This window comes from Domibacillus tundrae, from assembly GCF_000970675.1.
Taxonomy (GTDB): Bacteria; Bacillota; Bacilli; order Bacillales; family Domibacillaceae; genus Domibacillus; species Domibacillus tundrae.
The window spans coordinates 1-83971 of record NZ_LAJA01000011.1; the positions used below are offsets into that span (position 1 = coordinate 1).

74 protein-coding genes, 2 pseudogenes and 2 riboswitches are annotated in these 83971 nt (G+C 43.8%); of the genes and pseudogenes, 59 read left to right on the plus strand and 17 right to left on the minus strand.

What is annotated here, in order from left to right:
- Window positions 1-479: 479 nt before the first annotated feature.
- The 4 genes from VQ00_RS10870 to VQ00_RS10885 form a co-directional block, all read right to left on the minus strand.
- On the minus strand, window positions 480-1826 hold the full coding sequence (locus tag VQ00_RS10870) for a GntP family permease (RefSeq protein WP_046180167.1): 1347 nt from the start codon (window positions 1824-1826) through the stop codon (window positions 480-482).
- A 27-nt stretch (window positions 1827-1853) separates the two neighbouring features.
- The gene (gene gntK, locus VQ00_RS10875) at window positions 1854-3392 is read right to left on the minus strand and encodes a gluconokinase (RefSeq protein WP_046180168.1); all 1539 of its coding nucleotides are present in this window, start codon (window positions 3390-3392) and stop codon (window positions 1854-1856) included.
- Entirely contained in the window at window positions 3385-4116 is a 732-nt protein-coding gene (locus VQ00_RS10880; RefSeq protein ID WP_046180169.1) for a GntR family transcriptional regulator, read from the minus strand. The genes gntK and VQ00_RS10880 overlap by 8 nt, the downstream gene beginning before the upstream one ends.
- Window positions 4117-5337: 1221 nt before the next feature.
- A complete protein-coding gene (locus tag VQ00_RS10885; protein WP_425388374.1) occupies window positions 5338-5988 on the minus strand; it encodes a YitT family protein in 651 nt (216 codons plus the stop codon).
- Window positions 5989-6179: 191 nt separating this feature from the next.
- Between VQ00_RS10885 and VQ00_RS10890 the strand changes: the two genes are divergently transcribed.
- Window positions 6180-7349, plus strand: coding sequence for an MFS transporter (locus VQ00_RS10890; RefSeq protein ID WP_156154048.1), 1170 nt, complete (start codon window positions 6180-6182; stop codon window positions 7347-7349).
- 64 nt (window positions 7350-7413) lie between these two features.
- Here VQ00_RS10890 and VQ00_RS10895 read toward each other — a convergent pair whose 3' ends face one another.
- Window positions 7414-7602, minus strand: coding sequence for a hypothetical protein (locus VQ00_RS10895; protein ID WP_046180171.1), 189 nt, complete (start codon window positions 7600-7602; stop codon window positions 7414-7416).
- Window positions 7603-7965: 363 nt separating this feature from the next.
- Between VQ00_RS10895 and VQ00_RS19520 the strand changes: the two are divergent.
- From VQ00_RS19520 to VQ00_RS10940, 9 genes and pseudogenes are all read left to right on the plus strand, one after another.
- Window positions 7966-8400 (plus strand): annotated as a pseudogene (locus tag VQ00_RS19520) (2-phosphosulfolactate phosphatase); the annotation flags it as partial.
- A 248-nt stretch (window positions 8401-8648) separates the two neighbouring features.
- Window positions 8649-9464, plus strand: a complete 816-nt coding sequence (locus tag VQ00_RS10905; RefSeq protein ID WP_046180172.1) for a phosphosulfolactate synthase — start codon at window positions 8649-8651, stop codon at window positions 9462-9464.
- A 154-nt stretch (window positions 9465-9618) separates the two neighbouring features.
- On the plus strand, window positions 9619-10047 hold the full coding sequence (locus VQ00_RS10910; protein ID WP_425388375.1) for a hypothetical protein: 429 nt from the start codon (window positions 9619-9621) through the stop codon (window positions 10045-10047).
- A 293-nt stretch (window positions 10048-10340) separates the two neighbouring features.
- Window positions 10341-10502, plus strand: coding sequence for a hypothetical protein (locus tag VQ00_RS19175; protein ID WP_245618105.1), 162 nt, complete (start codon window positions 10341-10343; stop codon window positions 10500-10502).
- A gap of 15 nt (window positions 10503-10517) precedes the next feature.
- Window positions 10518-11096, plus strand: coding sequence for an SCO family protein (locus VQ00_RS10920; RefSeq protein ID WP_046180234.1), 579 nt, complete (start codon window positions 10518-10520; stop codon window positions 11094-11096).
- A 121-nt stretch (window positions 11097-11217) separates the two neighbouring features.
- Window positions 11218-11928 (plus strand): hypothetical protein, encoded by a 711-nt coding sequence (locus VQ00_RS10925; protein WP_245618106.1) that lies wholly within the window; start codon window positions 11218-11220, stop codon window positions 11926-11928.
- 35 nt (window positions 11929-11963) lie between these two features.
- Complete coding sequence (locus tag VQ00_RS10930; RefSeq protein ID WP_046180174.1) at window positions 11964-12254, plus strand: hypothetical protein; 291 nt, start codon at window positions 11964-11966, stop codon at window positions 12252-12254.
- A gap of 17 nt (window positions 12255-12271) precedes the next feature.
- Window positions 12272-12610, plus strand: a complete 339-nt coding sequence (locus tag VQ00_RS10935) for a hypothetical protein (RefSeq protein ID WP_046180175.1) — start codon at window positions 12272-12274, stop codon at window positions 12608-12610.
- Window positions 12607-16251, plus strand: a complete 3645-nt coding sequence (locus VQ00_RS10940; RefSeq protein ID WP_046180176.1) for a multicopper oxidase domain-containing protein — start codon at window positions 12607-12609, stop codon at window positions 16249-16251. The genes VQ00_RS10935 and VQ00_RS10940 overlap by 4 nt, the downstream gene beginning before the upstream one ends.
- Before the next feature lie 197 nt (window positions 16252-16448).
- Here VQ00_RS10940 and VQ00_RS10945 read toward each other — a convergent pair whose 3' ends face one another.
- Entirely contained in the window at window positions 16449-17639 is a 1191-nt protein-coding gene (locus tag VQ00_RS10945) for a DHH family phosphoesterase (RefSeq protein ID WP_046180177.1), read from the minus strand.
- A gap of 121 nt (window positions 17640-17760) precedes the next feature.
- Here VQ00_RS10945 and uvsE point away from each other — a divergent pair, with 121 nt between their 5' ends.
- Window positions 17761-18729, plus strand: a complete 969-nt coding sequence (gene uvsE / locus VQ00_RS10950; RefSeq protein WP_046180178.1) for a UV DNA damage repair endonuclease UvsE — start codon at window positions 17761-17763, stop codon at window positions 18727-18729.
- A gap of 52 nt (window positions 18730-18781) precedes the next feature.
- On the opposite strand, the gene VQ00_RS10955 is transcribed toward uvsE, so the two are convergent.
- Together VQ00_RS10955 and VQ00_RS10960 are read right to left on the minus strand one after the other, a co-directional pair.
- Window positions 18782-19228 carry an OsmC family protein gene (locus tag VQ00_RS10955; RefSeq protein ID WP_342667012.1) on the minus strand — a complete coding sequence of 149 codons (447 nt, stop codon included), beginning with the start codon at window positions 19226-19228 and terminating at the stop codon, window positions 18782-18784.
- Between the two features lie 152 nt (window positions 19229-19380).
- Complete coding sequence (locus VQ00_RS10960) at window positions 19381-20304, minus strand: NAD(P)/FAD-dependent oxidoreductase (RefSeq protein ID WP_046180179.1); 924 nt, start codon at window positions 20302-20304, stop codon at window positions 19381-19383.
- A gap of 129 nt (window positions 20305-20433) precedes the next feature.
- Between VQ00_RS10960 and VQ00_RS18145 the strand changes: the two genes are divergently transcribed.
- From VQ00_RS18145 to VQ00_RS11125, 34 genes are all read left to right on the plus strand, one after another.
- Complete coding sequence (locus VQ00_RS18145; RefSeq protein ID WP_082091539.1) at window positions 20434-20589, plus strand: DUF1540 domain-containing protein; 156 nt, start codon at window positions 20434-20436, stop codon at window positions 20587-20589.
- 217 nt (window positions 20590-20806) lie between these two features.
- Window positions 20807-21634, plus strand: a complete 828-nt coding sequence (gene nadE, locus VQ00_RS10965; protein ID WP_046180180.1) for an ammonia-dependent NAD(+) synthetase — start codon at window positions 20807-20809, stop codon at window positions 21632-21634.
- Window positions 21635-22049: 415 nt separating this feature from the next.
- Window positions 22050-23603: a glutamine-hydrolyzing GMP synthase gene (gene guaA, locus VQ00_RS10970; protein ID WP_046180181.1), complete on the plus strand. Its 1554-nt coding sequence runs from the start codon at window positions 22050-22052 to the stop codon at window positions 23601-23603.
- Window positions 23604-23691: 88 nt separating this feature from the next.
- Window positions 23692-23793, plus strand: a riboswitch (purine riboswitch).
- 93 nt (window positions 23794-23886) lie between these two features.
- Window positions 23887-25224, plus strand: coding sequence for an NCS2 family permease (locus VQ00_RS10975; RefSeq protein ID WP_046180182.1), 1338 nt, complete (start codon window positions 23887-23889; stop codon window positions 25222-25224).
- A gap of 93 nt (window positions 25225-25317) precedes the next feature.
- Entirely contained in the window at window positions 25318-26160 is an 843-nt protein-coding gene (glcT, locus tag VQ00_RS10980) for a glucose PTS transporter transcription antiterminator GlcT (protein WP_046180183.1), read from the plus strand.
- 180 nt (window positions 26161-26340) lie between these two features.
- The gene (gene ptsG / locus VQ00_RS10985) at window positions 26341-28404 is read left to right on the plus strand and encodes a glucose-specific PTS transporter subunit IIBC (RefSeq protein ID WP_046180184.1); all 2064 of its coding nucleotides are present in this window, start codon (window positions 26341-26343) and stop codon (window positions 28402-28404) included.
- 89 nt (window positions 28405-28493) lie between these two features.
- Entirely contained in the window at window positions 28494-29036 is a 543-nt protein-coding gene (locus VQ00_RS10990; RefSeq protein WP_046180185.1) for a DUF2179 domain-containing protein, read from the plus strand.
- Window positions 29033-29227, plus strand: a complete 195-nt coding sequence (locus tag VQ00_RS10995; RefSeq protein ID WP_046180186.1) for an NETI motif-containing protein — start codon at window positions 29033-29035, stop codon at window positions 29225-29227. The genes VQ00_RS10990 and VQ00_RS10995 overlap by 4 nt, the downstream gene beginning before the upstream one ends.
- Before the next feature lie 75 nt (window positions 29228-29302).
- A riboswitch (purine riboswitch) is annotated at window positions 29303-29402 on the plus strand.
- 242 nt (window positions 29403-29644) lie between these two features.
- Window positions 29645-30133 carry a 5-(carboxyamino)imidazole ribonucleotide mutase gene (purE, locus tag VQ00_RS11000; RefSeq protein WP_046180187.1) on the plus strand — a complete coding sequence of 163 codons (489 nt, stop codon included), beginning with the start codon at window positions 29645-29647 and terminating at the stop codon, window positions 30131-30133.
- Window positions 30126-31253 (plus strand): 5-(carboxyamino)imidazole ribonucleotide synthase, encoded by a 1128-nt coding sequence (gene purK, locus VQ00_RS11005; RefSeq protein WP_046180188.1) that lies wholly within the window; start codon window positions 30126-30128, stop codon window positions 31251-31253. Before purE ends, purK begins: the two co-directional genes overlap by 8 nt.
- Before the next feature lie 29 nt (window positions 31254-31282).
- Window positions 31283-32578: an adenylosuccinate lyase gene (purB, locus tag VQ00_RS11010; RefSeq protein WP_046180189.1), complete on the plus strand. Its 1296-nt coding sequence runs from the start codon at window positions 31283-31285 to the stop codon at window positions 32576-32578.
- Between the two features lie 196 nt (window positions 32579-32774).
- Window positions 32775-33488 carry a phosphoribosylaminoimidazolesuccinocarboxamide synthase gene (purC, locus tag VQ00_RS11015; RefSeq protein WP_046180190.1) on the plus strand — a complete coding sequence of 238 codons (714 nt, stop codon included), beginning with the start codon at window positions 32775-32777 and terminating at the stop codon, window positions 33486-33488.
- On the plus strand, window positions 33488-33742 hold the full coding sequence (purS, locus tag VQ00_RS11020; protein WP_046180191.1) for a phosphoribosylformylglycinamidine synthase subunit PurS: 255 nt from the start codon (window positions 33488-33490) through the stop codon (window positions 33740-33742). Before purC ends, purS begins: the two co-directional genes overlap by 1 nt.
- On the plus strand, window positions 33739-34422 hold the full coding sequence (purQ, locus tag VQ00_RS11025; protein WP_046180192.1) for a phosphoribosylformylglycinamidine synthase subunit PurQ: 684 nt from the start codon (window positions 33739-33741) through the stop codon (window positions 34420-34422). The genes purS and purQ overlap by 4 nt, the downstream gene beginning before the upstream one ends.
- Window positions 34406-36634, plus strand: coding sequence for a phosphoribosylformylglycinamidine synthase subunit PurL (gene purL / locus VQ00_RS11030; protein WP_046180193.1), 2229 nt, complete (start codon window positions 34406-34408; stop codon window positions 36632-36634). Before purQ ends, purL begins: the two co-directional genes overlap by 17 nt.
- Complete coding sequence (gene purF, locus VQ00_RS11035; protein WP_046180194.1) at window positions 36610-38043, plus strand: amidophosphoribosyltransferase; 1434 nt, start codon at window positions 36610-36612, stop codon at window positions 38041-38043. Before purL ends, purF begins: the two co-directional genes overlap by 25 nt.
- An 18-nt stretch (window positions 38044-38061) precedes the next feature.
- A complete protein-coding gene (gene purM / locus VQ00_RS11040) occupies window positions 38062-39087 on the plus strand; it encodes a phosphoribosylformylglycinamidine cyclo-ligase (protein ID WP_046180195.1) in 1026 nt (341 codons plus the stop codon).
- Entirely contained in the window at window positions 39084-39668 is a 585-nt protein-coding gene (gene purN, locus VQ00_RS11045) for a phosphoribosylglycinamide formyltransferase (protein WP_046180196.1), read from the plus strand. Before purM ends, purN begins: the two co-directional genes overlap by 4 nt.
- Window positions 39668-41203 carry a bifunctional phosphoribosylaminoimidazolecarboxamide formyltransferase/IMP cyclohydrolase gene (gene purH / locus VQ00_RS11050; RefSeq protein ID WP_046180197.1) on the plus strand — a complete coding sequence of 512 codons (1536 nt, stop codon included), beginning with the start codon at window positions 39668-39670 and terminating at the stop codon, window positions 41201-41203. Before purN ends, purH begins: the two co-directional genes overlap by 1 nt.
- Window positions 41204-41218: 15 nt before the next feature.
- Complete coding sequence (purD, locus tag VQ00_RS11055; RefSeq protein ID WP_046180198.1) at window positions 41219-42484, plus strand: phosphoribosylamine--glycine ligase; 1266 nt, start codon at window positions 41219-41221, stop codon at window positions 42482-42484.
- A gap of 274 nt (window positions 42485-42758) precedes the next feature.
- Window positions 42759-44495: an adenine deaminase C-terminal domain-containing protein gene (locus VQ00_RS11060; protein ID WP_046180199.1), complete on the plus strand. Its 1737-nt coding sequence runs from the start codon at window positions 42759-42761 to the stop codon at window positions 44493-44495.
- Between the two features lie 34 nt (window positions 44496-44529).
- On the plus strand, window positions 44530-45507 hold the full coding sequence (locus tag VQ00_RS11065; protein WP_046180200.1) for a DUF3048 domain-containing protein: 978 nt from the start codon (window positions 44530-44532) through the stop codon (window positions 45505-45507).
- A 2-nt stretch (window positions 45508-45509) separates the two neighbouring features.
- The gene (locus VQ00_RS11070; protein WP_046180201.1) at window positions 45510-45809 is read left to right on the plus strand and encodes a YerC/YecD family TrpR-related protein; all 300 of its coding nucleotides are present in this window, start codon (window positions 45510-45512) and stop codon (window positions 45807-45809) included.
- Between the two features lie 160 nt (window positions 45810-45969).
- Window positions 45970-46668, plus strand: coding sequence for a heptaprenylglyceryl phosphate synthase (pcrB, locus tag VQ00_RS11075; protein WP_046180202.1), 699 nt, complete (start codon window positions 45970-45972; stop codon window positions 46666-46668).
- Window positions 46669-46701: 33 nt separating this feature from the next.
- Complete coding sequence (pcrA, locus tag VQ00_RS11080; protein ID WP_046180203.1) at window positions 46702-48894, plus strand: DNA helicase PcrA; 2193 nt, start codon at window positions 46702-46704, stop codon at window positions 48892-48894.
- Between the two features lie 53 nt (window positions 48895-48947).
- Entirely contained in the window at window positions 48948-50957 is a 2010-nt protein-coding gene (gene ligA / locus VQ00_RS11085) for an NAD-dependent DNA ligase LigA (RefSeq protein WP_046180204.1), read from the plus strand.
- Between the two features lie 12 nt (window positions 50958-50969).
- Complete coding sequence (locus VQ00_RS11090) at window positions 50970-52139, plus strand: CamS family sex pheromone protein (protein WP_245618107.1); 1170 nt, start codon at window positions 50970-50972, stop codon at window positions 52137-52139.
- A gap of 117 nt (window positions 52140-52256) precedes the next feature.
- Window positions 52257-53066, plus strand: a complete 810-nt coding sequence (gene zupT, locus VQ00_RS11095) for a zinc transporter ZupT (RefSeq protein ID WP_046180205.1) — start codon at window positions 52257-52259, stop codon at window positions 53064-53066.
- Between the two features lie 82 nt (window positions 53067-53148).
- Window positions 53149-53391 carry a hypothetical protein gene (locus VQ00_RS11100; RefSeq protein WP_046180206.1) on the plus strand — a complete coding sequence of 81 codons (243 nt, stop codon included), beginning with the start codon at window positions 53149-53151 and terminating at the stop codon, window positions 53389-53391.
- Between the two features lie 372 nt (window positions 53392-53763).
- On the plus strand, window positions 53764-55053 hold the full coding sequence (aceA, locus tag VQ00_RS11105) for an isocitrate lyase (protein WP_046180207.1): 1290 nt from the start codon (window positions 53764-53766) through the stop codon (window positions 55051-55053).
- 168 nt (window positions 55054-55221) lie between these two features.
- Entirely contained in the window at window positions 55222-55512 is a 291-nt protein-coding gene (gene gatC, locus VQ00_RS11110) for an Asp-tRNA(Asn)/Glu-tRNA(Gln) amidotransferase subunit GatC (RefSeq protein ID WP_046180208.1), read from the plus strand.
- 12 nt (window positions 55513-55524) lie between these two features.
- Entirely contained in the window at window positions 55525-56973 is a 1449-nt protein-coding gene (gene gatA / locus VQ00_RS11115; RefSeq protein WP_046180209.1) for an Asp-tRNA(Asn)/Glu-tRNA(Gln) amidotransferase subunit GatA, read from the plus strand.
- A gap of 15 nt (window positions 56974-56988) precedes the next feature.
- Entirely contained in the window at window positions 56989-58416 is a 1428-nt protein-coding gene (gene gatB, locus VQ00_RS11120) for an Asp-tRNA(Asn)/Glu-tRNA(Gln) amidotransferase subunit GatB (RefSeq protein WP_046180210.1), read from the plus strand.
- Window positions 58417-58543: 127 nt separating this feature from the next.
- Window positions 58544-59317: an alpha/beta hydrolase gene (locus tag VQ00_RS11125; RefSeq protein ID WP_046180211.1), complete on the plus strand. Its 774-nt coding sequence runs from the start codon at window positions 58544-58546 to the stop codon at window positions 59315-59317.
- Between the two features lie 54 nt (window positions 59318-59371).
- Here the strand turns inward: VQ00_RS11125 and VQ00_RS11130 are convergent, their stop codons facing one another.
- The 3 genes from VQ00_RS11130 to argC are packed head-to-tail and all read right to left on the minus strand — an operon-like array spanning window position 59372 to window position 62322.
- Complete coding sequence (locus VQ00_RS11130) at window positions 59372-60511, minus strand: acetylornithine transaminase (RefSeq protein WP_046180212.1); 1140 nt, start codon at window positions 60509-60511, stop codon at window positions 59372-59374.
- Window positions 60508-61272 (minus strand): acetylglutamate kinase, encoded by a 765-nt coding sequence (argB, locus tag VQ00_RS11135; protein WP_046180213.1) that lies wholly within the window; start codon window positions 61270-61272, stop codon window positions 60508-60510. The genes VQ00_RS11130 and argB overlap by 4 nt, the downstream gene beginning before the upstream one ends.
- Before the next feature lie 12 nt (window positions 61273-61284).
- Complete coding sequence (gene argC, locus VQ00_RS11140) at window positions 61285-62322, minus strand: N-acetyl-gamma-glutamyl-phosphate reductase (protein ID WP_046180214.1); 1038 nt, start codon at window positions 62320-62322, stop codon at window positions 61285-61287.
- Between the two features lie 168 nt (window positions 62323-62490).
- On the opposite strand from argC, the gene VQ00_RS11145 reads away from it, so the two are divergent.
- The 4 genes from VQ00_RS11145 (at window position 62491) to VQ00_RS11160 (ending at window position 65709) form a co-directional block, all read left to right on the plus strand.
- Window positions 62491-63054, plus strand: coding sequence for a thioredoxin family protein (locus tag VQ00_RS11145; protein ID WP_046180215.1), 564 nt, complete (start codon window positions 62491-62493; stop codon window positions 63052-63054).
- A gap of 22 nt (window positions 63055-63076) precedes the next feature.
- Window positions 63077-63994: a diacylglycerol kinase gene (locus VQ00_RS11150; RefSeq protein WP_046180216.1), complete on the plus strand. Its 918-nt coding sequence runs from the start codon at window positions 63077-63079 to the stop codon at window positions 63992-63994.
- 106 nt (window positions 63995-64100) lie between these two features.
- Window positions 64101-64529, plus strand: a complete 429-nt coding sequence (locus tag VQ00_RS11155; protein WP_046180217.1) for a MarR family winged helix-turn-helix transcriptional regulator — start codon at window positions 64101-64103, stop codon at window positions 64527-64529.
- A complete protein-coding gene (locus VQ00_RS11160) occupies window positions 64522-65709 on the plus strand; it encodes an MFS transporter (RefSeq protein ID WP_046180218.1) in 1188 nt (395 codons plus the stop codon). Before VQ00_RS11155 ends, VQ00_RS11160 begins: the two co-directional genes overlap by 8 nt.
- A gap of 84 nt (window positions 65710-65793) precedes the next feature.
- On the opposite strand, the gene VQ00_RS11165 is transcribed toward VQ00_RS11160, so the two are convergent.
- Complete coding sequence (locus tag VQ00_RS11165) at window positions 65794-66558, minus strand: YheC/YheD family protein (RefSeq protein WP_046180219.1); 765 nt, start codon at window positions 66556-66558, stop codon at window positions 65794-65796.
- A 156-nt stretch (window positions 66559-66714) separates the two neighbouring features.
- On the opposite strand from VQ00_RS11165, the gene VQ00_RS11170 reads away from it, so the two are divergent.
- From VQ00_RS11170 to VQ00_RS11180, 3 genes are all read left to right on the plus strand, one after another.
- Window positions 66715-68100 carry a UDP-N-acetylmuramoyl-tripeptide--D-alanyl-D-alanine ligase gene (locus tag VQ00_RS11170; RefSeq protein ID WP_046180220.1) on the plus strand — a complete coding sequence of 462 codons (1386 nt, stop codon included), beginning with the start codon at window positions 66715-66717 and terminating at the stop codon, window positions 68098-68100.
- A 148-nt stretch (window positions 68101-68248) separates the two neighbouring features.
- Window positions 68249-69157, plus strand: a complete 909-nt coding sequence (locus tag VQ00_RS11175) for a C40 family peptidase (protein ID WP_046180238.1) — start codon at window positions 68249-68251, stop codon at window positions 69155-69157.
- A gap of 187 nt (window positions 69158-69344) precedes the next feature.
- Window positions 69345-70568 carry an ATP-grasp domain-containing protein gene (locus VQ00_RS11180; protein ID WP_046180221.1) on the plus strand — a complete coding sequence of 408 codons (1224 nt, stop codon included), beginning with the start codon at window positions 69345-69347 and terminating at the stop codon, window positions 70566-70568.
- Between the two features lie 344 nt (window positions 70569-70912).
- Here VQ00_RS11180 and VQ00_RS18150 read toward each other — a convergent pair whose 3' ends face one another.
- A complete protein-coding gene (locus VQ00_RS18150) occupies window positions 70913-73084 on the minus strand; it encodes a YheC/YheD family protein (RefSeq protein WP_082091540.1) in 2172 nt (723 codons plus the stop codon).
- Window positions 73085-73265: 181 nt separating this feature from the next.
- On the opposite strand from VQ00_RS18150, the gene VQ00_RS11190 reads away from it, so the two are divergent.
- The 3 genes from VQ00_RS11190 to VQ00_RS11200 all read left to right on the plus strand — a co-directional run bounded on the left by VQ00_RS11190 (window position 73266) and on the right by VQ00_RS11200 (window position 77310).
- Window positions 73266-73700, plus strand: a complete 435-nt coding sequence (locus tag VQ00_RS11190; RefSeq protein WP_052728492.1) for a CotY/CotZ family spore coat protein — start codon at window positions 73266-73268, stop codon at window positions 73698-73700.
- Between the two features lie 168 nt (window positions 73701-73868).
- Window positions 73869-75599 carry an ABC transporter ATP-binding protein gene (locus VQ00_RS11195; RefSeq protein ID WP_046180222.1) on the plus strand — a complete coding sequence of 577 codons (1731 nt, stop codon included), beginning with the start codon at window positions 73869-73871 and terminating at the stop codon, window positions 75597-75599.
- Window positions 75580-77310 carry an ABC transporter ATP-binding protein gene (locus tag VQ00_RS11200; protein ID WP_046180223.1) on the plus strand — a complete coding sequence of 577 codons (1731 nt, stop codon included), beginning with the start codon at window positions 75580-75582 and terminating at the stop codon, window positions 77308-77310. Before VQ00_RS11195 ends, VQ00_RS11200 begins: the two co-directional genes overlap by 20 nt.
- Before the next feature lie 128 nt (window positions 77311-77438).
- Here VQ00_RS11200 and VQ00_RS11205 read toward each other — a convergent pair whose 3' ends face one another.
- On the minus strand, window positions 77439-77855 hold the full coding sequence (locus tag VQ00_RS11205; protein WP_046180224.1) for a pyridoxamine 5'-phosphate oxidase family protein: 417 nt from the start codon (window positions 77853-77855) through the stop codon (window positions 77439-77441).
- A 301-nt stretch (window positions 77856-78156) separates the two neighbouring features.
- Between VQ00_RS11205 and VQ00_RS11210 the strand changes: the two genes are divergently transcribed.
- Together VQ00_RS11210 and VQ00_RS11215 are read left to right on the plus strand one after the other, a co-directional pair.
- Complete coding sequence (locus tag VQ00_RS11210) at window positions 78157-78438, plus strand: hypothetical protein (protein WP_046180225.1); 282 nt, start codon at window positions 78157-78159, stop codon at window positions 78436-78438.
- Window positions 78435-78785: a DUF2085 domain-containing protein gene (locus VQ00_RS11215; protein ID WP_046180226.1), complete on the plus strand. Its 351-nt coding sequence runs from the start codon at window positions 78435-78437 to the stop codon at window positions 78783-78785. Before VQ00_RS11210 ends, VQ00_RS11215 begins: the two co-directional genes overlap by 4 nt.
- Here VQ00_RS11215 and VQ00_RS11220 read toward each other — a convergent pair.
- Window positions 78772-79534, minus strand: a pseudogene (locus VQ00_RS11220) (TSUP family transporter). The gene VQ00_RS11215 and the pseudogene VQ00_RS11220 sit on opposite strands and share 14 nt — an antisense overlap.
- A gap of 101 nt (window positions 79535-79635) precedes the next feature.
- Between VQ00_RS11220 and VQ00_RS11225 the strand changes: the two are divergent.
- A complete protein-coding gene (locus VQ00_RS11225; protein ID WP_046180227.1) occupies window positions 79636-80409 on the plus strand; it encodes a TrmB family transcriptional regulator in 774 nt (257 codons plus the stop codon).
- Between the two features lie 17 nt (window positions 80410-80426).
- Entirely contained in the window at window positions 80427-81800 is a 1374-nt protein-coding gene (gene rlmD / locus VQ00_RS11230) for a 23S rRNA (uracil(1939)-C(5))-methyltransferase RlmD (RefSeq protein WP_046180228.1), read from the plus strand.
- A 282-nt stretch (window positions 81801-82082) separates the two neighbouring features.
- Here the strand turns inward: rlmD and VQ00_RS11235 are convergent, their stop codons facing one another.
- Complete coding sequence (locus VQ00_RS11235) at window positions 82083-82463, minus strand: SET domain-containing protein (protein ID WP_046180229.1); 381 nt, start codon at window positions 82461-82463, stop codon at window positions 82083-82085.
- Window positions 82464-82520: 57 nt separating this feature from the next.
- On the minus strand, window positions 82521-83606 hold the full coding sequence (locus VQ00_RS11240; protein ID WP_046180230.1) for a CotH kinase family protein: 1086 nt from the start codon (window positions 83604-83606) through the stop codon (window positions 82521-82523).
- Window positions 83607-83971: the final 365 nt, after the last annotated feature.

The following is an 83971-nucleotide window of genomic DNA, read 5'->3' on the forward strand; positions in this document are numbered from 1 at the left end:
TCAATTTTTTCGATTTCAATAAGTAGATAATAAATGCTCTTTTGGTCTTTGTTCATGGTGATTCTCTTAAGTAATTTAGAACCCCTAGTGAATCTAAATACCCGTTGAAGAGAAAATGGAACATAAAAAAGCCGAGGCTTTTCTCGGCTCGGAGATAATCTATTACAGACTTATATTAAGAATTCTAACCACAATACGTGTACCCGGTCCAAAAAAAAAGCAAACAAAAAAGCCGAGAAAAAACCGGCTGCCATAGGATAAATTATCTGTTCTGAAATTGAAATCGGAAAATAAGCTTATCTAATTCCTCTTATATTACGATGAAAATTAATTAATAAGTGATTTATAGAGTGTCTAGAATTTTTAAGTTTTAGACACTCTTTTTATTTTTTTCCGATGAACAGGCAGTAAAACCCTCACTTATAGACTTAGAAGATACTAAGAGAATAAGTGGGGATCTACTGCCCGGAAATATTGGTTTATACGAATAAACTTAGTAATAGAACAAATCCTAATCCAGCTACAGAAATGATTGTCTCAAGCAATGTCCATGTTGCAAATGTTTCTTTCATGCTTAGACCAAAGTACTCTTTAAACATCCAGAAACCGGCATCGTTAACATGTGAAGCGATTAAACTGCCGGCTCCCGTTGCAAGCACGACTAAAGCGAGATTAACGTCAGATTGTCCTAACAGCGGAATAACTAAGCCGGCAGTTGTTAAAGCTGCAACAGTAGCAGAACCTAAGGAAATACGTAAGATTGCAGCGATGATCCAGGCAAGCAGGATTGGTGATAATGAAGTTCCTTCGAATAATTCGGCTACATAGTCACCTACGCCGCCATCAATCAATACTTGTTTGAAGGCTCCGCCGCCGCCAATGATTAAGAGCATCATCCCAATATGAGTAATAGCAGTTGTACAAGAGTCCATTACATTTTTGATTGGAATTTTTCTTGCTAATCCCATTGTATAGATCGCAACTAATAAGGAAATCAACATAGAAGTTCCAGCTTCACCAATAAAACGGATTACTGCTAGTAAACTATTATCTTCAAATCCCAATGTATTTTGAAGAAGAGTAATAATCGTAGCGATTGACATTAAAATAACAGGAAGTAAAGCGGTAAAAACACTGATGCCAAAACCAGGTGTGTCTTCTAATTTAAATACTTTCTGTTCACCTAAAGAGGCAATATTACCCGTTTTCGTAAATGATGCAGGTACGAGTTTTTTAGCAATCTTCGTAAATACAGGTCCAGCTAAAAAGACTGTTGGGATCGCAATAATAAAACCGTAAAGTAATACTTCACCAATGTTTGCACCATATTCACCAGCAATAACGGTTGGTCCCGGGTGTGGTGGCAAGAACCCGTGTGTCACAGATAAAGCGGCTGTCATTGGAATACCGAGATACAAGATAGAAATCTTTAATTCTCTTGAAATGGCAAATACGATTGGAATTAATAGTACTAATCCTACTTCGAAAAATAACGCCACACCGATAATGAATGAAGCAGCTACGACCGCCCATTGAATATTTTTTTCACCAAATTTGTTAACGAGGGTCATGGCTATTCTTTGAGCGCCGCCAGAATCAGCGATCAACTTACCTAACATCGCTCCAAGTCCAAAGATTAACGCTAAGTGGCCAAGTGTTCCGCCTAATCCAGCTTCAATGGTTTTGACAATTTCCCCTAATGGCATTCCAAGTGCTAAAGCGACACCGAACGATACAATGATTAATGAAATAAAGGTGTTTAATTTGAAGCCCATTATTAAAATTAATAATGCTAAAATTCCAAGTGCTACAATAACTAATGGCATTGTAATTTCCTCCTGCTATTTATCTTATTAGTGTTTTATTAAGCCTCTTTGATAATTGGCAATCCGTGTATAATCCTCTTCTAATACTCTAGACAGGTTAATGAAAATCGGCAGTAATTGCCTGTATTCTTTTATTGCTTCTTCTTTTGGTGTGTGTTTGTTCGTACTGCCCACCATTTCGGAAACGATTTCAAAAGAATCGATTTTTCCTGTGGCATAGAGACCTAAAATGCAGGCACCTAGACAAGAACTTTCATAGCTTTCTGGGACGACTACTTCAGATGCGAATATATCAGACATCATTTGCCGCCAAACATCTGACCTTGCGAACCCTCCCGTTGCTTGAATTCGAGTCACAGGACCGTCCATGCATTCGGTTAATGCTAAAAATACGGTATATAAATTGTAAATGACTCCTTCGAGGGCTGCGCGAATCATATGTTCTTTCTTATGGGACATCGTTAAACCGAAGAATGAGCCCCGAACGTCTGGATTCCATAATGGCGCACGTTCACCAGCGAGGTATGGGTGGAATAACAATCCATCAGCTCCGGGTCTTACACGTTCAGCAATCTTGGTTAATACATCATACGGATCGATCCCTAGCCTTTTCGCTGTTTCTACTTCTGATGAGGCAAGTTCATCACGGATCCAGCGAAGGACCATCCCGCCATTGTTTACCGGGCCGCCAATTACCCAGTGTTTTTCCGTTAAGGCATAACAAAATATTCTTTCTTTTTCGTCTGTTTGCGGCTTATCAATAATGGTTCGAATGGCACCGCTTGTACCAATTGTGACGGCAATTTCGCCTTTTTGTATCGCATTTACACCTAGATTAGAAAGGACTCCATCGCTGGCCCCAATGACAAATGGTGTTTGTGGATCGATCCCAATCTGTTTTGCTAAATCTGAATCACAGTTGGTAAATATTTTGGTTGTTGGGACGAGCTCAGATAATTGAGCAGGTGTTATACCAACAATTTTTAATGCTTCTTTATCCCAATCTAGTGTTGTGAGATTCATCATGCCCATAGCTGAAGCCAGGGAATGATCGACAACATATTGATCAAAGAACTTTTTGAAAATATATTCTTTAATTCCAATATATTTTTTAACCTTGACAGCGGTTTCAGGGAGGTCATTCACAATCCAAGCTATTTTCGTTAATGGTGACATGGGATGAATCGGTGTTCCCGTTCGTTTATAGACTTCATGGCCATTCAACTCATCTTTTATTTTATGTGCCCATGCTTCACTACGATTATCTGCCCAAGTGATACAAGACGTCAGCGGCTGGTCATTTTCATCCATGGCAATGACACTATGCATGGCACTGCTAAATGAAACAAACGATAGCTTTTTTTGTGAATGATGTTTCATTATATTCGAAATGGCTTGCAGGACTGCCTGAAAAATCTCTTCCGGGTTTTGTTCAGCTGTCGATATATCTGGTGTGTAAAGAGGGTACCCAATATTCTCAGTTTGGATCACTTCGCCTTTTTCACTAAATAAAACGGCTTTCGTACTTGTGGTTCCGATATCTATACCTAACATATAGTTAGTCATTTTGTTGCACTACTCCTTTAGACAGCATTTGTTGCGACATCCATAGATCTTCTACTTTACCTTGAACATCATCAAAGTTTTCATGTAAAGACTTAATCATGAGGTCTCTATCTTTTGCTTTGATCGCTTCAATATAAAGCTCATGATTTTTTACAATCCGGTTAAAGTCTTCATATTTTTCTTTGAAACGCATACGCATCGACAAAAGAATGAAGCTTTCCATAACGGGTTTTAAGTTATTCCAGATCATCAGAATGTATGAGTGATTAACTGAACGAATAATCGTTTCATGGAACAAGACATCTTGATATGAAAACTCATCAGCATCACTATATTTGATTGCGACTTTCATCATTTCTAATGTTTTACTAAGTTCCTTTACTAATTCATTCGTGTCCATCTTTACAAGCCGTTCAAATACAAACGATTCTATGAGTAAACGGACATCATAAATTTCGTCTATTTCTTTTTCTGATAACCCAATAACAACTGCACCCATTCTTTCTAATCGGATGATATTTTCGGATGCCAGTATTTTTAACGCTTCACGAATGGGTGAGCGGCTTACAGCAAAATCTGCAGCTAATTTATTTTCTGATAATATGGTACCGCTTTCGATTTCACCAGAAATAATAAGCATTCTAAGCTCGCATGTTACACGATCACCAGCAGAGGCTTTTAAAAGCCATTTAGAGGGATAGAGAAATTCCCTTGATTCATCCATACATTCACCTTCCTAATTAAACAAGTGTACTTGTATACAAGTATTATAACTAAGATTTTTCATTTTGCAAGCGCTTTTATTGAATTGTTTCCTGTCACACCCCGATATTTGTCGAAGTTTAACAGGTATTTAGACGGGGAGAGAATGGGACACAGGAGGTTTAACAACAAAAAATCTTTGGTTATGTCTACTGTGAACAAAAAAGCCTCTATTGCCGGAAACGAACAAGCGTCTTGACGGAAAACATCGCTTTTTTGAAAGGGCCGATAGGTGAAGCCAAAAGGACTCCGCTTTCCGCGGGCAGTGCGTGAGCCTCCTCGTGGCTTCCGCTCCTGCGGGGTCTCACGTTTCCTGCGGGACTAGCGGCGACAGTCGAAGAGCTATCGTCTTCAGCTATTTCTTTGTCTCAACTAGCGGGAGAACTGCAATATACATTAACAAAATTTAAAATGTAATGAGTTGGGGATACGTGCTATTCATTTTTTATGTGTGAGATATCAACATCATTCTTTAACAAATTCATCTTTGACTTGTCTCACTTCATAGGGTCAGTCGCGTAATTGGAAAACACATCTTTTAGTAGCGTCTATGTGAGAGACAGGATAAGATCACGCAACAGTAATAATCAAGAAGACATATTCATATGCTGTGACTAAAGAAATGGATGAACGGTTTCTACATATCCATGATAAAAACAAGTTGTTACTTTTAGGCACATACTTATGCCTGCTACAAATGGTAATGATTACATTGAACGGATTGATCAGTTAAAACGTTAGCGATCGATCCTGATTTAGGCGCCTTATTTATTTTTAGTTAAATGTACATAACATGCTTTCATTTTTCGATCTATTTATTCTGGAAACGATAATAATGAATGAGTGAAAGAAGGTTTTATTTGGAAGAGCTGATCCCAGAACAAATCGGTGATCATCCTTGCATCTGTGCGAAAAGCATTAGCCCAAACAGTCACTGTTTTCTAAAGGAAGAATCTTTGTTCAATTTATATAGATAAAAATTCACGTCATAAAAGCTGATTTAAAGCCATTTCTTAAACGTATTTTTTCCTAGTATGCGGATTGATGTAATATCATCCACCGAAAAAGCGTCAAACCTTGATTTACGAGGGTTTGACGCTTTTTTATTTTTTGTTGCGAAAGAGGTGAGCTTTACATAGGAGCTGCACAAAATACAGTACGTTCAAGACTTGTGAATAAGCAGTTATTTCTTACGCCAGACGAAATCAAAAGTCAGTATATTTCTAGGGAGAATAGCATTATATAACCAACTGATCACTCTCGTGGAGATCCATTGACAGATGATGGCTTGAACAACAATTTCCCACGCTATCACATACGCTGTTATGCAAAAAATAACACCATTGATCCAAAACAATGGTTTGCCGGGACTGACTTTCTTATATTTGGAAATGATTAAGGCGATGACCCCGACCCCTCCGTTTGAAACTCCCTGCCTGAGGAGAACAGCAACGCCCGTGCCAAAGAAGACGGAACCGAATAGCAGATCAATCCATACATTTGAAAAAGGCGTGTCCACATAAACGGTAAAGATGTTGACGGAAATTGAAGTGAATGTAATGCCGAGAAGAGTACCGAGCGCACTGATGCCTCCTAAATAATGGACGGCAAATAAAAGCATGGAAGAGTTCACCATCCACAATGCGATACTCAGCGGAATATGAAACCAATAATTCAGCAGCACGGAGAAGCCGGCTCCCCCACCGGAAGGAATAAAATGCGGAAATAAAAACACGCCCATTGCGAATCCCTGCATAACCGCTCCTACAATAACCAGGAAGTACTTTCTGAATAAAAAAAAGAAGGGTGGCGCGGCATATAAGCTGCCATTGATTTTCACAAGAAATCATCCTCAATTAAATATGGAATGGCCTGCTGGTCCCGCTTTTCTAGTGTATGCTTCACTGCATAAAAAGAATACATAAGGAAATCATACATTTAATTAGCGGAAACAGATCAAGTGATGATTGGGGTGCAGATGTGGAAAAAGGTGCAGCAAAAGTAAGTAAATGGTGCGTTCTTAGTATGGCTTCGATTCCTCTCGTCATGACGCTTGGAAATTCTATGCTAATCCCAGTATTGCCAATCCTGGAAAAAAAATTAGGGATTTCTCCTTTCCAATCAAGTATGGTCATTACGAGCTATTCCGTTGCTGCTGTTTTTCTTATTCCGATAGCGGGGTATTTGTCAGACCGGGTTGGACGAAAAAAAGTTATTCTGCCGAGTTTAATCCTGGCTTTAATTGGAGGCCTGATTGCCGGATTTGCCTCCTGGAAAATGAATGAGCCGTACACGTGGATTATTATCGGCCGGATTTTGCAGGGGATTGGAGCATCAGGAGCCATGCCGATCATCTTGCCGCTAGTAGGCGACTTGTACAAAGATGATGATGAAAAAGCAAGTTCATGTCTAGGGACAATTGAAACATCAAACACATTTGGGAAAGCATTAAGTCCCATTCTCGGTTCGGTACTTGCCGCTTTTTTATGGTTTCTTCCATTTTTTTCAATTTCGGTTTTTAGTTTAATTGCGATTGCCATGGTTTTTTTCTTGATTAAAGAACCAAAAAGAGAAGAGCCAGTAAAGTTTAAGGAATTTTTAAATAATACGAAAAAAACACTCAAAAAAGAAGGTAAATGGCTGCTTACCATATTTCTTCTTGGCTTTTTTACGATGCTGGTCCTGTTTAGCGTGTTGTTTTTCTTATCTGATATCCTGGAGAAGGTTCATGATATTAAAGGCATAAAGAAAGGCTTTGTTTTAGCCATTCCACTTTCTTTGCTTTGCGTAGTTTCTTTTGTGACCGGCCGCAAAATCAAAGGAAATTTGCCGACGATGAGAAAAATCATTATTGTTTGTTTGATTATCCAGGCAATCAGTGTTGTTTTTGTCGGCTTTGTCAGTAAGCAGCTTATTCTTCTTCTCGTTGTGACCAGTATCCTGGGAGTTGCAATGGGAGCATTAATGCCAGTGCTTGATGCCATTATTACCGAAAATACAAAAAAAGAAGAACGAGGAACGATCACGTCTTTTTACAGCGCTTCAAGGTTTGCCGGGGTGGCAGCGGGTCCGCCGTTGATGTCGGTTCTCATGAAGAATTATCTTAATGCCGGTTATATTACAGCAGGTGTACTGGCAATAATCATTTTGTTTATTGTAATCAAATTTATTAAAGTCAAGGAAATCGAAAATTAACGGAATAACCGAATACTAAAAAGGACCTGTACGGCCACTTTGGCTGTACAGGTCCTTTTTCAGTTTATTTTACTTTATTCCCTTCCTTAAACAAAACAGGCTTGGTAAGTCCGATTGGTTTGATTAAACTGATCGATCCTGCTGCGGCAATAAAAACGGAAGCTTCGACCACAACCGCATACATGTCGAAGTCTAAAAACAGATTGACGAGGTTGTAGGAGACAACAAGGGAAAAAAGCGGTGATACGCCCATACCTTAAGCAATCTGCTAATAATACCTTTTTCGAGAATTTCAACCCCTTTATCGGAAAACCCACTCCAAGGATGCTGCAGGTCGTGACTTGCGTTTGGGGAACAGGAAAGGCGCATTTTTCTTTTCTAACCTCCATGTAAATGAATGAGAAACTAGGTAAAGTCCTAAATGCAGTGTATTCAGCCCAAGAAAAATAGTTCAAATAAACGGGCGTATGACATACCAGTCAAAATAAAAAATCAAGAACCATCTGAAAAACACGAGAATAAATTAGGTATATGCTGATAAATAGAGATGGGAGGCCGGTTCAAATCCGAGCTTAGCGGTAGAGAAAAGAACATGTAAAGAGGAGAGGAGCAAATGATGGCAGTTAAGATTTATCAGGGCCACTCTCACCATTTGACCCGCGCCGATGTAAATGTTGTTATTGATGTGATACGCGCTTTTACTTTTGCCCACTATGCTTTTATAAGGGGGGCAAAAGAAATTTTGCTTGCAGAGACAATCGATTCAGCCTTCCATTTGAAGGGAAAAAATCCTGAATACATGCTGGCCGGTGAAGAGAAGGGGCTGCCTATTACCGGGTTTGACCTTGACAATTCCCCTCAGAGCCTTCTTGAAGCGGATTTGGCAGGGAAGACGCTTGTCCAGAAAACAACGAATGGAGTGAGGGCTGCATTGAATGCTTTAAATGCAAGGCATGTATTTGTAACTGGTTTTTCTAATGCGAGAACAACAGCAGAATACATTAAAAAAACGTATGGGGCGGATCAAAAAATCCAAATCATCGCTTCTCATCCTACTGGCGATGACGATCTTGCCTGTGCGGAGTATATGAAGGATATCATTGAGGACCGGGAATGCCAGCTTGTGACGTGGCCCGCTCCCAGAATAAAAGGATCAGAAGCGGCCCAAAAATTTTATGATGACAGCAGGCCGGAATTTAAAAGCGGAGATATTGATTTGTGTGTGGAAGAGCTGGAATTGGATTTTTTAATGAAAGTGAATCAGGAAAATGATTTACCAAAAATTGTGGGGGTGACGGTATGATCTATACGGGGCTCAATCTGCCGGAAAGAACCAGTAAACCGAGGATGGATGGAATTACCGTGCTGATTGATAATGGGGTTCCCTTGCGCTTTTTTGAAGATACCATCAACAGTTCAGGCCAATATATAGATTTTATAAAATTCGGCTGGGGAACATCGGTTGTGACCAAACATTTAGAAAAGAAAATTGCCTGTCTTCATGAAAATGGCGTGAATTTCTTTTTCGGCGGGACGTTATTTGAGAAATTTATCAGCCAAAACAAAGTGAGAGAATTTGAAAAGTTTATTCGAAAGTTTGACTGCAAATATATTGAAATATCAAATGGAACAATGGACATGGCCAACAATGAGAAAGCCTTATACATTAAAAATTTTTCAAAGGATTTTATTGTTTTTAGTGAAGTTGGCGCAAAGGACAGTATGAAAGCTATGAGCCAGAATGCATCCGAATGGGTTGAATGGATTTTAGAGGACCTGGAGGCTGGCTCCGCAAAGGTCATAACCGAAGCCAGGGAAAGTGGAACCAGCGGGATTTGCCGGGGTAATGGAGAGATGAGGCTGGAAATTATAGATAAAATCATAGAAGCCAGGATCGATTTGAAAAAAATGATTTTTGAAGCACCATCTAAAAAAATGCAGACCACTTTTATTAACATTGCTGGACCGAATGTCAACCTAGCCAATATTTCGTTCGCGGACCCGATTCCGCTGGAAACGTTGAGACTTGGACTTAGATCTGACACGTTTTATTTAAGTGAAGAGTATGCACTAAGTGAAGAGTATGCAGTAAGTGAGAAATATGAAGTGAAATAAGAGAGGCCAATAAAGTTTTCCATCTTGCGCTTAAGCATTATTCAGCTTTAACCCGTTAACTGGGTGGTGCAGCCGGAAAAATTCCGGCTTTTTCCTTTTTCTTCATGTGATAAGAATCCCTTTTAATATTGAACGTACCTGAATAATGCAGGAGGTGATCTTTTTGTCGTCATTCATAATTTCTTTCCTTGTTTATATGGAAGCGTGTATATTTGCTGGAATTTTTATGTATTTGTTTCGGAAAAAGAAGCTAATCGGATTTCAGCTGGGGATGAATATCAGCCAGGTGATGGGAGGAATGGCGGCCCTGCTGACGGGTGTATTGCTTATTCAGCAATTCCCATTTCATTTTACGCTTATCACGATCATTTCAGCCGGAACAGGATTAGCAGTGGGCGGTGTCTTTGGTCTGCTTTTCGATTATCAAACCTTTATTACGGGCTTAACAAACGGAATGATTGTGGGATTGATGGCACCAATGATCGGGTCAGTAGTAGAAGTACCTGTCCTATTTTTATGGTTTATTCACGGATTATTTTTTGTCAGTTTTCTTGCGATTTATTTTTCTATTCAAAGGTCGTGATGTGAATGGTACTGATCATCTTATTGGGCTGTTGGAATTTTGCTGCTCTGCGTTCAATTTATCGGATTTGCCAAAAGAAATATGTGTTATTTGATGATCGTTTTACAATGACTTTGTGCATGAATACAGCCATGATCACTTCTTTTGTCTTCGCGCTTTACGTTTCATTTCTTTTTCCCTCCTTTCAAGTGGCATCCATTATGCTTGGTTTAGGAATAGGATGGAAATTTGGAACTGTATTAAAAAATCCAGCGATACTCACGGGTTTATATAATGGCGCGATGGGAGGAATTATGGGAACTATGCTGGGTGTTGTTCTCAAAAATCCGGCTTTATGCAATATACCGATTGAATCAGACGCGATGATTGCGGCGAATATGTACAGCCTCTCACTTTTTGCTGCTGGTCTGCACACGCTCGTCATGGGCCTGATCCGCTATTCATTTACCGTATAAAGGAGGAGATGGGTGTTGAAAGCTCTGATCTTTGCCGTTTTAGTCAGTGTAGGATTGCTCCCCTTCATTTTCTTCTACTCCTCAACATTAGAACTGCCGAAACTTGGAACGGTAGAGAAAACGTCACTTTCAGAAGTCAGTGGGAAAGATTTTTCAACACAGGGCAAACCAAGCCTTGTGACTTTTTTTTATACTAGATGCCCCGATGTATGCCCTTTTACAATGCAGGATTTAAAAGAGCTGCAAAAAGTGTTAAAAGAACAAGGAGTCACAGAAGATCAGTATTTAATTGTAGCTGTTACGCTCGATCCTGAAAACGATACGAAGGAAAGAATTATGCAATATAAGAAGGCCTTTGATATCTCAGATGAAAACTGGCTGTTTCTCCGTGGTTCTGAAAAAGATACGAAAAAGTTCGCTCGATCTTTTCGGATGATATATGAAAAAAGTGAAGAAGGATATGTCACTCATTCCACAACCATGTATATGGTGGATTCAAAAAGCCAAATAAGAGCGCGTTACGATATGTCAACAGGCCAGAAAAGGCTGGATATTAAGCAAGTGGCTGAACATCTCATTCAGTTAACAAAATAAAGCTCGGTGAAAATATAATATGTGTTTGTCATATTGTAAAAGTGTGAGCAATTTAAACGATAAACCTGCATGGAATTTTGTTGTTGGGAATAGGCTATAAAAAAACAGGAGGAAGCTTTTCATGGACGAAAAAGAAAATAATTCGGTAAGTGAAAGACCTAAACAGGCACAAGCAGTTCATATGCAAGCATTTTCTTCCCCTACCAGTTCAGCGCCTGAACACGAAACAAGAATTTTGACAGAATATATCAGCATGCAAAATTTGGTTAACATTGCTGAGCATAATGAAGCACTCAGAAAAACGCTTTTTTTGAAAAAATTTTTTATGGTGAAACGAAATCAATTCGTGAGCGTTTCATCCCTTATTAAGAAGAACCAAACAAAGATAAGTGAAGGAAAAGTTGACGCTATTGGAAGAGATTTTGTATTGCTGACTAATTTAAAAAAACGGATCTGGATCCCGTATACAGCGATCCATGAGGCAACAATCCCTTTTGGGTACCCGAATTATTCAAGCCCTCACCAACATTTTATTTATGATAATGATTTGCAGCGAAAGCTTGTGCTTGAGTTTGGCGAGACTGTGTGTAAAAAACAAGCACTGATTCAGCAATTTTTTCAAGAGTCCTTGCAAACAAGCCTTTCTTCATGGAAAGGAACATGGGTGGAAGTAAGAACACCAGAACAAAGAACCTCAGGGAAGATTTCCGAAACGACAGCCAAGGAATTAATTCTTCACTCGTTTAAAACGAAAAAAATGGTTCTATTAAAAGACATTCAGTATATCAGTACCATTCGAATGATGGCAGCAAGAATAAAAAAACAAAAATAGTTTGAATTTTACAGGGGAAGGAGCGGTAATTCTTTATGACTTCATCTGGTGAAAGTTTATACAACGAGTTAAGAACCATGGTAGGAAAAGAGCTGCTGGTTATTACAAAAGCAGCCCAGCTCGATTTGTTTGGCCAAGTGTTTCGACCGATCTTTAGCGGGACGATTTCAGAAGTGCACAGGGGGCATATTACGTTATCACCTGTCATCCTCAAAATGATTAATTCACCGTTTTTTACATTCCCTGTCCCGCTTTGTATTCCATTTGAACAAATTGCTTCCTTTTCCCTGGAAGTGCCAAGTGATGAAGTATTCCCGCTATCATAGTGAAAAGAGGTGTGTGAATGGGTCGGAAAAAAGGTTCAAGAGATACAAATACAATAAATCCGGCGGGTACTACTGAAAATCAATTGAAAGATAAGGAACTGGTTAACCATTTTAAAAGACATATCGGCCGAAAGGCATTTATTTTAACGGAAGCTTTTCCGTTCATGTTTATCGGAAAAATTAAAAAGGTGCTGGACGACATGGCTGTACTGTCTGTAGAAACGACATCTGTCCCAGCCCTGGAGAATAGGGAGTGGAGTGTGCATATACATTCCATCGAGGCGTTCTATATTGAAAAAGTGGGCAGTCCGAAAATACCCGATTTGAACGGTGGCGGAGGAGAGGAACCATTATGAAGCGGCGCTACCATGTGGCAGCTATTCCAATTCGTATTGTGTTGAACCATTTTGGTGATCACAATCCAAATGGAATGATGTATGTGTTAAAAGAAAACGAGAAGAAAGTGAAAGAATTAGTGGGAAAAAATCCTTGCTCTCCTGTCGATCTTGTCCAACCGCTTGTAATACGGGCAAATGAGGGAGACGAAGTGGAAATTTTGCTTGAAAATAAGCTTGATTTCCATGCAGGAATGCATTTTCAAGAAGCGGAATATGATGTTCATCGCGCTGATGGAACAAATGTAGGATTCAATAAAGATACTACAGTGGCACCATCAGGCTCCATTTTGTATAAAATAAAGGCTGCTGGTGAAGGGACCTATTTTTTTTCCGATTTAGGAAACCCTTCGAACGGCGAGCGTGGCTCCAATTCAAATGGTTTATTCGGAGCCTTATTTGTTGAAAAGCGCTTTTCATGGTGGACGAATCCTGAAAGTGGCAAGCCGATGAACAGTGGGGTGTATGCAGATATTCACCATCCGCTTTTACCCTCTTTTCGAGAGTACGGATGGATTTTTCACGATGAAATGGAAGTGAATGATTTAACGGGAAACCGTCCGATCGATCACTTGACTAATCAAGAAACGGAATCCTTTCATGGGGCTAATTATCGGTATGAACCGATGCACAACCGCCAAAAACTGATTAGAGAAGGAATCGTCTGTCCGAATTGCGAAGGAGAGGAAGTGCATCATGATTCCTGGGTGTACGGAGACCCTGCTTCACCCATTTTCCGTGGATACGTGGGAGACCCTGCAAAAATCCGACTCGTTCATGGGGGCGTAAAAGAAACACATGTGTTTCATTATCATGTGCATCAATGGTTCAGTGATCCGAAAAACCTTGATTCTGAAATCATTGACTCCCAATCCATTAGTCCGCAATCCCATTATTCGATCGAACCGCTTTACGGTTTAGGCAGCTTGCAGGGATCTTTTGGAGACGCCATTATTCACTGTCATCTTTATCCGCATTTTATGGCAGGAATGTGGGGAATCAACCGGATATTTAATACTCTCCAGGACGGAAGCCAGTCCTATCCTAACGGAGTGCCGATTAAACCGTTGCAGCCGCTCCCGGACCGAAAAGCGCCGCCAGAGCCTACAAAAGAAAAACCGGGATTCCCGAATTTTATTCCCGGTAAAGTCGGTTTCAAGGCACCGCGGCCACCGCTCGGTATTGTGGGAGGAAGAGGATTAACAGAACTTGAACGTCAGGCAGCCATCCCCCACCCAAGGCCCGGAGCAGTATTTGTGGATCCATGTCCGGAAAATACGCCTGTCAAGGAATTCAACATCTCGTTAATACAGTTGCCTATTATTTATAACAAACAAGGCTGGCACGATCCGAAAGGGCGGATTTATGTTCTGGACGAGGACATGGAAGATATTTGTGCAGGGAGAAAGGAACCGGAGCCTCTTGTGATACATGCACCGGCACATACTTGCTTTCATATAAATTTTACGAATCGAGTGCCGTCTATTTTAGAGGGCGGTGTCTTTCAACATACGACTCGAACATACGAAGCAAGTATGCACATTCATTTTGTCAAATTTGATGTTTTGACGAATGATGGGGGAAATATTGGATGGAACTATGATTCCTCCACTTTAGAAGGGGAAACCATTCGGTATTCTTATTATGCAGATGTGGAGTTAAAAGCATGGTTTATTCATGACCACCTATTTGCGGCTACTCATCAACAGCATGGAGCCTTTGCTTCAGGCATTGTTCATCCTCGCTTTACAACGTTTCTCGACTCAAGATCCGGAGAGGAAGTGGATCACGGAGTACAAGTAACAGCGACGAATCCATTGATTCCGGATTACCGTGATTTTGTCCTATTTGTACAGGATTTCACCTTGTTGTTTGATAAAAGTGGAAAACCGCTTAATCCGCCAAAATTTCCAGGTTCCCAGGATGATCCGGGTTTGTTTGGCGTTAATTATAAAAACGAACCGCTTCAATTTCGACTGGGTACGGATGCCGATCCTGCTTATACGTTTAGTTCTTATGTGAACGGTGATCCCATAACACCGATTTTAAAAGCATATACAGGAGACCCTGTTCGCATTCGGCTGCTCCAGGGAGCACAAGAAGAATCACATAGCTTTAATCTTCATGGCCTTAGATGGCTGAAGGAACGCGGTGATCTGTCTTCAAAACTTGAAGATCAGCAGCATATTGGGATTTCAGAATCCTTTACCCTTGATACGTACATCCCGCGATCCGGCGACTATTTCTGGGCATTCGAGACAGAAGAAGATCTATGGAACGGACTTTGGGGACTCATTCGTGCGTTTGATGAAAACGTACCGGATTTAATTCCCTTGTCCGACCGCCCGAAGCCGTTAAGCCGCTCAAAGCCGTTGCCGGAACCGAATGGAACAAAACCACCAAAAGCGAAAGAGTGCGACCCGGTTTCTGTAACGTCTGGTCCTGTCCGCCGATTTGATATCGTCGCTTTTCAGCTCCCGATTGTCTATAACGATTTCGGTGATCATGATCCACACGGGATTATGTTTGCGATAAAGGAAGACATGCAGGACATTTTAAAAGGAGTGAAAAAGCCGGAACCACTTGTCATTCGGGCAAATGTCGGGGATACCGTAGAAGTGACGTTAACAAGCTTATTAAAAGCAGAATTATTCCCTTTTAAAGATGGGATTTATCCTTATCCACAAGTAAAAGAGCAGGCTTTTTACCCGCCTTCTTTACGAATTTCATTGCATCCTCAGCTCATTCAATATGACGTGAAAACGTCAGCCGGGGAGACTGTTGGGTTTAATGATGATCAAACTGTCGGGCCAGGGGAAAAGGTGATGTACCGATGGTTTGTGGATTCTCAGGTTGGGGCATGTGGTATGTGGGATATGGCGGATATCCACAATCATAAATCACATGGTGCTTTCGGTGCATTTGTCGCAGAACCGCGGGGAACTGAATATTTAGATCCTTATACATTAAAACCTGTTCAGTCAGGAGCCAATGTCATTCTCCGACACACGTTTTTACCGGATATTAGGGAGTTTGTCTTGATTATGCATGACGGGGTAAGGCTGCTCAATAAACTGGATGAGTTGCTTATCGATCCGATTGCCGGCATTCTTTTGCCGCCACATAGTCAGGAGAAGGATGAGGTCGATACGTATGATGAAGGATCCAGAGGATACAATTATCGAAGCGAACGGCTGATTAACCGCTATCAGAAGCACCCGGCCTTGCATGATTTATTTAGTTCCAAAGTATTTGAGGATCCAGCGACTCCACTATTTGAAAGCTATGCAGGTGACCCAGTTACCATCCGTCTCATAACCCCTGCAGAAAGAAGAAGATCGCATACTTTTCATCTCCACGGCCATCGCTGGCGATTCGATGTAAAAGATATAAATTCGCGTGTTGAATCGTTTGTTGGATTCAATATTGCCGGTGCCGTACGAAACTTAGAACTATATGGCGGAGCAGGCGCTTACCAGAAACATCCTGGAGATTATCTTTACCGTTCAGGCAATATTCAGTGGGATATAGAGCAGGGGATGTGGGGAATTATGAGAGTGCATGCCCAGTCGCAAAAACACTTGCCAGCGCTTAAAGAGTAAAAGAATTGAATGGCATTAAAAATAACAGAGACATGCCGCTGCTCCAGAAAAAAGATTCATCGGCTGATGGTTCAAAAAAGCAAGTCTTGAATAAGAAGGCTTGCCTTTTTTCTTGCGGCTATTCAAAAAAAGTGACAGCATTTTTCATGAATAGGTCGATATAAAAGCGTCTGAAGCCGGTATACATTTCTCCCAATTTAGCCGTTTAATTCAGCCTTTTTTGCACAGTCCATTAAATAGCGGACAAATACCTCATCACGGACCAGCCATGCGGTATATTGCCGTTTTAAGAAGGTTTCCCCTTCCTGAAAGCTCGTAAAGGTTTCCGGCAGGTTTATATAATTGTGTTCAATTTTCCATTCCTGTTCATGAAGCGGATAAAGAAGAAAGAGTTCTTCCTGCCGGTTTTCATACAAAGCACCAAACGAATTGTTTTTCATATTATACCGATTTCGTTTCGCATCTTCTTTTAACGGCTCAAGGTCAAACGTCTCTGTCACAAATTGACGGAAAGCATCAGCTGTTAATGAACAGCCGGCAGCTTTTGCATGTCCGCCGCCGCCAAAAAAGCCCGCTGTGCGAGAGACATCCACCGAATCATGTATGGTCCGGAAGCTGATTCGTTTGCTGCCGACATTTACAATGGCAATGTAATCAAGATGGGAACAGTCTTTACTTAATTCATTCCCGAGCTCAGAATGATACGATTCGGCAAACACGATACCAGCAAACTGGTTTTCAATCGGTGCCTGCACAAGCTCCCGCCTTTTTCGTCGAATGTATCGCTCCGTTTTGTTATCTTCCATGTCCAGTATTTTTTCTTCAAACTCATTAAAGAAAAAGTGGCCGCTCGTTTTCAGCCGGTTCATCATTTTTTCTTCAAATTCATCGATGGAAAGTAAAAAGAAAAGGGCATTCAATCTTTTTGCATTTTGGTTATCATATTTCTCCCATTCCCACGTATCATACTGTCTGACGAGTTCAACAAATTCGGCGGCTGCGGCAGAAGGTATTAAATGTTCATGCGTCAGCAAGTACTCGTAGAACAAAGAAGTGGCCGAGGCTAAACGGTCTTCTTTTTCCTCCACCACTACGTGTCCCCACCCATAGTTATTTAAATGCAGAGCGGTTTTATGATGGTCAAGAAGCTGGACTTTCCCGCCTGTTTGATAAAAATCATTGAGCTTTTGTTCATTTTCTTCGTTAACAGATAAATCAGTAATGAACAGAAAAGTGCTTGGATCACCGTTTTCCAAAAACCGTTCGACTTCCTGATTTAATCCGGAAATGGAGTTATAGCGGACACTGACGCCTGAGCCGAAAGCAAGTTTTGCTAAAATCCCGCAGGAAACCCCATCCAGATCATTATGGGACAACAATTTGTACATGTTTTTCACCTCAGAACGTAGTATGGGGCCAAAAGGTGAAAAATATTGAAAAGTGGATCGTCTTTCTTTAGGGTATGCCGCTTTTTATTCTGGGCAAAATAAAAAGAAAAGGGGTGAAGAGATGACATTAATCCGTCTTGGATATGCGGCGATGAGCATGAACGTGAAAAATGGTTCACCTTCTCAAACGATGACGCATGCCCAGTTTTTAAAAATTAAAGATAGAGAAGCGGCGATCCACAAACTAGAGCGCATTGCTGCATCGAATTTGGCCAATTGTCTGCGTCTGCTTCGGCACAATGCTGCTCACGATATCACGTTCTTCCGGCTGAGTTCGAAAATTATCCCGATGGCCAACCATCCGGATCTTCCGGAATGGAATTACATAAGACCGCTTCAAGAAAGTCTTGGGATGATCCGCTCTTATTTAATGGAGCATTCTGAGATGCGGATTGACTTTCATCCGGACCATTTTGTTGTGTTAAACACCGGCAAAACAGATGTTTTGAAGACGGCTGTCCAGACGCTGAACATGCATAAATTACTATTAAAAGGAATGGGCATTGACCCGGAACACCGGTGTGTGATTCATGTGGGCGGAGGATACAAAGACAAGGAAAAAGCGCTGGAGCAGTTTGTGACGAATTGGGGCAGCATTCCTGTTTCGCTGCAAAGAATGATTATGCTTGAAAACGATGATAAAACCTTCACGGTAAACGATACGCTGTATCTTTGTGAAAAGCTTGGCATCCCTGCCGTTTTCGATTATCAACATCATATGGCGAATCACGAGAAAAAGGAGTGGTGGGAAGAGGAGTGGCCACGTGTTGTGAAGACGTGGGAGAGTTCCAAGCTGCCTGTTAAGGTGCATATGTCCAGTCCGAAATCCGAAAAAGAATTCAGAGCACATGCCGACTTTATTGACGTAAACGAATTTCTATCCTTTCTTCATCATGTTAAAGGCAGTGTTCCGCAAATCGATGTAATGATTGAAGCAAAACGAAAAGACGACGCGCTTTTTGCTTTAGCAAGGGCTCTGAAAAAAGCAGGGATTGAGCAGGTGGACGAAGCAAGTTTTTCGGCAGGATGAAGATGAACGAAAGCAGCTTAAATGGTCTATTTAAGCTGCTTCGGCTAAAACATTAAGCTTTCACCCATTCGGTTTCTAATTCAATTCCAGAGGCTTTCATCATTGTTAAAACAGGGCATCGGGCATCGGTTTTTTCCTTTAATTCAGCGAGCCGCTCCGGCGATTCACTTGTAGAAACGATTGCTTTAAACCATACTTTTTCAAAAAAGACTTGTACCCCTGCTTCCCCCCGCATCCCGAGTGGATCAAGCTGGCCTTTTACATCAATGTTCATGGACTGCAGGTCAAAGTTCATTTCCTGCGCCACCATATTGGCGATAATATTTTCGCATCCTGCCAAAGAAGCCAACAGGGAAGAAAGCGGATCAGGTCCTTCGTTGTTACCGCCGACAACCGGCGGTTCATCAATAATGATTTCGTGCTGTTTTGCTTTTACAGTGGTTTTCATTTTGTCCGTTATGCCGGTAACGTGAAACGTCATTTTATCCTTCAGGTTCATTCATATATCCTCCTGTTTTATAATGACTGCTTTTGTAGCTTGCCGCAGTTTGAAAAAATTAAACGTTATACAGACAGCAAGCAAGGCCGCTTCGTTTAACTTTGTCAAGCCATTCTGTAACAAAGAAATCGTGTGGAGGAAATGATGATTAATTATTTCAGGCCGTCTTCCCAATTCTCTGCAGCAAAGTCACCATTTATTTTCACGGCTGCTTCATATCCCTGACTCGCTGCTCCGATTAAACTCGTAAATGTATTTTTGGCATCGCCAATAATAAACAAACCTTTAAGATTTGTTTGTCCGTGTTCACTCGTTATGTATTCGTTTTTATCATTAATTGGAACGCCGAGACGGGCAGGAATCATAGAGCTTTGCCTTTCACCGGTTGATGAGATAAATCCGCCGGTTCGATTGAAGAATTCTCCATTTTGTAAAATGATTTTTTCCAGGTTTCCATTGTTTGACTGAAGTTCGGTAATGGGGGTTTCAATCAGATTAATCTGGTGATGTGCTAGCTGCCGCTTTTCTTCATCCTCAATGCGAGCGGGGCCGTTTGTGAAAACGACTAAATCCTTGCTCCAGTTAAAAATAAGCTTCACAAATGGAAGAAGGGCCGCCCCATTGCCAAATAGAGCGAGTGGCTCATTTTTTCGTTCCCAGCCGTCACAGTATGGGCAATGAAAAACCGTTTTCCCGTACACAGATTGTAATCCGGGAATCGACGGTAAATGATCTTTCATACCAGTGGCAAAAATTATTTTTTTGCTGATCACTGTTTGCCCGTTTCTCGTTTTTATAATAAAAAGATCGTTGTTTCGTTCTACATCGTCAATTACATCTTTTATGATCGTCACATTTTTATACGCTTTGAGTTGTTCTCTGGCAATTTCTCTAATAACAGTTGGACTTATTCCATCTCTTGTCAAAAAGCCATGCGATTTTAACGTTACATCATTTCTTGGCTTGGCTTCATCAATCAACATCACCTTTTTTAAAGACCTTCCTAAAACAAGCGCTGCATTCAATCCGCCTGGTCCACCGCCTGCAATGACAACATCCAGTAGATCATTGTCCATTATCTTACCCCCTGAGTCATGTTATCGTTTTGCACCTTCCCTTAATGGCTCAATATCAAACGTTAAAAAATAACAAAGTATCAATCGCCTTCATTTTGTTCATGATAAGATGAAGGAGGTGTTGAGACGATGGCGAAAGATGTTCTCTGTGAAGTGAATAACTGCAAGTACTGGAGTTCAGGTAACAAGTGCAGCGCAGATTCCATTTATGTAGTCAGTCATAAAGGCAAACAGGCGTCTAATAATGAAGAAACGGATTGTAAAACGTTTGTGCTAGAGGTTTGATTTTTCTAAGGACGGCCATTTTTTGGCTGTTCCTTACTTTTTGTTAGTATTGGCAATGATTTTCAATTTCATACGTATTTACAGGATTATGTTTTTTATAATGGCAAGGCTAAGTACTTGAATGGCTGGGGAAAATCACATGCTTTTGTTGGTTCATTCACATACAGAAGTGGTATGATACAAGAAAGAGCTAGAATGAAAGGGGAATTCTTGTATTATGCGTGAATTACAAAAAGTGATTATTGAAGAGCTGCATGTACAACCACAAATTGACCCGCAAAAAGAGATTCGCCGGAGCATTGATTTTCTAAAAGACTATCTCCAGCATCATTCATTTTTAAAAGGTTTTGTTCTTGGCATTTCCGGGGGACAGGATTCGTCGCTTGCCGGCCGGCTTGGCCAATTGGCGGTAGAAGAGCTTCGGGAAGAAACCGGGAAAGAATATACGTTTTATGCGGTGCGTCTTCCATATGGTCTGCAAAAAGATGAGGATGATGCCCAGGATGCGCTTGATTTTATTCAGCCCGATGAACGATTGATCGTAAATATTAAAGGTGCAGTGGATGCCAGCGAACAAGCATTGGAAACCATTGGAATTGATATTTCTGATTTTGTAAAAGGAAATGATAAAGCGCGTGAACGGATGAAAGTTCAATTTGCGATTGCAGCAGCAAAAAGTGCGGTTGTCATTGGGACCGATCATTCAGCAGAAGCCGTTACTGGTTTTTATACAAAATTTGGCGACGGTGCAGCGGATATTGTACCTTTACTCCGTTTAAACAAACGTCAGGGCCGGTCCATGCTGAAAGAGCTTGGTGCGCCGGAACACCTGTATATGAAAGTGCCAACGGCCGATCTGGAGGACGATAAACCGCTTATTCCAGATGAGACGGCGCTGGGTGTTTCTTATGAACAAATTGATGATTATCTTGAGGGAAAAGAAATTCCAGTCGAAGCGGCGGAAAAAATTGAAGGCCACTTTATGAAAACACGCCATAAACGCCATCTGCCCATTTCCGTATTTGATGATTTTTGGAAAAAATAATGCTTTCAGGCGCAAGCCGGGAAGCTTTTTTTCGTTATCCAGTTCCAGGTGCCATCGAGGTCCACAGGATGTGGGTCACAAAAGCGTTGCGACGATCCGGATGATCTAGTCGGGAGAATGCCACAGGACGTGGCAGCTTTGCAGCGCGGCGGCACGATGCCGCATTCTTAGCTTTTCTTCCATTTACCCAGCCAATCCCTTCTGGAGGCACAAAACGCCTCCTTCAGTGTTCGTCTTATGCTTGTCGCCGAAAGACAAGCACCTTGCACTTTTAATAACTGAATTTTCGATAAACGAGACAACGCCTTGACCGTCTCCTGCGAACCATATAAAATGAGGTCAAAATGTGTGAACACGAACAAAAAATAGATGAGTGTTTCCGATAATACGGAATTGAAGGGAAGAGAGTAGAACCATGACAGGAAAATCAGAATTGCAGCACCAGGAAATGATTCTTGTACTTGACTTTGGAAGCCAATACAATCAGTTGATTACGCGCCGTATCCGTGAATTTGGCGTATACAGCGAGCTTCATCCGCACACAATTACAGTAGATGAAATTAAAAAAATCAATCCAAAAGGGATTATTTTCTCCGGCGGTCCGAACAGTGTATATGCAGACAATGCATTTAGCTGTGACGAGCGTATTTTTGATTTGAACGTTCCGATTTTTGGGATTTGCTATGGCATGCAGCTTATGACAAAGCATTTTGGCGGAACAGTATCAAAAGCGTCTCACCGTGAGTATGGAAAAGCGGCAATCAACGTTCAAAATGAATCAGCTCTTTTTTCAGACCTTCCAAACGAACAGGTTGTCTGGATGAGCCACAGCGATCTTGTGACAGAAGCGCCGGCTGGTTTTACAGTTGATGCGGTCAGCCCATCATGCCCAATTGCTTCGATGAGTAACAAAGAGGAAAACCTATACGCAGTTCAATTCCACCCTGAGGTAAAACATTCTGTTTATGGAAACGACATTCTGAAGAACTTTGTTTTCGGCGTATGTGATTGCACGGGTGACTGGTCAATGGAAAATTACATCGAGGTTGAAGTGGAAAAAATCCGCCAAACAGTTGGGGATAAAAAAGTGCTTTGCGCAATGTCAGGCGGCGTTGATTCATCGGTTGTAGCTGTATTGATCCACAAAGCAATCGGCGACCAGTTAACGTGTATTTTCGTTGACCACGGTCTTCTGCGCAAAGGCGAAGCAGAGCAGGTAATGGATACATTTGCGAATGGCTTTAACATTAATATCATTAAAGTAGACGCAAAAGAACGTTTCATGAAAAAATTGGCAGGTGTGTCTGATCCCGAGCAAAAACGGAAAATCATCGGCAACGAGTTTATCTATTTATTTGATGATGAAGCATCGAAACTAAAAGGCATTGAGTTTTTGGCGCAAGGAACACTTTATACTGACATTATTGAAAGCGGCACGGCAACGGCGCAAACGATCAAATCGCATCACAACGTAGGCGGACTGCCGGAAGACATGCAGTTTAAGCTAATTGAGCCGCTTAATACATTATTTAAGGATGAAGTGCGTGCGCTCGGTTCGGAGCTCGGCATTCCAGATCATATTGTTTGGCGCCAGCCGTTCCCGGGACCAGGTCTTGGCATTCGTGTGCTGGGAGCAATTTCAGAGGAAAAATTGGAAATTGTTCGTGAATCCGATGCCATTTTGCGTGAAGAAGTGGCGAATCACGGTCTCGAGCGTGAAATTTGGCAGTACTTCACTGTGCTTCCAGATATTCGCAGTGTAGGTGTTATGGGCGATGCGCGGACGTATGATTACACGATCGGCATTCGTGCCGTTACATCGATTGACGGGATGACATCAGATTGGGCTCGTATTCCATGGGATGTGCTCGAAGTGATTTCAACGCGTATTGTCAATGAAGTGGCACACGTAAACCGAGTCGTGTATGACATTACAAGCAAGCCGCCAGCAACGATCGAATGGGAATAAAAGGCGAACGAATAACGAAGAAAAATTAATTTTGTTCGTATTTTGTATTGACGAATAATGATTGTATTAGTATTATGAAAGAGAACTACACTATTTTTCATATTTGTATCGTATATCGTCAAGAATAAGGCTTGACAGTTTCTACCGGGCTGCCGTAAATGGCCTGACTACGAATGAATAGAAAGAGAATGATCTCTTTCTATTTTTTTCTTAGTCGTGCCCGGAACTATTCTGTTCCGGGCATTTTTTCTGAGTCTACGATCGAGAGGAGACTTATAAAACTATGAAGAAATTTTTCCAGTTGGAAGAATTAGGGACGACTTATCGCCGCGAATTCATCGGTGGTTTGACAACCTTTTTATCAATGGCGTACATTTTGATCGTTAATCCGATTACGCTGTCACTGCAATCAGTTCCTGATTTGCCGGACGCGATGCGGATGGATTATGGGGCTGTATTTACGGCAACAGCACTTGCTGCTGCACTGGGTTCCATTATAATGGGGGTTTTTGCGAAATACCCGATTGCTCTGGCACCGGGAATGGGATTAAATGCGTTTTTCGCTTACACAGTTGTTTTAACGTATGGTATACCGTGGGAAACCGCATTAACTGGTGTTTTATTTTCTGGTTTAATTTTTATTCTCATGACTGCTGTTGGACTTCGGGAAAAAATTATTAATGCGATTCCTGCCGAATTAAAATATGCCGTTGCAGCCGGGATTGGTTTGTTTATTACATTTGTCGGTTTTCAAAATGCAGGCATTGTTGTAAATAATGATGCGGTTCTCGTTGGGCTGGGTAACTTAACATCTGGCAACACGCTGTTAGCTATTTTCGGGCTTATTATTACGGTTATCATGATGACCAAGGGAATAAATGGCGGCATCTTTTATGGGATGGTTATTACATCCATTGTCGGAATGATTGCTGGATTAATTAGTCCTCCAACCGGTGTCGTTGATGCAGTGCCGAGTTTGGCACCGACTTTTGGGGTAGCCGTTGAGAACATTTTTCAATCACCGGCAGAAGTATTTACACTTCAAATGCTTGTCATTGTCCTGACGTTTTTATTCGCTGATTTCTTTGACACTGCCGGAACACTTCTTGCGGTTGCGAATCAGGCAGGATTAATGAAAGAGGATAAATTGCCACGTGCAGGAAAAGCGCTGCTTGCGGATTCATGCGGAACAGTAGTGGGTGCCGTTCTTGGCACATCGACTACAACTTCGTATATTGAGTCTTCTGCTGGTGTAGCAGCAGGAGCACGATCTGGCCTTGCAGCAGTCGTAACTGGCTTGTTTTTCTTGTTGTCGCTTTTCTTCTTCCCGCTTCTTCAGGTCATTACGGCGCCGGTAACAGCGCCCGCACTTATTATCGTAGGTGCGCTTATGGTATCGGCATTGGGTAGAATTGAATGGACTCGATTTGAAATTGCGGTTCCTGCGTTTTTAACGGTTATCGCGATGCCGCTTACGTACAGCATCGCGACTGGTATTGCGATTGGATTCATTTTTTATCCGATTACGATGATTTGTAAGGGACGTGCAAAAGAAATACATCCAATCATGTATGGCATGTTTATCATTTTTGTTTTATACTTTATCTTTCTAGATAAGTGATCATATAATGAAACACCTTCTCACTTGAGAAGGTGTTTTTTATTTAGGACAACATGCTATACTGTAAAAAACGAAGAACAATGGGGAAATGCCATGGAAAAATTTTTTGTGAAAAAAGCATTAAACAACAATGTACTTATTGCGGCCTCGGGTGATGAAACAGAGGTCGTCCTCATCGGAAGGGGAATCGGCTTTGGCCGGCAGCAGGGAGACAGCATCGTGCGCAGTTCCGTTGAAAAGCTGTTTATCCTAACCGACCGGAATGAACAGGAACAGTATAAGAAGTTACTCCCGCACTTGGATGATGAAACATTGAAAGTGATTATTGCGGCTGTTGAATTGATCCGAGAGCGAGTCGGTGAAACGTTAAATGAGCACATTCACGTCGGCTTAACCGATCACCTTTTATTTGCAGTAAACCGGATGATGCGCGGTATGGGTATCCGCAATCCATTTTTACTTGAAACGAAAGCGCTCTATCCGTTTGAATACGAAGTCGCGGCAGATGTGACGAAGCTGATCAACAGCAAGCTGACGATCAGTCTTCCAGAAGGGGAAACAGGGTTTATTGCGCTCCACATCCACAGTGCGATCGCCAATAAAGATGTCCGGGACTTAAGCCGCCATTCAGAATTAATCGCAACGCTTATTGGAATGATCGAATCGCAGCTTGATGTGGAACTGGATAAAGAAAGTATTGATTATATGCGGCTTGTACGCCACATCAGATACACAATTGAACGGGTCGTCCGCGGGGAAAAAGTCGATGAGCCAGAAAAAATTGCAAACCTATTGAAAACGGAATATCCGGTGTGCTATAATTTGTCATGGAAGCTGATCAAAGTGATGCAGCAGACATTAAGAAATCCAGTGTACGATGCGGAAGCGGTTTATTTAACGATGCATCTGCAGCGGATTCAGACAAAAATGAAATAATTAACTTGTTCTTTACGTGTTACTGATACGATCAGGCATGAGTAAAGGAGATACAGAGAAAATGGGGGTTTCAGGACTTCTTTTTTCTAATGTCTTCTTTTCTCATGCCTTTTTTCGTTTTTTGTCTGTCTGATTCATCTTTGAGATGCACATACTAATAAAATAGAGGAGGAAACACACATGTTTAAAAAGCTTTTCGGTGTGCTTCAAAAAATCGGTAAAGCACTTATGCTGCCGGTTGCGATTTTGCCGGCTGCCGGTCTTTTGCTTGCAATTGGTAACGCACTGCAAAATCCGACACTGACGGATTTAGCACCTTTTTTAACAGCAGACTGGCTCGTTATGGTCGCTTCTGTTATGGAGGAATCTGGATCGATTATTTTTGGTAACCTGCCAATCCTTTTTGCTATTGGCGTAGCAATTGGTCTCGCCGGAGGAGACGGCGTTGCCGGACTCGCGGCACTTGTTGGTTATTTAATTATGAATGCGACAATGGGTACTGCACTTGGGCTTGAAGCTATTCCAGTTCTTGAAGGTGGAGATCCTGCTTACGCACTGATTCTCGGGATTCCATCGCTTCAAACAGGTGTATTCGGCGGGATTATTATGGGGGCAATTGCTGCCTACATGTACAACAAGTTCTTTAATATTGAATTGCCTTCCTACTTAGGTTTCTTCGCGGGTAAACGGTTTGTTCCAATTGCAACAGCCGCATCGGCGGTTATTCTTGGACTTGTGTTGATTTTTGTTTGGCCGCCAATTCAAAATGGCTTAGATGCATTCTCACATTTCCTATTAGGTGGAAATCTTGCTATTTCAGCATTTATTTTTGGGGTTATTGAACGAAGCTTAATTCCATTTGGATTGCACCATATTTTCTATTCGCCGTTCTGGTTTGAATTCGGTCAGTATACAAATGCGGCAGGCGAGCTCGTCCGTGGTGACCAGGCGATCTTTATGGAACAAATTAAAGACAATGTTCAAAACTTGACTGCCGGTACATTTATGACAGGGAAATATCCATTTATGATGTTTGGTCTTCCGGCTGCTGCACTTGCGATTTACCATGAAGCGCGTCCAGAACGCAAAAAAGTTGTTGCCGGGATTATGGGCTCTGCTGCACTGACATCATTCCTCACAGGGATTACAGAGCCGCTTGAGTTCTCATTCTTGTTCGTAGCACCTGTATTATTTGCGGTTCACGCAGTCTTTGCGGGACTTTCGTTTATGACGATGAGCCTTCTTGATGTAAAAATTGGGATGACGTTCTCGGGCGGTTTGATTGATTACACATTGTTCGGTCTTTTAAATCCACAGACAAATGCATGGATCGTCATTCCTGTTGGTCTTGTGTTTGCGGTTATTTACTACTTCGGTTTCCGTTTTGCGATCCGCAAGTTTAACTTAGCAACACCGGGACGCGAGCTGGAAGACGATGAAGATGGCGATGCTCCAGCGGTTGTTGCGGGCGAACTTCCATATGAAATTTTAGAAGCGATGGGCGGCAAAGAAAACATTGCCAACCTTGATGCATGTATTACACGTCTTCGTGTATCCGTCAATGACATTGGCGATGTTGATAAAAAACGCTTGAAACAGCTTGGGGCAGCAGGGGTTCTGGAAGTCGGCAACAACATTCAGGCCATCTTTGGTCCACGCTCAGATAGTCTTCGTCACCAAATGGCGGACATTATGAAAGGCGCCAAGCCGCGTCCGGTGGCTGCGAAGCCGGATCAGGAAGTGCAAAAAGAAATTGAAAATGCAACGCCGGCTGCAATTCGCAACGGTGTGGAAAGCAAGTTTGTTGCACCAATTTCAGGTGAACTTTTGCCAATTACAGAAGTGCCGGATCCTGTTTTCTCCGGAAAAATGATGGGTGACGGTTTTGCGATCAAGCCGAGTGACGGTACAGTCGTTTCACCTGTAAACGGTAAAATCATTAACGTCTTCCCGACGAAACATGCGATTGGCATTACAGCGGACAATGGCCGTGAAGTATTGATTCATTTCGGTATCGATACGGTTAAATTGAATGGTGAAGGCTTTGAAGCGCTTGTATCAGAAGGCGATGTTGTCACAGCAGGCCAGCCGCTTCTAAAAGTGGATCTGGATTATATCGCTGACAATGCGACGTCAACGATTACACCGATTATTTTCACAAACCTTGCAGAAGGACAATCTGTAACGGTTGAAAAGCCAGGAACTGTGAAAAATGGGGACGAAAACGTAATTACTATTAAATAAGAAACAAGCCGCCTCAGCTGTGTCATCAGCTGAGGCTTTTTTAATTGGCGTCGATATGATAAACTGCCGTCAAAGAGGAGTGAAGAAATATGATGGACAACGCCTTATTTATGGTCGTTATTATTCTGCTGATCAATATTGTGTACGTTTCGTTTTTTACGATCCGCATGATTTTGACGCTAAAAGGCTATCGGTACACGGCGGCATTCGTCAGCACCATTGAAGTAGTCATTTATGTGGTTGGGCTTGGCCTTGTACTTGATAACTTGAATGAAATTCAAAATTTGATCGCCTATGCGGTCGGGTATGGCATCGGTGTCGTTGTCGGCATGAAAATCGAAGAAAAGCTGGCGCTCGGCTATATTACTGTGAATGTTATTACGAAAGAATATGACAAAGACTTGCCGAAAACGCTTCGTGATGAAGGGTACGGTGTGACGAACTGGGCAGCGAACGGCCTTGAAGGAGAACGAACGGCCATGCAAATTTTAACCCCGCGTAAATATGAGTTAAAGCTATATGGAAGAATTAAAGATCTAGATCCGAAAGCGTTTATTATCGTCTACGAACCGAAGTCGATTCATGGCGGCTTCTGGGTAAAACAAGTGAGAAAAGGAAAATTAATGCGATGAGTAAAAAGAAGAATTTTCGTGTGGAAGAAAAGGAAACGATTGATGACTGCCTGGAGAGGATGAAGCAGGAAGGCTACATGCCTATCCGGCGCATCGAAAAGCCGCTGTTTGAAGAGCGAAAAGAAAATGGAGAGACAATTCATGTCCCGATTGGCCGCGAAATCGTCTTTGAAGGAAGAATAATGGCTTAAATACGAACATTAAAATATAAGTGATAAATATCGTTCGATTTTTTATTGACAACCCCTTCTGTGGGTTGTTAATATGTAGATGACAATAAAGCACCTCATATAATAGCGGGAATATGGCCCGCGAGTTTCTACCGGCTGCCTTAAACGGCCGACTATGGGGAAAGCATTCGGAATCTCGATCGACTGCGGACGAATCGCTTTCTCCTATTTACCGGAGGAAGCGGTCTGTCCGTTTTTTTATGTCTAGCTCCAGACGCCATCAGCTCGAGGGCTCACAGGATGTGAGTCACAAAGGCGTTGCGGCACGATGCCGCGCTCTTAGCCTTTGCTCTAAGACAAATTGTCTTATGCTTGTCGCTGATAGGCAGGCGTCTGACGCTTTTCTTTTGTAAAAAAATCTCACACTGGAGGATCAAGATGACGATTGAAGTTGGCGTTATTATGGGTAGCACATCAGACTGGGAGACGATGAAACACGCATGCGACGTGCTCGACGAACTTGAAATTCCGTATGAAAAAAAAGTCGTTTCAGCACATCGCACACCGGATTTAATGTTCGAATACGCGGAAACGGCACGCGAGCGCGGCCTTAAAGTCATTATTGCCGGCGCAGGCGGGGCGGCTCACTTGCCAGGCATGACAGCAGCGAAAACAACGCTGCCGGTCATCGGTATACCGGTTCAGTCAAAAGCGTTAAACGGGCTTGATTCTCTCCTGTCCATCGTTCAAATGCCAGGTGGTGTTCCGGTTGCAACAACGGCTATTGGGAAAGCAGGAGCCACCAATGCCGGCCTGCTCGCTGCGCAAATTTTGTCGATTGCAGACACTGAGGTAGCGGAGCGGTTAGACAAGCGCCGAAAAGAAACCGAAAAAACCGTATTGGAAAGCAGTGATCAGCTTGGCTAGAACGATCATTGAACCAGGAAAAACAATTGGCATTATCGGCGGAGGGCAGCTGGGGCGGATGATGGCGTTGGCCGCAAAAGAAGCGGGCTTCCGCATCGCCGTGCTCGAGCCGGCAGAAGGTGCACCTTGCACACAAACAGCTGATATCGTCATTCAAGCCCCTTACAACGATAAAGACGCGCTGAACCGGCTTGCCGATGTGAGCGACGTGATTACGTACGAATTTGAAAACATTGACTATGAAGGCTTAAAAGAGCTGATGAATATAGCATATATTCCACAGGGCGCGGAATTGATCCGCATTACACAAAACCGCATTTTTGAAAAAGAAGCGATTGCGGGTGCCGGTGTCCCGGTTGCTCCATATCGGGTGATTAAAACAGAAAATGATCTTGAACAGTCCATTGCCGAGCTCGGATTGCCAGCTGTATTAAAAACGGCGACAGGCGGCTACGATGGGAAAGGGCAGTTTGTTTTAAGAGAAACGTCACAAGCTTCGGAAGCAGCTGCATTGCTCGGACATGGTGACTGTGTACTCGAACAATGGATTCCGTTTGAAAAAGAAATTTCTGTTATTATTACACGCAATTCAGAGGGCGAAACAACGTACTTTCCGGCAGCAGAAAACATTCACGTCGACAATATTTTGCATGAATCAATTGTGCCGGCGCGTATCTCAGAACAAACGGAGCGGGCTGCACGTGAAGCAGCTGAAAAAATTGCAGCTGCTTTGTCACTTGTCGGCACACTGGCGGTGGAAATGTTCGTCACGCGTGACGGCAGCATTTACATTAATGAAGTAGCACCACGGCCGCATAATTCTGGTCATTACACAATTGAAGCGTGCGGCATTTCCCAATTTGGCCAGCATATCCGCGCTGTCTGTAACTGGCCGCTTAAAAGCACCTCGCTTCTGAAGCAGGCTGTGATGGTCAACGTGCTTGGTGAACATGTGGAAGGCGTTGTGCAAGCGATTGTGCACAAGCCAGAATGGTCCGTTCATTTATATGGAAAAGACGAAGCAAAAGAAAAGCGCAAAATGGGGCATGTGACTATCTTGACCGACAATCTTGAAGAAACGTTAAATGACATTGAAAACAGTCATATTTGGACAAAATAATCGAATTATCAATCGGAGGATGACAAACAATGATCGAACGCTATACACGACCTGAAATGGGCAGTATTTGGACAGAAGAAAATAAATTCAAAGCGTGGCTTGAAGTGGAAATTTTAGCTTGTGAAGCATGGTCAGAGCTTGGCGACATTCCAAAAGAAGATGTGGAAAAACTACGCGCAAATGCAAGCTTCGATATTGACCGCATTAATGAAATTGAACTGGAAACACGCCATGATGTTGTTGCCTTTACACGTGCTGTATCTGAAACACTTGGTGAAGAACGCAAATGGGTACATTACGGATTAACGTCAACAGATGTTGTTGATACGGCTCTTTCTTATTTATTAAAACAAGCGAACGACATTTTGCGTAAAGACATTGAAAACTTCATTGACATCCTCCGCAATAAAGCGATTGAACATAAACATACAGTCATGATGGGCCGTACACACGGAGTTCATGCGGAGCCGACGACATTCGGATTGAAAATGGCGCTTTGGTACGAAGAAATGAAACGGAACCTGGAGCGTTTTAATGACGCTGCAGACGGCGTTCAATACGGAAAAATTTCCGGCGCAGTCGGCACATATGCAAACATTGATCCATTTGTTGAAAAATATGTGTGTGAAAAGCTTGGCACAAAACCGGCTCCTGTTTCAACACAAACATTGCAGCGTGACCGCCACGCGCACTACATGGCGACATTAGCGCTTGTCGCTGCTTCAATTGAAAAGTTTGCAACAGAAGTACGCGGCCTGCAAAAATCAGAAACACGTGAAGTGGAAGAAGCATTTGCAAAGGGACAAAAAGGATCGTCAGCAATGCCGCACAAACGGAATCCAATCGGATCTGAAAATATGGTTGGCCTTGCACGCGTGATTCGCGGCCACATGGTAACAGCGTATGAAAATGTATCCCTTTGGCACGAGCGCGACATTTCGCACTCATCTGCAGAGCGCGTAATTTTGCCGGATGCAACAATCGCATTGAATTACATGCTGAACCGTTTCGGCAATATTATCAAAAATTTAACAGTATTCCCGGATAACATGAAACGCAACATGGACCGGACGCTCGGCCTTATTTATTCACAGCGTATTCTTCTTGCATTGATTGATAAAGGCATGGCGCGTGAAGCGGCCTATGATACAGTGCAGCCGCGGGCGATGGAAGCATGGGACAAGCAAGTTCATTTCCGTTCATTAGTAGAAGCGGACGAAACAATCACATCAAAATTGTCGCCGGAAGAAATCGCTGACTGCTTTGATTACAACTACCACATTAAACATGTCGACACGATTTTTGACCGTATTGGATTGAACTAAGAAGAAAAGCGCAAGGCGGCCGTTCAGACCCGGCAGACGTAAGACGGACCTGCGAAGTGGTGCTCTTTGCCACATAGCAGAGACGGCTTACGACCAAGGGACTGGCCGCTTGGAGCTGGACAAAGAAAAGCGCAAGGCGGCCGTTTAGACTGCCTGAAGTTGGACAAAAAAAGCCGGAACCCGGGAGGATCACATCATGCAAAAAGGCAAGCAGCTGTACGAAGGAAAAGCGAAACGCATTTATGCGACAGACCAGGAAGACATCGTCTGGATTGAATACAAAAATTCGGCTACCGCATTTAACGGTGAAAAAAAAGCCGAAATTGACGGCAAAGGCCGCTTAAACAATTTAATCACAGGGCTTTTGTTCGAAAAGCTCGCCCAAAAAGGCATTGAGTCTCATTTTGTAGAGCAGCTGTCTGAAAACGAGCAGCTCGTTAAGCATGTAAATATCATCCCGCTTGAAGTCGTTGTCCGCAATGTTGCTGCCGGCAGCATTGCGAAGCGGCTCGGCTTTGAAGAAGGCGTCCGGTTCAATGAGCCAATTGTTGAATTTTATTACAAAGACGACGAGCTTGGCGATCCGCTGCTAACAGATGATCACATTCGTTTGTTAAACGTCGCGGCACCTGAAGAAGTGCAGATTTTGAAAAAGGAAGCATTGCGTGTCAATGAAGTACTTATCCCGTTGTTTGATGAAATGAGCGTTGATCTTGTGGACTTTAAAATTGAATTTGGCCGCCAAAAAGACGGCAGCATCCTGCTTGCCGACGAAATCTCACCGGATACGTGCCGGTTATGGGAAAAAGGCACAAACCGTAAACTTGATAAAGACTTGTTCCGCCGCGATCTTGGCGGGCTGACAGAAGCATATACCGAAATCTACAATCGACTTGGAGGAACTCTATAATGTATAAAGTAAAAGTTTACGTAACACTTCGTGAAAGTGTATTAGACCCGCAAGGAAAAGCTGTGCAGCAATCACTATCAAGCCTTGGCTACCGAGGTGTAGAAGATGTGCGTATCGGCAAATACATGGAGCTTCAATTCGATGATTCTGTGACAGATGTAGAAGGCACAGTAAAAGAAGTATGCGAAAAGCTTTTGTCCAACCCGGTTATTGAAGATTACCGATATGAAATCGAGGAGAGTGCGAACCAGTGAAATTTGCAGTCATCGTATTTCCAGGGTCCAACTGTGATGTGGACATGTACCATGCGGTAAAAGACGAATTAGGGGAACAAGTTGATCTTGTCTGGCACGATGCGGACAATCTTGATCAATATGACGGCATTTTACTTCCAGGCGGCTTTTCATATGGCGACTACTTGCGTTCCGGCGCGATCGCACATATGTCAAACGTTATGGCAGCCGTAAAAAAAGCAGCAGAAGCGGGCAAGCCGGTTCTTGGTGTCTGCAACGGGTTTCAAATTTTGCTTGAGTCCGGTCTTCTTCCAGGCGCTATGCTCCGCAACAAAAACTTAAAATTCATTTGCCGCACAGTCGAGCTGTCGGTCCAAAATAACGAAACAATGTTTACGTCTTTGTATGAAAAAGGCGAAAAAATCAGCATTCCGGTTGCACATGGTGAAGGCAACTATTACTGTGATGAGGCGACATTTGCAACATTAAAAGAAAACAATCAAATCGTGTTCACATACGCGAGTGATGTAAACGGAAGTCTTTCTGACATCGCCGGCATTACAAACGAAAAAGGCAACGTACTCGGCATGATGCCGCATCCGGAGCGGGCTGTAGATGAACTTCTCGGCAGCGCAGACGGACTTAAACTTTTCCAATCAATTGTGAAACACTGGAGGGACTCTCATGTCGTTAACGCTTGAACCAAATCCACAGCAAATTAAAGATGAAAAGCTGTACCGTACGATGGGCTTGACAGACGAAGAATTCGATAAAGCAGCAGAAATTATTGGACGTTTACCAAACTACACGGAAACAGGTCTTTTCTCTGTTATGTGGTCCGAGCACTGCAGCTACAAAAACTCAAAACCAGTCTTAAGCCGCTTCCCGACAAAAGGCGATCACGTCTTGCAGGGGCCAGGCGAAGGTGCCGGCATCGTGGACATCGGCGACAATCAAGCGGTCGTATTTAAAATCGAGAGCCATAATCACCCATCTGCTATTGAGCCTTATCAAGGCGCGGCAACAGGCGTCGGCGGTATTATTCGTGACGTATTTTCTATGGGCGCGCGTCCGGTGGCGATTTTAAACTCACTTCGTTTCGGTGAATTGGAAACATCCCGTGTGAAATACTTGTTTGAAGAAGTTGTGGCAGGCATCGCCGGTTACGGAAACTGCATCGGCATCCCGACAGTTGGCGGCGAAATCGGCTTTGACCCGTCGTATGACGGCAACCCGCTCGTTAACGCAATGTGTGTCGGTTTAATCGACCATCAAGACATTCAAAAAGGCCAGGCAAAAGGTGTCGGCAACACCGTTATGTACGTAGGGGCAAAAACAGGCCGCGACGGCATTCACGGTGCGACATTTGCATCAGAAGAACTGAGCGAAAGTTCTGAAGAAAAACGCCCGGCGGTTCAAGTAGGCGATCCATTTATGGAAAAATTGCTGCTCGAAGCGTGCCTTGAGTTAATTCATAACGATGCCCTTGTCGGCATTCAAGATATGGGTGCGGCAGGTTTAACAAGTTCATCTGCTGAAATGGCGTCTAAATCTGGTTCAGGTATGGAAATGAATCTGGATTTAATCCCGCAGCGTGAAACAGGTATGACACCGTACGAAATGATGTTGTCTGAATCACAGGAGCGTATGCTCATCGTTGTCGAAAAAGGACGCGAAAAAGAAATCGAAGACTTGTTTTCAAAATACGGTCTTGAAGCAGCATCTGTCGGCGTCGTGACAGATGACAAAATGCTCCGCCTTCTTCATAAAGGAGAAGTGGCTGCAGAAGTGCCAGTTGACGCGCTTGCAGAAGATGCGCCGGTCTACTATAAGCCTTCAGCAGAACCGCAATATTTCCGTGACTTCCAGGCAATGGAGCAAAAAATACCAGAAGTGTCTGATTATAAAGAAACACTTGTAAATCTTTTGAAACAGCCGACTGTGGCAAGCAAAGAGTGGGTATATGATCAATATGATTACCAAGTTCGTACAAACACAGTTGTCGCACCAGGTTCTGATGCAGCGGTTATCCGCCTGCGCGGCACGAACAAAGCACTGGCGATGACGACAGACTGCAACGCACGCTACATTTACTTAGACCCGAAAACAGGCGGTAAAATTGCAGTAGCCGAAGCAGCGCGTAACATCGTTTGCTCGGGTGCACGTCCACTTGCGATTACAGACGGATTAAACTACGGAAGCCCTGAAAATCCGGGTGTATTCTGGCAGCTTGAGCAGTCAGCAGACGGCATCAGTGAAGCGTGCCTTGCACTTCAATCACCGGTTATCGGTGGAAATGTCTCTTTATATAATGAAACAAACGGTACAGCGATTTATCCAACACCAATTATCGGCATGGTCGGTTTAATCGAAGACGTGAACCATATTACAACACAAGCGGCCAAAGCAGCCGGCGACCTCGTTTACGTCATTGGCGATGCAGCTAATGAATTCGGCGGAAGCGAATTGCAAAAAATGATGAATGATGGCAAAATTTCTGGAAAATCACCAGCTATCGATTTATCCGTAGAAAAAACGCGTCAGGATGCTCTTCTTGCAGCGATTCACTCGGGTCTTGTTCAGTCAGCCCACGATATTTCAGAAGGCGGCTTTGCAGTGGCTCTTGTTGAGAAGTTATTTGGGACAAGCTTTGGTGCAAACGTATCGCTTGAAGGCGAAGCTACAGCAGCTTTATTTGCTGAAACACAGTCACGTTTTGTTGTCACAGTAAAAGCAGAATACAAAGAAGCATTTGAAGCAGCTGTACAGGATGCAAAACAAATTGGTGAAGTCACTGCTCAGCCAGTCGTATCAATTTTAATTAACGGAGAAGAAGTGGTACAGGCACCGGTCAACGAACTGGAGGATGCCTGGAAAGGAGCTATTCCATGCTTGCTGAACTCAGAGGCTTAAATGAAGAGTGTGGCGTATTCGGTGTCTTTGGCCACGAAAACGCATCACAAATCACCTACTATGGCCTTCAAAGCTTACAACACCGTGGACAAGAAGGTGCCGGCGTCGTCATGAGCGACGGCGAGCGCCTCCGTGGTCATAAAGGCGAAGGACTTGTCACGGAAATTTTCAATCAGGATATCGTGAACGGATTGACAGGATCAGCAGCAATTGGACACGTCCGCTATCAGACAGCAGGAGGCGGCGGCTATCAAAACGTACAGCCGCTTCTTTTCCACTTTCAAACCGGGAGCCTCGCGCTTGCGCATAATGGCAACCTTGTAAATGCAACATCTCTCAAGCGTGAGCTTGAAGCACAGGGAAGTATTTTTCAAACGACATCTGACACGGAAGTGCTGGCGCATTTAATTCGCCGCAGCAGCTACGGATCGATGAAAGACCGTTTGAAAACAGCCCTGTCAATGGTCAAAGGGGCATACGCATTTTTGATCATGACTGAAAATGAAATGCACGTGGCACTTGATCCACAGGGGCTTCGTCCACTTTCAATTGGCAAGCTTGGCAATGCCTATGTGGTCGCGTCAGAAACGTGCGCCTTTGACATTATCGGAGCTGAATTTTTACGCGACGTAGAACCGGGCGAATTGATTACGATTAATGACAGCGGTCTTCATTCAGAGCAATTTGCGGCTGGTGTCAGCGACGCGATGTGCACAATGGAGTATGTTTATTTTTCCCGTCCGGACAGTGACATTCATGGCATTAACGTTCACAGCGCCCGTAAGCGTCTCGGCAAAATGCTCGCAAAAGAAGTGGATTCGGCTGTCTTGGAAGCAGACGTTGTCACAGGTGTACCGGATTCGAGTATTTCTGCTGCGATCGGTTTTGCGGAAGCAACGGGTATTCCGTACGAATTAGGCTTAATTAAAAATCGGTATGTCGGCCGGACGTTTATTCAGCCATCCCAGTCGCTTCGTGAACAAGGGGTGAAGATGAAGCTTTCTCCTGTTCGGGGTGTTATTGAAGGGAAAAAAGTAGTGATGGTGGACGATTCAATCGTTCGCGGCACGACGAGCAGACGAATTGTTACGATGCTAAAAGAAGCCGGAGCGAAGGAAGTCCATGTTGTGATCAGTTCGCCGGCGATTAAGCATCCGTGTTTTTACGGCATTGATACATCTGAAAAAGGTGAATTGATTGCCGCTCACCATACAAATGAAGAATTACGTGAATTAATTGGTGCTGACTCATTAACGTATTTGAGCGCAGAAGGCACGATCGAAGCTATTAACCACCGCAAAGGCGCCCTCGGCGAATGCGGACAATGCATGGCTTGTTTTACAGGAGAATATCCAACGGAAATATTCCCGGATACACAGCATCCGCATGACAAAGAAATCATGTGCTAACGTTGAGGAGGAACTAAAATGGCAAAGTCGTATGAAGCAGCCGGTGTCAACATCGAAGCGGGATACGAAGCGGTTGAACGAATGAAAAAACATGTAGAACGGACGAAGCGGGCCGGTGTGATGGGAGCGCTTGGCAGCTTCGGAGGCATGTTTGATCTGTCCTCTTTAAATTTAAAAGAACCAGTTCTTGTGTCGGGAACAGACGGCGTCGGCACAAAGCTGAAGCTTGCATTTATGATGGACAAGCATGACACAATTGGCGTTGACTGTGTGGCAATGTGTGTGAATGATGTAATCGTCCAAGGAGCAGAACCGCTGTTTTTCCTTGATTACATTGCATGCGGAAAAGCGGTGCCGGAAAAAATTGAGCAAATCGTCAAAGGTGTGGCGGACGGCTGCGAGCAGGCAGGCTGCGCCTTAATCGGCGGCGAGACAGCTGAAATGCCAGGCCTCTATGACGAAGAAGAATACGACATGGCCGGTTTCACTGTTGGCGCTGTTGAAAAAAGCGCAGTTGTGACAGGTGATGATGTGAAAGAAGGCGACGTGCTGATCGGTCTTGCGTCAAGCGGCATTCACAGCAACGGCTATTCACTCGTCCGCCAGATTTTCTTTGAAAAGCATAATCTCGCTGTTGATGCACAAGTAGAGGGCCTTTCTATTCCACTTGGTCAGGCATTAATTGAACCGACGCGTATTTATGTGAAGCCGGTTCTCTCTGCTTTGAAAAAAGCGAAGGTCAATGGCATGGCGCACATTACAGGCGGCGGCTTTGTTGAAAATATTCCACGCGCATTGCCAGCAGGACTTGGTGCAACGATTGAAGAAGGGTCGTGGCCTGTTCCGGACATTTTCAATGTACTTGAAACATACGGTGAACTGGATCGTCAGGAAATGTACAACATTTTCAACATGGGCATCGGATTCGTATTGATCGTGCCAAAAGAAGAAGAAGCAAATGTAAAAGCAGCACTCCAAGAAGCCGGCGAAAAAGCGTACACAATCGGACGCGTATCGAACGGCGAAGGAGTTACAGTTCAATGACGAAAATTGCCTTGTTTGCATCCGGCAGCGGAAGCAACGTGCAGGCAATTGCTGAGGCGGTGGCAGCAGGACAGGTTCCTGCTGAAATCGCCTTGCTCGTCTGCGATAAACCGGATGCGTACGTGCTGCAGCGGGCAGAAGCATTCGACATCCCGGCATTTTCTTTCCAGCCGAAGCAATATGAATCGAAAGAAGCATTCGAAAGTGAAATTGTGGCCCGTTTGCAGGCGGCCGGAGTAGAATTTATTTTTCTAGCCGGCTATATGCGTTTAATAGGTCCAGTTTTATTAAGTGCGTACCGGAACCGGATCGTAAACATTCACCCGTCGCTACTCCCGGCTTTCCCGGGAAAAGATGCAATTGGACAAGCATTTGACGCTGGGGTGAAAATTTCCGGTGTGACCGTTCATTTCGTTGATGAGGGCATGGATACCGGTGCGATCATTGACCAGGAATGTGTGCGGATTGAAGAAGGCATGACATGCGAAGGTCTGCAAGAAGCCATACAGCACATTGAGCATAGTCTTTACCCGAACATGATTACAAAACTTTTGAACGGAAACAGGGAGGAACAGAACTGATGACTAAACGCGCATTGATCAGCGTATCAGACAAAAACGGCGTCACGGATTTTGCAAGAGAAATCGCGGCGCTTGGCTACGAAATTGTCTCAACAGGCGGAACGAAAAAAATGCTTTCAGAAGCCGGTGTGCCGGTAAAAGGCGTAACGGATGTAACGGGATTCCCGGAAATTTTGGAAGGCCGCGTTAAAACATTAAACCCGTACATTCATGGCGGCTTGCTTGCAAAGCACGGAGAACCGGATCATCAAAAACAGTTGGACGAGCATAACATTCAGCCGATCGATATCGTTTGTGTAAACCTGTATCCGTTCCAGCAGACGATTGCAAAGCCGGATGTCACTACAGAAGACGCGATTGAAAACATTGATATTGGCGGACCGGCGATGCTTCGGGCGTCAGCGAAAAATCATGAATATGTTACTGTAATCGTCGATGCAGGCGACTACGATCAAGTGCTTTCGGAATTAAAAGGCGATGGCAAAACGACACTTGAAACACGCCGCAAGCTTGCTGCAAAAGTATTCCGTCATACAGCAGCGTATGATGCGATGATCGCCGGCTTTATGACCGATCTTACAGGTGAAGAAAATCCGGAAAAACTAACGGTCACATATGAATTGAAGCAAAGCTTGCGCTACGGTGAGAACCCTCATCAAAAAGCAGCTTTTTACACACAGCCGCTTGGTTCCACGTTCTCTGTGGCACAGGCTGAGCAGCTTCACGGCAAAGAGCTTTCATACAATAACATTCGCGACACAGATGCAGCCCTTCAAATTGTCAAAGAATTTGAAGAGCCGGCTGCAGTTGCCGTTAAACATATGAATCCTTGCGGTGTGGGTGCAGGAGCAACGATCGAAGAAGCTTATGCACGGGCATATGAAGCGGATCCAACGTCGATTTTTGGCGGCATTGTTGCGTTGAACCGTCCTGTTTCAAAAGAGCTTGCCGAAAAACTGCATGAAATTTTCCTTGAAATCATTGTGGCGCCTTCTTTTGATGAAGAAGCAATTGACGTTCTTTCTAAAAAGAAAAACATTCGTCTATTAACGCTTGATTTTGCTAACGGCAAAAAAGGTGAAAAAGTATTTACATCTGTTGAAGGTGGGCTTCTTTCACAGGATCTTGATGAATTGTCTTTAGCGGATGCTGACGTGAAAGTAGCGACAAAGCGCGAACCAACTGAAGAAGAGTGGACAGCGCTTAAACTTGGCTGGAAAGTGGTAAAACACGTTAAATCAAATGCAATTGTTGTAACAGATGATAAAATGACACTTGGTGTTGGGGCCGGCCAAATGAATCGCGTTGGTGCGGCAAAAATTGCGCTTGAGCAAGCGGGTGAAAAAGCAAAAGGAGCAGCGCTTGCATCTGATGCATTCTTCCCGATGGATGATACGGTTGAAGCGGCAGCGAAAGCGGGCATTACAGCGATCATTCAGCCAGGCGGATCGATTAAAGATGAAGATTCGATTAAAAAAGCCGATGAATACGGCATTGCGATGGTCTTAACCGGCATCAGACATTTTAAACATTAAGAGGGGGGCTTATCCATGAACGTACTAGTAGTTGGACGCGGTGGACGCGAACACGCAATTTGCAAAAAAGTGGCGGAAAGCCCGCTCGTTGAAAACGTCTTTTGCGCGCCGGGAAATGCCGGCATCGGCCGCGATGCAAGCATTGTGAACATTGATGAAATGAACTTTGCGGACATTGCCTCTTTTGCGAAAGAGCAAAACGTTGGTCTTGTGATCATCGGTCCTGAAAATCCACTTTCTGCTGGTATCACGGATTATCTGGAGCAAGAAGGCTTAAAAGTATTTGGTCCGAAACAAAACGCAGCTATTTTAGAAGGCAGCAAATCTTTCTCAAAAATGATGATGGAAAAGTACAACATTCCAACAGCCCGCTACCAGTCGTTTGAAGACTATGATGCAGCGAAAGCATACATTGAGCAAGAAGGCGCGCCGATCGTATTGAAAGCGGACGGTCTGGCAGCTGGAAAAGGCGTTACCGTTGCGATGACGCTTGAAGAAGCACTTGCGTCTCTTGATGACATGATGCTCGATAAAAAATTCGGTGATGCATCTGCCCGTGTGGTCGTGGAGCAATATTTGCAGGGAGAAGAATATTCTCTTATGGCATTTGTACATGGTGAAAACGTCTATCCGATGGAAGCGGCGCAGGATCATAAGCGCGCGTTTGACAATGATGAAGGCCCGAACACTGGCGGTATGGGTGCGTATTCACCGGTGCCGCACATTTCGCAGGCGATTAACGACCAATCCGTTGAAGACATTATCCGTCCAATCGCAAAAGGCATGGTTGTGGAAGGACGTTCGTTTACAGGGATCGTTTTCGCTGGTTTAATGCTGACAGAAGAAGGACCAAAAACGATCGAATTTAATGCCCGTTTTGGTGATCCAGAAACGCAGGTTGTCCTGCCACGGTTGGAAAATGATCTCGTTCAAGTGATGCTGGACGTGCTTGACGGCAAAGATCCAGAACTGACATGGAAAGACGAGTCGGTTCTTGGCATCGTTTTGGCAGCAAAAGGCTACCCGGAAGCATATGAAAAAGGCCATGAACTAAAAGGGCTTGATGCGATTGATGCCGGGTCTGTTATTCATGCGGGCACGTATTCAGACACGGATGTGATTCGCGCAAATGGCGGTCGTGTTCTGCTTGTAACAGGAAGCGGATCAAATCCAACAGAAGCGCAGAAGCATGCGTACGAAAAGATGCAGCATGTCGATACGGAACACTTCTTTTTCCGCAGCGATATCGGCAGCCGTGCGATTGCGAAAGCTGGTTTGTAAGAAGGAAGAGGCTGTCTCATCATGAGGCAGCCTCTTTGATTATAACGGCTCAAGCTGTGCAAATTACGTTATTTGTTTTGCTTTAATTGGGACATGAATAAATTCCTATTTTTCAATTTGTCCCGAAAATCAGACTAATGCAAGTTTCTCGCCAAAAGTTCGAACTTTTTTCACAAAATCAACTATTCTTTAGTGCGTTATTAGTACGATATATGTTACGATGAATAAAATTACATAAATTGAAAGCGATATCATTTTGAGAGGAACGATTGTAATGTCTGATATAAAACATAAATGGAAAAATAAACAAATACGCGACCAGATTGCTGTTATTGACCGAAAAAAATCACCCACGCTTGTTTTGAAAAATGCCCGCTATCTTCATTCAGCACTGAAGCGGTGGCTGACAGGGAACATTTGGATATATGAAAACCGCATCGTGTACATTGGCAGTGCAATGCCTCGATCAGCTGATGAAATTTATGATTGCACCGGTAAAACAGTTGTACCCGGGTACATAGAGCCGCACGTCCACCCGTTTATGCTGTATAATCCTAAGACGTTTGCGGAATATGCTGCAAAACGCGGAACAACTACCCTGGTTAATGATAACTTAATGATGTTGCTGGCACTCGAAAAAAAGAAAGCGTTTTCCTTAATAGAAGAATTAAACAAGCAGCCAGTATCGATGTACTGGTGGTGCCGGTACGATGCTCAGACAGAACTGGACAATGAAGATGAGATATTAGGGAACGGCACAATAAATTCTTGGCTGGAAAATGAAAATGTCCTTCAGGGCGGTGAATTAACAAGCTGGCCAAAGCTGTTGGACGGTGACGATATGATACTGTACTGGATGCAGGAAACGAGAGGAATGAAAAAACGGATTGAAGGGCATTTTCCTGGAGCTTCTGAAAGAACATTGGCAAAAATGGCTTTATTCGGGGCGGATGGCGATCATGAGTCTATGACAGGAGAAGATGTTAGAAGACGGCTTATGAATGGAATGATGGTGACGCTCCGACATTCATCAATTCGTCCGGATTTAGAAAAACTTCTGACAGAGATGAAAGAGATGGATCTTGATCAATATGACATGATGATGTTTACAACGGACGGATCATCTCCGGCTTTTTATGTAGATGGCATTATTGATAAAATGATCCAGATAGCCATTAATCATGGCGTTCCGCCGATTGATGCGTATCATATGGCTTCTTATAATGCGGCCCGCTACTATCGAATGGAACATTTGCATGGTATGATCGCACCGGGGCGCATAGCCAGTGTTAATATTTTAACGGATGAATTTCATCCGAATCCGGAAGCCGTCGTCTCTAATGGCATATGGGTTAAAAAGAATGAAATGGATACGGATCCTTTTCCTGATGTAAATTGGCAGATGTTTGGTCATTCGAAAATGCAATTTAATTGGAATTTGATTGAAGATGATTTACAATTTTCGATGCCATTCGGAATTGAGATGGTGAATAACGTCATTACAAAACCGTGCAAAGTCATAAAAGATGTAGCGGGCGAGCATTTCTACATGGATGACGACCAAAATTATCTTGTGCTTCTTGATTATGAAGGAGAATGGCGTGTTAATACAACGATTAAAGGATTTGCGACCGATATACAAGGGTTTGCGTCTTCGTTTTCCAGCACGGAGGACATTCTTTTGATCGGCTCATCTAAAATAGAAATGCGCCGTGCATTTGAGCGAATGCAGGAACTTGGCGGCGGCATTGTGCTTGCGGAAAATGGGGAAGTTATCCACGAAATCCCGCTTCCGTTATCAGGAATTATGTCCGATCAGCCCTTCGAGGTTGTTGTCGAACAGGAGTTAAAACTAAGAGAATTGCTGTCGGAGCGCGGTTATCGATACGAGGACCCTATTTATTCTTTGCTGTTTTTAACATCTACCCATTTGCCTTATATCAGGATTACATCGCGAGGGATGTATGACGTCATGAAGAAAACGGTACTCTTTCCGACGATAATGCGTTAAAATAGTAAAGTAAAACTATTTTCGGAGTGTCGATATGAGAAAAAAATGGATGGCAATGGCCACAGCGGCCATTTTGATCAGCGGCTGTGCAAGTGCTGAGCCTGCCAATACAAATGTACAAAGAAACGAAATCAACCCTTTAACTGGTGTGGAGTCATCTGATACAGAACATCGGACCATGGCAGTTGTCGTCAGCAATCATCCTTTCGCCCGTCCGCAAACGGCTCTTGATGAAGCAGACATGGTCTATGAAGTTTTAACAGAAGGCGGGATTACCCGCTTTTTAGCGCTTTATCAAAGCGAATATCCGGACAAAATTGGACCGGTCCGCAGTGCACGTGATTATTTTATTGATCTTGCAGAAGGGTATAATGCGTTATTTTTAGCTCACGGCTACAGTCCGGAGGCGCAGGAAATTCTTTTGTCTGGTGAAATCGATCAGCTAAATGGCATCCAGTATGACGGAGATGTCTTTAAGCGGGACAGCTCACGGAAAGCGCCTCATAACTCGTATGTGGATGTTGAAGAAGCGTTGGATATGGCGGAACAAAAAGGCTACAGCCTGGACAAAGCACCATCGCGTCTTTCATTTTTATCAAATAAAGAAAAAATGTCACTGACCGGTGAGCCCGCTGCCGCGTTTTCGATTCGTCCGTCTTCAAATGACTTGTTTGAATCGGCGTATGAGTTTGATGGCGATTCCTATCATCGATCCATTGGCGGCACAGATATAGAGGCGGACAATATTTTTATTATCGAAGCGGACCATCGCGTTGTCGATGCTAAAGGGCGTCTGGATATTGATTTGAAGTCCGGTGGTGACGCATTTCTTATTCAGGACGGCGTGTTGAATTTGGTGAGGTGGCGTAATCAAAACGGTCGAATTATTCCATACACAGAAAATGGTGCAGCATTTGTGCCAGGCAAAACGTGGATTCATGTCGTGCCGGCATCAAGAGGGTTAAACAAAGCAGTTAATGTGGAAATAGACGGTGAAGGGAATGGAAGCTGATTATGCAAATAGATAAATTGCGCGGAAAAGGGCTGGACCAGCTTTTTCAGGCAGTCCTCTCATTAAAAGACATGGAAGAATGCTATCGGTTTTTCGATGATTTATGCACCGTGAATGAAATTCAGTCACTGGCCCAGCGGCTTGAAGTGGCACGTATGCTTCAAGACGGCAAAACGTATCATAAAATTGAAACAGAAACCGGCGCGTCGACCGCCACAATCTCCCGCGTTAAACGATGCTTAAATTACGGAAACGACGGCTACGAATTTGTGCTGAAGCGTGTTCATAATAAAGAAGAATAAGAAAAAAGCAGTCTCTTTAGCAGAGCTGCTTTTTTCTTTGTTTTCACAAGCTGCTGTTTACGTTCAGAATGGAATGATCACATGCGCGCTGAACGAATGAACCAGGGTCGGTTTCGTGATATAATACGAAGTTGTAATTGAATGATTGGAGGCATCCTGCATGTATGATGTTCGCGAATGGCGGCATGTGTTTAAATTAGATCCGAATAAAGAAATAGATGATGAATTGCTTGAGCGTGTGTGCGAGTCTGGAACAGATGCAATTGTGGTAGGCGGTTCAGACGGTGTGACGCTTGATAATGTGCTGGAATTAATGGTTCGCGTACGGCGGTTTCCGCTTCCGTGTGTGTTGGAAGTCTCTTCTCTTGAGATGGTGACACCGGGTTTTGATTTATATTTTATCCCGGCCGTTCTGAATACAACAGAAGCAGACTGGATTACCGGTCTTCATTTTGAAGCAATGAAAGAATATGGGGAGCTTATGAATCCGGATGAACTGGTTGTGGAAGGGTATTGTATCGCAAACCCTGAATGCAAGGCGGCGAAACTGACCGGTGCTTTGAAAAAACCGGAGGCGGAGGATATCTCAGCTTATGCACGATTGGCCGGTCACTTATGGAAGCTGCCAATTTTTTATTTAGAGTACAGCGGCATGTATGGCGACGTAAAAGCTGTCCAAAAAGCAGCGGATATATTATCGGAAACAAAGACGACGTTTTTCTATGGAGGCGGCATTAAAACGGCTGAACAGGCGAAAGAGATGGGGCAGTACGCCAATGTCGTTGTGGTTGGCAATGCCATATATGATTTTCCAGAAGAAGCATTAAAAACCGTTACAGCGGTAAAAAATAGTGTATAATAAAGAACAAATGTTCCGAATGGTGGTGGCAGAATGCAATTTTTAACAGATCGACTATTAAACGGCTTAAATCCGGAGCAGCAGGAAGCCGTCAAGACGACAGAAGGACCGCTTCTCATTATGGCCGGTGCAGGCTCCGGCAAAACGCGCGTCCTGACGCACCGAATTGCGTATTTAATTGTCGAAAAAGAAGTGAACCCGTACAACATTTTGGCTCTCACGTTCACAAATAAAGCGTCACGTGAAATGAAAGATCGGATTGGCGCCCTGCTTGGCGGCGCGTCGGAAGAAATCTGGATGTCGACGTTTCACTCAATGTGTGTGCGTATTTTGCGCCGCGACATTGACCGAATCGGCTACAGCCGCAATTTTACGATTTTAGATACAGCAGATCAATTGTCGGTTTTGAAAAGCATTTTAAAAGACCAAAACATTGACCCGAAAAAATTTGATCCGCGTGCGCTGCTTGGCGCCATCAGCTCATCTAAAAATATCTTAGTTGATGCGGCGGCATTTGCACGTCAGCAAGGCGGCTATACGGATAAGGTGACGTCAGATGTGTACACCGAATATGAGAGGCGCTTAAAGAAAAACAACGCGCTTGATTTTGATGATTTGATTATGCTGACGATCCGCTTGTTTGAACGCGTACCGGAAGTGCTTGAATTTTACCAGCGTAAATTCCAATATATTCATGTGGATGAGTATCAGGATACAAATAAATCACAGTACACACTTGTCAAGCAATTGGCGAGCCGATTTCAAAATCTGTGTGTTGTCGGGGACAGCGATCAGTCGATTTATCGCTGGCGCGGAGCGGATATCGCTAACATTCTATCGTTTGAAAAAGATTATCCGCATGCAAAAGCAATCTTCCTGGAGCAAAATTACCGTTCCACGAAGCGGATTTTGCAGGCGGCGAATGAAGTCATTGAAAAAAATTCGAACCGCAAGCCGAAAAAGCTTTGGACGGAAAATGCCGATGGGAAAAAAATCGCTTATTTCCGAGCGGACAGTGAACGGACCGAAGCGGAGTTTGTTGCCGGGAAAGTAAAAGAGCTTTCTGCCATAGGAAGAAAACAGTCCGATTTTGCGGTGCTGTACCGTACCAATGCCCAGTCGCGTTTGATTGAGGAAACACTCATGAAATCAAACATTGACTACACAATCGTTGGCGGCATTAAGTTCTATGACCGAAAAGAAATTAAAGATTTGCTCGCGTATTTACGGCTTATTGCTAATCCGGACGATGACATCAGCTTATCGCGGGTCATCAATGTGCCAAAACGAGGTCTTGGCTCCACATCGCTTGATAAAATTGCCCGCTACGCGCAGGAGCACGACATTTCCATGTACCAGGCGCTTGCCGAAGTAGACTTTATCGGCTTGAGCGGAAAAGCAGCTAATGCGGCAGCGGATTTTCGGGATATCATTCATATTTACACGCAGCAGCAGGAATACCTTTCCGTTTCAGAGCTTGTTGAACAAGTGATTGACCGGACCGGATATGTCGATATGCTGGCAGCGGAAAAAACAATTGAATCACAGACGCGGATTGAAAATATTGAAGAGTTTTTGTCCGTTACGAAATCATTTGAAGAGTCAAGTGAAGACAAAACGCTGATCGCGTTTTTAACCGATCTTGCTCTTGTTGCCGATATCGATCAGCTTGGCAAAGAAGAGGAATCGACAGAGTCTGTTGTTCTAATGACACTTCACTCCGCCAAAGGACTTGAATTCCCAGTCGTCTTTTTGATCGGCATGGAAGAAGGAGTCTTTCCGCACAGCCGCTCGCTTATGGACGAAGAAGAAATGGAAGAAGAACGCCGTCTCGCCTACGTCGGCATCACACGTGCGGAGAATGAGCTGTATATAACCAATGCGGAAATGCGGACCCTGTATGGGAGAACGAATATGAACCCGGTGTCTCGTTTTATTAGTGAAATTCCCGAAGATTTGCTGGAATCCGAAAATCCGAAGCAGCAGTCAAGAAAACAAATGCCATTTGGCCAGAAAACGCGTCCAGCCGTGACAAGACCGCAAAACAATGCAGCTGCACAGCTGAACTGGCGTGTGGGCGACAAAGCGGTACACAAAAAATGGGGCACAGGAACGGTTGTGGCAGTAAAGGGAAGCGGAGACAGCACCGAACTGGATATTGCGTTTCCGAGCCCGACAGGCATCAAAAGGCTTCTCGCGCAATTTGCACCGATTGAAAAGATTTAAGGATCATTTGGGCCCGAGATCGGTTTGCAATTCTTAGAAAGGAGAGTGTATAAATGGATATAAACATGGCGGAACAGCGTGTCAAAGAATTACATGACACGTTAAATAAATACAGCTACGAATATTATGTAATGGATCAGCCGTCTGTGCCGGACTCAGAATACGACCGGCTGTTAAAAGAGCTGAACGAAATAGAAGAGAAGTTTCCTGGATTGCGGACTCCAGATTCACCGACGCAGCGTGTTGGCGGCGCAGTGCTTGATGCGTTTCAGAAAGTACGCCATGACACTCCGATGCTTAGTCTTGGAAATGCGTTTAATGAAGCTGATTTGCGTGATTTTGACCGGCGGGTGGAACAGCTTGTCGGCCATTCCTCCTATTCATACGTATGTGAGCTGAAGATCGACGGACTCGCGGTGGCGCTTAAATATAAAGACGGGTTATTTGTGCAGGGCGCGACCCGCGGCGATGGAACGACGGGTGAAGACATTACTGCCAATTTAAAAACGATCCATTCGATTCCGCTTCGGCTGAAAAAACCGCTCACGATGGAAGTGCGCGGCGAAGCGTTTATGCCGAAGCAGTCGTTTATTGCGTTGAACGCGATCCGGGATGAAAAAGGTGAAGAACCGTTTGCCAATCCGCGTAACGCAGCAGCTGGATCACTTCGTCAGCTTGATCCGCGTATTGCTGCCTCAAGAAATTTGGACATTTTTTTATACGGCATTGCGAATCCCGGTCCGCTCGGCATCGAGGCACATAGTGAAGGACTTAATCTGCTTGATTCACTTGGGTTTAAAACAAATAAAGAACGGCGTGTATGCAAGACAATTGATGACGTTATTTCTTATGTGAAAGAGCAGTCGGACAAACGGACAACGCTGCCGTACGAAATCGATGGCATCGTTATTAAGGTCGACTCGCTTGACCAGCAGGATGAGCTCGGCTTTACGGCGAAAAGTCCACGCTGGGCGACCGCGTTCAAATTTCCGGCGGAGGAAGTCGTAACAAAACTGACTGGCATTACACTGAGTGTCGGACGGACAGGTGTCGTCACACCAACCGCCCTGCTGCAGCCAGTTCGTGTCGCTGGTACAACAGTCGGACGTGCTTCGCTTCACAATGAAGACTTAATTCGCGAAAAAGACATTCGGATCGGTGACATGGTCGTTGTGAAAAAAGCGGGCGATATTATTCCGGAAGTGGTCAGTGTGTTAGTTGACCGCCGCACAGGGGCAGAAGAAGAATTTCATATGCCGGATCATTGCCCGGAATGTGAAAGCGAGCTTGTCCGCCTGGAAGAAGAAGTAGCGCTTCGGTGCATCAATCCGCAATGCCCGGCACAAATACGCGAAGGCATGACGCATTTTGTATCCCGTAACGCAATGAATATTGAAGGGCTCGGAGAAAAAGTCATCGCGCAATTATACCGTGAAAAGCTGATTACAGACGTTGCCGATTTATACACGCTTAGCAAGGAAGAACTGGTGAAGCTCGAACGGATGGGTGAAAAATCGGCTGATAACTTGCTGGCAGCCATTGAAACGTCTAAACAAAATTCGCTTGAACGTCTTTTATTTGGCCTTGGCATTCGCCATGTCGGAGCAAAAGCGGCTAAAACGCTGGCTATGGAGTTTGGCACGATGGATCGCTTAAAAGAAACGTCTGCAGAAGAGCTGACCGCCATTCACGAAATTGGCGGCAAGATGGCGGATGCTGTTGTTCTTTATTTTGACCAGCCTGAAGTAGCGGAATTGATTGGAAAATTAAAAGCATCAGGTGTGAAAATGGCATATGAAGGACCAATTCGAACGATTTTAGCAGAAGGAGAATCACCTTTTGCCGGTAAAATAGTTGTGTTGACAGGGAAGCTCTCCCAGCTGACCCGCACAGAAGCAAAAGACCGGATTGAAGCGCTTGGCGGCAATGTAACAGGCAGTGTCAGCAAAAAAACGGATCTTGTCGTCGCTGGAGAAGAAGCGGGCTCCAAGCTTGAAAAAGCAGAAAAGCTCGGCATCGATGTATGGGACGAACAGCGATTAATGGATGAACTTACAAAATAAGAGGTGGCTTTTTTGAAAAAGAAATGGGTTCTGGCGGCAATATCCGCCATGATGCTTGCAAGCGGATGTGCACCGGCACTGCAGAACGATGACGAAGTAATACAGGGAAATGGAGACGAAACAACGGCGGTTATACCAACATATCAAATTTCGGAGAACTTTTATCGGACGATTGTGCCGTTTGAGCCAGGCAAAGCACGTGGGCTCGTCGTCTCTAATTTAAATACGCGCTATGATATTGTAGAATTTGAAACTGGCTTAATGCGGATTGCACAGGAAAATTTTTCGCCGGATAATTTCTTTTTTCAGGAAGGACAAGCGCTTGAAGAAGATGTCGTCCGGTCGTGGCTGCGCAGAAAATATACAGATGCGCAGTTGAAAGAAAATGAATTGAAAGCGGAAGAAAACCTTGGCCTTAATCCGATTGATACAGGAGAAGGATCGGTGGAAGAACGTAACGAGCGGGCACCGATTTATTTGGCGCATATTATGGAGCAGGATTATTTAACGAAAAAAGAAGATAATTCACTGCAGCTTGATGGAATGGTCATCGGGCTCGCTCTCAATTCTGTTCATTATTATCAAAAAGAACAATACGGCGCACAGTATGAATTTACGATTCCTGACGAAAAAATCGAAGAAGAAGGCAAAAAAATAGCTGCACAGGTCGCTTCACGCCTTCGTGCCATGGATAAAACGAAAAATATTCCGATTACGATCGCCTTGTTCCAACAGGCTCCGCAAAATTCAGTGACAGCGGGTAATTTTATCGCGTATACGCATCTTGATGCAGGCGATGCAGACACCTCGGATTGGAAAGCAATAGACGAGGAATATGTTCTGTTCCCGTCCAATGCCGCAGAAGAAGATCACCGTGAAGATTCAACGTATTTTGCCAACTTCAAACAGGACATTGAAACGTATTTCGATAACTTTAATGGGGTAATCGGCCGTGGATTATACAGTGGAGAAGAGCTGACGAGCTTAAAAATTGATATTCCGATTCAATTTTACGGAAAAGCGGAAGCGATTGGCTTTACACAATATGTGACCGGTCTTGTAATGGAGCACTTCCCAGCATATATCCCCGTACAAGTGAGCATTACGTCTACGAGCGGCCCAGAAGCGCTTATTGTCAAAGAAGCTAATGCGGAAGAGCCGTATGTCCATATTTACGAATAACTAAAAACCTGATTTGATAAATTTATCAAATCAGGTTTTTTATTTGCCAGAACAAAAAATGTTGCGCCATAGCAACAGTTAGCATACACTAATAAAAAAATGAAGAGGGGGGCGAATATGGACGGTAATGTATTATTCGCGCTTAGCCTGACGTTATTTGCTGGTCTTGCTACGGGTATTGGCAGCGCGCTGGCGTTTTTTACGTCCCGCACGAATACAAAGTTTCTTGCCTGGGCGCTTGGCTTTTCGGCCGGGGTAATGATTTACGTATCGATGATTGAAATTTTTGTGAAAGCAAAAGATGCACTCGTTACAGAACACGGTGATAAAACGGGCTATTGGCTGACAGTTATCGGCTTCTTCGCCGGTATTGTAGTGATTGCGATCATTGATAAATTTATCCCATCAGCTGGGAATCCACATGAAACAAAAACGGTAGAAGAATTTCATAAGGAACCGGGACACGACGAATATGCAAGGCTGAGAAAAATGGGTGTTTTCACTGCGATTGCCATTGCCATTCATAATTTTCCAGAAGGAATCGCAACCTTCGCATCGGCCATTCAAGATCCAAACCTGGGCATTGCGATCGCCGTTGCCGTGGCGATTCATAATATCCCAGAGGGCATTGCTGTTGCTGTACCTCTTTATTTTGCAACAGGGGACCGAAAAAAAGCCTTCAAATGGTCGTTTTTATCTGGCTTATCAGAGCCAGTCGGTGCGATTGTCGCCTGGCTCATTTTGATGCCGTATTTAACAGACACAATGTTTGGCATGATTTTCGCTGGTGTGGCTGGAATTATGGTGTTTATATCGCTTGATGAACTGCTGCCGGCCGCGCAAAAGTATGACCAAACCCATTTAGCCATTTACGGTGTTGTATCTGGAATGGCTGTGATGGCGATCAGCTTGCTGCTTCTTTTATAAAAATAAAAAAGCTGAAAGAGGCCATTCTTCCGGCTTCAGGCTGTCGACAAAGTCGTCAGTCTTTTTTTGAAGGGGCCGATAGGTGAAGCAAAAAGGACTTCGCTTTCCGCGGGCAGTGCGTGAGCTTCCTCGTTGCTCCCGCTCCTGTGGGGTCTCACGTCCACTGCTGTTCCCGCAGGAGTCTGCGTCCTTTTTGCTTCACCCCGTTTTTCGGCTGGCTTTTATTCGCGAAAAACGAATGGGGCATCGTAACGGTCCCGTTTCGGCGCTGTCGCCAGCGGAGCATGTCCCCATGAACCGGCTCTTTTATGCGCTGCTTTTATAGAAACAGCGGCAGCGGGCTTGCGGCGAAGACTCCTGCGGGACTAGCAGGCCAGGTGAGATCGGTGGAGGCGCGCAGCGACGGAAACAAGCTCAGCGCCTGCCCGCGGAACGCGAAGTCGCGAGTCCGCCGCATTTCGGCTTCAATCAGAAAGCTATACACCGCCATCACCAAAGAACAAGGATGAAGAAGAAAAATCAAATGTGCTGACAAAAGGTTTTATTTGTCTACACTCTGAAGCCGGAAGAGGCCATTCTTCCGGCTTTTTTATTTTTTTGAATTTTTTTTCAAAAAAGGGTTGGCAAACAAAATAAACTGTTATACAATACAAATTGTAAACAACAAACTGTTTTATAACAAGGGGGATGTTTTAAAATGGGAAATACAACTCAACAGCGGGTAGATCAGCTTCAACAAGCGTGGGGAAATGATGCACGATGGAAAGGAATTGAACGTCCTTACTCGGCAGAAGAAGTGATTAAGCTTCGTGGTTCAATCGATATTGAACACACACTGGCTAAGCGCGGCGCTGACAAACTATGGAGTCTGGTTAATCAGGAAAATTTCGTTAATGCCCTTGGAGCATTGACAGGCAACCAGGCCGTACAGCAAGTAAAAGCAGGATTGAAAGCGATTTATTTAAGCGGCTGGCAAGTAGCGGCAGATGCGAACCTTTCAGGCAACATGTACCCGGATCAAAGTCTTTATCCGGCTAACAGCGTTCCGAATGTTGTAAAGCGCATTAACCAGGCTCTTCAGCGTGCAGATCAAATTGCACATATGGAAGGCGACGAGTCGATCGATTATTTCGCGCCAATCGTAGCCGATGCGGAAGCTGGATTTGGGGGACAGCTGAACGTATTTGAGCTAATGAAAGGCATGATCGAATCAGGCGCATCTGGGGTCCACTTTGAAGACCAGCTTTCTTCTGAGAAAAAATGCGGCCATTTAGGCGGGAAAGTTTTGCTTCCTACTCAAGTAGCAGTGAAAAACTTGGTTGCAGCACGTCTTGCAGCTGACGTAATGGGTGCTTCGACTGTTCTAATCGCTCGTACAGATGCCGATGCAGCTGACTTGATCACAAGTGATATCGATCCGGCAGATGCTGAGTTCCTAACTGGCGAACGCACATCAGAAGGTTTCTTCCGGACGAAAGCGGGTCTTGACCAGGCGATCGCACGTGGTCTTGCATACGCACAGTACGCGGATATGATTTGGTGCGAAACATCTGAACCGAATTTAGAGGATGCACAGCGTTTTGCGGATGCGATTCATGAAAAATTCCCGGGCAAATTACTTGCCTATAACTGCTCACCTTCATTTAACTGGAAAGCGAAACTCGATGATGAAACAATCGAGAAATATCAAGTGGAACTTGGAAAGATGGGCTACAAATTCCAATTCGTTACACTTGCCGGCTTCCATACATTGAATTACAGCATGTTCCAGCTTGCGAACGGATACAAAACACGCGGCATGGGTGCATACTCTGAATTGCAGCAGGCCGAATTCGCAGCGGAAAAAGATGGCTACACAGCAACGCGCCACCAGCGTGAAGTTGGAACGGGCTACTTTGACGCCGTGGCTATGACTGTAACAGGCGGCCAGTCTTCAACGACTGCACTGAAAGGGTCAACAGAAGAGGAACAATTCCAGACAAACTAATTTGATACGAACAAAGGGATCTGTCTTACATTGGGGGATGTAAAATAGATGGAGGACCGTCTTCGAAATTGAAGACGGTCCTTCTTTTTGTTTACGGAGGCGCAAATCATGGTAAAATAGACTTTGTGCAATTACTAGCGTACAAATTTTTTACGGAGGTGGATTCCATTGACGCGAATTTCAGAAGAACAAGTACGGCATGTGGCCCATTTGGCTCGCCTTGCTGTCACAGATGAAGAAGTGCATACATTTACGGAACAGCTCGATGCGATCATTACATTCGCCGAGCAGCTGAATGAACTTGATACATCAAACGTGAAGCCCACTTCACACGTTTTAAATATGAAAAATGTATTGCGTGCAGACGAATCGGCACCAGGACTTGACCGGGAAGACGTATTGAAAAATGCGCCGGATCAGCAGGACGGCCAAATTCGGGTGCCGTCGATTATTGAGTAAGGGGGAAAAACTGTGTCATTATTTGATCATAAATTGACGGAGATTCAATCGATGCTTGAAAAAAAAGAAGTGTCAATTCCAGATCTCGTCGATGAATCGTTTAAACGCATCGCCGCAGTGGATAGCGATGTAAAAGCGTTTATTACATTAGATGAAGAAAATGCCCGTAAGCAGGCGGATGAAGCACAAAGCGCCGGCAAAACAGGTATTTTAACAGGCATTCCAATTGGTGTAAAAGATAATATCGTGACAAAAGGTCTTCGCACGACCGCAGCCAGCCAGATTCTTCATAATTTTGACCCGATCTATGATGCAACGGTTGTAAATAAGCTTCGCGAAGCCGGAACAATCACGGTCGGCAAATTAAACATGGATGAATTTGCGATGGGATCTTCAACAGAAAATTCAAGCTTCCAAAAAACACGTAATCCGTGGAACCTCGATCATGTGCCTGGCGGTTCATCCGGAGGTTCGGCTGCATCGGTTGCGGCTGGAGAAGTACCTTTTTCACTCGGCTCCGATACAGGGGGATCCATCCGTCAGCCAGCATCATTTTGCGGCGTCGTTGGCATGAAACCTACATATGGCCGTGTCTCGCGTTTTGGCTTAATCGCTTTTGCGTCATCGCTTGACCAAATTGGCCCGATTACACGCAATGTAGAAGATAATGCCCATCTCTTGGAAGCGATTGTCGGCATCGACTCGTATGATTCAACATCTGCGAACGTTCCAGGAGAGAATTTTGCGGCGAGTTTAACAGGCGATATTAAAGGCCTGCGTATTGCCGTGCCGAAAGAATACCTCGGAGAAGGGGTTACGGAAGAAGTAAAACAATCTATTCTTGCCGCGCTGAAAGTGTTAGAAGGACTCGGCGCGACGTGGGAAGAAGTATCGCTGCCGCATTCAAAATATGGCGTAGCGACTTATTATTTGCTTGCCTCATCTGAAGCATCGTCCAACCTGGCCCGTTTTGACGGCATCCGTTACGGCTACCGGGCTGAAAATGCGGATAACTTAATTGAATTGTACAAAAAAACACGCGCAGAAGGCTTCGGTGATGAAGTGAAACGCCGCATTATGCTCGGTACATTCGCGCTCAGCTCCGGCTACTATGATGCTTATTACAAAAAAGCGCAGCAAGTCCGTACGCTTATTAAAAAAGATTTTGAAGACGTGCTGGAAAACTATGATGTCATCATTGGCCCGACAACACCAACGCCAGCCTTTAAAATCGGTGAAATCATCGACGATCCATTGACAATGTATGCAAACGATATTTTGACGATTCCAGTCAATCTTGCCGGCGTACCAGGCATCTCCGTTCCGTGTGGATTTGCGGAAAATGGACTGCCACTCGGCCTGCAAATTATTGGTCATCACTTTGACGAAAAAACCGTTTATCGTGTTGCTCATGCGTACGAGCAGGCAACTGATTTTCATAAACAAAAACCTGGGCTGTAAGGAGGGGACCAAGCTATGCAATTTGAAACTGTCATCGGACTTGAAGTCCATGTTGAATTAAAAACAAACTCAAAAATCTTTTCATCGGCCCCAGCCCATTTCGGCGCGGAGCCAAACACAAATACAACGGTTATTGACCTCGGCTATCCGGGCGTGCTGCCGGTCATGAATGAAAAAGCCGTTGAATTTGCGATGAAAGCGGCAATGGCGATCAACTGTGAAATCGCCGAAGAATCTATCTGGGACCGGAAAAATTATTTCTATCCAGATAACCCGAAAGCATATCAGGTGTCTCAAAATGATAAGCCGATCGGTGAGCACGGATGGGTAGAAATTGAAGTAAACGGCGAAACGAAACGGATCGGTATTACGCGTCTTCATTTAGAAGAAGATGCGGGCAAGCTGACGCATGCCGGCAAGCATTCTCTTTGCGACTACAACCGCCAGGGAACACCGCTTGTCGAAATCGTCTCCGAGCCGGACATCCGTACACCGGAAGAAGCATACGCTTTTTTAGAAAAATTAAAAGCGATTATTCAATACACAGAAGTATCCGACTGCAAAATGGAAGAAGGATCGCTTCGCTGTGATGCGAACATTTCGATCCGCCCATTTGGACAGGATGAATTTGGTACAAGAACGGAACTAAAAAACTTAAACTCATTTAACTTTGTCCGCAAAGGGCTTGAGTATGAAGAAAAACGTCAGGCGGAAGTTGTGTCTTCCGGTGGAAAAGTAGAACAGGAAACACGCCGCTTTGACGAATCAACAGGCAAAACCATTTTGATGCGTGTAAAAGAAGGATCAGATGACTACCGTTACTTCCCAGAACCGGATCTTCTGCCTGTTTACATTGACGATGAATGGAAAGAACGTGTCCGTTCATCTATTCCAGAGCTTCCGGACACACGTAAAAAGCGCTACATGGAAGAGCTTGGACTTCCGGCGCATGACGCGAAAATTTTGACGATGTCAAAAGACATTGCTGACTTCTTTGAAGCGACAGTCGCGGCCGGTGCAGGCGCAAAACAGGCGTCTAACTGGCTTATGGGCGAAGTGCCGGCGTATTTGAATGCGGAAGGCAAAGAGCTGTCGGAAACAAAATTAACGCCAGAAAACCTGGCTGGCATGATTGCCCTGCTCGAAAAAGGGACAATTTCATCGAAGATTGCCAAAACAGTCTTTAAAGAAATCATCGAAAACGGCGGCAATGCAGAAGCAATCGTGAAAGAAAAAGGACTCGTTCAAATTTCGGACGAATCTGCCCTTCTAAAGTTCGTCAACGACGCACTGGACGCAAACCCGCAATCGATTGCCGACTTTAAAGAAGGCAAGAAAAAAGCGATCGGCTTCCTCGTCGGTCAAATTATGAAAGCATCAAAAGGCCAGGCTAATCCGCAGGCCATCAACAAATTGCTTGCGGAAGAAATTCAAAAGCGATAATACTCATGCTGCTTCCTTTCTGAGGAAGCAGTTTTTTTGTTTAATTCCAACTTGACGTGTCGGATAAGATACGTTAAAGTATACATATCTTATAAAAATAATCGGAATTAAAACGGAGGGCCGCAAAATGAGAGAAGAATATGCTGTAATGCCGGGTGCAGAGTCATTTTATTTAGAAGGAAATGAGATTGGGATTGTTCTGTCTCATGGATTTATCGGTACGCCGCAAAGTATTCGGGACGTGGCGGAAGCACTGAACAAACAAGGGTTTTCCGTGATTGCACCGCGTTTAAAAGGACATGGCACGCACCAGGCCGATATGGAAAAATGCACACATGATGACTGGTATGACAGCTATTTGCGCGCGTACCGCTTTTTAAAAAAACGCGGCAAGCGCATCTTTTTAATGGGGCAGTCAATGGGCGGTACCCTGACATTAAAATTTGCGGCAGCTCATCAGGATGTTGAGGGCATCATCACGATTAACGCTGCACTCACATTGCCTTCACTTGATCATTTAGGAAATGACCCTGCTCCACGTTTTATTCCAGAAGGGTCTCCTGATATAAAAAAAGAAAATGTTCATGAAATTACTTATGAGGAAGCGCCAGTTGCTTCTATTCGTGAACTGCAAAAATTGATGAAAGAAGTACCGTCTGTCTTAAGCCGAATTCGAGTCCCGGCGCTTTGCATAAAGTCAGCGGTGGATCATGTTGTGCCGCCGGAAAATACGTCGTTTATTTACCAGTCCATTTCATCAACTCAAAAACAACTCATCACGCTAGCGGATTCGTATCATGTGGCAACGATGGATCATGATGCAGACCGCATCGTCGAAGCAGCAGCGGGCTTTATTAAATCTATTGCGCTTAAGCAGGACCAATTGAAAAAAGTTCTTTAAAATAAAGGAAGGCTGTCCGAAATGGACAGCCTTCCTTTGCTTGCAACTAGTGCCTTACTTCTTCAAAATATTCACAATAACATTAACCGCTTTTTCGATTTCTTCCTCTGTGACATTCAAAGGTGGGAGGAGGCGAATGACGTGTGTGCCCGCTGTTAAAATGAGCAGATTTTGTTCTCGCGCTTTCGCTAGAAACGGTCCTGCTTCTTCATTCAGCTCAATGCCGACCATTAATCCTTTTCCTTTGAGCTTTTTAAAAATCGTTTCTTCTTTTAACACTTCATTTAATAAATAACGAAGCTTATCACCTTTTTTCGTCACATCTGTTAAAAAAGAGTCATCGAAAATCGTTGACAATGTTTCTTTCGCCGCGGCGAGCGCGACAGGATTTCCGCCGAAAGTTGATCCGTGTGAGCCGGCTGAAAATGCGTCAGAAAGAGAGGCTTTGCCGATGATGGCGCCGAGAGGGAAGCCGCTTGCGATCCCTTTTGCGACAGATATGATGTCCGGGTTCAAGCCAATATGCTGAAATGCGAACGGCTTGCCGGTCCGGCCGATTCCCGTTTGAATTTCATCGATAATCACGAGAGATCCGTTTTCATGGGCGAGCTTTTCCACTTCTCTTAAGAAATCCACATCGCCTTCATTAATGCCGCCTTCACCTTGAATGACTTCAAACATGACCGCAGCCGTGTTGTCATCAATCGCCGCTTTCAGTGAATCAATATCATTCATCGTCACATATTCAAATGATTCCAGCATTGGTCCGAAGCCCGTTTTAATTTTATCCTGTCCGGTCGCCGCCATTGTCGCAAACGTGCGTCCGTGGAATGAGTCAATAAATGTAATGACTTTTGAGCGTCCGGTTGATTTGCGTGCGAGCTTAATGGCCGCTTCATTCGCTTCTGCACCGCTGTTTCCAAAAAAGACGAGGTCCAGTCCGGACGCATCAGTCAGCTGTTTAGCCACGTCTTCCTGCAGCTCGATCTGAAATAAATTCGACGTATGCCAAAATTGATTCAGCTGTTCCTCGACTGCTTTTTTCACGTTTTCCGGTGCGTGTCCGAGGTTGCATACGCTGATACCTGACGTGAAATCAAGGTATTCTTTACCATCTTTTGCTGTTAGATAGGCACCTTTTGCTTTAATCGGTGTCACGTCCCATCTTGCATACGTAGGGAATAAATAGCTCAATTTGTTTCCTCCTTATTAAATAAAGTACCGTACCACTTTCCGTCTTCATAAAATGGTTTTTTGCCGGAAACGATATGAACGTACCCACAGCTTTCAAGTGCTTTCAGCGCTGTGTTTACTTTTGGGATCATGCCGCCACTGATCACGCCTGAATTGATCAGCTCGTTTGTTTTAGTGGCGGTTAACGCGGGAATCAACTCTCCATCTTTGAGTACGCCGGGTACGTCTGTCACCATAAGCAGATGATCAGCAGCTAATGCGTAAGCAGCCGCTCCCGCCGCATGATCCGCGTTGACGTTTAAGACGGTTCCATTCGGTCCTTTTGCGATTGGTGTCAATACAGGAAGAAGCCCCGCCTGCAGGAAAAGTTCAAGTACTTGTTTATTTACAGTCGTCACATCGCCGACAAAACCGAGTTCTTCTTTATTAATAAAGTCGGCCTGCAAGATGCCTTGGTCGCTTGATTGAACGCCAATCGCCGGAATGCCCTGATCTTCTAAAAGACGGACGAGCTTCCGGTTCATGCTGCCGGACAGCACAAGTTCTGCTGCTTCTAACACTTCTTTTGACGTCACACGAAGACCATTTTTAAATTCGCTTTTCACATTCATTTTCTCAAGCATCGCATTAATCTCTGGTCCGCCGCCATGAACGAATACGATTTGGTATCCGTCCGCTATGAGCGATTTCATGCTGGAGAAAAAGCTGTCTGACAGTTCTTTTAAGACGCTGCCGCCGCATTTTACGACTACTGTTTTCATAGATTCTCCTCCTTATGGGTACATTGGGAAGCCTTTTAGTCCCGCTGTTTCGTCAAACCCAAACATAATATTCGCATTTTGAATGGCTTGTCCTGCCGCGCCTTTCACAAGATTGTCAATAACAGAAACGATCACAAGACGATTCGTGCGTGTATCAACATCAACCGAAATATCACAGAAATTCGAGCCGGCCACTTCTTTAATACCAGGGAATTGTTTCGATGGACGGACACGGACGAATGGATCATTTTTGTATGTGTCCGCGTAAAGAGCATGAACCTCTTCAGTTGTCATCTCGTTTGCAAGTGGCGCGTACATCGTTGCCATAATACCGCGTGAAACCGGCAAAAGGTGCGTTGAAAACGTGATTGGCGCGACCTCTTCATTCCACCAGGAAAGCTGCTGTTCAATTTCTGGAATATGCTGATGCTCATTTACTTTATAAATACGGAAGTTATCGTTCATTTCTGCAAAGTGAACGAGCGGTGACAGGCCGCGTCCGGCTCCGGACACACCTGATTTTGCGTCGATAATAATGTTTTTTACATCAATGACACCGTTTTTCACAGCGGGTGCGAGTCCTAAAAGTGCCGCTGTCGGGTAGCAGCCCGGGTTGGACAATACTTTGGCTGATTTTATATTTTCCCGGTTCCATTCAGTCAGTCCGTATACCGCATCTGCAATAAACTCTTTTGGAGCGGGCTCTTTTTTATACCACTTTTTATAATCTTCTGTTTCTTTCAGACGGAGATCGCCGGACAAGTCCACCACTTTGGCGTGGCCGCCGGCAAGCTGTGGCGCAAGAGCAGCGGCTGCGCCAGAAGGAACGGCCAAAAAGACAATATCTGATTCTTGTTTGATCACTTCTGTATCAATTTTAGTAAGTGGAAGCGGACAAATGTCTGCCAAGTGGGGATATTCATCTGTGACAGGAACACCGTCTTTGCTTGATGAATATACAGCGTGCAGATCAAAGTCAGGATGATTGGATAAAAGACGTATAAGTTCAATACCCCCGTAGCCGGAAGCACCGATTACTGATGCTTTCATTGGAAAACTCCTTTGTATTTTTATTTATATTTATTAATAATTATTAAGTTGTATTCTCTCATTATAAAATTGTCCTCACTTTAAATCAACCGATTTTGTCAAATGCTTTGTTTTTGTGCATAATGGTGGAAGGGGATGTTTTGAAAATCCGTAACGGAGGAACAAAAAATGAATTTGCAGGAATGGTTTGAAAAAGGACTGACACCTGAGGAGTATATACATGATATGTCGGATCATAAGGGAAATCTTCTCCATGTACTGAAGAATTTTCATTTGTCCGGTGAAGAAGCTTCGCTCATCACCAAGCTGAGGGAAGCGAATTGGCGTGTCGTTGTATTAACGGAAGACTGGTGTGGTGACGCGATGGTGAATGTGCCGATCTTGCTTGCGATAGCGAAAGCAGCGGATATGGATGTCCGGCTTTTGCACCGGGATGAAAATCTTGAGTTGATGGATCAATATTTGACAAATGGCACATCACGGGCCATTCCGATTTTTATTTTTATAGATAAAGAGGGACATGAGCAGGCCGTCTGGGGACCACGTGCGCCAGCTGTACAAGAAATGGTAACGAATTACCGCTCCTCGCTTCCGCCGCGTGATCATGAAAAATTTGAAGAAAAAAGCCGTGAGATGATTGAAAAGCTGACGGAAACATATCGGACGGACGAATCGATCTGGCAGGAAATCTACCAGAGCATCAAAACAACGATGGCGGAACGATTATATTAATAGCAGAAAGACTGGGATAAAGATGACGAAACGAGCACGAATTATTTATAATCCAACATCTGGGCGTGAACTATTCCGCAAGCATTTACCGGAAGCGCTAGAAAAACTTGAAAAAGCCGGTTATGAAACGTCTGCGCATGCGACAACGGGTGAAGGCGATGCAACATATGCCGCACGGATCGCAGCGGAACGAAAATTTGACGTTGTGATTGCGGCGGGCGGTGACGGGACATTAAATGAAGTTGTAAATGGTCTTGCCGGACAAGAGCACCGGCCGAAATTCGGTGTGATTCCAATGGGCACAACGAATGACTTTGCCCGTGCGCTGCACATCCCGCGAGACATTCAAGGCGCGATTGATGTCATTACAGCTGGCGAAACGATTCCGGTTGATGTCGGACGGATGAATGACCGTTATTTCATTAACATTGCTGGCGGCGGCCGGCTGACCGAGTTGACGTATGAAGTGCCGAGTAAGCTGAAAACGATGCTGGGCCAGCTGGCGTATTATTTAAAAGGAATTGAAATGCTGCCGTCGATCAAGCCGACAGATGTGAGGATTGAATATGACGACCGTGTATTTGAAGGTGAATCGCTTTTGTTTTTAATTGGTTTGACGAACTCCGTGGGCGGTTTTGAAAAACTTGCACCGGATTCATCGGTTAATGACGGGCTGTTTACGCTCATCATCTTGAAAAAAACAAACCTGGCTGAATTTATCCGGATTGTCGGCCTTGCACTGCGAGGGGATCATTTAAACGATCCACACGTTGTTTACACGAAAGCAAGACGGATTCACGTTCAGTCCAGTCACCCAATGCTCATTAATCTCGATGGTGAACTTGGCGGGGAAATACCGGCTGATTTTGAAAACTTGTACCGCCATATTGACGTTTTTGCGCCAATAGAAAAGCTTCGTCCACAAGATCGAATTTATTAACACTCAGGCTGCTTCGGATTCACCGAAGCGGTTTTTTATTGAAAAAGTATTTCGGAAGGCGAAAAATATGCTACAATAGTTACCTAGGAAACTAATGGGGGACAGGATGGAGACTCATACATTATTTCATACTATTCATCAGCTATCGCGTCAGCTGACAAAACAAGTTAACGATACGCTGCAGCCATTCGGATTATACAGTGCGCAGTGGGCTGTGTTATTCGTTTTGAAGACAAAAGGGCAAATGTCACAATCGGCATTATGTGAGTATCTTGCTGTTGAGGCACCGCCAATGACGCGGACGATTCAGAGGTTGGCGAAGCAAGGATACGTCGGGCAAACGCCGGGTGAAGATAAGCGGGTGAAAGTGATTCATTTAACAGAAAAAGCGCAGCAGGCTTATCCAGAATGGGAACGAGCTGTTTTATCGATGAACGACCGGCTGTTAGAGTGTGTGCCTGAAGAACAGCGTGTTTTCATGCAGTCACTGCTTAATGAGTGGCTTGGAAAGATGAAAGGGGATTTACATGAATAAACCAGCGTTATGGACGAAAGACTTTATCGGAATTTCACTGACAAACTTTTTCTTATTTATGACATTTTATTTTTTACTCGTGACATTGCCAGTTTACGTTTTGAATGAATTGAACGGAACAGAGACTGAAGCGGGACTAGCGACGACGGTCTTTTTAATTTCTGCGATTTTAATTCGGTTTATTTCTGGACAGTGGGTGGAGCATTTTGGTAAAAAAAATGTGTTAATCGCTTCACTTGCTTTATTTCTTGTGGCAACCATTATTTATCCGGTTGTGAGCGGACTAAGTACGCTTTTAGTGCTCCGCTTTTTCCATGGTATCGGGTTCGGAATGGCAACAACGGCTGCCGGCGCGATTGTAGCAGATATTATTCCGAATTCACGCCGTGGAGAAGGAATGGGTTATTACGTTATGTCCATGAATTTGGCGATGGCGATCGGACCATTTGCGGGTCTTGCGATTATGAACGAATGGGGAATCCATGCAGGTTTTATTGTCTGCATGCTCGTCGCCTTGATTGCGCTCCTCATTAGCTTTTCGCTGAAAAAAGACATAATAGCATTGGGAGAACCGGTCGTTCCGTTCAAGCTGGATTTGTCACCGGGCAATTTAATTGAAAAATCCGCTTTGCCGATCGCGCTGACCGGCACATTTTTTGCGATTGTATATGCAGCGATTTTGTCGTTTGTGTCTGTGTATGCTGAGGAGCTGCATATTGGCGCAGCGGCAGGGTTCTTTTTTGTCGTGTATGCCGTTGTCATTGTGTTGTCACGTCCATTTACCGGCCGCTGGTTTGACCAGTACGGAGCGAATGTGATCGTCTATCCGTCCATTGTATTATTTGCGGCGGGGCTTCTTCTGTTAAGCCAGGCTGGCGGTGCGGGACTCTTTTTAATTGCGGCAGGTGTAATCGGGCTTGGCTGGGGTACCTTGTTTCCAGGTTTTCAAACGATTGCGATCTCTAAAGCAAGGCCTGAGAAAAAAGCACTTGCCACGGCGACGTTTTTATCGCTGTTTGACCTTGGAATCGGCTTCGGCTCCTTTGTGATGGGCGCTGTCGCTGCTGGTCTCGGCTTTAAAATGCTTTATGCGGCGTGCGCTGTTTACGTTCTCGCTGGTGTGATTGTTTATTATTTTGTACAGAAAAATAAAACAGAACCCGGGCATTCTTCTCAATAATTAAACGAATACAGCCTGGGGACATCGTCTATATTGATAAGTCGATGTCCCCAGGCTTTTTTGATTTTTTCATAGAACAGACGCCTACGTCACTGAATCTGTCATTTTCTTTCGGTTTTCTACGATTTGTTTCCACATTTTCCTATCGATCCGTGCGAAATCTTCCATACCTGGAGTGGTGTTCACTTCAAAAATATAAGGCTTCAGGTTTTCATCCAATCCAAGATCAACGCCGCATTCCCGGCAAGGATGATTCTTTACAATGGTTTCTGCAGCAGCAATTGAGACCTCCATCAGTTTATTTAATATGTCCTGCTGCTCTTCTTTTTTCACTTTGAGAAAAATGAAAAATAAAAGCCGCATCGGCATTGCGAAAGCACCGCGGCATATATTTGTTATGGCATTTTCCTCATAGGCAATAGATCCATATACGCCTCCTACAACAGGTGTACCATTTACATGCTGAACATGAACCCGAATGTTAATATGCTGTCCTCGAACCGAAACACTGTTAATGCCTTCTTGAATAATATAAGGACGTGTTCGGCCAAATCTTTCAAAAGGCTGCAATGTTTTATGAATTTCATCGATTTCCATTACCTGATCTACTTCTTTGCCTTGGAGAGAATAACCGCTCAAAGAATAAAGGTGATCTCTTTCTTTAACGAGTCTATACACCCCTCTTCCTTGCCCGGACGTATCGTGTTTAATGAATACAACAGGATAACGATTTGCAAAATCAACTAGATTTTCTTTTGTGTATTCAACTGTGTCCGGAAGGTGTTCGTGAACAAGAGGATTGCTCTGAAGTAAACGGTACTGCTCTAGCTTGCCTAACGCGTTTTTCATATTCTGCACCTCCTTTTATCTAGTTTACTGTTAGATTATGCATTTCCAGCTTAACCGTGTGGGTTAAGAGGCAATGGTGAGTGAAGTAAAACTAGATTTATGTACAATCAACAACCTGCCGCGAATCATATAATAAATGAAAAAAGGAGGGCAATAATGGAACCAGTCCTGTTAAAAGACATCCGCAATGTGCTAGAAGGAGAGTTAATTTGTGGAACGGAAGATTGGCACATAAAAAATGCCATTGTGTATAATCGTCATACATTAGAGGCGCCGTATACACTTATTTTCTTAAACAAAAGAGAGTCCATTTACTGGGGGCATTTGGCACAAATGACTCCTTGTGTTGTTGTAACCGATAAACCAGTAGAAGATATACGGCATTTGCTGAACAAAACAACCGTTATTCGTGTAAAAAGTGTGATCCAGTCTTATTGGACGTTTATTCACTATTACCGTTCTCTTTTCACCATTCCAGTTACGGCCATTACAGGGACATGTGGCAAAACAACAGTCAAAGAAATGATCAAGCACATATTGAGTCAGTCTTATACTGTACAGGCATCGGAAAGCAGCAAAAATGAACCGAGACGGTCTTTTCATTATCTGCTAGGCATTAATCGCCAGACCGATATGGCTGTATTTGAAACTGGATTAGGAAACATAGGTAATATCAAGCACCAATGTCTTATTTATCAGCCGACCATTGGCATCATTACGACCATTGGTGCCCATCATTTGGATGGGTGCAAGACATTAGAAGGGTATATTGGAGCAAAGGGTGAAATCATTGAAGGGGTTGCAGAAGACGGAGCGCTGATTTTAAATGCAGATGATGAGAACATTAAGAAACTATCATTGGATTCATTCAAAGGCAGCGTGATTTATTTTAGTTTGATCAATCCGTCTGAATTTCAGGCAGCCAATGTTTGTTACACTCAGAACGGGATGACATTTGATCTTATGCATAATGAGAAAACGTATGGTGTGTTTATCCCTGGATATGGTGAACATCAAGTATACAATGCGTTAGCTGCAATTGCCGCTGTTCACCATATGGGAATGGACATTGGCGAAGCTTCAGGGAGACTGGCGTCATTTCAAAACATGGAACGGCATCTGGAAGTGTCAGCCGGGATGAATGGATCCACAATTATTGATGACACATGGACAATCAATCCAACCTCTGTTGAAGCAGCATTAAAAGTGGTGGATGAACTTGGAAAGAATAAAAAAACAATTGTGTTACTAGGTGATATTAACCGTCTTGGCGATTACGAAATAGAGTACCACCAGAAAGTAGGCAGTATGGTGGCGGAAAGAACGTTTGATACGTTAGTGACAATCGGTGAGAAAGCAAAAGAAATTGGCCGTCAGGCGTTAAGAGATGGATTTACTGGTGATGTGCACGCGTTTCAAACGGTAGAAGGCATTCTGGAAATGTTGAAAGATAAAGTAGATGAACATACGCTGCTACTCATTAAAGGGCCTATGAAAAGCCGTTCGATGATCCAATTAGCGCAGCAATTAAAAATGCTTTAATCCCGGGTGTTTAGTATGCCTTATTTTAAAAAAAAGAAAAAAGATGAAATGAATGGGAAACCTAGAAACAACTACTAAGGGTTTCCCATTCTTGTGGATGTTAGAATAAACGGTGTTCACCAGAACAAAAACGTTTTAGGAGGCACCAATGAAAAAACAAATCGTCACAGCCGCTCTTGCCTCAATGGTTGCTTTATCAAGCATGACTGTCGCGGGTATTGAAGAACCAAAAGTGTATGCCGCAACTAATGTACAGAATAATCAAGCAGCCGTTGAAGCAAAAGCAGATCAGTTAATCAGCAGAGCAAAAGGATTAATCGGAAAAGCCACATACAGCACGGAAGTCTATAAAAAAACAGCCCCTTATAAATTTTCATGTGCTACGTTCTTAAACTACATATTTGAAAAAGAAGGCGTTGATCTTGCTACGTATAATGAAAATTATATGTTGAAGCAAGGAACAGCCGTATCAAAAGCAAACTTGCAAAAAGGAGACCTTGTTTTCTTTGACAGCACTCCTGGCAATAGTGATCCGGCAAACCACGTCGGCATGTATATAGGGGATAATAAAATTATCCATATGGCAGATTCTAAACAAAATATTGTCATCTCTGATTTGAGCAAAGCGTATTACCGGGACAATTATGCAGGGGCCAGACGAGTGCTGCCGACACTGATGTCAGCAAGTCCGGCCACAAAAGGGGACAAGGTTGTCGCTTCTGCATACAGCTTGAAGAACAGCTCACAGTCATCCTCTTTAACGAATGCTAGTTTTGTAAACCGTGTATTCCAAAACAATGGGGTTCAGCTGGGGGCAGCGACTGTAAGTGAACAAATGAAGAAGGGGACCTACGTTTCCAGAAGCCAGCTGAAAAAAGGCGATATTGTCTTTTTTAATAGCACGAAAGGATCAACCAAACCCACTATGGCAGCCATTTATGCCGGCGACCATCGACTGGTGATGAAGACGTCAGAAGGCGTGAGTTCGCGGGTTATATTCGTTGATTGGTATGATCAGCATTATTTAACGGCCAGACGCGTCCTAGCTGGAAACTAAGAGATAAAGACTTGCGACGCTTTGCCAAAACAGTATAGTCAAGTAAATGATTTATAAAGCAGCCCTGTGCTGCTTTTTTTTTTGCCTGAAATGGTTAAGGCAGGGCGAATGACCATTCAAAATTCCAGGCAGGTCATACCTTATATAGAAACTTGAATGCCGCTTAAAAATAGGGAGGGTACGTTTCGTGAAAACCATAGTATTTATCGGATTAAATAAATCAGGTTCCAGCAGAGAAGCAGTGAAAGCAGCCGAAAAATCAGGGTATTTCACGGTGGTTTTTACAAACAGAGAACGGCAGCTGGAGCAGCGAGAAGAATATCCGGATGTGCATGAACTCGTTTTATTGGATATAAAAGATATCCCCGCATTAAAAGAACAAATTAAGTCATTGCAGCATAGAGGACATGACATTAAAGCCATCACCAGTTTTGTTGATCAGCATGTTCATACAGCTTCCGTGTTAGCAGATGAATTTTGCCACAACTATTTATCGACGGATGCCATTTTTATTATGGAAAATAAAGAAGAAACACGAAGCTATCTTTCGCATCAGCCGTATACGCCAGCATTTTTACTCGTAGAAAAAAACACCCCCACTTCATCCATCACCTTCCCGGATCACTTAACGTATCCTGTTATGGTCAAATGTCCTAAATCAACCGGCTCAAAAGATGTTATTTTTGCAGAAGAAGAAGAAGAGTTAAAAAGAAGCATAGTAAAATTAAAAGACAAATATCCCGAAGAAACGCTGATTGTTGAAGAATACATTGATGGGGAACAATATTTAGTTGAAGTAATTGTATTTAAAGGACAAATAATGATCGCAGCCATTATCGAGCAGGAAATTACGAAAGGGAAGCGGTTTATTGTGACGGGGTACGGGGTGCTGGCCAATGTTGCGCCAGAAATAGAAGAAAGTATTCAAGAGATCATCCACTCCATCGTTACTTCTTTAAACATTCAAAATGGGGCTTTTCATCTTGAATTAAGACGCACAGATAATGGATGGAAGCTGATCGAGATCAATCCGAGGATTTCCGGCGGTGCGATGAATAAAATGATTCAAGCGGCCTTTGGCTACAGCTTAGTAGAGGAAACACTCAAAATTTTGACAGGAGAAACGCCTTCTTTAGAAAAGAAAACCAATTATTTTGTGTTTACACAGCATGTGATTGTCGGCCAAAAAGGCATATTAGAAAAAGTAACAGGGAAAAACAGAGCAGCAAAATGTCCGAACGTCGCGGAAGTGTATGTAAAACCGAAAAAAGGCACACTGCTTATCCCGCCGTTGTCAATGGGGCATCGATATGCGTATGTCATCGCGACAGGCAAAACGATGCAGGAAGCAGCAATGTTCGCAAAGAAAGCAGCTCGGGAAATTCAATTTTATTTAAGAGAAGAACAATAACGACAAGCCCATTTTATATGGGCTTGTCGTTTCAGAGTGTAGACAAATAAACCCTTTTGTCAGCGCATTTGATTTTTCTTATTCATCATTGATCTTTGGTGATGGCAGTTTAGGGCTTTCTGATTGGAGCCGAAAAGCGAAGTCCTTTTTGCTTCACCTATCGGCCCTTTCAAAAAAAGACTGGCGACTTTGTCGACAGCCTGTAACGACAAGCCCATTTTATACGGGCTTGTCGTTTTTATATGGAAAAAGAACGATCAAAAAAAGAAACTCCTCCCCAAAAAACATAGAGTTCTAAGAAGGACAAAGAACTCTATGTGCTGCCTGCATCGGAGGGCGTCGTTTTATTTTAAAGCATACGTGGTATCTAAAAAGGCAACGGTATCAAACATATTCGTTTTGCTTGCGCCTTTTATAAGAATTGTATCTTTTTCTTGAAGGATCTCCTGCAAGTATTCGTGCATTTTGTCTTTGTCTAGAAAGTGCTTTACAGATTCCTCTGGGAAGGAAGCACCTATAGCTCCTGCCCCAATGGCATCTGCTCTATAGCCGTAGGTGATAATAAGGTCAATGCTCTGCTCAGCGAGGTATTCTCCGACTTTTTTATATTGCTCATCGCGCAAGTCACCGAGTTCACGCATCTGCCCTAATATCGCAATTTTTCTGCCCTTTGCTATATTTTTCAGCACATCAATCGCCGCGATGACGGCTTGCGGATGGGAGTGGACGGTATCATCAATCATGGTCATGGATTCTTTTAACTGATAAATGGTCATCCGACGGGGCGGTTTTCGGAAAAGAAGACCCGATTTTATTTCAAGTGGTGAAAAGCCCAAGTAATCAGCTATGGCAATTGCATTCAAGGCATTGTATACGTGATGCTCACCAAAAATCGGAATAAAGAATTGATGCTCATCGTTATGAAGGACGAGTTTGAATGTCATTCCGCTTTCTGCATATGCCACATCGTATGCCCGGTAATCGGCGGTTTTTCGGATCCCGGTTGTAATGATTTTCCCTTGAAATTTCTCTGTTTCAAGATAGCCGGAATTTTCATCATCGGCATTCATAAACAATACGCCATCCTGCTTCATGCCATGAATTAATTCTGATTTTGCATGGGCGATTCCTCGAATATCACCATCAAAATTGCCGATATGCGCCATACCAATATTTGTGACAATGCTCATGTTTGGCTGGATAATCCCGCAATGTTCCGTAATGACACCAGGGTAAGCCATTCCATATTCAAGAACAATCGCTTCGTGAGTGGAATCAATTTCATCAGCGTGCTTTTTCGTGTGCTCCGTTGTATTCCAATAATCTTTTGATTCGAAAATATTCATTCTCGTTTTAAAAATAGAGGAAACAAAAGCTTTTGTGGTTGTTTTGCCGGCACTCCCCGTTATGGCCACAATCGGAATTTTATTTATATTCAGCTCCTTTTTCTTTTTTTCCTGAATTTTCTTTTTTATTTTATCCTGATTTTTCGCTAAGTAGATCGCATAATGAATCGTATTTTTTACGACGTCCATTTCTAAATAAAAGGCAGGCGGGCAGCCAGGACGCCAATTCACTTCATAAATCCAGATTTTCTGATCTTGATCCAGCCCGACATCCACACCGATTTCATCAATCACTTCCTGATATTCACGCATTTGAAGGTCATCAAGATGACGAGCCAATGAAAGAGAAAAATGCTCAAGCTTTCGTTTAATGTTAAATGCCTCTTCTTTACTAAACTCTTGCTTTAAAAAAGGATCGAGATAATTTGTGTAGCCGCCGTTGTTAATATTGGTCACAATCGTACCTTCAGGTGCAACGCGGGGATAAATCGTCGTGATGCCCCATTTTCCGTCTCCATCTTTTTGGACATGGAGACGGAAATCATACGCAAGACCAGCCTTTGTTTTGCTGCATATGTAAGGCTGGATAATAAATGTATTCAGTTTAAGAAGCGGATCGAAAAAAGAGGCCAGCTGTGCCCGGCTGTACTGGATGTCTGTTGAATCCTTGTTCACTACATATTCGCTGCCGTCCATTTGAATAAAATAAATTCCCTGGCCTTTTCGACCATCAATTGGTTTTACGATGACATCGCGAAAAGCATTCATAAAGTGAAGGATATCATTTGAACTTTTTATTGTTTTTGTCGGAATTAAATAGCTGGCAAACTCTTTTCCTTCTTTTAGCCTTTCAGCTACGTTCCATTTGTTGCCTATTGAATGGGTGGTGAAAGGGATGGTCTCTTTCAGCTTTTGAATCACACTTTTTGCTTTCGCTAACTTTTCAGGGCTGCCGGCATTATAGATGACATCTGGAAACGGGACCGTACGTTCTTCCCAATCACCCTTTTCATAAACGTAGCCTTTAATGCGCTTCGTGATAAAATTTACACAATTAGGTGAGAAATAAACAAAATCAGCGCCTTCTGCCTTTGCCACAATGGCATAAGCATAGGACTTAATCACAGTCCCTGGGTCTTTTCTATGATGGAGCATACCGATTAGTGTCAAATGAATTCCCCTCTCCTTAAATAAAACCCTATCTTAGTAAATGCAGCTCAAAGATGTTATGTGAAAAGCGAATTGAAAAGAACAGGTTCGTACTAAAAAAATAATAAAGCGGGCTTTTTCACCTCTTTAAGAAAACGGAAATAAACTATAAATAAAAGCAGGTAAGGAAGGGGGAGATGTCATGCGGCACAGTCGTCCCAGCAGGAGTGGTGTAGGCTATTTTTTCACCGTTTTAAAGCAGCAGCAGGATCAATTAAAAGGAATGAAAACAGACATTTGCAGCAGTCTTTTGGCAAAACTTTTTGATGGGGATACGATTCCCATTATGCTGAAGACCGATAGTGAATACTTTGAGGCAGCTGGATTAAAAGACAATTGCCCGTTTATGACGAAATATTTCCGTATCGAAAACATCGATGAAGGTAAAAATGTTGTAACACTTTCATTGCTTCAGCCTTTTGATATATGCCAGGGTGTCACGACTTGTTTTAACGAGCTGTATCATTTGGAGAGAACCGATACTTATGCCACATTACGTATAGATAGTATCAGTGCCATTCAATGTCTGGACATTGATCTTATGACCAAAAAAGTGATCATCGAACCAAAATGGTAATTTTTCTCTCTAGCTGGGGAAAGAGCTGGAGAATTCTTTTTTTTCTGATTCAAAAAAAGACAAGCCCTGCTAAAGCAACCATCAAGGGTAAGCCTGCCTCTTTAAACAGGCGAATTTTTTTCATGTTTGCTACACTGTTGATAAGAAGAAGTGGAAGAAGGAATGGGTATGAATCGTGTTTTGTCTCTATTAATGCCGTATCGTCTTCAAATGGCATTTGCCTGGGGGCTTATGCTGTTGGAGCTTGCGGTAGAACTTGTGCTGCCGATTTTAATGGCAAAAATGGTGGATGAGGGCATTATCGCCAGAGATATGGATGCTATTTTATATTGGGGGGGCATTATGATCTTGCTGTCACTGTTTTCATTTGCAGCAGGGATCACGAATTCGTTTATTGCTGCCCGGATCGGACAAAATTACGGATTTGATATACGAAAAGAGCTCATTGAGAAAGTGCAGTCATTTTCGTTTGGGCAGTACGGTCATTTTGATACATCCACGCTCATTACGCGGATGACCAATGACGTCACCCAGCTGCAGAATGCGGTTTTTATGAGCCTGCGGATTATGCTGCGCGCACCGTTAATGATTATTTTCGGCACCGCGATGGCGCTGTTTGTTCATTTTAAATTATCGCTTGTGCTGCTTGTGACCGTGCCGGTGATGACGTTTTTTATGCTGTTTATGATGAGAAAAGGAGCGGGTATGTTCCGCCGCGTGCAGCTGAAGCTCGACAAAGTAAACAGTGTCATGCGTGAAAATTTAACCGGCATCCGGCTCATTAAAGCGTTCGTACGAAGCGGACACGAAACGTCACGGTTTGAGCAGGCAGGAAAAGCGCTTATGAATGAAACAATCCGCGTGATCCGCACATTTGAAAGCATCGTCCCGGTTTTGATGGTCGTCATGAACGGCGGACTCATTTTTATTTTATGGTTTGGGTTTGTTGAGATGCAAAACGGCACGGCAACAACGGGTGAAATTGTTGCGATTATTAACTATGCAGCGCGAATTATCATTTCACTGTCGATTTTCACCTTTATTACGATTGCGTTTGCCCGCGGTAAAGCGTCCGCTGTCCGCATTGATGAAGTGTTGATGATTGAGCAGGAACAGCTCAAGAAAGTAACAGAAAAGTATCCGGAAAACGGTGATATTGTCTTTGAGAATGTCACGTTTACGTATCCGGGTGGAAAGGTTCCGGTGCTTGATTCTTTTTCAATGAAGGTGAAGCGCGGAAGTATGGCTGCCATTTTGGGGGAAACGGGTTCCGGCAAATCGGCGCTGCTGTCGCTTATTCCGCGTCTATATGAACCCGATAATGGACGTCTCATGATCGGCGGGTGTGACGTGAGCCGGATGGACATCCGCATGCTGCGCCGCCAGATCGGCTTTGTCCCGCAGGAATCGCATTTATTTACAGGGTCTATCATTGAAAACATTCGGTGGGGCAAAAAAGACGCGACGGAAGAGGAAGTTATAAAAGCGGCGAAAAAAGCGCAAATTCATGAAACGGTTGCGGCGCTGCCGGATGGATATGACACGATGATTGGGCAAAAAGGGGTCACGCTATCGGGCGGCCAAAAGCAGCGGTTATCCATTGCGCGGGCACTCATTCGCCAGCCGGATATTTTGCTGCTCGATGACAGCACCAGCGCGCTTGATGTAGAAACGGAAGCTGCGCTTATTGAAGCCATTACGTCCGAGCCATGCACGATTTTTATTGTGACACAAAAAATTTCAACCGCAGAGCAGGCGGATTGTATTTTTATGATTGAAGATGGCGAAGCGGCGGTTTCTGGCACACACGACGAGCTGGCCAGTGAAAATGGCTTATATAAGCGGCTAATGGATTCGCAAGTGAGAAAGGGTGGGGCATATGAAGCATCCGGGCAGTAATCCGGGATCAAAACCAAAAATCAGCAATATGTCTGTCACGCTGAAGCGGATTGGACGCTATTTGCTTAAGCGAAAAGGAAAGCTGGTTTTGACCATGATGATGGTCACGCTCAGTTCCGCACTGGCGCTCGCTGGTCCATTTTTAATCGGTGTGGCAATTGATGATTATATAACATCCGGTGATGAACAGGGGCTTCTTTTGCTGCTCGCCGGTCTGGCACTTGTGTATATAAGCTATTCGCTTGTGACTTTCTTGCAAAACTATTGGATGGCGGAGATTGCGCAAAAAACAGTGTATGAACTGCGCGATGACTTGTTCCGTCATTTTCATAAATTGCCGGTTTCTTTTTTCGACAAGCGCCGTCATGGCGAATTGATGAGCCGGGTGACAAACGACATTGACAACATTAGCAGCACGTTAAACAGTTCCATTATCCAAGTAGCATCGGGCCTTTTAACGCTTACAGGCTCCATTGTCGTCATGCTTTATTTAAGCCCGCTTTTAACGGTTGTGACGCTGCTTATCATTCCGCTTATGTTTGGCGGAATGAAATGGATCACGAGCCGGACGGGACCGAGGTTTAAAGAGCAGCAGCGCCATCTTGGCGACTTGAATGGTTTTATTGAAGAAGCGATTTCAAGCAGGCACATTGTCAAAATGTTTTCCCGCGAGGACGAAATGATCGATGAATTTATGGGGAAAAATGAGCGGCTGCGGGAAGCAGGGTTTCTGGCACAGGCGTATTCGGGATTTATTCCGAAGCTGATGAATCTGCTAAACAATGCGGGTTTTGCGTTCATTGCGCTCGCTGGCGGTATTTTGGCGCTGAATGGACAGGCGACTGTCGGTACTATTGTGATTTTTACCGAATACGCCCGTCAGTTCACACGGCCGCTTAATGATCTTGCCAATCAATACAATACGATGCTGTCGGCTGTGGCCGGTGCGGAACGTGTTTTTGACATTATGGATACAGATGAAGCCGTTGATGGGAAGACAGGCAGTCAGCACAAACTGTCCGGTCATGTCGTTTTTGACCATGTATCTTTTTCGTATGAAAAAGGGAAAGAAACCCTGTCTAACGTGTCATTTGAAGCAGCGATTGGTGAAACAATTGCATTGATCGGGCCGACAGGATCAGGTAAAACGACGATTATGAATTTGCTCGCCCGGTTTTATGAGCCGGATGGCGGTGCGATTTTATTTGACGGTGTGGACAGCCGGGCAATAGCAGGTTCTGCGCTGCGCGGCCAAATGGGATTTGTTCTGCAGGATACGGTGTTATTTGAAGAAACAGTGTTGGAAAACATCCGCTACGGCAGGCTGGATGCGACGGACGATGAAGTAATCGAAGCGGCATGCAAAGCGAATGCCCATTCATTTATTATGCGGATGCCGGATGGCTACGCGTCAAAATTAAGCCAGGACGGATCGGGTATCAGCCAAGGACAGAGGCAGCTTCTATCCATTGCGCGGGCGATTTTGGTCGATCCGGTTGTTCTTATTTTAGACGAAGCGACGAGCAGCATCGACACGATTACAGAGCTCCATATTCAAGATGCGCTCGCTCTCTTAATGGAAGGACGGACGAGTTTCGTGATCGCTCACCGGCTGAACACGATCCGGCGCGCCGATCAGGTAATCCGTTTGCAAAATGGCGGCATCGAAGCGATTGGAACATATGAAGAAGTAGTAGCGTCTGCACAATAAGAAAAAGCACGCAAAATTAGTTGAGTGGTAAATGGCGATAAGTGAACACAACTATAGGCAATTGGACATAAATCATGATACATGGATACAAAAAAGCATCGCGCAGTAAGCGTCGATGCTTTTTAACATTACAGTTCCAGTGTTTGCGGAGGCTGTCCTTTTTTGTTCATTAAACGAATTTGATCCGGATTAATTTGCAAAATAAGCAATTTCGGATCTTCCGGGCCGTCAAACCAAGGTTCCAAGTGTTCATTCCATACTTTTTCTTTCAAGCTTTCGTCATCCGATTCAATGACTTTTCCTTCGATTTCCACATACGTGTCCCCGACGCCTTCTCCTTCATATCCAAGCAGAATATGTGTATAAGGGTTTTGCTCAACATCTTCAGTTTTATGCGTATCTTTGCTCGTTACGGTATAAAGGGTTAAATCATCATTAAAAAACGTCATGTAGCGCGAACGGGGCTTATTATCGTGAATCGTCGCCATCGTTCCGACACGGCTTTCTTTTAAAATAGATAAGACTTGCTCTTTCACTGAACTCATTGATTGATCACTCCTTATGTTCTATTCTTTACTATTCCACTTTTCTCTTGAATTAAACACGTGAATTAAACAAATAAAAAACACTCACAGCGAGTGTTTTTATTTGAACCATTATTCCGGCTGCGATTTTACTAAAATCTTCACCTGGTTTTTTGCTTTCATTAAATGCCGGTCCATTCTACTTTGATTTTTACTTTTCCAGGCACGATGACCGGTTCGTAAATCGTTTCCACATAGTAGTAGCTTACTTCTTCATTTACCATATGCTTAAAGAAGCACCTATATTGATGGAGGGAAAAAGATGGTTTTTCTCAGCTTTTGTGCCGCTCTTATTTGTATAATCGGCAGTATTGTCGGCTTAACCTCGAATCCAGACAGCGGTGAGCGAATCATCCTGTTCATTTGGCTTGGATTTGGCGTGATGTTATTTGTTTACACGGTGTATTGGTACAATAAGCGGCGAAAAAAAGGAAAAGATGATGACTGTTCAGGCTTGGACTGTCCAACACCAACGATCAACAAACGAACATTTGACTGCGATCGGGACGGAGACTGCGACTGTGGTCCGGATTGTTCGTTATGAAAGATTTTTTAACACTTCAATTTATGCCGTGCCATCGCCGCCCGGAGCGTTCTTTAATTGTAAAAGGAAAGAAGTTTCCAGTCTGTTATCGCTGTATGTTTATCTTAATCGGCCTTTTTATGTCGATTCCAATGGCCTTTTTTACACCGCTTTTTTCCGTTATTCCGTCTTTTTTTGCTGCCGTTTTGATGAATGTGCCGATGCTGATCGATGGGTTTACACAAAAGAAAGAATGCCGCACGAGCAATAATCCTCTTCGAATTGGTACAGGTTTTTTAGCAGGTTTTGGACTGGCACAGTTCGTCGTGGCATCTGCAAAAGCAGGGGCCTTTTTTATTGTGAACTGAAAAAGTCATATACATTTTTACTGATCAATAAAACTGTGACGATGATAAATAGAAGCCGAACGTACGTCGTTCCTTTTCGAATCGCGAACTTTGATCCGGTCAGAGCACCGAGAATCATCGCCACGCCCATTACCAGCCCATATGAAATGTGAACCATATCCATCGTCAAAAACAGAATCAATGCGGCGATGTTGCTTCCGAAGTTCAACAGTTTTGCATTGCCGGCAGACTGCATGAAATCAAAACCGAGCAATAGGAAGGCAAACAAAATAAATGAGCCGGTCCCAGCGCCAAGAAAACCGTCATAAAAGCCAATAACCAAAATAGCCGTCATAAACAGCACGGCTTTTTTCCAATTCAGTTTTTTATACGTAGACACGCTTCCCCAATTCTTTTTAAAGATTGTATAAACTGCAACGGCGATCAGCAAAACGAGAATAAGCGGCTTTAAAATATCTGGAGAAACGTAACGAACTGTTATTGCGCCGAGAAGAGAACCGATAAACGCGATTGGAAACAGCTTGCCTGTCAGACGGAAATCAACTTTTCCGGCTTTAATAAAAGCAATCGTACTCGTCAGCGCACCCATTGTGCTGGACAACTTATTAGTCGCGACAGCAGTAGCTGGTGGAAGTCCTGTTGAAAGAAGAGCGGGAATGGAAATTAGTCCTCCGCCCCCCTACTACCGCATCGATAAAAGCTGCTAAAAAACCGAAAAAAAATAACGTAAGAATGATCGTTTCGTCCAAATAAACACCTCGCGTACAATAGTTACTACTTTAATAGTAACTATTATTTTTCGTTTTGTAAACATGATATGATAAGAAAAAGAAACGTTCTGGAGGGCAAAATGGACGAACTTATTCAAAAAATACAATCGATTGGCTTTAATCAATACGAATCAAAAGCGTATGTCACACTTGTGAAAATCGGAACATCAACAGCGTATCAAGTCAGCAAAGAATCCGGCATACCGCGGGCGCGCGTATATGATGTACTGAAAAGTTTGTCTGCCCAAGGAGTGGTGATTCAAGAAGAAATAAACGACAGTGTTTATTATTCACCCCTGCCGGTGGATGTTTTTTTGTCCTCTATTCAATCCGAGTGGGAAACGACATTTTCATCTATCCACGAATCATTAAAAATGTTAGAGGCGGTTCAGCCGGTTCCGGATAACCGGGTTGCGTCCATTCAAGGAAAGGAATCAATTCTTGCATTTTGTGAAACACTTCTAAAAAAAGCCAAACGAAAAGTGATTATTTCTTTATGGAGCGAGATGTATGAAATGCTAGAACCGCTCTTGAAAGAAGCAGCGCATCGTTGTAAGATGAAGGGTATTGTTTTTCAAGTAATCAATCCGATCACTGGACTTGATTTGCATCGCCAGACAAGTTTTGTTGAGCAGATTGGGCATAAAAAGTGGTTTATTTTATCCGTTGATGGCAGCGAAATGTTATATGGTCCATCTGTAGAACAGCGCGATAACGCTTTTTATACGGATGATCCGGTTCATATTTATTTGCTTGAAAATTATGTATGGCACGATATATTAGTCAATCGCCTTGTGAAGGAAAAAGAAATGGAAAACTGGATTTCCGCCGAGAGGGATGCATTTTTTAATTAGAAAGAGGAGATGTAATTGTGGCAAAGATTCAAACTCCGGTCAAAAAAGGAGATACCGTTCACGTATCGGTTACTGATTTAACACATGAAGGAAAAGGGGTAGCGAAAGTTGAAGGCTACCCGTTATTTATAGAAGGCATTCTGCCGGGTGAAACAGGAGAGATTGAAGTAACAAAATTAAACAAAGGCTACGGCTTTGCGAGACTCATCCGCCTGGACCAGGCATCGCCGGAACGGGTAGAGCCGCCTTGTCCGGTATACGACGAATGCGGCGGCTGCCAGCTTCAGCACTTGTCTTATGCGGGACAGATGGAGATGAAATACAATCAGGTCCGCAGCGTGATCGACCGGATCGCCAAACTGCCGGACGTGCCCGTTCATCCGGTGCTCGGCATGAACGATCCGTGGCGCTACCGGAATAAAGCACAGGTGCCAGTCGGTTTGTCCGGCGGCCGGATTGTCGCCGGATTTTATAAAAAACGCTCGCATGAGATCATTGATATGACCGAATGCTTGATTCAGCACGAAGAAAGTGACACGATCATTCAAAAAGTGAAAGACGTCTGCTCGGCGAATGGGGTTATGCCATACGATGAACAGCGTCATAAAGGCGTGATTCGCCACGTCATGGCACGGATTGGCTACCAAACCGGCGAGAAAATGGCTGTGCTTATTACGCGCACAAATGAGCTACCGAATGAAGCCGCAATCGTGGAAGGCATCCGTGCCGCTGTCCCCGGGATTACATCTATCGTTCAAAATGTGAATCCTGACAAAACGAACGTCATTTTCGGCAGCCGGACAAGGACGCTGTACGGAGAAGACGTCATTTATGACACGATCGGCAGCGTGAAATTCGCGATTTCCGCCCGTTCGTTTTATCAGGTCAATCCGGTTCAGACGGAAGTGCTTTATAACAAAGCGCTGGAGTATGCCGGGCTGACTGGGGAAGAAACGGTTATCGACGCTTACTGTGGGATTGGCACCATTTCACTCTTTCTGGCGCAAAAAGCAAAACAGGTTTACGGAGTCGAGATCGTCCCGCAGGCCATTGAAGATGCCGAGCAAAACGCGGAACTAAACGGTATCACCAATGCTTATTTTGAAGCGGGAAAAGCGGAAGAAGTCATTCCAGCCTGGTACAAGCAGGGCATTCGACCGGACGTCATCGTCGTTGATCCGCCACGCAAAGGCTGCGATGAAGCGCTTCTGGAGACGATTTTAAAAATGAAGCCGAAAAAAGTCGTTTATGTATCGTGTAATCCCGGCACACTTGCCCGGGACCTGCGTGTACTGGAAGACGGCGGCTACAAAACACGTGAAGTACAGCCGGTGGATATGTTTCCGCAGACGGTTCATGTAGAGGCAGTGGCTGTCTTAGAGTTGATCTAACAAGGTTTTGATGCAGGGAAAGAGTCAGATGACCACATTCCCTGCATTTTTTGTTTCGCTAACTCTCTTTTTTCAAACTCAATATGAAGCTGTTTATTCTAGAAAACAAGGTAAAATGGAGTTGCAAAAATTAATGATCCGTTAAAAGAAAAGAGAACTTTATAAAGTAATTGAAAAGATAAAAAAGCTTATAGACCTGCCTTCATTCAGACTTTGTCCATAAGCTTTTTAGGGATGAGCAATAAAAAACCTTTACTGCTTTGCGCTACAATATCAATTTATCTAATCAATTATCTCAAACCATAGTGAAGATTTATCTTCAGGATCGCAGTTGTAATTTACAGTGATTTCTTCGTTCTCGTTAATGTTAGCTATTGCGTAAAAGTCTATCGATAGAGCGTCTAGATTATAAACAAATACAGCGTTTGGAGTATATGAATGATTAAATAGAGATCCATATCCTAGAGCAATCGCTGTATGCTCATAATTTTCACCCCAAGTGAAGCAGTAATCAAAAAGTATCGTCTTTTCTAAATACTTCCACTCAGTTTGGGGTGATATTAAAACAGGCGATACTTCAATAAGTTCACCTGTTTTAATATCACGAGCAGCATATACCCCTCTACCATAATTATCAGTGTTTTTTATACATATTGGTTTCACAGTATTTGCCCCTTTCTGACATTCTAAAGCACGTTTTTGATGATCAGGACAATTTCTTCAATCAAGATCCACCAAATGTTTTTTCAAATAGCTCTGGCGTTCGCGAATAAATTGAAAAATAAACTCGGGCTCTCCATCGAATATATCAATCGTTTTCTTTTTATAAGGATCGGAAAGGATGTGTGGTCTTAGAGCTTGATGCAGAGAAATTATTTTATTTTCCAAATGTTCGACTGTAAATTTGGTTTCCAAAATTTTCTCCAATATATTTCGGTAAAGTTTGCGGAATTCTGGTATCTGTAGGAGGAGATAGCAAAGGTTGTTGGCTTTCTTTCCTTTAATAGGTACGTAATCGTAACGCATGACTCCACCGTCGACTTTTCGTCCCCAAGTTGCGTCATAGTCCCAGGGAATGATTTCGAACAAACCTGTCTCACTGTTTCGGTACAGTGCATAGTTGTGAGTGAACCCGTCATTGTTCATGGTACAAACGGCTCCAGCAAACCAACATAAAAAAGTATTAATATTGAGATGGCGGGGAATTTCATCAGAAAAATCAGATAGGGGAATCGTATTGAGTTTGTTTATAAATTCATGAAGGAAAGCATCGTCTGATTCGGTTCCTAACACTCGTCTATAACCCGAAAGAAGTGATTCTTTTCTCTTTTCATCTCTCATCAACGAAAAATTAGCATTATTATTGACAGCATAAAAAATTGGACCGGAAGGAAGGCCTCTCTTTTCCAAGAATAGATCATCCACGGATTCCAATTGCAAATAAACACCTTTAAAAGAACCATTTCGCGTTAAATTTATATGCTGACTCTGCGGGGATAGAACACCAAGATCCTGGAAAAAATCGAAAGAAAGTTTATTACGCATAAGGGATGGGTCTCTATATTCCGCATTGAGATGAATAATGCGGGCCCCCGAGAATCTATTTGGATCGATGAATTCCACCCGGAAAGATCTTTTTCGAAATTTTCGCGTATAGGATCCCCGGTAGGCGATGTCAATATCATATCGGTTGTTCTCCACCTCTAAATAGGCGGGAACAGGATCATCACTCCATATATCACTCCGTAAATCATTTAGATCATTTTCTTCCATTATCAAAAAATAAGATGGAATTAGATAAGGCATAGACTCTCTGTCCTTTCCCTGATAAAACCGATATGCTCACGTTTATCTTTATTCGCCGTTACTATCATCATTGTACGCAGCTAGTGAATAAATTGATTTTAAAGGAAACAAATTTTATTTTTGTACAATCTTTAATTGTTGACTCATTGAAGAGGTTTTCTGTTGAACTGATCTCAAATTCAAATTCGTTAACGAGCACTTACTCTTTTGAGATGCTCTTTGGACTTGGTAATAGTATTCTTTAAGCAGCAAATGCTTCCATTTGATCAATGAGTAATTGATCAAACGGAAGCATTTTTTCACTATCTTCGTCTTCGTGGACCTTTTTTAGGTCCTTTACCTGGACCGGTTGATGTGTGACCGGT

Excerpts from the sequence above, each read along its gene's own strand:
- VQ00_RS10975 (WP_046180182.1), top strand. The coding sequence starts at position 23,887 with ATGAAGAAATTTTTCCAGTTGGAAGAATTAGGGACGACTTATCGCCGC.
- VQ00_RS10930 (WP_046180174.1), top strand. The coding sequence starts at position 11,964 with ATGACTTCATCTGGTGAAAGTTTATACAACGAGTTAAGAACCATGGTA.
- purS (WP_046180191.1), top strand. The coding sequence starts at position 33,488 with ATGTATAAAGTAAAAGTTTACGTAACACTTCGTGAAAGTGTATTAGAC.
- purF (WP_046180194.1), top strand. The coding sequence starts at position 36,610 with ATGCTTGCTGAACTCAGAGGCTTAAATGAAGAGTGTGGCGTATTCGGT.
- VQ00_RS11070 (WP_046180201.1), top strand. The coding sequence starts at position 45,510 with ATGCAAATAGATAAATTGCGCGGAAAAGGGCTGGACCAGCTTTTTCAG.
- VQ00_RS10905 (WP_046180172.1), top strand. The coding sequence starts at position 8,649 with ATGATCTATACGGGGCTCAATCTGCCGGAAAGAACCAGTAAACCGAGG.
- VQ00_RS10890 (WP_156154048.1), top strand. The coding sequence starts at position 6,180 with ATGGCTTCGATTCCTCTCGTCATGACGCTTGGAAATTCTATGCTAATC.
- VQ00_RS10955 (WP_342667012.1), bottom strand. The coding sequence starts at position 19,228 with ATGAACCTGAAGGATAAAATGACGTTTCACGTTACCGGCATAACGGAC.
- VQ00_RS11225 (WP_046180227.1), top strand. The coding sequence starts at position 79,636 with ATGGACGAACTTATTCAAAAAATACAATCGATTGGCTTTAATCAATAC.
- purM (WP_046180195.1), top strand. The coding sequence starts at position 38,062 with ATGGCAAAGTCGTATGAAGCAGCCGGTGTCAACATCGAAGCGGGATAC.
- VQ00_RS11205 (WP_046180224.1), bottom strand. The coding sequence starts at position 77,855 with ATGAGTTCAGTGAAAGAGCAAGTCTTATCTATTTTAAAAGAAAGCCGT.
- ptsG (WP_046180184.1), top strand. The coding sequence starts at position 26,341 with ATGTTTAAAAAGCTTTTCGGTGTGCTTCAAAAAATCGGTAAAGCACTT.
- purB (WP_046180189.1), top strand. The coding sequence starts at position 31,283 with ATGATCGAACGCTATACACGACCTGAAATGGGCAGTATTTGGACAGAA.
- VQ00_RS10880 (WP_046180169.1), bottom strand. The coding sequence starts at position 4,116 with ATGGATGAATCAAGGGAATTTCTCTATCCCTCTAAATGGCTTTTAAAA.
- gatB (WP_046180210.1), top strand. The coding sequence starts at position 56,989 with ATGCAATTTGAAACTGTCATCGGACTTGAAGTCCATGTTGAATTAAAA.
- VQ00_RS10935 (WP_046180175.1), top strand. The coding sequence starts at position 12,272 with ATGGGTCGGAAAAAAGGTTCAAGAGATACAAATACAATAAATCCGGCG.
- nadE (WP_046180180.1), top strand. The coding sequence starts at position 20,807 with ATGCGTGAATTACAAAAAGTGATTATTGAAGAGCTGCATGTACAACCA.
- VQ00_RS11165 (WP_046180219.1), bottom strand. The coding sequence starts at position 66,558 with ATGAAAAACGCGTTAGGCAAGCTAGAGCAGTACCGTTTACTTCAGAGC.
- VQ00_RS11060 (WP_046180199.1), top strand. The coding sequence starts at position 42,759 with ATGTCTGATATAAAACATAAATGGAAAAATAAACAAATACGCGACCAG.
- VQ00_RS10990 (WP_046180185.1), top strand. The coding sequence starts at position 28,494 with ATGATGGACAACGCCTTATTTATGGTCGTTATTATTCTGCTGATCAAT.
- VQ00_RS11170 (WP_046180220.1), top strand. The coding sequence starts at position 66,715 with ATGGAACCAGTCCTGTTAAAAGACATCCGCAATGTGCTAGAAGGAGAG.
- purL (WP_046180193.1), top strand. The coding sequence starts at position 34,406 with ATGTCGTTAACGCTTGAACCAAATCCACAGCAAATTAAAGATGAAAAG.
- zupT (WP_046180205.1), top strand. The coding sequence starts at position 52,257 with ATGGACGGTAATGTATTATTCGCGCTTAGCCTGACGTTATTTGCTGGT.
- VQ00_RS10945 (WP_046180177.1), bottom strand. The coding sequence starts at position 17,639 with ATGTACAAATTGTTGTCCCATAATGATCTGGATGGGGTTTCCTGCGGG.
- VQ00_RS19175 (WP_245618105.1), top strand. The coding sequence starts at position 10,341 with ATGGGAACTATGCTGGGTGTTGTTCTCAAAAATCCGGCTTTATGCAAT.
- purH (WP_046180197.1), top strand. The coding sequence starts at position 39,668 with ATGACTAAACGCGCATTGATCAGCGTATCAGACAAAAACGGCGTCACG.
- VQ00_RS11145 (WP_046180215.1), top strand. The coding sequence starts at position 62,491 with ATGAATTTGCAGGAATGGTTTGAAAAAGGACTGACACCTGAGGAGTAT.
- purE (WP_046180187.1), top strand. The coding sequence starts at position 29,645 with ATGACGATTGAAGTTGGCGTTATTATGGGTAGCACATCAGACTGGGAG.
- VQ00_RS10960 (WP_046180179.1), bottom strand. The coding sequence starts at position 20,304 with ATGGACAATGATCTACTGGATGTTGTCATTGCAGGCGGTGGACCAGGC.
- VQ00_RS11190 (WP_052728492.1), top strand. The coding sequence starts at position 73,266 with ATGCGGCACAGTCGTCCCAGCAGGAGTGGTGTAGGCTATTTTTTCACC.
- argC (WP_046180214.1), bottom strand. The coding sequence starts at position 62,322 with ATGAAAGCATCAGTAATCGGTGCTTCCGGCTACGGGGGTATTGAACTT.
- VQ00_RS10995 (WP_046180186.1), top strand. The coding sequence starts at position 29,033 with ATGAGTAAAAAGAAGAATTTTCGTGTGGAAGAAAAGGAAACGATTGAT.
- VQ00_RS11210 (WP_046180225.1), top strand. The coding sequence starts at position 78,157 with ATGGTTTTTCTCAGCTTTTGTGCCGCTCTTATTTGTATAATCGGCAGT.
- purC (WP_046180190.1), top strand. The coding sequence starts at position 32,775 with ATGCAAAAAGGCAAGCAGCTGTACGAAGGAAAAGCGAAACGCATTTAT.
- ligA (WP_046180204.1), top strand. The coding sequence starts at position 48,948 with ATGGATATAAACATGGCGGAACAGCGTGTCAAAGAATTACATGACACG.
- gntK (WP_046180168.1), bottom strand. The coding sequence starts at position 3,392 with ATGACTAACTATATGTTAGGTATAGATATCGGAACCACAAGTACGAAA.
- VQ00_RS11150 (WP_046180216.1), top strand. The coding sequence starts at position 63,077 with ATGACGAAACGAGCACGAATTATTTATAATCCAACATCTGGGCGTGAA.
- pcrB (WP_046180202.1), top strand. The coding sequence starts at position 45,970 with ATGTATGATGTTCGCGAATGGCGGCATGTGTTTAAATTAGATCCGAAT.
- purN (WP_046180196.1), top strand. The coding sequence starts at position 39,084 with ATGACGAAAATTGCCTTGTTTGCATCCGGCAGCGGAAGCAACGTGCAG.
- guaA (WP_046180181.1), top strand. The coding sequence starts at position 22,050 with ATGACAGGAAAATCAGAATTGCAGCACCAGGAAATGATTCTTGTACTT.
- VQ00_RS10940 (WP_046180176.1), top strand. The coding sequence starts at position 12,607 with ATGAAGCGGCGCTACCATGTGGCAGCTATTCCAATTCGTATTGTGTTG.
- VQ00_RS11195 (WP_046180222.1), top strand. The coding sequence starts at position 73,869 with ATGAATCGTGTTTTGTCTCTATTAATGCCGTATCGTCTTCAAATGGCA.
- uvsE (WP_046180178.1), top strand. The coding sequence starts at position 17,761 with ATGACATTAATCCGTCTTGGATATGCGGCGATGAGCATGAACGTGAAA.
- VQ00_RS11200 (WP_046180223.1), top strand. The coding sequence starts at position 75,580 with ATGAAGCATCCGGGCAGTAATCCGGGATCAAAACCAAAAATCAGCAAT.
- VQ00_RS11215 (WP_046180226.1), top strand. The coding sequence starts at position 78,435 with ATGAAAGATTTTTTAACACTTCAATTTATGCCGTGCCATCGCCGCCCG.
- glcT (WP_046180183.1), top strand. The coding sequence starts at position 25,318 with ATGGAAAAATTTTTTGTGAAAAAAGCATTAAACAACAATGTACTTATT.
- purD (WP_046180198.1), top strand. The coding sequence starts at position 41,219 with ATGAACGTACTAGTAGTTGGACGCGGTGGACGCGAACACGCAATTTGC.
- VQ00_RS11175 (WP_046180238.1), top strand. The coding sequence starts at position 68,249 with ATGAAAAAACAAATCGTCACAGCCGCTCTTGCCTCAATGGTTGCTTTA.
- VQ00_RS10925 (WP_245618106.1), top strand. The coding sequence starts at position 11,218 with ATGGACGAAAAAGAAAATAATTCGGTAAGTGAAAGACCTAAACAGGCA.
- VQ00_RS11240 (WP_046180230.1), bottom strand. The coding sequence starts at position 83,606 with ATGCCTTATCTAATTCCATCTTATTTTTTGATAATGGAAGAAAATGAT.
- pcrA (WP_046180203.1), top strand. The coding sequence starts at position 46,702 with ATGCAATTTTTAACAGATCGACTATTAAACGGCTTAAATCCGGAGCAG.
- VQ00_RS11125 (WP_046180211.1), top strand. The coding sequence starts at position 58,544 with ATGAGAGAAGAATATGCTGTAATGCCGGGTGCAGAGTCATTTTATTTA.
- VQ00_RS10870 (WP_046180167.1), bottom strand. The coding sequence starts at position 1,826 with ATGCCATTAGTTATTGTAGCACTTGGAATTTTAGCATTATTAATTTTA.
- VQ00_RS11155 (WP_046180217.1), top strand. The coding sequence starts at position 64,101 with ATGGAGACTCATACATTATTTCATACTATTCATCAGCTATCGCGTCAG.
- aceA (WP_046180207.1), top strand. The coding sequence starts at position 53,764 with ATGGGAAATACAACTCAACAGCGGGTAGATCAGCTTCAACAAGCGTGG.
- VQ00_RS10895 (WP_046180171.1), bottom strand. The coding sequence starts at position 7,602 with ATGGGCGTATCACCGCTTTTTTCCCTTGTTGTCTCCTACAACCTCGTC.
- VQ00_RS11160 (WP_046180218.1), top strand. The coding sequence starts at position 64,522 with ATGAATAAACCAGCGTTATGGACGAAAGACTTTATCGGAATTTCACTG.
- argB (WP_046180213.1), bottom strand. The coding sequence starts at position 61,272 with ATGAAAACAGTAGTCGTAAAATGCGGCGGCAGCGTCTTAAAAGAACTG.
- VQ00_RS11065 (WP_046180200.1), top strand. The coding sequence starts at position 44,530 with ATGAGAAAAAAATGGATGGCAATGGCCACAGCGGCCATTTTGATCAGC.
- VQ00_RS18145 (WP_082091539.1), top strand. The coding sequence starts at position 20,434 with ATGGCGAAAGATGTTCTCTGTGAAGTGAATAACTGCAAGTACTGGAGT.